Consider the following 115343-nt stretch of genomic DNA (forward strand, 5'->3'; position numbering starts at 1 on the left):
GGCTGATCAGGGTCGCCGGCAGGGTGAACGGCTCGCCGGACAGCCGGAACCCCAGGTAGTTGTAGACAGCCACGAAGCCGCCCATCATGAGGAACGCCTGGAGGTAGAGGGCCAACAGGCGGCCGTGGCGCACATGCCCGGCAAGCATCCTGAAGGCCCCGCGCAGGCCGGTGCCCCCGGATGCCACGAAGCCCCGCGCTTTAGGCACCAGCAGCAGGAAGGCGACAGCTGCCAGCGTGGCCAGGACCGACACCGCCAGGGCGGCGGCGCGCCAGCCCCACAATTCCCCGGCCGGTCCTGCCACCAGCCTCCCGGCCAGGCCGCCAAGGGTGGTGCCTGCCACGTAGCTTCCGGCAGCAACGGCGGCGTGCGCCTTGGTCACTTCCTCGTTCAGGTACGCGATGGCAATGGCCGGGATTCCGCCCAGCGCCATTCCTTCGAGCAGGCGCAGTACCAGCAGGAGCTGGAAACTGCCCGCCAGGGGGACCAGAAGGCCCAGGAGGGTGGCCACGCAGATTCCCCACGTCATGGCACGGACCCTGCCGATCCTGTCGGCGAGGAAAGACCAGGGGATGACCGTGACGGCAAGTCCCACGGTGGCCAGCGAGATGGTCAGCGCGGCCTCGGCTGCGCTGATCTGCAGATCGGAGGCAATCAGGGGCAGCACTGCCTGCGTGGAGTAAAGCTGGGCGAACGTGGCAACACCGGCGAAGGACAGGCCGGCGAGGATCCTCGCGTAAGCGGCGGACCCCTTCGCATGCCCGGTCCAGCGCGGCGGCGAGGCGTGCGTGCCCGCAAGGCTGGTATTTGGTGGCATGGGGTAAGCGTAGCCCCGGGCCAATAGATGCTTCCAATGCATTATTCATGCCAGACTCATAGCATTATCAGATGATTTTGGAGGGCGGGGCTGATGGAACCGGACCGAAAACAACTCGTGCAGCTGCTTCCGCTCCTCCCCGTGCTGGCCGAACTGGGCCGCACGGAGCACATCACCGGGACAGCGGAAGTCCTGGGAGTACCCCAGTCCACGGTAAGCCGGGCCATCGCCCGGGCCAGCGCCGTCGTCGGAACCGAACTCCTGGTCCGCGACGGACGGGGAGTCCGCCTTACCCCGGCCGCGCGGACGCTCCTGCCCTACATCGAGACCGCCCTGGAGGAGTTCCGGACGGGTTTGGACGTGGTGCGCAATGAGTCGGATGTGGCCCGGGGCAGGATCGCGGTGTCGTTCCAGCACACCTTCGGCGAGGGGACACTGCCCCTGCTCATCAGCGCCTTCCGCAGCAGGCACCCGGGAGCAGCCTTTACGCTGAGCCAGGGCGCCCGGAACGCCTGCCTCGACGAGCTGGCGTCCGGCGAGTCCGACCTCGCCCTCACCGCCCCGGCAGCATCTGCCGGCCGCCACCTGGAATCGGCGCCGCTCTACCGGGAGCCGCTGCGCCTCGTGGTGCACCATACCCACCGCCTCGCCGGCAGGCCGACGGCGGACCTTGCTGACATCAGGACGGAACCATTCGTGGCCCTCGGCTCCGGATACGGGTTGCGGTCCCTGACTGACGCGCTGTTCAAAGAAGCGGGCTACCGGCCCCGGATAGCCTTCGAAAGCCAGGACTCCCACACGGTCCGTGGCCTCGTCTCGGCCGGGCTCGGCGTCAGCATCCTGCCGCCGGGCGGTGACGCCCCCGGCCGTACCGTCAGTCCCGAGACCGGCAACCTCGGCTGGGTGGAGGTACCGCTGGGCTCGGCGCTCGCCGTCCGCGAAGTGGGCCTGTCCTGGCGCAGGGCGAAGGCCGACGCCGAACCTGCGTCCGTGCGCCTGTTCCGGGAGATGGTGGTGACCGAAGGCCCCCGGCTGCTGGCCGGCCTGGTCAGGCACCGCACGGAGCACTGACAGCAGCGGCACTGACATTCAGGCATGCCGCAGCAGCCTCGCCATCCACTCCGGACAGTAGTCTTGTGACGTGCAAAACAGTGAACAACCCCCACCCGCTCCCGTCCAGGACTCCGGTGCACCCGGAGCTGGCCCGCTGGCAGGCATCATCATCGGCCTCGATATCGGCGGCACCAAGACGCGCGGAATCCGGTTCGAAGACGGGATTCCGGCTGCAGACGAGTCCGTGGGAAGCTCCAACGTCCAGAACGTCAGCCGCGACGAGGCTGCACGCAACATTGCCGAGCTTTTCGCCCGGATCGGTGAGGGCCCGGTGTCCCGCGTCTACGCCGGCTCCGGCGGCATCGATACGGATCAGGATGCCGAAGCCCTGGCCGCCCTGATCCGGCCACACGTTCCCGGCGCCGTGGTCACGGTGGTGCACGATTCCCGCCTGCTGCTGGCAGCCGGACGCGCCCGCACCGGCGTGGCCGTCATCGCGGGAACAGGCTCGGCAGCGTGGGGTAAGAACGCCGATGGAGGCGAGGCCCGTGCCGGAGGGTGGGGTTACCTGCTCGGTGACGAAGGCAGCGGATACTGGCTGGGCCGCGAAGCGGTCCGCCACAGCCTCCGCCGGATGGACCAGGGGCTGGCTGTGGATCCGCTCACCGCAGCCCTGCTGGAGTCCTGCGGAGTGGACCACCCCAACCGGCTCATTGCCTTGTTCCACTCACCGGACACCGGCCGCAGGTTCTGGGCCCAGCAGGCCAGGCATGTGGTGGAGGCTGCAGCCCGGGGGCACCAGGAAAGCCGGGACATGATCGACCAGGCCGGCAAGGACCTTGCGGGCATGGCCCTCCAGGTCCTCCGCCAGCTCGGAATCAACGGTCCGGTCATCCTCGGCAGCGGCCTGGGCATGAACGTGGTTCCCCTGCAGGAGGCCTTCCGGCGCCACCTCGCTGATGGCGGCGCGGCTGACGTCAGGGTGCTGGACCAGGAACCTGTTTTCGGGGTACTCCAGCTGGTGGCCGAGCCCTCCTGACGGACCGGACCGCGAGACGGGCCCGGCGTCGTCAGTCCCGGACGGTCCGCTTGCGGGGCGTGAGCCGGACGCCGGGAAGCGGCGGCGCCGGTATCCGGCCGGCTTCGGCGCCGGCGTCCGGACCGTGGCCCGGAACCAGCCCGTAGCGTGCGGCCGCCGCGTGGGCACCGGCCAGGCCTGCCTGCGCTTCCCAGTCCCCGCGGGCCTGTTCCACCTCGTCATGGGTGCGGCCCACAAAGTTCCACCACATCAGCAGTTCCTCCCGGAATGGCTCCCCGCCGACCAGCAGGAACCGGGTGCCCGGGTCTGCCTGCAGCCGAAGCTCCTCCCGGCCTGTCCCCAGGTAGCCCAGCGGCCCAGGCGGAAGCTCCTGCCCGTCCAGGCGCAGCCCGCCGTCGAGCACCAGGATGCCGTGTTCGAACCCGGGATCCAGCGGCAGCACGGCATCGCCGTCGCACCGGACGTCCGCCCCAACAATGGGTGAGAACATCGTGGCAGGCGACGCCACGCCGTCGAACGTCCCCACCATGACGGTGGCGGTGAAACCGGCGCCGGTGGCCAGCGGCAACTCCCGGTGCTGTTCGAAGGCCGGCGCGCAGTGCCGGTCGGCGTCGGGAAGCGCCACCCACAACTGGAGGCCGCGCTGTACCGGCAGGACGCCGTCCTGCGGCAGGACCGCGAATTCCGAGTGGGCCACGCCGTGGCCCGCCGTCATGATGTTCAGTTCACCGGGCCGGACCACCACGTCGCTGCCCACGCTGTCGCGGTGCCGGATGTTTCCGGCGAGCGGCCAGGTCACCGTCTGCAGCCCGATGTGCGGGTGCGGCAGGACGGACATCGCCGTCCGGTCCGGGCCGAAACTGTCCAGGAAGCACCAGGCGCCAATCGTCGGCAGGCCGCGTTGGGGGAGGGTCCGCCGGACGTTCATGGCACGCACCCCGCCGAGCGGGACTTCCCGCTCAGGCCATAGCTGCAGGCACGGGCCGGAGGGACCCTCTGCGGCGGCCGGGGGACAGACTTCCTGCTGCGGCGATACTTCCAAGTTGGTCACCCTCCCACTTTAGGGCCGTGGCGTGTTGCCGTGCGGCGGAATGGGCCCATCCGGACCGCAAGCGGCTGCGAATGGTCACAGTAGGGATTCCATTGTCCGGATCCGTGCCGCAAACTGCTGTGCGCCGGGCCGGCTTGGGCTACCGTAACTATCAGCGTGCTGATGACCATGTCACGTCGCTTTCAGTGGCATCCGAGCAGAACAGGTAAGTCCGCACCATGGACACATCGATGATCGAATTCCAGAACGTGACCAAGGAGTACCAGGGCGGGCAGCCTGCAGTGGACGGCTTGACCATGTCCATCCGCAAAGGCTCCATCACGGTCTTCGTGGGGCCCTCCGGCTGCGGCAAGACCACGTCGCTGCGCATGATCAACCGGATGGTGGAGCCCACCTCCGGAGTGATCACCGTGGACGGAAAGGACGTCACGTCAGCGCCTGCCGCCGAACTGCGGCGTTCCATGGGCTACGTCATGCAGTCCGCGGGGTTGTTGCCGCACCGCTCGGTGCTGGACAACATTGCCACCGTTCCGAGGCTGAACGGCGTCCCGAAAGCCAACGCCCGCAAGCGCGCTGAAGAACTTCTCGACGTCGTGGGCCTTGCCCGGTCCCTTGGGAAGAGATATCCCGCCCAGCTGTCCGGCGGCCAGCAGCAGCGTGTCGGTGTGGCGCGCGCCCTGGCGGCCGACCCGCCGGTCCTGCTCATGGACGAGCCGTTCAGCGCCGTGGACCCCGTGGTCCGGGAAGAACTGCAGCAGGAACTCCTCCGTCTCCAGAAGGACCTGGCCAAGACCATCGTCTTCGTTACCCACGACATCGATGAGGCCACAGTGCTGGGCGACATGGTCGCCGTCTTCGCTGTCGGCGGGAAACTGGCGCAATACGCCACACCGGAGGAGATCCTGCGGGCACCGGCCAACGACTTCGTTGCCTCCTTCGTGGGAAGGGACCGCGGCTTCCGCCACCTCGGGTTCACCCCGTCCGACGGCGTCACCATCCATCCGGTGCCCACGATCATCCGGGGGGCGGCCGGCAACGAGTCCGATCCCGGGGCCGCCGGCGGCTGGCAGCTGGTGGTGGATGCCGATATGCACCCCCTCGGTTGGGCGGTGCCCGGCAACGATACCGGCCTGATTCCCGGCGGTTCGCTGTTCCGTCCGGGAGAAAGCCTGCGCCGTGCCCTGGATTCGGCACTGTCCTCGCCGTCGGGCCTGGGCGTGGCCGTGGACGCCGCCGGCAAGGTACTCGGTGCCGTCCGGGGCGGTGAAGTCCTGGCCCTGATCGAAGAGGCCCGCCAGGTCAGGCAGGCAGCGCTCTGATGGAATGGTTCCTGTCCAACAGCGGCATGGTCTTCGAAAGGGCCGGGCAACACCTGGTCCTCGCCCTTGTCCCCATGGTGCTGGGGCTGGTGCTGTCCATCCCGCTGGCGCAGCTCGCGCGCAGGAACGGCGCACTGCGGTCCGTGGTGCTGACCTCGAGCTCCCTGCTGTACACCATTCCGTCGCTGGCACTGTTCATCATCCTGCCCACCATCCTGGGCACCCGGGTCCTGGACCCCCTGAACGTGGTGGTGGCCCTGACCATCTATGCGGTGGCACTGCTCGTGCGGGCTGCGCTGGACGCCTTCGACTCCGTGGACCAGGAAGTGAGCCAGGCCGCCGTCGCCATGGGATACCGGCCGCTTGCGCGGTTCCTGCAGGTGGACCTGCCGCTGTCCCTGCCCGTCATGTTTGCCGGCCTGCGGGTGGTGTCCGTCAGCAACATCTCCCTGGTCAGCGTTGCGGCGCTCCTGGGTATCGGCAACCTCGGCATGCTTTTCACTTCCGGCCTGCAAAGGGACTTCGTCACCGAGATTGTGGTGGGCATCATTGCCATCCTGGTACTGGCGCTGCTGATGGACGCCGTCCTGGTACTGCTTGAAAGAATCCTCACGCCCTGGGAACGGGCCGGAAAGCACTCCCGGCGGAGCCTGGATGCGGATGCTGCCGATGAACCGGCAGATGCCGCGCGGCGGCTGTCGCAGCCGCAGGCCGGAGGGGGCAACGCATGAGCAACGTCTTCACCGATACCTTCGCCTGGCTCGCCGACCCCCTGCACTGGTCCGGAAGCATGGGGATCCCGGTCCGGCTGGTCGAGCACTTGCAGTACACGGGGCTGGTGATGCTGATCGCGACCGCGATTGCTGTCCCCATCGGCCTGTTCGTGGGCCACACCGGAAAAGGGCGGGTGGCGGTGGTGGCCCTGGCGGGTGCGCTGCGTGCCCTTCCCACCCTGGGCCTGCTGACGCTCTTCGTGCTGCTCGCCGGCATCGGCCTCATGCCGCCGGTGTGGGCGCTTGTGATCCTCACCGTTCCGCCACTCCTGGCGGGAACCTATGCCGGAATCTCCAGCGTGGACCGGAACGTCGTGGATGCCGCCCGCGCCATGGGCATGACGGAACTGCAGGTCCTGTTCCGGGCCGAGCTGCCCAACGCCCTGACCGTCATGTTCGGAGGGTTCCGCACGGGCGTGCTGCAGGTGGTGGCCACCGTCTCCGTGGTGGCCTACATCAACCTGGGCGGCCTGGGACGGTACCTCTTCGACGGACTGGTCCTCAGCGACTTTCCCCAGATGCTGGGAGGCTCGTTGCTCATCGCTGCGCTCGCCATCGCCGTCGACCTCGTCCTCGCCCTGTTCCAGAGGCTCTTCCTCACAACAGGAGCCTCGCACAAGCCACGCCGCAGCCAGCAGGCCGCGGCAGATCGTACAGACCCCGTCCCTGCGGAGACTGTCCTACAAGGAGGTAAGTCATGAAAGAAAACCGTCCACTCAACCTGGGCCGGAGGAGCTTCGGCGGCCTCGCGGCAGGGCTTGGCCTTGCCGTTGCGCTGTCTGCCTGCGGCGGCTCATCCGACCCGCTGAGCAACGCCCCGTCCAGCAACGCCGGATCCTCCGGCGGTGCCACGTCCCTGACAGTGGGCTCGGCAGACTTCCCCGAGAGCCAGATCATCGCGGAACTGTACGCCGGGGCGCTGAACGCGGCCGGCGTCACCGCCACCACCAGGCCCAACATTGGATCGCGCGAGGTCTACTTCAAGGCCGTCCAGGACGGTTCTGTTGACGTGGTTCCGGACTACACCGGCAACCTGCTGCTGTATGTGGACAAGGCAGCCACGCAGGTCTCCGCCGACGACATCTACAAGGCCCTACCGGACAAGCTGGCCGACGGCCTCGCCGTAGCCGAGGCCTCCAAAGCTGAGGACAAGGACGCCATGGTGGTCACCAAGGCCACGGCCGAGAAGTACCAGCTCAAATCCATCGAGGACCTCGCCAAGGTCTGCAGTGAGATTGTGGTCGGTGCGCCGGCAACGTTCGCGGAACGCGCCTACGGACTGCCCGGGCTTAAGAAGAATTACAACTGCGAGCCCAAGAAGCTGGAACCCTTTAGCGACGGCGGTGGCCCCGTGACCCTCAAGGCCCTCCTCGAGGACCAGGTCCAGGTGGCGGACATCTACACCACCACGCCGTCCATCGCGGACAACGACCTGGTGGTGCTGGAGGACCCGAAGAACAACTTCATCGCCCAGCAGGTGGTGCCGCTGTACAACGAAAAGAACATGACGGACAAGGCCAAGGAAGCGTTGAACTCGGTTTCCCGCATCCTGACCACCGATGACCTCATCAACCTCAACCGCGCAGTCAGCGGCAGCCAGAAGCAGAACGCCAAGGACGCTGCGGCCGCCTGGCTGAAGGACAAGGGCATCGTCAAGTAATTCCCCGCCCCACGGGGCGCGCTTCGCAATGACGACGGCGGCTGCCGGACTTCCACACGTCCGGCAGCCGCCGTCGTCCGTATGTGGGCGAGGTCTCAGCGGCTGTTCATCCTTCCTGTGGCATATTTGAGGAATGGCAGAATTCAGGCAGTCCACGAAGCTCAACAACGTCCTTTACGACATCCGTGGACCCATCCTGCAGGCCGCCCAGCAAATGGAGGCGGAGGGCCACCGCATCCTGAAACTGAACATCGGCAATCCCGCACCGTTCGGTTTCGAAGCCCCCGACGCCATCCTGGTGGACATGATCCGCCACCTGCCGCATGCCCAGGGCTACAGCGATTCCCGCGGCATCTTCTCAGCACGCACCGCCGTCTCGCAGTACTACCAGACCCGCGGAATCCAGAACATCCACGTGGACGATATCTATCTGGGAAACGGCGTCAGCGAACTGATCACCATGTCATTGATGGCCCTCCTGGACTCGGGCGACGAAGTCCTCATCCCTACACCGGACTACCCGCTCTGGACAGCATCCGTGGCCCTCGCCGGCGGCAAGCCAGTGCACTACCTGTGCGACGAGGAATCCGGCTGGCAGCCCGACCTTGAGGACATGGAAGCGAAGATCACGCCCCGCACCAAGGGCATCGTGGTGATCAACCCCAACAACCCCACCGGTGCCGTCTACCCGGAAAAGACGCTAAAGAAGATCGTTGCCCTGGCCGAAAAACATGGCCTGGTGCTCTTCGCCGATGAGATCTACGAAAAGATCCTCTACGAGGACGCCGTCCACGTGAACATGGCCGGGCTGACCGGCGACGACGTCCTCTGCCTGACCTTCAGCGGACTGTCCAAGGCCTACCGGGTGTGCGGGTACCGGGCCGGGTGGATGGCAATCTCCGGCCCCAAGAAAGACGCTGCGGACTACCTTGAGGGCATCAGCCTCCTGGCCAACATGCGCCTGTGCGCCAATGTTCCCGCCCAGCACGCCATCCAGACCGCCCTTGGCGGGTACCAGAGCATCAACGACCTCATCCTGCCCGGCGGCCGGCTGCTCGAACAGCGCAACAAGGCCTACGAGATGCTCAACGCCATTCCGGGTGTCAGCACCCAGCAGGCCAAGGGAGCCCTGTACCTTTTCCCGCGGCTTGACCCCGAGGTCTATCACATCCGCGACGACGAGAAGTTTGTCCTGGACCTCCTGCGTGAGCAGAAGATCCTGGTATCCCATGGCCGGGCCTTTAACTGGGTGCGCCCGGACCACTTCCGGATGGTCACCCTGCCCAACGTCAAGGACATCGAAGAAGCTGTGGGCCGGATGGGGGACTTCCTCAGCAGGTACCAGGGGAACTAGCCTGTGCTCACGGGCTCAGCGCCCGCGAGCACAGCCCGAAAGGAAACCCATGGCCGGCCCCGAGACATTCGATGAGCATCCGTCCGAGACGCTTCGTGCGGGGAAGGGCTTCGTCCTTGCAGACATCGACCCCGATTCCACCCCCGGCTACGCCGGATCCAAGGAAGACGGCAGGGCGCTGCTGGCCGGGATGGACAGCACGCTCACGGAACTCCAGGAAAAGCTGTTCGCCGCCTCCCGTTTCGGGAGCCGGAAACGGGTCCTGCTGATCCTCCAGGCCATGGATACTGCAGGCAAGGGCGGGATCGTCAACCACGTGATGGCGGCCATGGACCCGCAGGGTGTCCAGTTCAAGGCGTTCAAGGCACCTACTGATGAGGAGAAGTCCTACGATTTCCTCTGGCGCATCGAGAAGGAAGTGCCGGCAGTGGGCATGGTGGGGGTTTTTGACCGTTCGCACTACGAAGACGTGCTGATCCACCGGGTTCACCGCTGGGCCAGTCCGGATGAAATCAAACGCCGCTACGTTGCCATCAATGAATTTGAGGCACGGCTGGCGGACTCGGGAACCACCGTAGTGAAAGTGATGCTCCACATCAGCGCGGAAGAGCAGAAATCCCGGCTGCTGGCCAGGCTGGACGACCCCTCAAAGCACTGGAAGTACAGCAGGGGAGACCTCGCCGAACGCGCCTTCTGGGATGACTACATGGCGGCATACCAGGCTGCCATCGACGCGACGAGCACACCGGATGCGCCTTGGCATGTGGTGCCGGCGAACAAGAAGTGGTACGCCCGGATAGCTGTCCAGCAGCTGTTGCTGGGAGCGATGGCCGGACTGAACCTGGACTGGCCGAAGGCCGAGTTCGACGTCGCTATGGAACGCGAGCTGGTGGTCCGTTCCTAAGGCTCCTGTTTCCGGGAACCTTGGGAGCCTAGAGCGGCTGGTCCCGAGCTGCGGCCAGCCGTTTGCGGGCGCCTTCCAGCCATTCCTCGCAGCGCGCCGCCAGGGCCTCGCCGCGTTCCCAGAGGGCCAGGGATTCCTCGAGGCTGGCGCCGCCTGCCTCAAGGCGGCCTACGACGGCGATGAGCTGTTCGCGGGCTTCCTCGTAGCTCAGTGCGGCGGTGCCGTTGTCCGGCGTCTGCTCGGTCATGCTGTTTCTCCCGTTTCCGGATAGTGCTTTTCAGGTGTTTCTGGATTTTCGCCAGGGCTGCCGGTCCCCGTGGACGTGGCGCCAAAACGGCCTTCGGCGACGCGGATGGCCAGGGGCTGCCCCGCGGGGGCGTCGGCCGGGTGCCGCACCACAGCGTGGCCGGAGCCTGATGACGCTGCGTGCGGCCCTGCGAGCTCGACCACCGCGTAACCGCGGTCCAGCGTCTTCTGCGGAGACAGGGCGCGAACTTGGGTCCTGAGGTGCTCCAGCCGGTCACCGGCACGGACCACCGTGGAGTTCACGGCCGTTGATGACCGCCGGAGCAGCCGTTCGATCTCCTCGCCGCGGACAGTGACCAGTCCTTCCGGCGACGCAAGGACAGGGCGGGAATGGAGGGCGGCCAGCCTGTCGGATTCCCGGTCCACCAGCCGTTCGATGCAGCGGCGCAACTGTTCCCGGGCCTGCCGGACACCGGCCAGCTCTTCGGAGACCTCCGGAACGATCCGCTTCGCGGCGTCCGTGGGAGTGGACGCGCGAAGGTCGGCGACGTCGTCCAGCAGCGGCCGGTCGGCTTCATGCCCGATGGCGCTGACGACCGGCGTGGTTGCCGCCGCCACCGCCCGGACCAGCTCTTCGCTGTTGAACGGCAGCAGATCCTCCAGCGCCCCGCCGCCCCGGGCGATGACGATCACGTCGACTTCGGGGAGGCCATCCAGCTCCCGGAGGGCCCGCACCACCTGCGACACGGCGCTGTTGCCCTGGACCGCAACTTCGCGGATCTCGAACTCGACAGCGGGCCAGCGCAGTGCGGCGTTGCGCACGACGTCCTTCTTGGCGTCCGAGTCCCGGCCGGTAATGAGGCCGATGCGGTGCGGCAGCAGAGGGAGGGGCTTCTTCCTCGAATCAGCGAACAGGCCCTCCGCTGCGAGGGCCTGCCGGAGCCGTTCAATGCGGGCGAGGAGGTCCCCCAGGCCGACAGGACGGATATCCCGGACCTGCATGTTGAGCCGGCCGGTCTTCAACCAAAATTCGGGTTTGAGCAGGGCAACAACCCGTGATCCGCGCTCAAGTGGAAGATTCTTGCGTTCCAGGACCTTGGTCCACACAGACGCAGGCAGCGACACCTCAGCATCGACGTCCCGCAGGGTCAGGTAGGCGTTGCCGCCCCGGCGGTTCATCTCGATAACCTGGCCCTCCACCCAGGCAGACGGAGTGCGGTCGATGTGGACTTTCAGCTTCTGCGAAAGCAACTGCAGGGGCCACGGGTTGTCCGGCGTGGTTTCAGCGGCCGTGGCCGGCAGGGTGGTGGGTCCGGTGTCCGGCAGGGGTGACTGCTCAGACATGCGGGTGCCCCTGCGGGACTGGAACTGCGGGCATGGGGTCCTTTGGTGGCTGCGACAATCTGGCTGTCAGAAAATGCTGTGTCAGAAAAAATGCTGCGTCTGGAAAAGCTGTATCTGAAAAAGCTGTATCTGATAAAGCTGTGGTACCGGTCCTTCAACCTTATCCATAAGCAATAGCACGCGGGGCTGACAGAGCCCGGTCAGGTTACTTGCCTAGGATGGGGGTACCGCCATCAACCTGAAGGACCTGCTGTGCGCACTTTTGTTTCCGCCCTGGCTGCCGTGCTGGGCGTCCTGCTGGCCGCTGTGGCGGTTCCTGCCATTTGGCTGGACCGCAACATCGTCGGCGAAGACGGTTTCGTGAGCCTCGCGGCGCCCATGGGGCAGGACTCCGAATTCCGGCAGCAGCTGGCGACGGCCGCCGTCGGGACCATTGACACCAGCGCCGTTCCCGGGTTCCTGGAGGGCCTCGTGCAGCCGGTCCTGGAGAACGCAGCAACAACCCTGACAGGGCTTCCCGGTTATCCCGCGGCGTGGGACGAGACGCTGCGCAAGAGCCACCGCCTGAGCTTCGACGCCGCGGCCGGTGATGCCGGCGCCGCTGGGCAGGCTTCATCCCTGACGCTTGACGTCGCGCCGCTGGTGGCCCTTGGCGTGGAGGAGATTTCCAGGACCAGCGGGGTTCCCCTCGATGCGCCGCAGGAGACGCTGATCAACGTCGGCCAGCCGGAACACCGGGAGTGGGTGGAACGCCTCGCCACCTATGCGCCCATGGGGTACCTGCTGGCCATCGGATCAGGTGTCGCGTTCCTCCTCGCCCTGGTGGCGGCCCGCCGCCGCTGGACAGTGGTGGCTGCCGCCGGCATCGGCGCCCTCCTGATGGCCGGTGCCTGGAAGCTGGCCACGGACGCCGGAACGGCCGGAGCCCTCGCAACAGACACGGGCAACGACGTGGCAAATCTTTTCCGCGACGGGTTCGTTCCCGCTGCCGCAGCCAACTTCGGAGCCTGGACCCTGGGCACCGCCGCGGCCGGTGGGGTGCTGCTGGTGCTGGCCCTCGTTGGCGGAGCCGCGTCGCGGAGGCGGCCCCGGGCAACCCGGTAGCATGGAGGGATGACCTCCACAGCTGTTTCCCTCTCGATGCCAACCGTCCCGCGTAGGCGCCGCTCGCCCGAGGAAGTAGCAGCTGCAGCGCCGGTCACCGGGGCTAAGAAGGTACTGCTCGCCGCCCCGCGCGGCTACTGTGCGGGAGTTGACCGTGCCGTGATTGCCGTCGAAAAGGCACTGGAACACTACGGTCCTCCGGTCTATGTCCGCAAGCAGATCGTGCACAACGTCCATGTGGTCAGCTCCCTCGAAGAAAAGGGTGCTGTCTTCGTTGACGAGACTGACGAGGTTCCCGAAGGCGCGCTGGTCATCTTCTCCGCTCACGGAGTTTCACCCGCCGTCGTCGAGTCTGCGGGCCAGCGCGGACTGCGCACCATCGACGCCACCTGCCCCCTGGTGACGAAGGTGCACAAGGAAGCCGTACGGTTCGCGAAGGACGATTTCGACATCCTCCTGATCGGCCACGACGGCCACGAGGAAGTGGAAGGGACCGCGGGCGAAGCTCCCGAGCACATCCAGATCATCAACGGCCCCCACGAGGTGGACAAGGTCACCGTGCGTGACCCTGAAAAGGTCATCTGGCTCTCACAGACCACCCTCAGCGTTGACGAGACCATGGAAACGGTCCGCCTGCTGAAGGCGCGGTTCCCTACACTCCAGGACCCGCCCAGCGACGACATCTGCTACGCCACCACCAACCGGCAGGTGGCCATCAAGAAGATCTCGCCCCAGGCAGACCTGGTGATCGTGGTGGGATCCGCAAACTCTTCAAACTCCGTCCGGCTGGTGGAAGTGGCCCTGGAATACGGCGCCAAGGCGTCCTACCGCGTGGACTTCGCCAACCAGGTGGACGAAGCGTGGTTTGAAGGCGTGGCAACCGTCGGCGTGACCTCGGGCGCCTCTGTTCCCGAGGTGCTGGTCCAGGACGTTCTCCGGCTGCTCGCTGAGTACGGCTACGGAAGCGTGGAAGAAGTGGTCACCGCAGAGGAAGACCTCCTCTTTTCGCTGCCCAAGGAACTCCGTGCCACCCTGAAGCAGGCCGGCGACGTCAGCCGCGCCCTCGGCGGACGCCGGCCGCGCGACTGACGTCCGCGCCCTACGCGGCGGCCCCGTCCTGCTGAAGTTCGGGGGCTGCAAGGGCGCGGGGAGTGACCTCGACGGGCGCCGGCGAGGCCAGGCCCGCTTCGTCCAGGGTGTTCAGCTTGCGGGCCGTAGGAAGCACGCGGGCCTCCAGCGTCCCCACCAGGGAGTTGTAGCGGTCCACGGACGTCTTCAGCGATGACCCCAGCTTGGTGACGTTTTCTCCCAGGGTTCCCATCCGGTCATAGAGCTGCCGGGCGAGATCAAACAGCTCCCGGGCATTGTCCGTCAGCACGTCCTGCCGCCACGTGAACGCTACCGACTTCAGCACGGCCAGCAGGGTCCCCGGCGACGCCAGGACAACGTTCTTGGACAGTGCGTGGTCCAGAAGCCCCTCGTCGGCTTCCAGGGCAGCCGCAAGGATCGATTCTGCAGGGATGAAACAGACCACCAGCTCGGGGGAGTTCCCCGGAATGTCCCAGTACCTCTTGTTGCCCAGCGCATCCACGTGGGCCCGCAAGGCTTTTGCGTGGGCAGCCAGGAGCGCCTGCTGCGAACGGCGTTCGGAGCCGGACAAGGCCGCCGGCCGGGCGTCGGAGTGCTGCGCGGAGTGAACCGCGGACGATCCCATTGCTTGCGCCTCAAGGTAGGCGGACAGCGGCACCTTGGCGTCCACCACCAGGATCTTCTCGCCCGGGAGTTGAACCACGAGGTCGGGACGGACTGTGGTGTCGCTGCCTGCGCTGTGGACCTGCTCCACGAAATCAACATGGCGCAGCATGCCGGCAGCCTCGACCACCCGCCGCAGCTGGACTTCACCCCACTGGCCCCTGGCGCTGTTGGACCGCAGGGCTGATTCAAGGGCGTGCGTAGACCTCATCAGCTGCTCATCGGAGAGGCGTGCCTCCTGGAGCTGCTGGGCGAGCTGGCCGTACTGTTCCACACGGTCGCGTTCCAGCAGCGCCACCTGCTGCTGGACTGCCGTGAGCTTCTCCGCCACTGGGGCAAGGGCGCGCAGTACGCTGCCGTCCTGCGACCTGGCCTCACCCAGCTCCCGGTTTTGTGCCGCCAAAAGCCGGCGTTCGGCGTCGGCCGCGGCAAACTGCGCACTGACCTCCGACAGCCGGGCGGACACGGCGTCGAAGTCAGCCTCAACGCCGTGGGTGTTCTTCCGCAGCACAAAGTAGGTGGCGGCCGCACCGGCCAGGGCGCCTACCAGCAGCATCAAAAGGGCAAGAATCAAGGCAAATCCATCCATGACTTCACTGTCGCACGGGGCACTGACAATCCACGCGAGTGACATCCGCCGGTACGGGCGCACGGGCCGCTGCGGGTAGAATCAGTGCTCGTGGCTCTTACTATTGGCATCGTCGGACTGCCCAACGTCGGCAAATCAACCCTCTTCAACGCGCTGACCCGCAACCAGGTCCTGGCGGCGAACTACCCGTTCGCCACCATTGAACCGAACGTCGGCGTCGTGAACCTGCCGGACCCGCGGCTCGCGAAGCTGGCCGAGATCTTCGGTTCCCAGCGACTGCTGCCCGCTCCGGTGTCCTTCGTGGACATCGCCGGGATTGTGAAGGGCGCATCGGAGGGCGAAGGCCTCGGCAACAAGTTCCTTGCCAACATCCGCGAGGCCCAGGCCATCGCGCAGGTTATCCGCGTGTTCGATGATCCCGATGTCATCCACGTCGACGGCAAGGTCGACCCCCGCTCGGACATGGAGATCATCAACACCGAGCTGATCCTGGCGGACCTCCAGACCATTGAGAACGCCATTCCCCGAATTGAAAAAGAAGTCAAGATCAAGAAGCGCGAAGCCGCTGAGCTCGCTGCCATCAAGGCGGCGCAGGCGGTGCTGGAGCGCGGCGACACCATTACTTCCTCGATCAAGAGCGACAAGCTTGAGATGGAGCACCTCAAGGAGCTCGGCCTCCTGACCGCCAAACCGGTGATCTACGTCTTCAACGCGGATGAGGGAATCCTGGGCAGCCCGGAGAAGCAGGACGAACTGCGCGCCATGGTTGCCCCGGCGGACGCCGTCTTCCTCGATGCCAAGCTCGAAGCCGACCTCGTTGAACTTGACGAGGAGGAGGCCCGCGAAATGCTGGAGATGAACGGCCAGGAGGAATCCGGACTCGACCAGCTGGCCCGCGTCGGGTTCCACACGCTGGGGCTGCAGACCTACCTGACCGCCGGCCCCAAAGAGACCCGCGCCTGGACCATCCATCAGGGCGACACAGCACCCCAGGCCGCCGGCGTCATCCACTCGGACTTCCAGCGCGGCTTCATCAAGGCTGAGGTGGTCTCCTTCGACGACCTCATTGAGGCGGGTTCCATGGCAGAGGCGAAGGCCCGCGGCAAGGTCCGCATCGAAGGCAAGGAATACGTCATGGCCGACGGCGACGTGGTGGAGTTCCGCTTCAACGTCTAGGCCAGACGATTTCGGGACGGGCCCACCTGCTTCCGCAGATGGGCCCTTTCCTGGTTGTGCGCTTCATCCCGGATGCGCGGGTGAGGCCTGCTTCTTTGCCTGCGGGCTACCGCAGTTGTCCAGCCCCAGGGACCGACGCGCGCACTGCTACCTGCAGCCCGTGGCCTAGGATCTACCCATGACGACACTTCGGGGAGCGGTGGTTCTGGTAGTCGGCGCCAGCGGCGGACTCGGTTCGCGCATCGCTGCCCAGCTGGAGAGCAGCGGCGCCATCGTCGCCAGGTCATCAAAGTCAGATGGGCACGATCTGCGCATACCTTCCGTGACCCAATCGGTGCTGGAAGACACGAATGCGCAGTACGGGCGCCTCGACGGGGTAGTGGTCGCGTCAGGGGTCGTTGCCTTCGGCGCCGCATCCGACCTTGAACCCGCCACGGTGGACGAACTTTTCGCTGTGAACACCACCGGCCCGATCCACCTCATCACCCAGAGCCAGCGTTACCTCGCGGCGTCCGCACGCGAGGGCCGGGAACCCTTCGTTGTGACACTAAGTGGCGTTGTAGCCGAGGCGCCCGTCGCTGGCCTCGCTGCCTACTCGGCGTCGAAGGCTGGACTCGCGGCCTTCGTTGTCGCAGCGGCCCGCGAGTATCACCGGGCGGGCATCAGAATCCTGGACGCACGCCCGGGCCACACCGGCACCGCCCTGTCTGAGCATCCGATCGCCGGGTCAGCGCCGCGATTCGGCGCGGCACTGGATCCCGACCTGGTTGCTGCGCGGATCATCACCGCGATCGCCGATGGAGAGAAGGACCTGCCCAGCACCGCTTTCTAAGCCCGTCCGGCTCCGGCCGGTTCCCAGCCAAGGGCCGGGCCCAGCCGGGTGGCGATGTCGGTGAGGATCTGGATGTAGTCTTCGTGGTCGAAGCTGAAGGGGAGGGCGAAGGCCACTTCGTCGACCTCCTGGAAACCCGCGTGGGCGTACAACTGTTCCGCGATCTGCTCACTGGTGCCGATGAGGTCCTTGGCGAACATCATCTTCCTGGGTCCCTGCGGGGCGGCCGTGCGGGGCGTGCGTTCGTCGACGTACCGCTGGTACTTCTCCCTCTGCGCCGCAGAGGCCGAATCGGTGGGAATGACCACCAGCCCCTGGGATACCCGCGTCCGCTCCTGCGGCTGTCCTGACGCTGCCGCTGCGGCGCGGTAGGCGCGGATTTGGGACTGCTGGACCCGCGCGAAGTCGGGTTCCTCGCCGGCGTCAGGAAAGATCACGCTGCTGGAGAGCAGGTTGAAGCCGTTTTCGCCTGCCCAGACTGCGGATTTCCGGCTGGCAGCGCCGTACCAGAGGCGGTCGCGCAGGCCCGGCGAATGCGGTTCCACACGGTTGGAAAACTCCTCCACCACGCCCTGCTTGCCGGAGAAATCGCGGACAACGCTGCCCGCGACCAGCCGGGCGAACCGCTCCACGCGGGCGTAGCTGAAATCCTCCACCCCGGCCGAGTCGGGGTAAAGCTCATGCTTGAGCGTGTCCCACTGCATCGGCTCGCCTACGCTGACGCCCGGATTGATCCGGCCGCCGGCCAGCAGGTCCGTGGTGGCGAGGTCCTCGGCCAGCCGAAGGGGATTCTCCCAGCCAAGCGGCGTCACGGCCGTGCCAAGTTCGATCCTGGAGGTGCGTTGGCTGGCCGCTGCCATAACGGCCACGGGCGAGGAAATGCCAAACTGCAGGTGGCGGTGCCGCAGCCACGCGCTGTCGAAGCCCAGCCGCTCACCCAGTTCAATCACCTGCAACGTGGATTCGTGACCCGCGGCCGGGTTGACCGGATCAAAAAGTCCGATGGTGAGGAAGGCAAGCTTTCGCAGGGGACGGTTCTGATCTGGCATATGCTTCCTTTGCTTGGGCCTGGCGTTTCACCCCAGAATATTCTTGCCCGGCCCACCGCCCGTGGCCACCGCGGGTGCAGGTTACCTTTTGCGACACCGGAGCCGGGGTCCGCACGGCAACGCCCGGCGCACAATCCAACTATCGTTGGGGCATGCAAGCCGGCCAGCACCTGCGCCTCGTCCTGCCGCACCAGCTCTTCGGGCAGCACTTTGAACTGCCGGCTGACGGCACGGCCTTGGTGCTGATCGAGCACGACCTCATGTTCCGGCAGTACGCCTTCCACTCCCACAAGCTGGTCCTCCACCGGGCATCGATGGCTCGGTTTGCCGGCCGGCTCCGCAACCACGGGTATGAAGTGGAAGTCCTGGCCAGCGATCCTGACCGCACGTCCCGCAGCCAGCTGGGGCAACTCATTCGGAGGAGCCGCCCGCGGCAGGTGACCTGGTTCGACGTCGTGGATGACTGGCTTGAGCAGGACCTGATCGCCGGCCTCGCTGACGGCGGCTACCGGATGCCGGCCGGCGACGTCCTGGAGACTCCCAACTTCCTTACGGACCGCCGTCGGATCGACGAGTGGTTCGCCCACAACCCAGCCCGGATGTACGACTTTTACGTGTGGCAACGACGCCGGCTCGATGTCCTGGTGGACGGCGGCGGCCCCGTCGGCGGCAAGTGGTCCTTTGACGCCGAGAACAGGAAGAAGCTTCCGCGCGGGTACGTTCCGGCCGCCGTGAGCAGGTTTAGCCGGGGAAACGACGCCGGGCAAACGATGTTCGACCTTGACGCACTCATGGAAGACGGCGGCGGGACGGAGACCACCCCCGACGACGGGTCCAGCGACGTCGAGGCGGCCATTGCCTGGGTAGCCGCGGATTTTCCGGACGCCCCTGGAGACCCTGCTTCCTTTGCCTGGCCCACCGACGCTGCGGAGGCCCGCCGCCATCTGGAGGAGTTTGTCCGCGACCGGCTTGCCGGGTTTGGTGCCTACGAGGACGCCATTTCCGCTACGCACCCATTCATCAACCACGGGCTGCTCACGCCGGCACTCAACATCGGGCTGTTGGACCCCCGCGAGGTCCTTGAAGCAATTTTGGACGGCAACGGCCAGGAGACCCCGTTGGCTTCGCTCGAGGGTTTTGTGCGGCAGCTGATCGGATGGCGGGAGTACATGCGCGCCACCTACCGTCTCCGCGGCCGGCAGATGCGCAGTTCGAACCTGCTCAACCACGGGAACCGGCTGGGCACCGGGTGGTGGGACGCCGCCACCGGGCTGGCCCCCGTGGATATGGTGATCTCCCGCGTGCTCGCCACCGGATACAGCCACCACATCGAACGGCTGATGATCCTGGGGAACGCCATGTCCCTCCTGCGCATCCACCCGCACGACGTCTACGAATGGTTCATGGCCATGTACGTGGACGCCTACGACTGGGTCATGGTTCCCAACGTGTACGCGATGAGCCAGTTCGCGTCGGGCGCCGGAATCACCACCAAGCCATACGTCTCCGGCAGCAACTACCTGCGGAAAATGTCCGATCTGCCGCCGGGGGAGTGGGTCCCCGACTGGGATGCACTGTACTGGACCTTCATCGAGGACCACCGTCCCGTGATTGAGCGCAACTCCCGGTCCCGGATGGTGGTATCCCTGCTGGATTCGATGGATCCGGACACCCGGAACGGTCACCGGCGCCGCGCGGAGGCGCTGCTTAAACCGAACGACGGCGGCGCCCGCCTGCTGCGGCCCGCCACCGAAGCCGGGGCGTAGGGTTCCTCCTCCCCGCCCAGCCGGCGACACCAAAGTATCCTGACTGTGTAGGGCGCGTTCCTGGCGACTCCAGGCCCCCTTCCCCGGGATGGAATACATAAGGAGGCGGAGGCATGCCAGTCAGGCGCCTGATGCAGTACATCACCGCAGCGGCAGTTGTCGCAGTGGCCCTTTCTGGCTGCTCAGGCGGCGGCAGCGCGCCGGTAGTAGTGGGGGAGGCCAAGCGCGGAGGCAGCGCCACCGTGGCCGAGGTCAACGCTTTTTCCTCCTTCAACCCGTTCAGTACCGACGGCAACACGGACATCAACTCCAAGATCGGCGCAGCCACGCACTCCGGCTTCTACTCCCTGGACGATAAATCCGTGGTGGTCCGAAACGACAAGTTCGGACGCTACGAAAAAGTCTCCGATGACCCGCTCAAGGTGCGGTACACAGTCAACGAGGGCGTCAAATGGTCCGACGGCGCGCCGATCGACGCCGGCGACCTCCTCCTGAGCTGGGCCGCGGGCTCGGGTTACTTCGACGACGCGGATCCCGCGGCCGGGACGGGCACCAGGTATTTTTCGGCCGCGTCAGCCGTAGGCGGTCTAGCGGGCACAGCGTTCCCCGAACTCGGAGACGACGGCCGGACCATCACGCTGCAGTACGCCGCGCCGTATGCGGACTGGCAGACCGCGTTCGACGTCGGCCTGCCGGCCCACGTGGTGGCCGCCAAGGCAGGGCTGAGCGACGAGGAGGACCTCGTTGACCTGATTAAGGACTCGCCCAAGGGAAACCCCGGGAAACCGGCGGTAAATTCGGCGTTGAAGACGGTGGGGGATTTCTGGAACAACGGATTCGATACGAAATCCCTGCCCGACGACCCCGCGCTGTATCTTTCCAGCGGACCCTACATCGTGCGGGACATCGTTCCGGAAGTATCCATGAAGCTCGTGCGGAACCGCGATTACGTGTGGGGGACCGAACCGTGGCTTGACGAGATCAACGTCCGGTTCACCGGTGCCTTGCCCACTGCTGTGGACGCACTCCGCAACGGGCAGGCGGACATCATCTCGCCGCAGCCTTCCGCCGACACCTCGAAACTCTTCGCCGGGCTGGCGGACCAGGGCAACACGGTGGAGCAGTACAGCCAGTCCGGGTACGACCACCTCGACCTCAACTTCTCCGGGCCCTTCGCTGACGAAGACGTCCGGAAGGCCTTCCTGAAGGCAGTGCCCCGGCAGGCCATCGTGGACGCGGTGGTGGGGGACCTGATTGCGGACGCCAAACCGCTCGACTCCCAGGTCTTCCTTCCCGGGCAGCCCAAATATGCGGATACCGTGAAGAACAACGGCTCGGCCGACTACGCCAAGGTAGACATCGACGCAGCCAAGAAACTCCTCGACGGCGCCACGCCGACCGTCCGGATCCTGTACAACCGGGACAACCCCAACCGCGCCAAGGCGTTCACCCTGATCCGCGATTCGGCACAGCAGGCCGGTTTCCGGGTGGTCGACGCCGGCCAGGGGAACGCGGACTGGGCAAAGTCGCTGGGAGGCGCAGGGTACGACGCCGCGTTGCTGGGGTGGATCGGAACGGGCGCCGGAGTGGGCCGCATCCCCCAGATCTTCCGCACCGGCGCGGGCAGCAACTTCAACGGATTCTCCGACGGCGACGCGGACAAGGCGATGGAGCAGCTGGCAACCACCACTGACCTCGGCAAACAGGACGAACTGCTGGCGGGGATCGATAAGCGCGTCTGGGAGAAGGCGTACGGACTGCCGCTGTACCAGACGGTCGGGGCCATAGCCTTCAACGGCCGGGTGGCCGGTGTGAAACCGAGCCCGGGACCCCTCGGCGTGTGGTGGAACGTCTCGGACTGGCGCCTGGCCCAGCAGGGGACCACGAACTGATTCCCACCCGGCAGATGGGTGATGCAGGCCACGGTTCGATTTCGCCGTGGCGCTACCGCCGAGTAGCATGTGACTTGCACAACTTCCGTTAACCGGTTAACGCATCTCGAACGCCCCGGTCACGGTTTGGCAACGGAGTACCAGTATCTGGACTTCGTGCGGTTAGGCTACTCGTACATGTAGGCCCCGTCACAGTTCACAGCTGTGCCTCGGCCTGCGGGGAAACACCAGATTTCCCCTCGTTATCTCCCACAACTCATAGGAGGCGGAATGCGTTTCACGCGCACTTCCAAAGCACTGGGCATCGTGGCAATCGCTGCGCTTGCCCTGACCGGGTGCGGCGCTGGAGGCGGCACCACGGAGGGGTCCGGCGACGCCACCGGCGATCCCAACAAGGTCATCACGGCCTACAGCAACGAACCACAGAACCCGCTGCTGCCGGCCAACACCAATGAGGTCTACGGCGGCCGCGTCGTCGAACTCCTTTTCGAAGGCCTGCGGACCTACGACGCCGACGGCAAGCCGGTCAACGCGTTGGCAGAATCCATTGATTCCTCCGACGCCCAGAACTGGACCATCAAGGTCAAGCAGGGCCAGAAGTTCACCAACGGCGAGGCCATCACGGCCAAGACGTTCGTTGACTCCTGGAACTTCGCCGCCAACTCGAAGAACCTGCAGAACAACGGCTTCTTCTTTGAGTCCATCGCCGGCTACGAAGAAGTATCGGCGGTCAACAGCGAGAAGACGGCCGACGGCAAGACCACCACCACGCCTGCCCCAACGGCCGAGACCATGTCCGGCCTGACGGCAACCGATGACTCCACGATCACCGTGAAGCTCAACCAGCCTGAGGCAGACTGGTCGCTGCGCCTGGGCTACTCCGCCTTCTTCCCGCTTCCTTCCGCTGCCCTTGCAGACCCGAAGACCTTCGGTGAGAACCCGGTGGGTAACGGCCCGTACAAGTTCGAGAAGGAAGGCGCCTGGGTACACGACCAGTCGATTTCCCTCGTCAAGAACGCCGACTACAGCGGCCCGCGCGAGTCCAAGAACGGCGGCGTGACCTTCAAGTTCTACACCGATCCGGGCCCCGCATACACGGACCTCCAGTCGGACAACCTGGACATCACCGATGTCCTGCCGTCCAACGCACTGAAGACCTATGAGACGGACTTCCAGGACCGCAACGCCACCAAGGCAGTTGCCACCAACTCCACGCTGAACATCCCGCCGTACAACCCGAACTTCCAGGGTGAAGCCGGCAAGCTGCGCCGTGAAGCCCTCTCCTACGCCATCAACCGCGAGGAAATCGCCAAGGTTGTCTTCAACGGCACCCGCACCCCGGCCAAGGCTTTTGTCCCGCCGGTCATCGACGGATTCAAGGAAGGCCTGAAGGGCAGCGAAATCCTGAAGTTCGACGCCGCCAAGGCCAAGGACCTCTGGGAGCAGGCTAACAAGATCCAGCCGTACGACGACTCCAAGCCGCTCCAGATTGCTTCCAACACCGATGGCGGCAACAAGGAATGGATCGACGCCGTGGCCAACGGCTTCAAGAACAACCTCGGCATCCAGGCTGAAATCCAGCCCTTCGCCAAGTTCGCTGAAGTCCTGAACCTGCGCAAGTCCCAGCAGCTCCCCGGCCTGACCCGTGCAGGCTGGCAGGGTGACTACCCGTCGCTGTACAACTTCCTCGGCCCGGTCTGGGGCACCAACGCTTCCTCCAACTACGAGAAGTACACGAACCCCGAGTTCGACAAGCTCCTCAAGGAGGGCCTGGCTGCCACATCCACCGAGGATGCAAACGCCAAGTTCAACCAGGCACAGGAAGTGCTGTTCGAGGATCTGCCCGGCCTGCCCCTGTGGGACCAGGCACGTCCGATCGTGTGGAGCAACAACGTCGTGAAGGCCGAGACCGGCTGGAACGGCAGCATCCTCTACTACAACATCACGGCTAAGTAGTCCTTGATCTAACTTGCCGCCAAGGCTAATGGGGGTCCGGTTACGGCCGGGCCCCCATTGGCTTGCACGGCAGGAAGGTATGCATGAACCTGTTCACTTCCTCCCCGGAAGGCTGGTGATACCGTGGTCCGCTTTATCCTTCGCCGGCTCCTCCAGGTGATCCCTGTCTTCATCGGCACCACCCTCCTCGTGTACTACATGGTGTTCGCCCTTCCCGGCGATCCCATCGCGGCACTGTTCGGCGACCGCCAGCCACCCCAGGCAGTCATCGATACCCTTCGCAGCCAGTACCACCTTGATGAACCCTTCTTCGTCCAGTACGGCCTGTTCCTGAAGAACCTCTTCACGTTCAACCTCGGCAACGACTTCACCGGCCAGCCCATCGCGGCAAGCCTCGCCCGCGTCTTCCCGGTAACGGCGATGCTGGCCGTCGAAGCACTGGCCATCCAGGCCATCTTCGGCGTGGCTTTTGGCGTCTTCGCCGGCCTCCGCCGCGGCGGCTGGTTTGACTCCACCGTCCTGGTCGCTTCCCTGGTGGTCATCGCAGTTCCCACTTTCGTGCTGGGCTTCGTGTTCCAGCTGGTCTTTGGCGTTCAGCTCGGCTGGGCGAAACCCACCGTGGGCGCCAACGCCGACTGGGGCAGCCTGCTGCTGCCCGCCGTCGTGCTGGGCCTTGTCTCCTTCGCGTACGTCCTCAGGCTGACCCGTGCATCGGTCAGCGAGAACATGAACGCGGACTACGTCCGGACCGCCACCGCCAAGGGCCTCTCCCGGCCCCGGGTGGTCCTGGCGCACATCCTGCGCAACTCGCTGATCCCCGTGGTGACCTACCTCGGCGCCAACCTTGGCGGACTAATGGGCGGCGCCATCGTTACCGAAGGCATCTTCAACGTCCCGGGCGTCGGCAACAAGCTGTACCAGGCAGTCCTGCGCACTGAGGGCCCCACCATCGTGTCCATCGTCAGCGTGCTGGTGCTGGTGTTCGTGGTGTCCAACCTGCTCGTTGATCTCCTGTACGCCTGGCTTGACCCGAGGATTCGCTATGACCAGTAACAACAGCCACTTCGTGGCGCCCATCGATGAAACCCCGCTGCAGGCGACGGACGCGGTCAAGACCGACCAAGCCCCGCTCAGCCTGTGGGCAGACGCGTGGCGCAAGCTCCGCCGTCGTCCGCTGTTTATCATCTCGTCGCTGCTGATCCTCGCCCTGATCGTGATTGCGCTGTTCCCCGGCCTCTTCACGTCCACCCCGCCGAACGACGGCTGCGAACTCGGGAATTCGGAAGGCGGGCCCACTGCCGGCCACCCGTTCGGGTTCACGTTCCAGGGTTGCGATATCTACTCGCGCGTCATCCACGGCACACAGGCATCACTGTCCGTTGGCATCCTTTCGGTGCTCTGCGTTCTGGTGATCGGTGTAACGCTCGGCGCACTGGCTGGCTACTACGGCGGCTGGATCGACGCCGTCCTGGCCCGACTCGGCGACATCTTCTTCGCCCTGCCGCTGATCCTCGGCGCCCTGGTCATCACCCAGTTGCCACTGTTCCGTGAGAACAAGAGCGTGTGGACAGTAGTGTTCGTCATATCGCTCCTGGCCTGGCCGCAAATGGCCCGCATCACCCGCGGCGCCGTCATAGAAGTACGCAACGCAGACTTCGTCACCGCGGCGCAGGCACTCGGCGTGTCAAAGTTCAAGGCGCTGGTCCGGCACGTCCTGCCTAACGCCCTGGCACCGATCATCGTGCTGGCAACGCTGGAACTGGGCGTGTTCATCGTGGCCGAAGCTACCCTGTCCTTCCTGGGTATCGGGTTGCCGCAGAGCATCATGTCGTGGGGCAACGACATTGCAGGTGCCCAGGCCTCCATCCGGACCCGGCCCGAAATCCTGCTGTTCCCCGCTGCAGCCCTGTCCATCACCGTGCTGAGCTTCATCATGCTGGGCGATGCCGTCCGTGACGCCCTCGACCCGAAGAGCCGCCAGCGATGAGAGATAAAGAGATGACAACTCCAGACGTCAGCATCGGCGAGGCCCGCGCCAACGGCAGCAAGCCGCTCCTGGAAATCCGTGACCTTGCCATCACCTTCAAGACCGGCGGCGGTGAAGTCCAGGCCGTGCGCAACGCACACCTGACCATCATGCCCGGTGAGACGGTAGCCATTGTGGGGGAGTCCGGCTCGGGCAAATCCACCACGGCACTGGCGGCCATCGGACTCCTGCCGAACAACGGCAGCGTCTCCGGCGGCCAGATCCTGCTTGACGGCGAGGACATTTCCCACGCCAGCGAGCAGCGGATGATCGAGCTGCGCGGAAACACCATCGGCATGGTTCCCCAGGACCCGATGTCCAACCTCAACCCGGTATGGAAAATCGGTTACCAGGTGCGGGAGACCCTCCGTGCCAATGGCCGCCCGAGCGGCCCCGAGGACATCGCCAAGGTGCTGTCCGAAGCCGGCCTGCCCGATGCCAAACGCCGCGCGAACCAGTATCCGCATGAGTTCTCCGGCGGTATGCGCCAGCGGGCACTGATTGCCATTGGCCTTTCATGCCAGCCGCGCCTGCTGATCGCCGATGAGCCCACGTCCGCCCTGGACGTGACAGTCCAGCGGCAAATCCTGGACCACCTGGACACCATGACCACGGAACTTGGCACTTCGGTTCTGCTGATCACCCACGACCTGGGCCTGGCAGCAGAACGTGCCAACAAAGTGGTGGTGATGTACCAGGGGCGCGTCGTGGAGGCAGGACCGTCACTGGAACTGCTCCGCAACCCGCAGCACCCCTACACCAAGCGCCTGGTTGAGTCGGCGCCATCCCTTGCCAGCCGGCGGATCCAGGCAGCCAAGGAACAGGGTGTGGAGACGGCAGACATGCTGGCTCCTGCAGCGGAAGCGGCAGTCGCCGACAACGTCCTGCAGATCCAGGACCTGCGGAAGGTGTACAAGCTCCGCCAGGGACTGGGCAAGGCCACGGACTTCGCGGCAGTGGACGGCGTGAGCTTCGACGTCAAACGGGGCACGACGACGGCGATCGTGGGGGAGTCCGGTTCGGGCAAGTCCACGGTGGCCAAGATGGTGCTCCAGCTTGAGAAGCCCACCGACGGCAAGATCCTCTTCGACGGCGTGGACACCTCGCTGCTGAAAGCCGGGGACCTGTTCAAGTTCCGGCGCAGGGTGCAGCCGATCTTCCAGGACCCCTACGGATCCCTGGACCCGATGTACAACATCTACCGCACCATCGAGGAGCCGTTGCGGGTCCACAAGATCGGTGATGCGGCCAGCCGGGAGAAGAAGGTACGGGAACTGCTGGACCAGGTGGCGCTGCCCCAGTCCGCCATGCAGCGGTACCCGAACGAACTCTCCGGCGGCCAGCGCCAGCGCGTCGCCATTGCCCGTGCCCTCGCACTGGACCCCGAGGTCATCATCTGTGACGAGGCGGTGTCCGCACTGGACGTCCTGGTCCAGGCGCAGGTCCTGAACCTGCTTGCTGACCTGCAGTCGAACCTGGGCCTGACCTACCTCTTCATCACCCACGACCTGGCAGTTGTCCGGCAGATTGCCGACCACGTCTGCGTCATGGAGAAGGGCCGCCTGGTGGAAACCGGAACCACCGACGAGGTCTTCGAGGCGCCGAAGCAGGAATACACCAGGGCACTCTTGAACGCCATCCCGGGTGCGAAGCTGATGCTGCCGCCGGAAGTGGCATAAAGCCGCGATCCCGTCGCTGCACAGCTGAAGGGCTGGGGCGCCGCTCCGGAGGGAGCGGGGCCTCAGCCCTTTTTGCTGCCTGCTCCGGCCTGCGCGGTGGGCGCCGCAGTGGCCGTGATGTCCGGAATTCCCAGTTCCCGGAGGCGGCGCTCCAGCACCGTCCCAAGCGCCTTCCGGCCTTCGCTGTCCATGTGGACGGGATCCGCCAGGTGCTGTGTGAGGTTGTACTTGGTCAGCCAGTCTCCTGCGCTGACGAAGGTGATGCCCTGCTTTGCCGCGATGGTGGAGAGCAGGTTGTCCACCTGGCTCCGGCGACCGCCACCGTTGTTGGGCCCCTTCGCCAGGGTGCCCACCATTACCATCCTGGTGGTGGGGTAGCGGGCCTTCATGGCCTGCACAAGGCGGTTGGCGTTGGCGGTGATCTGGGCATCCGAGGCGCCGCGGGCAGCATCGTTGCCGCCGCCTTCAACCACCACCAGTCCGGGTGTTCCCACGGGCAACATCCAGTCGCCCCGCTCCAGGGCGTCAATGTAGTTTCCCACCTTGCCGTTGGCTGCCGTGAAGCCCGTACCGCCGTAACCGCAGAAGTGGACGTTGTAGCCGAGGGATGCCAGGGCGCGGCGTGGCCAGCTGTCGTCGGGAACCGATTGGGAGTCCCCGATGAGGACAGCGGTGTTCCGAACGTTCGGCACCACCACCTCGTTCCGGCCGAACACCGGATTCCGATAGACCTCCCCTGGGCGCATGGCGGGGCGGGAGAGAACCTCGGACAGGTCTACGCCCGGTGTGTATCGGGGTGCATCCGCCGGGTCCGTGGCAGCGGCCCTGAGCAATGAAGGCGGAACCTGGTCCGGGCTGGCCGAGGCCACTGGTGCGTCCGACTCCGGAAGTTGTGCCGGTTGGCCCGGAGCCGCCAGGACCATGCCGGCGGCGATAGCAAATACCGCGATCCGCGTTAAAGCGGATGCGGGACGCATGCTGGTTTCTCGTGGGATTCGCTGCTCATCAACAGCAATAATGGGGCATAAATCCGTATTTATCCAGTGAGTGTGACAGCTCTCAATTTCCGTCCCGCAGGTGGCTGGCAGAGGGACGGATTCCAGCGGGTTGCCGTGCAGTTTTAGGCCATCACTTGCCACTGCCGTTATGCTTAATGAAGGAGCCCTGTGTTAAGGGCCTGATCCGTCGTGCGTTTCGGTTGGAAATGTCGCGATGACTACATCTGACCCACGGAATCGAGTCTTTACGCATGTCTGAAACCACCACCAACACCGCGGTAGCCACTGCCTCGCGCAGTGACCTCCGCAACGTCGCGATTGTGGCCCACGTTGACCACGGCAAGACCACCCTGGTTGACGCCATGCTCAAGCAGACCAACTCCTTTGCCGAACACAACCACCTCGAAGACCGCGTGATGGACTCCGGTGACCTGGAACGCGAAAAGGGCATCACCATCCTGGCCAAGAACACCACTGTGGCCTACAACGGACCGTCCTCCGACGGTGAAACCATCACCATCAACGTCATCGACACCCCCGGCCACGCCGACTTCGGTGGCGAGGTGGAGCGCGGCCTGTCCATGGTTGACGGCGTCGTGCTGCTCGTCGACTCGTCTGAAGGTCCCCTGCCGCAGACGCGCTTCGTGCTCCGCAAGGCCCTGGCCGCACACCTTCCCGTCATCCTGCTGGTCAACAAGACTGACCGCCCTGACGCCCGCATCGACGAGGTTGTGCACGAGTCCATGGACCTGCTGCTGGGCCTCGCATCCGACCTTGCGGACGAGGTTCCGGACCTCGACCTGGACAAGGTCCTGGAAGTTCCCGTCGTTTACGCTGCAGCCAAGGTTGGCCGCGCCTCCCTCGAGCAGCCGGCCAACGGATCGGCTCCGGACAACGAAGACCTTGAGCCGCTGTTCAAGACCATCATCGAGCACATTCCCGCTCCCACGTACAACCCCGAGGGCGTCCTCCAGGCGCACGTCACCAACCTTGACGCGTCCCCGTTCCTTGGCCGCCTCGCCCTGCTCCGCATCTACAACGGCACCCTGCGCAAGGGCCAGACCGTTGCCTGGGCACGCGCCAACGGTGAACTCAAGAACGTCAAGATCACCGAACTGCTGGCCACCAAGGCCCTGGACCGCGTTCCGGCCGAGTCCGCTGGCCCCGGCGAGATCGTCGCCGTCGCCGGTATCGAAGAAATCACCATCGGTGAGACCCTGACCGACGCTGAGAACCCGCAGCCGCTGCCGCTGATCACCGTGGACGACCCCGCGATCTCCATGACCATCGGTATCAACACCTCGCCGCTGGCCGGCAAGGTCAAGGGCGCCAAGGTCACCGCGCGCCAGGTGAAGGACCGCCTGGACAAGGAACTGATCGGTAACGTCTCCATCAAGGTGCTTCCCACCGAGCGTCCCGACGCCTGGGAAGTCCAGGGCCGTGGCGAACTGGCCCTGGCCATCCTCGTGGAGCAGATGCGCCGCGAAGGCTTCGAACTGACCGTGGGCAAGCCGCAGGTTGTGACCAAGACGGTTGATGGCAAGGTCCACGAGCCGATGGAACACATGACCATCGACGTGCCGGAAGAGTACCTGGGCGCCGTCACGCAGCTGATGGCTGCCCGCAAGGGCCGCATGACCAACATGGCCAACCACGGCACCGGCTGGTGCCGGATGGAGTTCATCGTTCCGGCACGTGGCCTGATCGGCTTCCGCACCCGGTTCCTGACCGACACCCGCGGCGCCGGTATTGCGGCCTCCATCTCCGAAGGCTACGAGCCGTGGGCCGGCCCCATCGAGTACCGCACCAACGGTTCCATGGTTGCCGACCGCGCCGGTGTGGTCACCCCGTTCGCCATGATCAACCTGCAGGAACGCGGCTCCTTCTTCGTCAAGCCCACCTCCGAGGTGTACGAGGGCATGATTGTTGGCGAGAACTCCCGCGCTGACGACATGGACGTCAATATCACCAAGGAAAAGAAGCTCACCAACATGCGTGCTGCTTCCTCGGACTCGTTCGAGAACCTGACGCCGCCGCGCGAGCTCACCCTCGAGGAATCCCTCGAGTTCGCCCGCGAGGACGAATGCGTTGAGGTGACACCGGAAGCCATCCGCATCCGCAAGGTCATCCTGGACACCAACGAGCGTGCCAAGGCCGCCCGCGCCCGCGCCAAGTCGTAACACACCGCAACACCGCAGAATGCCGCCGGCTCCCATGCCGGCGGCATTCCGCGTTTAAAAGGTTTGCGGTTCAGGCCCGCGGGCGGCGCTTCTCCGGGGCGGGCGGAACTTCCTTGGCCGCCACCACAGCCGCCAGGGGGATTACGACGTCGGCCTGCCGCGTCCGGACGGTGCACGAACCGCCGTCGCACGAAACCAGGTGGCCCAGGGCGTCAGTAAGGCCTTCCTCGATCCGGTACCGCACCACGAGGCGGATTCCGGGGGTGGCAGAGGACAGGAAGCCGGCGGGAGCGGGGGTGGGCAGCGTCACCACTTCATACTAGGAGGCCCGGCTAGGTTCGCGGGAACGGGGTGGGAGATAATAGGCTCAGATGTCAATAGTCCGGCCGCGCCGGGCGAAAGAGCCGGCGGGACGCCGGAACCAACGTGGAGAGGCCAGGGACGTGACGTACGTAATCGCGCAGCCGTGTGTAGATGTCAAGGACAAGGCATGCATCGAGGAATGCCCGGTCGACTGCATCTATGAGGGCGAGCGTTCGCTGTACATCCATCCGGACGAATGCGTCGACTGCGGCGCGTGCGAACCGGTGTGCCCCGTGGAGGCCATTTACTACGAGGATGACACCCCGGATGAGTGGGCTGACTACTACAAGGCAAACGTCGAGTTCTTCGATGACCTCGGCTCGCCGGGCGGCGCGGCGAAGATCGGCAACACGGGCAAGGACCACCCGATGATTGCCGCGCTGCCCCCGCAGAACCAAGACCACTGATACGGACGTAACGGTGACCGCTGCAGTGCGCACATTCGGCCTGGACCTGCCCGACTACCCGTGGGAGGCCATGGCGCCGTACCTGGCCAAGGCTTCTGAACACCCGGGCGGGGCAGTCAACCTGTCCATCGGAACGCCAGTGGACCCCACCCCGGCCATCATCCAGGACGCGCTGAAGGCTGCAGCCAATGCCCCGGGCTATCCCACGGTGCACGGAACACCCGCGCTCCGCGAAGCCATCGCCGGCTGGTTCGAGCGCCGCCGCGGGGTTACGGGCCTGGACCCGCGCAACATCATGCCCACGGTGGGTTCGAAGGAACTTGTCGCGTGGCTCCCGCTGCTGCTGGGCCTGAAGCCGGGAGACGTCGTCGTACGTCCCAAGGTGGCATACCCCACGTACGATATCGGCGCCACGTTCGCCGGCGTCACCTCTGTGGCCACGGACAACCTGGACGAGCTTGACGACGCCGTCCGCTCGCGCGTGCGCCTTATCTGGGTCAACTCCCCGGGCAATCCCACCGGCAGCGTGCGGGACGTTGAGTCGCTGAGGGCACTGGTGGTCCAGGCCCGTGAGCTCGGCGCCGTGGTTGCCTCTGACGAATGCTACGCAGAACTCGGCTGGGGGGACTGGGATGTCCAGCGCGGCGGACAGCCGGTCCCCAGCATCCTGGATCCGCGGGTGGCCGGCGGGTCCCATGAAGGCCTGCTGGCTGTGTACTCGCTAAGCAAGCAGTCGAACGTGGCCGGCTACCGGGCGGCGTTCGTTGCCGGTGACCCGGCGCTGATGCCGAACCTGGTCAACAGCCGCAAGCACGCCGGAATGATTGTTCCGTTCCCTGTCCAGGAGGCCATGCGGGTGGCCCTCGGTGACGATGCCCACGTGGAGGCCCAGAAGGACCTTTACCGCGGGCGACGGGAGCAGCTGGTACCCGCCCTGCGCGGGTTCGGCCTGGAGATCAAGGATTCCGACGCCGGGCTGTACCTCTGGAGCTCGGCAGGGGAGGACACCTGGGATACCGTTGCACGCCTTGCCGATCGCGGCATCGTGGTGGGGCCAGGGGTGTTCTACGGCGAAGCCGGCAACGGGTTCGTCCGCGTTGCACTGACGGGCTCCGATGAACGTATCGGTGCGGCTGTGGAGCGGTTGTCCTGATCACGTACGTGAACCCGTAACAATCATGTGACTCGCAACACACTGCCCGCATTTTAGGGGCTTTGGCGCCGACCCGGATTAGTGACACGTGCCCAACTGGCGGTAGTTTTTAAGTGACTATCAATGGTGGCTTTCTACAAGAAGGCAGTCCGGGTGTTGGAACCTGTCTTCCCAGGGCCCAAGTGCGCGGCTCACCTGATGTTGGATCAAGCTTTCGACAGAGGCCGAGAAGCCTCATGAAGGGGACTCCATGACTGAGACCAACAACGCGGCCACCCTGCTGCACGCAGGTGGAGAGCTCAAGCTCCCGCGCATCCAGGTTATAGAAGGAAACGAAGGCTACGACGTTTCCAAGCTGCTGAAGCAGACGGGCGCAGTCACCTTTGACCCCGGCTTCATGAACACCGCGGCAACCACGTCCGCAATCACCTACATCGATGGCGATGCCGGGATCCTGCGCTACCGCGGATACCCCATCGAACAGCTGGCCCAGCACTCCAGCTTCCTCGAGGTGTCCTACCTGCTGATCTACGGCAACCTGCCGTCGCCCACCGAACTGGATGAATTCGACCAGAAGATCCGGCGCCACACCCTGCTGCACGAGGAGCTGAAGGGCTTCTTCGGTGGCTTCCCCCGCGACGCACACCCCATGCCGGTGCTGTCGTCCGCAGTGTCCGCGCTGTCCACGTTCTACCAGGACTCGCTGGACCCGTTCAACGCCGAGCAGGTGGAGGTTTCCACCATCCGCCTCATGGCCAAGCTGCCGGTCATCGCTGCCTACGCGCACAAGAAGTCCATCGGCCAGCCCATGCTGTACCCGGACAACTCCCACAACCTGGTGGAGAACTTCCTCCGCCTGAGCTTCGGGCTTCCGGCCGAGCAGTACGAGGTTGACCCCGTAGTCGCCAAGGCACTGGACCTGCTCCTCATCCTGCACGCGGACCACGAGCAGAACTGCTCCACATCAACGGTGCGCCTGGTGGGCTCCTCCAATGCCAACCTGTTCGCCTCCGTCTCTGCCGGCATCAACGCCCTGTTCGGCCCCGCCCACGGCGGCGCCAACGAGGCTGTGCTCAAGATGCTGCGCCAGATCCAGGCCGAGGGCCTCAAGCCCGAGGATTACATGGAGAAGGTCAAGAACAAGGAAGACGGCGTCCGGCTCATGGGCTTCGGACACCGCGTTTACAAGAACTACGATCCGCGCGCCAAGATCGTCAAGGCAACGGCCCACGAGATCCTCACCAAGCTCGGCGGCAACGACGAACTGCTGGACATCGCCCTCCGCCTCGAAGAGAAGGCGCTCAGCGATGACTACTTCATCCAGCGCAAGCTCTACCCGAACGTGGACTTCTACACCGGCCTGATCTACAAGGCCATGGGCTTCCCCGAAAAGATGTTCACGGTGCTGTTCGCCATCGGCCGGCTCCCCGGCTGGATCGCCCAGTGGCGTGAAATGATCAGCGATCCCAACACCAAGATCGGCCGCCCGCGCCAGCTGTACATCGGCGAGCCGGAGCGCGACTACCCGGTCCGGTAGTTTTTCGCCCGCACATAGTAATTACGACGGCGGCCGCCCACCTTCGATAGGTGGGCGGCCGTTTCGTGTTTGGTCCGGTGGCAGAGCTTGTCGAAACCCGGGGTTTCGACAAGCTCAACCACCGACTGGCGTCAGGAGGCGTAGCCCTGCGGGTTGTTCTTCTGCCAGCGCCAGTGGTCCTCGCACATCTGGTCCACTGTCTTGGTGGTGGACCAGCCCAGGTCCGCCAGTGCGGAGGCGGCGTCAGCCCAGAACGCCGGGAGGTCTCCCGCGCGGCGCTCGGTGATTTCGTAGGGGATGGGCTCACCCACGGCCTTTTCGAAGGAGCGAAGGACCTCAAGTACCGAGGAGCCCCTGCCGGAGCCGAGGTTCCAGCGGAACACGCCCGCGCGCCCGGCCACGTAGTTCAGTGCCGCGACGTGCCCTTCGGCGAGGTCTTCCACGTGGATGTAGTCGCGGAGGCATGTGCCGTCGGGGGTGTCGTAGTCGCCGCCGAAGACCATCAGCTTCTCGCGGCGGCCTACCGCCACCTGGGCGATGAACGGCACGAGGTTGTTCGGGATGCCCTGCGGGTCCTCGCCGATCCTGCCGGACGGGTGCGCGCCCACCGGATTGAAGTAGCGCAGCAGTGCGATGTGCCAGCGGGGATCGGCATCGCCCAGGTCAGAGAGGATGTCCTCGATCTGTTCCTTGGTGCGGCCGTAGGGGTTGTTCGCGCCGATCTCCATCTTTTCCACGTAGGGGATGGGGTTGTGCTCGCCGTAGACGGTGGCCGACGAGCTGAACACGAAGGACCGGACGTCATGGCGGTCCATGACGCGGATCAGGTTCAGCGTGCCCACCAGGTTGTTGTAGTAGTACTTCAGCGGTTCCCGGACGGACTCACCCACGGCCTTCAGGCCGGCAAAGTGGATGACGGCGTCGATGCCCGCGCCGGCAAATACCTGCTCCACCGCGGCTTCATCCACCAGGTCCACGTTGTGGAAGTCCGCTTCCTTTCCACTGAGCTCGGCAACGCGCCGCAGGGACTCTTCGCTGGAATTGACCAGGTTGTCGATGACGACCACGTCGTGGCCGGCTTCCTGCAGCGAAAGGACAGTGTGGGAACCGATGTAGCCGGTGCCCCCAGTAACCAGAATTTTCATGCCTCAACACTATCCAACGCAGCCCTTGCCTGCCGCCAGGTTCCGGATGCCGGGCAGGGATGGCCGGTCATGCCTGGGGCACAAGTGTGCTAAATAATAGGAGTGCCCAAAATTGTTGACCCGGACGCCCGCCGCCGGGACGTAGTAGACGCCGTCCTGCGCATTATCGCCGTGGACGGCCTGGAGCGCGCGTCACTGCGGGAGGTGGCAGACGAGGCCGGGCTCGCCGTCGGGTCCGTCCGCCACTACTTCGCAGGCAGCGACGAGCTTCTCGCCTTCTCTTTTGCCAGCGTTGTGGACCGGGTGGTGGGGCGGCTCCAGTCCATGCTCCCCGCCACGGATGCTGCACTACCCGGGAGCGCGGCCCACCGCCAGGCCGTATTAACACTGCTGGGCGGGATGCTGCCGCTCGACGAGGAGCGGGCCGTGGAGATCTGTGCCTTGACGGCTTTCAGGAGTGCCGCCCGGATCAAGCCGTTCCTGGCGCCTGAGGCGGACCGCAGCCACCGCCAGATCGCAGCCATCGCCGGGCGCGTTGTGGCTGGAATGATGCCCGCAGACGAGCCACAGGAGAATCTGGTGATCGAGGCCGAGCGGCTGCTGGCGACCCTTGATGGCCTGGGGATGCATGCGTTGCTGCAGCCGGCATGGATGACCGCGGAAATGTGCACGGGCGTGCTGGAACGCCATCTTGACGGACTAGGGCGCTGACGGACATTAACCTGGGGTGGAACCGGGAATAGACTGGGATCCGGGGCTGCCGGATGGTGCAGGCGGCCCGGGCAGGGAAGTACTCCAGGAAGGACTTCGGATGCAGCAGGCAAGCGGTTCCAGGTGGCAGATCACCACGGACACCTCGGGACCCATGATGATTGCGCTCTATCTCCGCGATACCGCAGGACTGAACGGAGCCGGACACCCTGCGCTCTCCCACGCCAAGCCCAAGGTCCGCCCTGCCGACCACAGCCACCTCACCGCTGATGTTGGCGGTCTGGGTGCCCTGAAAACGGAGTGGGAAGCCTGGTGGGAACAACTGCTCAAGGCCTACCCGCATACCTCTCCGGAACTCTCGCCGCCGGACTTCGAGGCGTTCGGCAACTCTCCGGCCCTCCAGCGCGTCCTGCAGGCACACTTCGGTTCCGCCCTGACCTGGGCGAGGGAACGGCGGAGCGAGTATGCAGAGCTGGAAGCGGAACGGGAGGCCAACGGCGCTGACCACCTGCTCACCGACATGGTGGATGACCGGCTGATGGAGGTGGGGCGTGATTCGCGTGACTTCAAGCTGTCCATTATCGAGTTGCCGCTCAATGAACACCGCGCGTGGTACCTGGAGCCGGACAAGATCATCATGAGCCAGCAGCTGATGGGCGAGCCGGAGCTGTTCCGCAGTTACGTGCAGCCGGTGGTGGAAATCCTCGTCTGATCAGCTGCCGGGGATCAGGCGCCGGAGGAGGCCTTGGATACGGTAATGCGCACCTGTCCTTCGGCTGCATCCGACGCCTGCCACCCGGAGCGGTCGTCGCGGTCCCAGCTCTGGCCGGCGACGTCCACCCGGACAACGTCGAATTCCTTGGCGTTGGCTACGGCCCATTGGGCCACCGACCACGCCGCGGTGCCGGATGCTTCCACCACCAGGGCCTGCCCTTCGTCCGTGGCTGGCGGGGCTCCGTAAGCGCGGCCGAGTTCGGCCAGGACCACGCCTGTATCACCCTCAGTGCCGGCAGAGCGGAGTGTGCACTGCACGGCCCCAGGAGTCTGCCCGGACAGTCCGGACGCAAAGGAACGGCCCATATCCTCGTGCTCGGCATAGGCGGTGGGGAAAGCGGAGCGCTGCACCCGCTGGGCCGCATCCGTAATCTCGAGCGTTTCGTAGCCCGGCACCTTCACCAGGGCGTCGTAGAACGCGTTGACGGCGTAGTAGGGGTCCATGACCTGGGCTTCGGTTCCCCACCCCTGTGATGGCCTCTGCTGGAACAGGCCGCGCGAGTCGGGTCCTGCCTGGTCGCCGTGGCCGATGTTGCGCAGCTTCGATTCCTGCATGGCAGTGGCCAACGCGATGCTTGCGGCCCGGGGAGGCAGCCCGCGCTGTACCGCGACAGCGGTGATCAAGGATGCGTAAACGGCCTGGTCCGGAGCGAGTTCAGCCTTTCTGTCGCCCACCACAGCCGTGCAGCGCTCGGAAACGAGGGTTTCGGAGCGCTGCACGAAAAACACTGCAGAGTAGATGCCGCCGGAGACCAGGACCAGGACCAGCAACAGGACAGCCAGTCGGCGGAGGCCTCGTCTGCGTGCCACCGTAAAATCAGTTGGCGTGGAGCGCGTCGTTCAGTTCCACGGTCTGGCCCTGGCGGGGGAGGACCTCCACGGCGCCGGTAGTGGAATTGCGGCGGAAGAGAAGGTTGGGCACACCGGAAAGCTCGGCAGCCTTAACGATCTTCGTGGTGTCTTCGCCCACCTCGTCCTTGGGGCCGGGGATGCGAACGCGGGTACCGGCCGTTACGTACAGTCCGGCTTCAACAACGGAGTCGTCGCCAATGCTGATGCCGACGCCGGAGTTGGCTCCGAGCAGCACGCGCTCTCCAATGGTGATCTTTTCCTTGCCGCCGCCCGAGAGGGTGCCCATGATCGAAGCACCGCCGCCGACGTCGCTGCCGTCTCCGGTGACCACGCCCGCGGAGATGCGGCCCTCAACCATGGACGTTCCCAGGGTTCCGGCGTTGAAGTTCACAAAGCCTTCGTGCATGACGGTGGTACCGGCGGCCAGGTGGGCACCAAGGCGCACGCGGTCGGCGTCGGCGATCCGGACACCGGCGGGCACCACGTAGTCCACCATGCGCGGGAACTTGTCCACGCCGTAGACGGTGACGGCGCCCCGGCGGCGGAGGCGGGCGCGGGTGAGTTCGAAGCCTTCGACGGCGGCAGGACCGAAGTTGGTCCACACCACGTTGGGGAGCTTGCCGAAGATTCCATCCAGGTTGATGGAGTTGGGGCGGACCAGGCGGTGGGAGAGCAGGTGCAGGCGGAGGTAGGCGTCTGCGGTGTCCGCCGGCGCCTCGTCGAGGTTGATCTGGACGAAGACCACCTTCTGCTCGGTGCCGCGGTCCTGGTCGGCACCGTTTTCCGCGATCTGGGTCAGCACCGGATCGGCGTGCTCCACGGAGCGGAGGTTATCAGCGGCAACTCCCAGCGACGGTGCCGGGAACCAAACGTCCAGGACAGTGGCTTCAGCTGAACCATCGCTGCTGGAGCGAGTGATGGTGGCAACGCCAAAGCCGTGGGCGGAGCGGCTGTCAGTGGTGTCGTTCAGGGTTTCGGGCACGGCGGAGGAAGCGGTCTCAGTCATGTGGTCCAGTCTATCGAGGGGTGGCCTCAGGGTTCGAACTAGACTGGCTTCGTGACTGCAGAACCCACCCCCCACACATCCGCACCCGCACTGGACCTCCGCCAGGACGTCGCGCTGCTGACCGCAGCCGTGATGGACATTAACAGCGTGTCGGGCAACGAAAAGGAACTCGCCGACGCCGTGGAAGCGGCCCTGGCGCACATTCCCCAGCTGGCGATTGTCCGGGACGGGGATTCCATCATCGCCCGCACCGAGCTTGGGAAAGCCGAACGCGTCATCCTCGCCGGGCACCTCGATACCGTGCCGTTGCCCCTGACGGAGGGGTCGAAGGGAACCGTGCCGTCCACCTGGGAATCCGGTGTGCCGGGGGAGGGTGTGCTGTACGGACGCGGTGCCACGGACATGAAGGGCGGGGTCGCGGTCCAGCTGGCCCTCGCTGCCACCATGTTCGACGACGGCGCCCAGCCCCAGCGCGATGTCACCTTCGTCTTTTACGACCACGAGGAAGTCGAGGCCGTCAAGAGCGGGCTGGGGCGCCTGGTCCGTAACCATGGCCACCTGCTGGACGGCGACTTCGCCATCCTGCTGGAACCGACCCACGGCACCGTGGAAGGCGGCTGCAACGGCACCAGCCGTTTCGAGGCCACCACTGTCGGGGAGGCTGCCCATTCGGCGCGGGCGTGGATGGGCAGCAATGCCATCCACGCGGCGGCCCCGATCCTGGCCCGGCTGGCCGCCTACGAACCGCAGACCGTCAACGTTGACGGACTCGATTACCGCGAGAGCCTGAACGCGGTGAAGATCAACGGCGGAACGGCCGGCAACGTCATTCCGGACCGTTGCGTGGTGGAGATTAACTACCGCTTTGCGCCGGACAAGTCGCCTGATGAGGCCGAGGCCGTTGTCCGGGACCTTCTCGAGGGCTTCGAGGTGGTCCGTACCGATGCCGCTGCCGGTGCCCGCCCGGGACTGAACCACCCCGCTGCAGCCTCCTTCGTGGCCGCCGTGGGAGCCGAACCCAAGCCCAAATATGGCTGGACCGACGTCGCGCGGTTCAGCGAACTGGGGATCCCCGCAGTGAACTTCGGCCCTGGTGATCCGCTGCTGGCCCACAAGGACAACGAACACGTGGATGCGGAAGCCATCCGTGAGTGCCTCCGGGCCCTGCGGGACTGGCTTCAGGGCTGATCCAAGGACTGCTTCCCCCGGCGGAGCCGGATATAAACACGTGTGGCCCGGATCATCAGATCCGGGCCACACGTGTTGGAATGGTTCTCGCGCGGGGCTAGGGAGCCCCTGCTTCCACCGCCGCCGGCTCAGCTTTAGCAGTGCCGCCGGCTGCCTTCTTGGAACCGCGCCGCTCGATCCACACAGCGAGCCGTGAGACGAGGATATTGATGGCGATGTAAATCGCTGCGGCGACGAAGAACACAGGGAACAGGAAGGCGTTGCCCAGGAAGTCCGCCATCACTTGCACAGCGCGCAGCAGCTCACCGTAGGCCACGATATAGCCCAGCGAGGTGTCCTTCAGGAGCACCACCATCTGTGCCACGAGTGAAGGCATCATGCGGCGGATAGCCTGCGGCAATTCGATCAGCATGCGTGAGCGGTAGCTGGTCAGGCCGATGGCCAGGCCGGCTTCCCGCTGGCCCTTGGGCAGGGATGAGATGCCGGCACGGATGATCTCCGCGAAGACGGCCGCGTTGTAGAGCACCAGGCCTGTGACAACGGCGATGAACGGAGAGGTGCCGAAGCCCAGGAGGACAAACAGCATCATCAGGACCACTGGCATGCCACGCAGGAACTCCAGGACTACCCGGACCGGAATGCGGATGATGGGCGAGTCCGCGATGCGGAAGAGGCAGAGCGCGAGTCCCAGCGGGAAGGCGATGACGGCGGCAAGGGCTGCCGCACTGAGGGTTGCGCCCAGGCCATTGCCCAGGAGCCGCCACACATCGGCGCGGGTGAAGATCTGCCAGCGGCGGCCCTCAAAGATTCCCTGCTGGGCAAGAATCATGACGATCCAGGCCACCAGGCCCAGGATCAGTACAGCGCCCGCAATGGAAGCGATCAGGGAAATGCGCCGGGCCTTGGGGCCGGGAACGTCATACAGAACGGAGCTCATCGGGCAATCGCCACCTTTCGTTCCACCGTGCTGGCAAGGATGCCCAGCGGAACGGTGAGGAGCAGATAGAAGAATGCGGTGCCGAGCAGGACCGTGATGACGGCATCGCCGTTGGCATTGGCCAGCTGCCGGCCGTAACCGAAGAGCTCAAGGACGAAGAACGCGCCGGCCACGGACGAGTTCTTCACCAGGGCAATCAGGATGTTGATCAACGGCGGGATCACTGTCCTCAGCGCCTGCGGCAGGATGATGAGGGAGAGCACCTGGCCGAACCCCATCCCGATGCTGCGGGCGGCCTCGGCCTGGCCCACCGGAACACTGTTGACACCGGAACGGACAGCTTCGGCGATGAACGCTGCGGTGTAGGTGCTAAGGGCGATGATCGCGGCAATCTCAAACTGCTCGAACTTGACCCCAAGGCGGGGGAGCACGATGGCAGCGAAGAAGAACGCAATGGTCAGCGGGGTGTTACGGAGAACTTCCACGTAGACCGTGCTGAAGCCCCGCAGTGCTGCGACCGGGGAAACGCGGGCCGCGGCCAGCAGGGTACCGAGCACCAGTGCAATGACCCCGGAAACGGCGGAGAGGAAGAGGGTGCGGAGAAAACCTTCCCAATACAAGGGGAGGTTTTCAATAATGACGTCCATAGGATCCTTCGGCTCTTTGCGTGGACGGAAGGGAAGGCGGACTGCCGCCGGGACCGGACGGACCGGTCCCGGCGGCAGGCGAACAGCCTAGTAGCGGTTGATCGTGGGCAGGCTCGGGGCAGTCTTGATGACTGAACCGGCAGTGGCCTCCCAGGCCTTCTTGTAGTCGCCGTCCTTTTCGAAGGACTCAAGCTGGTCGTTGATCCAGTTGCGGAACTCGGTGTCGTCCTTCTTCAGGCCGATGCCGTAGGGCTCCTTGGTGAAGGTTTCGTCCGAGGCGAGCTTGAAGGCGTCCGGTTCCTTGTCAACGAAGCCTGCGAGGATCACGTTGTCCGTGGTGACTGCTTCAACCTGCTTGTTGCGCAGGGGCTCGAGGCAGGCGGAGTAGGTAGCGGCCGGGACCAGCTCGGCGCCGTACTTGTCCACGATGGTGGCGGCCGGGGTGGAGCCGGTCACGGAGCAGACCTTCTTGCCCTTGACGTCTTCGGGCTTCTTGATGGAATCGTTGTCCTTGTTCACCATCAGGGCCTGGCCGGCTTCGTAGTACGGTCCGGCGAAGCTGACAACCTGCTTGCGCTTGTCGTTGATGGTGTAGGTGGCGATGACCAGGTCAACCTTGCCCTGCTCGATAAAGGGTTCGCGGTTGGCGGAAACGGTCTCGGACCATTCGATCTTGTCCGCGGCGATGCCCAGCTTGGCGGCGATCAGCTTGCCGATTTCAACGTCGAAACCGACGGGCTTGCCGTCCAGGCCCACCTGGCCGAAGAGCGGCTGGTCGAACTTGGTGCCGATCTTGATGGTGCCGGCCGAGGAGAGCTTTTCCATGGTGGTGCCGGCAGCAAACGTCGGCTTTTCCACGGGAGCAGGGTTGCTTCCGCCGCCGGCGTCGCCTCCGCCGCAGGCGCTCAGGGACAGGGCAAGTGCGGCGGTGGCCGCCACAACAAATGATTTCCGCCGGGTCAAAAATGCCTTCATGACATTCCTTTCATTGATGGCCGCGGATCACGGCCTGGGTGCGAACTTGGAGTGTTTGTTCGAAGGGGAATCAGTGGGTAAGGAGCTTGGAGAGGAAGTCCTTGGCGCGGTCGCTCTTGGGGTTCGTGAAGAACTCCTCGGGGGTGGCGTCCTCGACGATCTGGCCATCGGCCATGAAGACAACCCGGTCCGCGGCTTTGCGGGCGAAGCCCATCTCGTGGGTGACCACGATCATGGTCATGCCTTCCTTGGCCAGCTGCACCATGACATCCAGGACCTCGTTGATCATTTCGGGGTCAAGCGCGGAGGTGGGCTCGTCGAAGAGCATGACCTTCGGCTTCATGGCGAGGGCACGGGCGATGGCCACGCGCTGCTGCTGGCCGCCGGAGAGCTGGGCGGGAAGCTTCGGAGCCTGGTGTCCGACGCCCACCCGCTCAAGCAGGGCCATGGCATCCTTGTCAGCCTCGCCTTTCGAAACACCCTTGACCTTGATGGGTCCGAGCGTCACATTCTCGAGGATGGTCTTGTGCGCGAAGAGGTTGAAGGACTGGAACACCATGCCGACGTCGGCGCGCAGCTGGGCCAGCGCCTTGCCCTCTTCGGGAAGGACCTTTCCGTCAATGCTGATGGTGCCGTCCTCGATGGTCTCAAGGCGGTTGATGGCGCGGCAGAGGGTGGACTTACCGGAGCCCGACGGCCCGATGACCACGACAACCTCGCCCTTGCGGACCTGCAGGTTGATGTCCTTCAAAACGTGCAGCTGGCCGTAATGCTTATTTACGGCGTTCAGGGAGACGAGGGCATCGCCGGGCACATGAGTAGTCATAGGAAGAATCTAGCGAAGAACAGCGGGTTATGACGCGAATCACGGCATGTTCCTGCACATCGTGATTCAAGAGATACCTGCCGTGGCTGCGCCGGGAGTCGCGTTAGCCTTGGGGAATGAGCATCAGTGCAGATCCGGCCAAGAACATCCAACCGCGCCGCAAAGGCCCCCTTGAACTCCGCCGAAAGCAGGCGGCGGTGGAAATGTCGGACCAGCACCTGCTTGATACCAAGGGCCCCGGCCAGTTTGTCCATACCGATCCGTGGCGCGTGCTGCGGATCCAGAGCGAATTCGTTGAGGGTTTTGGCGCCCTCGCAGACATCGGCAAGGCGGTCAGCGTCTTCGGGTCGGCACGTACCAAGCCGGGCAGCGTCTACTACGAGATGGGCGTCGAGGTGGGGCGCAAGCTGGCCGAGGCCGGCGTTGCGGTGATCACCGGCGGCGGCCCCGGCTCCATGGAGGCGGCCAACCGGGGCACAGTGGAAGGCAACGGAGTTTCCGTTGGGCTCGGTATTGAACTGCCGTTCGAACAGGGCCTCAACCAGTGGGTGGACCTCGGCATCAATTTCCGCTACTTCTTCGCCCGCAAGACCATGTTCGTGAAATACGCCCAGGGATTCATCGTCCTCCCCGGCGGCCTGGGTACCCTCGACGAACTCTTCGAGGCCATGGTGCTGGTGCAGACGCGGAAGGTGACGTCATTCCCCATCGTCCTGCTCGGCGTCGACTTCTGGGGCCCCATGATCGACTGGATCAAGGGAACCCTGGTGGCCGAGGGCATGGTCTCGGAGAAGGACCTCGACCTGATCCAGGTAGTGGACAGCCCCGCCGAAGCTGTTGAGCGCGTGCTCCATGGTGGCCCTATCCCGCCCCTGAACGGCGAGCAGCGGCCGGAGTAGCACGCCTCCTGCCCGGCACGGTTCTGGCACGATGGGACGGTGAGCTTCTTTCTCGTTTTCCTTGCCATCGTGCTGGCTGGGGCAGTGCTGTGGACCGGCGTCGGGCTGCGCTCGCGGAAGACCGGCCGGCAGGCGTTGCCTGCGCTGCTGGACGGCGGTTTTGAGCAGCCGCCGGCCAACCTTCCGCCGGTACTGCTTCCGGTTGACGCCGCGCCCCGTGACGTGGACAGGGTGCGGTTTGCGCTCGGCCTTCGGGGCTACCGCATGGACCAGGTGGACCAGGTCCTCGATGAACTGCGGGACCAGCTGGCGGCGGCCCGGCAGGAGTCCGACGAGCTGCGGTCACGGCTGCAAACCTTGCAGGCCGGCGCTGGGCACGGGGACAGCCAAGGCGAGGTGTCCGGCGTCGAGCACGGAAAGACGTCCGACGGCGGGACGGCGCCGTCCGCTGCGGACGTCCAGTGAGCACCGTGGACAGCCGCCGCTCGACCCTTGGTTCTGCGCAGGCTGCGGTTGCCAGGGCGGGCGGCGTGGTCCGGCGCTGGCCGTGGTGGGCGCAGGTGTCCGCCATTTACGTGGCCGCCCGGCTGGTCAGCGCCTGCATCTTTATGGCTGCAGCCCTTCACCAGGGCACCAACCCATGGTTTCCGGCCATACCCGACTACTGGAATTTCATCAACATCTGGGATGCCCGGTGGTACGGCGAAGTCATCGCCAACGGCTATCCCACGCAGCTGCCCACTGATGCCCTGGGCAACGTGCAGGAAAACGCCTGGGCGTTCTATCCGCTCTTCCCGGCGCTGGCCCGCGGCCTCAGCGGCCTGACCGGGATGAACCCCGCAGCCTCGCTGACCATCATCGCCATGCTGTCCGGCTGGGCGGCCGCGCTGGTGGTGTATGTGCTCTTCCGGCACAAAGCGGCCCACGGAGCGGCATTGTGGGGAGTGGCGTTCTTCGCCACGTTCCCCGTGTCGGCCGTCCTGCAGGTGCCCTATGCCGAGCCACTCACCCTCCTGCTGTTGGCGGCGGCACTGTTGCTGGTGATCCGCCGGCAGTACCTCTGGGCGATGCCCGTGGTGGTGCTCATGTGCCTGTCCCGCCCCGTGGGGGTGCCCTTCGCAGCGATGCTGGGCATCCTCTTCGTCGCCCGGCTGGTTTCCCGGATGAGGCAGGGGCAGCCAAACCCCACGCACTCGGCCGTGGAACTTGTCCGGCTGGGGGCGCTGACCGGCGTCGCGGGCCTGTCCGCCCTTGCCTGGCCGGCCGCAGCGTGGGCTGCAACGGGTGACATTGAGGCGTATACCAAGACCGAGACGGTGTGGCGCGGGCACGATCTGGTGCCGTTCAGGCCCTGGTTCGATACCGGCGTCGACCTTTTCGGCCCGGTGCTGGGCGTGCTGGCCCCGTTTGTTTTCGTGGCTCTGTTCGCCACCATGCTGTTCCTTCCGCCGGTGGTGCGGCTCGGCGTCGAAATGCGCCTGTGGGGCGCCTGCTATATGGGTTACCTGGTGGTTTTCCTGCACCCGCAGACCAGCACCTTCCGGATGCTGTTGCCCCTTTTCCCGCTGGCACTGGGCGCCGTCCTGCTGTCCCGCTCGAGGGCGTACCGGGGGACGGTGGTGGCAATGTACCTGCTGCTTCAGATGGTCTGGATCGTATGGCTGTGGGCCTGGGCGCAGTTGCCCGGCGGCGGCGATTACCCGCCCTGATTAATTGGGCTTCCGTGCAGGTCAAAGCCGGAATTAAGGCGTGCCGAAAATGTCCATCGATTAGCTACGTGCGGGTAATTCCGGGATAATAGTCAGTAAGCAAGGACAAAAAGCATTCAGAATACGTGCAGCCTTGGCGGTGGAGAGCCCCTCCGTCACAGCGGCCTGATCGACATGCGGACACAGCCCGACCGGGCTGATCAGTCCTGGGACTAAATGGAGGGGAATTCCTCATGGCTGCTATGAAACCACGCACCGGCGACGGCCCAATGGAAGTCACCAAGGAGGGCCGCAGCCTGATCATGCGCGTCCCGCTCGAAGGCGGCGGGCGTCTTGTGGTTGAGCTGAACGCCGCGGAGGCGGCAAACCTCAAGGAATGCCTGGTTGGCGTTACCGAATAATCGTGCCGGACAGGGTCCGCGGCCTGTGGCTGCGGGCCCTGTTCCGTTCCCGGTGCTTTTTCTGCTGCCGCTTGGCCGCCGGCAGGGCGCCGGCGTGGCAACCAGGCAATGCTACTTCTTGACGGCCACCAGCAAGCCGTCCCCGGTGGGGAGCATGGCGGTGGCCAGCCTCTTGTCCTCGCGGATGGCCTTGCCTACCTGCCGCAGGATAACCGTGTTGGGTTCGCGTCCCGCCGGATTGGCAACCTTGTCCTTGTCCAGGGCGTCGTTGATGATCAGCAGTCCGGAACGCTTGAGGAGGCGGACGGCCTGTTCCACGTAGCCGGGCAGGCCGGGCTTGTCGGCGTCGATAAACACGATGTCGTAGGCGTTGTCCGTGAGGCGGGGCAGGACGTCGCCTGCGCGGCCCGAGATGGTGCGGGTCCGGTTGGCAGGGCTGCCGGCTTCGGCGTAGGCCTCGCGGGCGGCTTTCAGGTGCTCGACATCCACGTCGATGGTGGTCAGGACGGCTTGCGGTCCGAGGCCGCGGAGCAGGCACACACCGGACACGCCTGCACCGGTGCCAATTTCGACGGCGGTCTGGGCTTTGGACGCCGCTGCCAGGACAGTAAGGACTGCCCCTACCCCCGGGCCGATGGGGGTTACGCCGAGTTCAAACGAACGCTCCCGGGCCCGAAGCATGACGTCATCCTCAGCGGGCAGATCTTCTGCAAAGGACCAGCTGATGGACTTGTCGGCACTCATTAATGTTCGCTTTCTGGGCGTAGAGGGGGTTGTCTTCTACAGCCTAATGGGTCGGAACGGAACCGTATGGCAGGCGGGCGGTTGCGCCCACGGCATAACTTTCCCGCAGTCAGGAAATTCCCAGCCAAGTTTGAAATGATTATTATCCGCTCATCCAAAAGATGACCGGCGCCGAATCAGAGATGTCAACAGTATCCGGGCGTTAGCATTCCACGAGGGGAGTGGACGATGTCATCTTCAGTAGTGGCACCTGTCCCTGCAGTACAACATCCCGAAGCCGATTGGGTCCGTCCCACTTGGGAAGAAGTGGTCACCAACCACTCGGCCAAAGTCTACCGGCTGGCCTACCGGCTGACCGGCAACAGGTTCGACGCCGAGGACCTCACCCAGGAGGTGTTTGTCCGCGTCTTCCGCTCGCTGGAAAACTTCAAGCCCGGAACGCTGGATGGCTGGCTGCACCGCATTACCACAAACCTCTTCCTGGACCAGGCGCGCCGCAAGACCCGCATCCGTTTTGACGCACTGGCCGAGGACGCCGAGTCCCGCCTCCCCGGACGCGAGCCTGGGCCTGAGCAAAGCTTCGAACTGAACAACCTGGACCTGGACGTCCAGGCCGCCCTGGAGGAACTGCCGCCGGACTTCCGTGCCGCCGTGGTGCTCTGCGACCTTGAAGGCCTGTCCTATGACGAGGTGGCAGCGGCCCTGGGCGTGAAGCTCGGGACAGTCCGGTCCCGGATCCACCGGGGCAGGACCATGCTGCGGGAGAAGCTGGCGCACCGGGACCCGCGTCCGCAGCACGCCCGCCGCAAACTGTCCATGCCGCGCATCGCCGGCATCCTCTGATCGGCACATGAGGCCCCTTTACAACTCCGGCGGCAGGCACGCGCGAACCTCCAGCCACGTGGCGTCCTGCCCGGAATGCGCCCTTGCCATGCGTCGGGAACGCCAGTATCTGGAGCGGCTCCGTGAAGCTCCTATCCCGCCGGCAAGCAATGACCTGACCGCGCGGCTGCTGGAACGGACATCGTTGCTGGCAGCCCAGCCGGTTCCTGCCACGCCTTCCGTCAATGCCTCCCGCACGGCAGCACGGGTCCTGGCCATGGCCGCGGGTGGTACCGTGGCCGCCGCCGGTGTCCTGGGCGTCGGTGCCCTCGTTGCGGCAGGTGAGCCTGTCCCCGGAAATGGCGCTGGGACGGCGACACTTGCCCAGGTCTCGTCGCATACTCCCGCTGACGGAAGGGCCCTCACCGCGGACCAGCTCAGCAGCCTGCGCCAGGAGGGCTGGGCCTGCCCTGTGCTTGAGGCCATGGGGTTCCGCCTGGAGTCCGCCAAGGCCGTGGTCAGGGGCGGACAGCCGGCTGTGGAGCTGCGGCTTAGCGACGGATCGCACTACGCCACGGTGACGGAGCAGCACGCAGGCAATATGGCGGCGGCGGTGAGCCCTCAGGGGACTCCCGTCCAGGTCCTGGGAACCTCGCCGTGGTCGGCCACCTACACGTCCGGGGGGCGGACGTTCACCTTTGAGTCGAACCTGCCCGCCGATCAGGCCGATGATGCAGGGCCCATCCTGGAGCAGGTAGGCGGAGTTGCCGCGGAAGGACTCACGGCGGGGGCATCCAGCAATACCCGGGACGCCGCCGGGGAGCCTTTGGGAAACCGGTTACAGCGCGGAATCAACAGGATCGTGGCCGTCTTTACCCAGTAATGCAGGCTGTTTCCGCCCCCACCGGGCGCGAATCGTCACTGGCAGCCCGGAGAGGGTAATCTTCCTAAAGTGTTTGGTATCAACGGCCCGGAGTTCTTCCTCCTGCTGATCATCGGTGTCCTGGTGATCGGCCCCCAGAGGTTGCCCGAATATACCCAGAAGCTCGCCAACCTGGTGAAGGAAGTCCGGCGCATGGCGTCCGGTGCCCGCGAGCAGATCAAGGAAGAAGTGGGCATCGACATCGACGATGTCGACTGGAAGAAATACGATCCCCGGCAGTACGATCCCCGGCGCATCATCAAGGAAGCGCTGCTGGATGACGACACCAAGCCCGTCAGCTCCGGCGCTCCGGCCGCAGTGGCGGCCGTTGCAGGCGCAGCCGCAGTGGGGGCGGCAGATGAGTCCGCTCCATCCCGGCCGGAACGCGTGGTGCAGAGCCTGCCACCCGGCGAGGCCGCACCGTTCGATACCGAGGCCACCTGAGCCGTTCCGGCAATCCGCCAGCGGGCGCAGAAAAAGCCTCGCTAGCGGGGCTGCAGGCCCAGCTTCATTCCCGCCAGGCCGCGCGGCTTTGAAGCCAGCCCCGCGGCAATCCCCGTCAAAGCAGCAGCCGCCGCCGTGTCCGGCTGGCCAATCACGATCGGCGCCCCCGCGTCGCCGCCCTCCCGCAGTTTGATGTCCAGCGGGATCTGGCCGAGCAAGGGAACGTCGGCGCCCACGGCCGCTGTCAGCCGCTCGGTGAGCACCGCCCCGCCGCCGCTTCCGAACAGTTCCATCCTGCCGCCGTCGGGCATCTCAAGGTAGGACATGTTCTCGATGACGCCCGCAACTTTCTGCCCCGTCTGGGTAGCGATGGCGCCGGCGCGCTCGGCGACGTCCGCCGCGGCGGCCTGCGGAGTGGTGACCACAAGGATCTCGGCCTTGGGCAGCAGCTGGGCCACCGAAATGGCAATGTCTCCGGTACCCGGCGGAAGGTCGAGGAAGAGGGCGTCCAGGTCGCCGAAGTAGACGTCCGTGAGGAACTGCTCCAGTGCCCGGTGCAGCATTGGCCCGCGCCAGGCCACGGGCTGGTTGCCGGTAACGAACATGCCGATGGAAATGACTTTCACGCCGTAGGCCACAGGCGGGAGGATCATGTCGTCCACGCGGGTGGGGGCCTGGGTGATGCCCATGAGCGCCGGAACAGAGAAACCGTAGACATCCGCGTCTACGATCCCCACCCGCAGCCCCTGCGCTGCCAGCGCCGTGGCGAGGTTGACGGTGACAGAAGACTTGCCCACCCCGCCCTTGCCGCTGGCCACCGCATAGACCTTCGTCAGGGAACCGGGCTGGTTGAAGGGGATGCCGCGCTGCCCGCCGGGCCCGCGAAGCTTCTCCTTGAGGGCATCCCGCTGGGCCTGGTCCATGACCTTGAGCCCGACGTCGACGCCGGTCACCCCCGGGACTGCTGCCAGTGCCGACTCGGTGTCGGACGTGATGGTGTCCCTCAGCGGGCAGCCGGCGATGGTGAGCAGGACCGTGAGGCTGACCTTGCCGTCTCCGGACACGTGAACACTGTCCACCATGCCGAGTTCGGTGATGGGACGCCGCAACTCAGGATCAATGACAGAGGCGAGGGCGTCGTTGACGTCCTGAAGGAGCGGGGAATTGCCGGGTGTTGCTGTATCCATGAAGGGTGTTTACCGGTCCTGGCTGGAATGGCCGGGCTTAACCCGGGGGATCTGCTGCGTACGGGGATTGCGCTGGCGTTCGCGTTGTTCGCGGAGCTTTTCCTTGACCTTGTCCTTCGGCGACTCGTGGCTTCCCTGGCCGGTGGCGTCGTGCGTGCGCAGCTCTTCCTGGGCTTCCAGCATGTCCTCCAGCAGGGACCGCAGTTCGGCGCGGACGTAGTCCCGGGTGGCTACTTCGCGCAGGGCGATCCGCAGGGAGGCAAGTTCCCGTGTGAGGTACTCGGTGTCGGACAGGTTCCGCTCGGCGCGCTGGCGGTCCTGCTGCAGCGACACACGGTCGCGGTCGTCTTGCCGGTTCTGGGCCAGCAGCAGCAGCGGTGCCGCATACGAAGCCTGGAGGGACAGCATCAGCGTCAGCAACGTGAAGCCGAGGTCGCGGGAGTCGAACTGCCAGTCAACCGGGGCCCAGGTGTTCCAACCCAGCCAGAAAATACAGAAAATGGTCATGTAGACCAGGAACTGCGGAGTACCCATGAAGCGGGCGAAACCCTCTGTGGCATGGCCAAATGCGTCGGGGTCCGGGGAGAACTTGGGCAGGATCCGTTGCCGGCCGCTCAGCGGTGTGTCCAGGCTGCCTTTGTTGCTCTTGGACGCGGCGGTGCCGGCGTTCCGCTGGTTGGGGTTTTTCGGAGCGCTGTTGTCAGCCAATACGGCCACCGAGCCTTCTTATCGGGGCCTCGCCATCATGGGCGCGCCAATCATCCGGCAACAGATGATCCAAAACGTCATCAACAGTCACCGCCCCCACAAGCCGGCCGGCGTCGTTGACCACCGGAAGGGAGTTCAGGTTATAGGTTGCCAGGGTCCGCGCCACTTCGCTGATGTGGGCCTGGTCGGACAACGGCTCAAGGTTCTTGTCCACCAGGTTGCCCAGCGGCTCGAATGGCGGGAACCGGAGCAGCTGCTGAATGTGCACCACACCCAGGAAGCGGCCGGTGGGAGTCTCCATGGGTGGCCTGGCAATGAAGATGGACGAGGCCAGGGCGGGGGAGAGTTCCTCGCGCCGGACGTGTGCCAGCGCTTCAGCCACGGTGGCTTCGGGAGGCAGGATGACCGGGACCGGCGTCATGAGGCCGCCCGCAGTGTCCTCGTCGTATTCCAGGAGCCGGCGAACGTCCTCGGCGCCCTCGGGCTCCATCAGCTGGAGGAGTTCCTCCGCCTGCGCCGACGGAAGCTCACCAAGGAGGTCGGCGGCGTCATCCGGGTCCATTTCCTCGAGCACGTCGGCGGCCCGCTGGATGTCCAGGGCGGAAAGGATCTCCACCTGGTCGTCCTCCGGCAGTTCCTGGAGGACGTCTGCCAGGCGCTCATCCTGCAGTTCGGCGGCCACTTCGAAACGCCGCTTGTCGCTCATCTCCTGGAGCGCCTCGGCGAAGTCTGCCGGTTTGAGGTCCTCGTGGTTGGCCACGAACTGGGTTGCTGCCTGCGGCTCGGTGCGTGCGCCCTGCTGGGCGTCGGCCCAGTCGATGATGAGGGTTTCGTTGCGGCGCAGGCGGCTGAGCGGGGACAGGGAATGCCCCCGCCGGACGAAGAGCTTGCTGACGAACCAGTCGCGGGACCTGTGCTGGTCCATGGCGATGTCCTCGATGGTGGCGTCGCCGCTGCCGTCCCGCAGGGTCACACGGCGGTCGAACATCTCGGCCACCACCAGCGTTTCCGCGCCGCGCTGTTCGAACCTGCGCAGGTTGACCAGGCCCGTGCAGATGACCTGCGTCTGGTCGATGGACGTGATGCGCGTCATCGGCACGAAGACGCGTTTCTTCCCCGGCACTTCGACGACGATACCCACCACGTGTGGGGTCCCCTGGGAACCGCGGGAGAGCACCACAACATCGCGTAACCGGCCCAGCCGGTCACCCAGGGGGTCGAAGACGTCGAGTCCCAGAAGGCGCGCCACGAAGACACGGGTAGGTGTTGTGCTCACTTGTACAGGCTACCGAGTCTGCTCACTTTTAGCTGAATTTACAGGCAGCACACAACCTCATGGGCAAGAATGGGGGTATGGCAAACATTTTTGGTGCTCCCCGGACAGGTGGCCCCAACGGCCTTGACCAAGCCAGGGCCGTCCCCACCGGCGACACCGTGGGTTCCTACACCTCCTACCTGGATGCCCAGAAGGCGGTGGACTACCTCGCCGACCAGCAATTCCCGGTACAGATGGTGTCCATTGTGGGCAACGAACTGAAGATGGTGGAACGGGTCACCGGACGCCTCAGCTACCCCCGTGTTGCCCTCTCCGGAGCCCTCAGCGGTATGTGGTTTGGCCTGTTCGTGGGAGTGATGCTCTCCTTCTTCGCGCCGTCACCCGGGTACTTCTCCATCCTCACCTCAGTGTTGATGGGTGCCGCGTTCTTCATGCTGTTCGGCATCGTTACCTACGCGATGCAGCGCGGCAAGCGGGACTTCACGTCCACCAGCCAGGTGGTGGCCACCAGCTATGACGTCATCGTGGCGCAGGAGGCAGCGCAGGAGGCCCGCCGCCTGCTGCAGCAGCTTCCCATGACCCGATCGGACGCTGCCGGCGGCAACGGCCACCAGCCGCGGCACGGCTACCAGAACCAGCCGTATGACCAGCAGAACCAGCAGTACAACCAGCCGAACCAGCCTTACAACCAGCCGAACCAGCCGTACAACCAGCAGGGTCCGGCACGCCCCACGGGCTGGAACGATTCCTACGGCCAGCACGGACATACGCAGGACTCCGGCTACCCCGCGCAGGGCCAGCCCCAGTCGCCGCAGCAGGACGCGCAGCAGCACCAGGGGCAGCAGTACGACGGCGGCCAGCACCAGCAGCCGGTGGCCGCACCGTCCCGCGCGGTCAGGTACCCCGACCTCCCCGACGGGCGGCCGCAGTACGGCGTGAGGCTTCCGCAGGGCCAGGACGGCGGAACACCGCAGCCTGCCGCACCCGCGCAGCCGGAGGCCGGCCCGCAGCACCCCGGTGAGGCACCTGCCGGCGAAGGCCAGGACGCCGGCAATGCAGAGCGGCCCGCGGACCCGCGGCACTAGGGACAGCAGCAAGAAGCGGTGCCGCCGGAGGAATCCGGCGGCACCGCTTCTTTGTGTGCCTGTTCTGTGGCCAGCCTGGCGTTAGCCCTGGGGCGCCTGCCGTGACTCGTCCGCCTCACGGTAAATGCCGGCCATCCACGTCTCCACATCCTCCGGCGTGCGGGGCAACGCAGCGCTGAGGTTGACTGGCCCGTCGGCGGTCATGAGGATGTCGTCTTCGATGCGGACACCGATGCCTCGGTATTCCTCGGGGATGGCCAGGTCCTCGTCCTTGAAGTACAGGCCCGGTTCTATGGTGAAGACCATGCCTTCGGCCAGGACGCCGTCGAGGTACAGCTCCCGCTTGGCCTGGGCGCAGTCGTGGACGTCGAGGCCGAGGTGGTGGCTGGTGCCGTGCGGCATCCACCGGCGGTGCTGCTGGCCTTCGGGGCTGATGGCTTCTTCCACGCTGACGGGAAGGAGGCCCCATTCGGCGAGGCGTTCTGCCAGTACGGTGGTGGCGGCGGTGTGGATGTCGCGGAACTTCGTGCCCGGCTGCGCTGCCGCGAACCCGGCGTCGGCCGCGTCAAGGACCGCCTGGTACACCTTGCGCTGCACATCGCTGAACGTGCCACTCGCAGGCAGGGTGCGGGTGATGTCGGCGGTGTACAGGGAGTCGGCCTCGACCCCGGCGTCCAGGAGCAGGAGCTCACCGGCGTGGATCTTGCCGGTATTGCGCGTCCAGTGCAGCACTGTGGCGTTGTTGCCGGACGCGGCGATGGTGTCGTAGCCCAGCTCGTTGCCCACCTCGCGGGCGCGTGCGAAGAAGGCGCCTTCCACTACCCGCTCGCCGCGGGCATGGGTCAGGGCACGCGGCAGGACCTTGACCACTTCTTCGAAGCCTTCCACCGTGGCGGCCACGGCGAGCTCCATCTGCCCGATCTCCCACTCGTCCTTGATCAGGCGCAGCTCGGAGAGGGCTTCGCTGAGCTTCTCGTCCAGTGCGTCAAGGACGCCCATGTCCAGGTTCTCGGGATCCTTAGCGGTGTTGTATCGGGCAGTGTCCACCAGGGCATCGATGTTTTCGTCCACCTTGCGGACCAGGCGGATGGAGATGCCGCCGATCTCGGGCGCACCCACGTTCTTGGTGATGGCCGTTTCCAGCTGGTCGATGTGCCCGGTAGCCAGGCCAAGGCGCGCTTCGAACTCGGCCAGGGTGGGCCGGGCACCAATCCAGAATTCGCCGGAGCGGGAGTCGGCATAGAACTGCTCCGTATCCCTGCCCGCCAGCGGACGGAAGTAGAGCGTGGCGCGGTGGTTGCCGCCGTCGTCGCCCTTTCCTTCATCAACCGGTTCAAGCACCAGGACGGCGTCCGGCTCGTGGTCCAGGCCCAGTCCGGTCAGGTGGGCAAAGCCGGAATGCGGCCGGAACCGGTAATCGCAGTCGTTGGAGCGGACCTTGGGCGGACCGGCCGGAAGGACCAGGCGTTCACCTTTGAACTGGGCGGAGATGGCCTTGCGCCGGGTCGCGGCGTGGCCTGCAACATCGTCCCGGCCGGGAAGTTCGCGGCTGGACGGCGCCCAGTTACTGGCCATGAAGGCCTTGAAGGCGTCGGAACTGGGCCGCTGCGAGCGGTTGTTGACGCGCTCCTCCAGCGGCTGGTTAGCAGAGGTGGGGGTGTTTTCGGCATCGTTCACGGGACCATCGTCTCACCAGCGTCCCGCCTGCGCGAACAGCCTCCGGTGCCTGAGCCGCAGGGTCAACTAGTCTGTACAGGTGAGGATCGACCTGCATGCCCACTCCAACGTCTCCGACGGCACGGAGAAACCCGCCGACGTCATGGCGTCTGCCGCCCGCGCGGGCCTGGACGTGGTGGCGCTGACCGACCATGACTCCACGGACGGGTGGGCGGAAGCATCTGCCGCCGCGATCGAGGTGGGGGTGGCACTGGTCCCCGGCATGGAGGTGTCCTGCCGGACCGCGGAGGGCATCAGCGTCCACCTGCTCAGCTACCTGCATGACCCCTCGCATCCCGGGCTGCTCGAGGAAATCACGAAGGCCAAGGAAGCCCGCCATACCCGCGCGGAGCGGATGGTCACGCTCCTGGCCGAGGATTATCCCCTCACGTGGGACGACGTCATCCACCATGTGGCGCCGGGGGCCACGCTGGGCCGCCCGCACATCGCCGACGCCCTGGTGGCGGCAGGCGTCGTGGAGGACCGCTCGGAGGCCTTCGCCTCCATCCTGACCTCCCGCTCCCGCTACTTCATCCCGCACTACGCACCCAACCCGGCGGTCGCCGTCGAGCTGGTCCGCGCTGCCGGCGGTGTTCCCGTGTTCGCCCATCCGGTGGCGTCCTCCCGCGGCAGGATCGTGGGGGAGCGGGTCTACCGGGAAATGATCGATGCGGGGTTGGCGGGGCTTGAGGTCGATCACCGCGACAACCCCGAGGAAGGACGCGGCTTCCTGCGCCGCCTGGCCGCGGAGAACAACCTGCTGATCACCGGGTCCTCGGACTACCACGGCACCGGCAAGCCGAACCTGCTGGGCGAAAACCTGACCGCACCGCAGGTGCTGGCGCGGATCGAGGAACTGGGTTCGGGGACCGCCGTCGTCCGCTGAACCCTGGTGCGGCCTACTTGGGCTGGTGTTCAACGAGTGTTGCGTGCGCACCCAGCCGTTTGGCCATGATGTCCACGGCCGGCTGGTTCTGGTCCACGCACACGAACTTGCGGCCCAGCTTGGCCGCCACTGCACCGAGGGTTCCGGAGCCGGCGAAGAAGTCCAGGCACCAGTCGCCGGGCCGGCTGGACGCTGAGACGACACGGCGGACAAGACCCTCAGGCTTTTGCGTGGGGTACCCGGTCTTTTCTTTGCCGGTGGGGGAAACAATGGTGTGCCACCAGACGTCGGTGGGCAGTTTTCCCAGCTCGCGCTTGGCCGGAGTGACGAGGCCCGGTGCCATGTACGGCTCCCTGTCCACTTCGGCGTTGTCGAAGTGGTACTTGGACGGGTTCTTGACGTACACGAGGATGTTGTCGTGCTTGGTGGGCCAGCGGTTCCTGGCGCGGGCACCGTAGTCGTAGGCCCAAATGATCTCATTCAGGAAGCATTCACGGCCGAAGATGGCGTCCAGCATCACCTTTGCATAGTGCACCTCGCGGTAATCCAGGTGCAGGTAGAGCGTGCCGTCGTCGGCCAGCAGCCGCCAGGCTTCCACCAGGCGCGGCTCCAGGAAGGACCAGTAATCGCTGAAGGCGTCGTCGTAGCGGTGCAGGGCGCCCTTGATCGTGTCATAAGAACGGCCCTTGAAGCCCACACGGTCACCGCTGCCGCCGGCGTTGGCAACCATGCGGGTCTCCTGCCGGCTCTGGGCCCGGCCGGTGTTGAAGGGCGGGTCCACGTAGATCAGCGTGAAGGCGCCGTCCGGCAGCGTGGGGAGGTACTGCGCGTTGTCCGCGTGCACCACCAGGCTGCCGCCGTCCGGCGCCCAAACAGTGTTCGTCATTCGGTCAGGTCAGCCCTCGGTGCTGCCGGACTGGGCGCCCTTGTCTGCACCAGCCACTACCTCACCGTTGCGGCGGCGGGTGCGGGTGCGGGGACGGCGGGTCCGCGAAGACTTTTCGGCGTCGGACGCGGTTGCTGCTTCCGGGCCGGCCGCCGGGGCTGACGCGGCTTCGGCAGCATCAGTGGACGTACGACGACGGCGCTCAGCGGAGCGGCCCGCTTCGGAGCTGCGTCCGTCGCGTCCGCCGGAACGGCTCCGGCCGCGGCCTTCACGGTCCCGGCCGTCGTTTCCGCGGCTTTCCCGGCTGTTCTTCTTGCCGGTTTCGCCGAGGTCCTCGAGGACCTCGGCGTCGACGCCCGCGAGGGTGCGCTTGTTCCGGGGCAGGCGGCCCTTGGTTCCCTCGGGGATGTCCAGCTCTTCGTAGAGGTGCGGGGAAGAGGAATACGTCTCCACCGGCTCCGGGACGTTCAGGCCAAGGGCCTTGTTGATCAGGGCCCAGCGGGGAACGTCATCCCAGTCAACAAACGTGACGGCCGTGCCCTTGTTGCCCGCACGGCCGGTGCGGCCCACGCGGTGCAGGTAGATCTTCTCGTCCTCGACGCACTGGTAGTTAATGACGTGCGTGACGTCATCGACGTCGATACCGCGGGCAGCAACGTCGGTAGCCACCAGGACGTCCACCTTGTTGTTGCGGAAGGCGCGCAGGGCCTGCTCGCGGGCACCCTGGCCCAGGTCGCCGTGGATTGCTGCGGCGGCAAAGCCACGGTCCACCAGTTCCTCGGCCACCTTGGCTGCGGTGCGCTTGGTCTTGGTGAAGATGATGGTCCGGCCGCGGCCGCGGGCCTGCAGGATGCGGGCAACCACCTCGGTCTTGTCCATGCTGTGTGCACGGTAGATCAGCTGCCGGATGTCCCGCTTGGTCAGGCCCTCGTCATCGGGGTCCGCCGCGCGGATGTGGGTGGGCTGGGTCATGTACCGGCGTGCCATGGCGATGACCGGGCCGGGCATGGTGGCGGAGAAGAGGAGCGTCTGGCGGACGGCCGGGGTGCCGGCGATGATGGTTTCCACATCCGGCAGGAAGCCAAGGTCCAGCATCTCGTCGGCCTCGTCCAGTACCACGATGCGGACGTTCTTCAGGCTCAGGTGCTTCTGCCGGTACAGGTCGATGAGGCGGCCGGGGGTGCCCACCACAACCTCGACGCCGTTCTTCAGCGCTTCCACCTGGGGCTCGTAGGCGCGGCCGCCGTAGATGGTGGCGATGCGGGCGTTCCGCTTGGTTGAGGCCGTCTGGAGATCGCTGGCCACCTGCACGGCCAGTTCACGGGTGGGAACAATAACCAGTGCCTGCGGGGCGCCGGGGACTGCCAGCTTGTCGTAGCCGGCGTCATCCCGGCCGACAACCCGCTGCAGGGCGGGGATGCCGAAACCGAGGGTCTTGCCGGTTCCGGTCTTGGCCTGGCCAATGATGTCGTGGCCGGACAGGGCGACAGGCAGCGTCATGGCCTGGATGGGGAAGGGGTGGGTGATGCCGGCGTCGGCGAGGGAGTCCACGATGTCCTGGCGGACGTTGTAGTCGGCGAAGGACTTTTCCGCGATCTCGTGCGGTTTCTCATCGGAGATGATGGTCTCTTCGGGCTCGATGGTCTCGGTGCCGGTGGTGTCCGTCAACAGCTGGTGGGTATGCAATTCACTCACGGGGAGTTTCCTTATTCATTTGGGCAATCGCGCAGCATGCTCAACAGGCCGGCCGGTGAGGCTGGTCCGGAGCACGAACAAAGCGCGCAAGCAATTCCAGTGGAAGCCGATCGCGGGCTATCTAACGCTGGCACTGGCGACCAGCGGGCAAATCTCAAGATCGCGTAGGGGCGGGCTTGTTGGTTTCAGTTCAAGGAAATCAACGACCGGGCATCCATTTCTACACCTTCAGTCTAGCCGCATCGGGCCGGATTCCCTGTTTCCGCGCCGTGTGGAAGGCAGGACCGGACGGCCCGGGCTCACTGGACCAGTTCGAAGTGCACTTCACGGGTAGCTATATCGGACGACACCAGGCGGACCCGGACCTTGGTGCCGGACTCCAGCTCACCGGCGCAGCGGGCCGTCACGGCAGGGTCGGCGATCTGGATGATTCCGGAGGACCCGTTTCCGTTGCCGTTCTTTCCGTTGCCGTTGCCGTTCTCTTTCTGCGGCTTCGACCCCGAAATCACAATCGCGTCGAACTCCTGGCCGATGTGGTTGACCAGCAGCGCAGCCTCCACCGTATCCAGGGCCATGCGCTCCATCCGGGACGCCAGCTGGTCCGAGCCCGCCATGATCTCGGGGAGGGTGGGAAGCGCCTCCCGTACCCAGCCGGGGACGGTACCCCCGTTGCTGAGCGCCTCGCAGGTCACCAGCACAAAGCGGTCCACCAGGCGGCGCAGCGGCGCGGTGGTGTGGGCGTAGGCATCGCCGATTGCTGCCTGGATTGCCGCCTCCGGAACATCGCCGTCAAAGGCGGTGTACCCGGCTCCGCGGAAGAGCATGCCGGCCGAATGCATGATGGCCAGCTGCCTTGGGTCCGTTGGGTCAAGGGTCCGCAGGTATTCGCCGTAGCCCACCTCGCCGTCCCATGGCTTGCCCAGCGCCTCCGTCTGCAGCCGGAAATGGTGCAGGGAACGCTCGTCCGGTGGCGGCATGGTGCGCAGGATCCCCACCTTGGCGTCGAGCATGATCCTGGCGGCAGCCATCCCCGTCATCAGGGAAATCTGGGCGTTCCAGTCTTCGACGGGCAACTGGGGAGCAGCAGCTATGCGGAAGCCGCCATCGGGCAGCTGGACGATTTCCTGGTCCGGCATGTTCAGGCTGGCACCGTTCCGGGCGCGTTCCAGGCGGACACGCTTGAGTCCCACTTCCTTCAGCAGGCCCAGCAGGGGAGAGGCAGTTCCGGCGTCCAGATCAGCCTGTGCACCTTTGTAGCTGAGCTTCGCACGGCTTCGGACGCGGGCCCGGCGAACATTGACTGACGTTACCTCGGCGTCGCCGTCGAGCCGGAAATCCCACACGAAGGCCGAGCAGTCCTGATCCGGCAGGAGACTGCCGGCACCTTCACTGATGACTTCCGGATGCAGCGGAATGCGCCCGTCCGGTGCGTAGAACGTCTGGCCCCGGCGCCGGGTTTCGGCATCCAGGGGTCCGCCGGGCGCAACGAACGCCGGGACATCGGCGATGGCGTACAGGACGTGGTACCCGCCGTCGTCGTCCGTTTCGATGAAGAGGGCCTGGTCCAGGTCCGTGGACGACGCCGGATCGATGGTGACGAACTCCACGGCCGTCAGGTCGTAGGCCGGCAGGCGCAGCGCAGCCACCGCGGCCTCGGCGTCCTCGACCGCGTCACCGGGGTAGGGGCCCGGAAGTTCCAGCTCCGTCCGCAGCGCCGCCAGGGCCTCTTCCAAGGCATTGGTGCGCTCATGGACGTTGGGAGCCAGCCGATGATGTGACACGAAAATCAGCCTAACCCCAAGTCATCCGATTACGCAGGGAATCGGTGCGGGGCGCGGTCCTGACGTGTTGCCGGGGGTGCTGTGCGTTTCGGCAACCCGGATTGCGGGAAGCCGGCAGCTTCAGGAAGCTGCGCCGTCCAGGGCGGAACGAAGCGAGGCAGCGGCGGCAGCGGGATCGGCGGCGTCGGTGATGGCGCGGACCACCACGATCCTTGACGCCCCGGCCGCCGCCACCTGGTCAACGTTGGAGTGGTCGATCCCGCCGATCGCGAACCACGGCACATCACTGGGCGCATTCGCGGCAGCATACTTCACCAGGTCCAGGCCGACGGCGGCCCGGCCGGGCTTGGTGGGGGTGGCCCACAGCGGGCCCACGCAGAAGTAGTCGAGGCCCGCAGGTCCTGCGGCGTCGGCCAGGGCGGCGTCCACCTGTTCCGGCGTGTGGCTGGACAGGCCGATGGCGGCGTTGCCGTTGAGCAGTGTCCTTGCGGCCGGCACCGGCAGGTCTTTCTGGCCCACGTGGAATACCGGGGCACCGGAAAGGACCGCAGTGTCCGCCCGGTCGTTGACGGCCCAGAGCCTCCCGTGCCGCTGGGCTGCTTCCTTGAGGGCGGCCAGGAGATCCAGTTCCTCGGCCGCCTCGATGGCCTTGTCCCGAAGCTGGATGATGTCCACCCCGCCTTCGAACGCCGCGTCCACGAATTCGGCGAAGTCGCCCCGGCTGCGGCGCGCATCCGTGCAGAGGTACAGGCGTGCGGATTTCAGGGCGCCGTTACCCGCTGCGGTGGTGAAGGCATCGGTGCCGGGTGCTGCGGCGGGGGCAGGTGTGTGGGACACATTCATGGCTGCAAGCCTAGTTCCTCTACACTTGCCTCGTACTGCGGGAGCCCGCGGCAGCTGTCACAAAGCGCCGGGCTGAGAGGGCGTCAGAGCCGACCGCTTGACCTGATCCGGGTAATGCCGGCGTAGGGAAGGAGACACCATGGGCATCCCCGAAAGCCCTCCGGACACCGCAGCAGGGCCCGGCGTTGGCCACGCAATATCCGCCGACGTAGCTGTGATTGGCGGGGGCGTCATTGGCCACGGCATCGCCTGGGAAGCCAGGCGCTCAGGCCGGTCCGTGGTGCTGATCGACGATGCACCGGGATCGGGCGCCAGCTGGGCGGCGGCAGGCATGCTGGCCCCCGTCAGCGAGCTGCATTACCAGGAGGAAGAGCTCCTGGGCCTCATGCTGGATGCATCGGAGCGCTGGCCGCAGTTCGCGGCGGACCTCACCGGCGTCTCAGGCCGCGGTTGCGGGTATCTGGCGACGCCGACCCTCACCATTGGCGCCGACGCTGCAGACCGGCAGGCACTGATGGACCTGCGCACCGTGCAGCAGGCCAATGGTCTCGCCGTGGAACCCCTGACGGTCCGCGAGGCCCGGCGCCGGGAACCGCTGCTCAGCCCAGGCATTGCCTGCGCACTGGATACCCCGGCGGACCACCAGGTGGATCCCCGAAGACTCGTGGAGTGCTTCCGGGCAGCCCTGGCCAACCACCTGCCGGCAGGCGGTGCCGGTGGTGTGGGCACTGCCGTTGCCGGCGCGCTGGACGGATTCGCCGTGCAGGACAGGGCAGTGGGACTGGAGTGGACGGACGGTGCCGTGGCCGGTGTCCGGCTCGCGGGAGGCGGAGTGGTGCTCGCCGGAGAAACGGTGGTGGCCAACGGCATGGCGGCGAGCTCCCTCGACAACCTCCCGGCGGGACTTCGGTTACCTTTGCGCCCCGTGCACGGCGACATCCTGCGGCTGGCCGTCCCCCCACACCTGCGGCCCTTGCTGACGTCCACCGTCCGCGGTCTGGTGCGCGGTGTGCCCGTCTACCTGGTTCCACGCGAGGACGGAACCGTGGTCATCGGTGCCACCCAGCGGGAGGATGCCCTCGGGGGAACCAACGCAGCATCCGGAGCTGTGCCGGCGAATGCCGGCTCTAATGCGGCACCGGCAAGTGCAGTGTCCGCTGGTGGCGTGTACCAGTTGCTTCGCGACGCCCAGGTTCTGGTGCCTGCGGTGGCAGAGCTGGAATTGCTCGAATGCACCGCGCGGGCCCGCCCGGCCACGCCGGACAATGCCCCGCTGCTGGGCAGGGTGCCCATGGACGGGGGAGAGGGCAGTGCAGCCCATGTTCCCGGACTCATCGTGGCCACAGGATTCTTCAGGCACGGCGTCCTCCTCACCCCCGCCGCGGCCGCCATCTGCCGCGACCTGATGGACGGAAAAGCGGACCGCCGCTGGCAGCCGTTCCGTCCGGACCGCTTTTCCGGCCGGATCCCGGCCCCGAGCTTCAACATCAAGGAGACAGCATGAACATCACCCTGAACGGGGCATCCCGCACCGTGGCGGACGGTGCGTCCATCACGGCATTGGTCAGCGAAGTGACCGGACGCGCGCTTTCGGCCGACGGCCAGGCAACCGACGGACAAAGGCTGGGCGTGGCCGTAGCGCATAATTCCGAAGTGGTGCCCCGCAGCAAGTGGCACGGAACCGCGCTCGCGGACGGAGACGACGTCGAACTCGTCACCGCAGTACAGGGAGGCTGACACCATGATCGAAGCGAACACCGTTTCCGAATCGACAACTGCTACCTCTGCGGCGCCCGGCAGGCATGACTCCCTCGTCATTGACGGCATTGCCCTGGAGTCGAGGCTCATCATGGGAACGGGGGGCGCGCCCAGCCTGGACGGCCTGGGCGCGGCCCTGGTGGCCTCCGGAACATCCCTCACCACGGTGGCCATGCGGCGCTACTCACCTGCAGAATCGGGCTCCCTGTTCCAACTGCTGGTGGACCACGGGATCAGGGTCCTGCCCAACACGGCAGGCTGTTTCACTGCGCGGGACGCCGTCCTGACCGCCGAACTGGCCCGGGAAGCGCTGGAAACCGACTGGGTGAAGCTTGAGGTCATCGCAGACGAGCACACGCTCCTGCCGGACGCCGTCGAGCTGGTGGATGCCACCGAACAGCTGGTCAACCGCGGCTTCAAAGTCTTTGCCTACACCAATGACGACCCCGTCCTGGCCCTCCGGCTTGAAAACCTGGGCGCCACCGCGGTGATGCCGCTGGGATCTCCAATCGGTACAGGGCTGGGGATTCTCAACCCGCACAACATCGAACTCATTGTTTCCCGGGCCAACGTGCCAGTGGTCCTTGACGCAGGGATCGGAACAGCATCTGACGCAGCGCTGGCCATGGAACTTGGGTGCGATGCAGTCCTGCTGGCCACGGCGGTGACCCGTGCCCAGGACCCTGCCCTGATGGGTGAGGCGTTTAAGCACGCCGTCATCGCCGGACGGCTGGCAAAGGAAGCCGGTCGGATTCCCCGCCGCGAGCACGCCCTGGCATCGTCCGCCATGGAGGGCCGGGCTGAGTTCCTTTAGCCAGTGATGTTCCAAGGGCTGCGGCTCTTGGGGGACTGGCCGCTTAAACGGCTGTGGCCGCCACCGTTGAAGGTGGCGGCCACAGCCGTTTCCGGGGGCTAACGCCTCAGGATGGCGGTCAGCCGATGGGTATCGTTCCTCGCCCGGGTGCGGCCCAGGACAAGCACCGCCCCGACGGAGGCCGCCGCGCCCAACACTATGGGCAGCACCCAGGGAATCCACGTCAGTCCGGGAAGATAGCCGAACCCGGCCGCCATCAGGATGATCCACGTCAGTGCAGCCACCCCGACGGCTACGCCGGCCGGAAGGCCTGCGCCGTACTTGGCATGACGTTTGTCATTGGCCCAGACAATGAAGCCGGCCGCGACGGTGGCCAGCACAACAATAACCAGGGAAAGCATGGGTCTCCTCCGGGAAGCAGGGCTGTTCCGGCCGGTGCTAGAACTGGCCGAAACCTACGCGCCGGACTTCTTCGGCGCCGATTTCCACGTAGCCCAGGGCGTTGCCGGGAACAATGATCAGGCGCCCCTTGTCATCGGTGAGGCGCAGTTCGCTGCCGCCCTTGATGGCTTCTCCCACAACCTTGGCCACGGTCTCCGCATCCTGGTTTGATTCCAAGACGATCTCGCGGCCAACGTTCTGCACGCCGATCTTAATTTCCACAGGGGCCTCCCAGCCGGTCAGGTTCTTTGATGATGGTCTATTTGTAGTCTAGGACTCTTTGGGGAAGCGAGAGATTCCGCGCCAAGCTAAACGGTAGATCAGGTCGCTGGCCACATCGAGGTCCAGGTTGCCGTCCGTTTCCAGCCAGTACCGGGCACTGACCTGGGCCATCCCCGCAAGGCCGCGGCCCAGCAGTTCCGCTTCGAGGTGGGGCAGCTTGGTGTCCCCGGCAATCACCCGTGCAATGGCGTCGGCAAAGGTCCGGTTGAAAGTTTCCAGGCGCGTACTGACATCGGGATCGTTGACGAGGTCGGACTCGAAGACCAGGCGGTGGGCCTGGTCGTCGCTGGCGATGAACCGGAAGTAGGCCCGCATGACAGCCTGGACGCGTTCCTTGTTGTCCGTGGTGGAGTTCAGCGCCCCCAGCATCAGGTCTGTCAGGGACGCGAGGTGGCTGTCCAGGAGGGCCAGGTACAGCTCCCGTTTGGACGGGAAGTGCTGGTACAGGACCGGCTTGCTCACATGGGCGGTCTCGGCGATCTCATCCATGGCGGCCCCGTGGTATCCGTTAGCCACAAAGACTTCCTGCGCTGCGGAAAGAAGCTGGGCCCGCCGTTCGTCGCGGGGCAACCGGGCCGACCGTTGTCCTGCCGGTCGCGAGGAATTTTGCGGTTCGGCTGCCGGCGGGCGGTCAGCCCGTGCTTCATGGACCACAGTTGTCCTTCTTTCCATTGCAGTTACCCCCTACTTTACTGCGGGGTAATATGACCCGGCGGTACCCCGGGGCATACATTGAAGTATGGCTTCGACGTTCACTGCAAATGTTTCGGCAGTTTCCCTTGATCCTTTGGTGGAACCCGCCGCGGAACTCACCTCTGAAGAGGTGGAACGGTATTCCCGGCACCTCATTATTCCGGAGATAGGCTCGGCTGGGCAGCGGCGGCTCAAGAACGCCAAAGTACTGGTCATCGGCGCCGGCGGGCTGGGATCGCCCGCGTTGCTGTACCTCGCCGCCGCGGGCGTTGGAACCCTGGGAATCATCGACGACGACGCTGTGGACCTGAGCAACCTTCAGCGCCAGGTCATCCACGGTGTGGCAGATGTGGGACGGCCGAAGATCGAATCGGCGCGCGACGCAATCGCCGCCCTGAATCCACTCGTGGACGTCCGGTTGCACCAGGTCAGGCTGGACGCTTCCAATGCGCTGGAACTGTTTGCCGATTACGATCTCATCCTTGACGGCGCCGACAATTTCGCCACCCGCTACCTGGTCAATGATGCCGCCGCGATCCTGGGAAAGCCGTACGTCTGGGGTTCAATCTTCCGGTTCGACGGCCAGGTCAGCGTCTTCTGGGAAAAGCACGGACCCACCTACCGCGACCTCTACCCGGAAGCGCCCCCCGCCGGCTCTGTTCCCTCCTGCGGCGAGGGCGGCGTCTTCGGCATGCTCTGCGCTGCCGTGGGATCACTGATGGTGACCGAGGCAGTGAAGCTCATTACCGGCGTCGGCCGTTCCCTGCTGGGGCGGGTGGTGCTGTTCGACGCCCTGGGCGGAAGCTGGCGTGAGATCCGTGTGTCAAAGGACCCGGCCGCCGCACCTATCACCGAACTGACTGACTACGAAGCCTTCTGCGGCATCGAGCCGCAGGCGCCCGCGGACACCGAACACACCGTCACCGCCGCCCAGCTGGCCACCATGCTCGCTTCGCGGAAGGCCGGGCTGAAGGACTTCGACCTGGTGGACGTGCGGGAACCGGGTGAATTTGAGATCGTCAGGATCGACGGCGCCGTCCTGATTCCGCAGGGCCGGATTCTGGCCGGGGACGCCTGGGCGGAGATGCCCCAGGACCGGGACATTGTGTTCCTGTGCAAGGCGGGCACCCGCTCGGCGAACGTCCTGGCAGCTGCGCAGAAGGCCGGATACCGGCGCGTGAGCCACCTCGACGGCGGCATCCTTTCCTGGGTGCGCGAGGTGGAGCCGCAAAAGCCCGTCTACTGACCCGATGCCCTATCAGATATGGCTCCTAAACCAGTGGTTTAGGAGCCATATCTGATAGGGCAAGTGGGTGGGGTCAGGCGCTCTCGAGGCCCTTGTGGTCCACCGGGCATTCCGCCTGGCCGGCCGCGGGGGCCGCTGTTCCGGGCTGTTCCACGGTAATGCCGTAGAGCGCTTCCAGGGCCGCCACATAGTCATCCTGCTGGCCGTTCGCGGCGAGCTCGCGGGCGCGGACCGTGGGGACGTGCAGCAGCTGCTTGACCATCCTGCGCAGGGCAAACTCCACTTCCTCAGCCGCTGCAGTGCAGCCGTGCCGGGCGCGTACCTTTTCCATTTCGGCGTCCAGGACGTCCATGGTGTGCCGGCGGAGCGCAACGATGGCAGAGTCCACTGACCTGGCTTCGCGTTCCTGTTCGAAAGCCTTGGCGGCGCCCTTAACAATGCCGCTGGCCTGCGCCAGCGATTCGGCCTGCTCCTGCGGCGCAGCGAGGCGCACGGATTCGAGCGTCAGCAGTTCCACGCCATCGAGTTCGCCCACGGCGGGATCGAAGTCGTGGGTGAGGGCAAGGTCAATGGCGATCAGCGGCTGGGTGGAACCGGCACGGACCTGCGCCAGTTCGTCGGCTTCCACGCGGGTATCCGAACCGCTGCAGCCGATCATGACGTCCGCTGCGGCCACTGCCGGGCGGAGCGAGTCAGCGTCCAGGGCGGTGCCTCCGCGGGTCGCGACGAATCCTTCGGCGCGGCCGGACGAGGAGAAGACCGACACGTCGGTGCAGCCGCGCTCACGCAGCAGCGCCATGGTGGCACCGGCGTACGCGCCGGTCCCAAAAACAACAACCTTCTTGGCCGACCAGTCAGGGTTCTCGGAAAGGTCTGTTGCGAGGTCCAAGGCTACGGACACGATGGACAGGCCCCGCGAGCCGAGCGCGGTCTGGGCGCCGACGTCCTTGGCGGTCTTGGAGGCGGCCTGGAAGAGCCGGACCAGCCCGGAGCTGGCAGTGCCCTCATGCTGGGCGGTGATCAGGGCGCGCCGCACCTGGCCGGCAATTTCGCGTTCGCCCACGACGGCGGAATCGAGTCCCGCGCTCACGGCGAAGAGGTGCCGGGTCACTTCGGGGCCGGTCCGGGTACTGAAGGAGCGGGACACGAGCGGTTCGGCGAGCCCGCTATTGGCACTGATCTGGGCAACCAAGGCAGCGCGGGCGGCCTCGACGTCGTCCGTATTCGGAGCCTCGCCGTAGATTTCGTACCTGTTGCACGTAGCCAGGACCACGGCGCCGGACACTGCCGGCGAGCCGGTGAGCACGGAAGCGGCAATCCCGGAGGAACCGTTGCTCAACTGAGCAACAGTCTCAAGATCGATGTCGGCGTGTGTAGCCACCAATGAAAAAAGAACCACAGCAGACCCATCATAGCTTTTTCGCAGCTCCGTAGAACAACAGGTATCCCAAAGATGGCCTGTGACGGGCTGTGATTCCTGCCACCGGGCGGGCACCAGGGGCCGCCCGTGACAGCCTGTCGTTATCTTTTGCGGCTGATTTTGGGCACAATCGAAGGCATGACTCCTAGCCCTGCCGTCTCCGCTGCCGGCACACTCGCCGCAGACCATCCGCTCATGGATGGCCGCACCGCAGACTCCCCGCTGATCACGGCTTATCGGGGCGGCAAGCCGTCCCGCCGCCCCGTCTGGTTCATGCGGCAAGCAGGGCGTTCACTGCCGGAGTACCTGAAGGTCCGCGAAGGCATCGCCATGCTGGACTCCTGCCTCCGGCCTGAACTGGCCTCGGAGATCACCCTCCAGCCGGTCCGCCGGCACGACGTGGACGCGGGCATCTTCTTCTCGGACATCGTGATTCCACTCAAGCTGGCCGGGGTGGGCGTCGACATTGTCCCCGGCGTTGGCCCTGTGCTGGACAAGCCCGTCCGGACTGCAGCGGATGTAGCCGCCCTCCCGAAGCTGACCTGGGAAGCCCTCGAACCTATCCGGGAGGCCGTCCGCCTCACCGTTGCCGAACTGGGCAAGACGCCCCTGATCGGCTTTGCCGGCGCACCGTTTACCCTCGCCGCGTACATGGTGGAAGGCAAGCCCTCGCGCGACCACCTGGGCCCGCGCACCATGATGCACGCCGATCCGGAAACCTGGAACGCCCTGGCCAACTGGGCTGCCGACGCTTCCGGCCTCTTCCTGCGCGCCCAGCTCGAGGCGGGAGCATCCGCAGGCCAGCTCTTCGATTCGTGGGCAGGCTCGCTGGGCCTTGCTGACTATCAGCGGTTCGTGGCGGCGGCATCCTCCCGCGCCCTTGACCACGTCCGCCACCTTGGCGCGCCGCTGATCCACTTCGGGACCGGCACCTCAGAACTCCTCGTGGCCATGCGCGATGTCGGGGTGGACGTGGTAGGCGTGGACTACCGCCTGCCGCTCGACGAGGCCAACCGCCGGCTGGGCGGTTCCGTGCCCCTGCAGGGCAACATTGACCCCGCCCTCCTGTCCGCTCCGTGGGAAGTCCTCGAAGCGCACGTCCGCGAAGTCATTGCCGCCGGATCCGGTGCACCCGGCCACGTCCTCAACCTCGGCCACGGCGTCCCGCCGGAGACCGACCCGGACGTCCTGACCCGCGTGGTCAAGCTCATTCACTCCATCTCCCCGGAGTAGCCGCATGGACAGCTCGCCGGCAGAAGCCAGCAGCGCACTGGTGGTGGGCGGCGGCATATCCGGCCTGCTTTCCGCCAGGGAACTCGACGCAGCCGGCTACCGGGTGACGGTGCTCGAGGAAAGTGACGCCTGGGGCGGTTGCGTGGGCAGCCACACCGTGGCAGGGATCAACCTGGACAGCGGTGCGGAATCGTTCGCCACCAGGTCCGACGCCGTCGCCTCCCTCGCCGCTGAACTCGGCCTCGATGCCAACATCGTGCCGCCCCGGCCGGGCGGCGCATGGGTGCAGCTGCCCGAAGGCCCCCGCGAGCTGCCTAAGACAGGTGTCCTGGGGATTCCGGCCAATCCGTGGGACCCGGAAGTCAGGCGTTCGCTCGGCCTCTTCGGTGCCCTCCGGGCCTCAGCGGACCGCTTCCTCCCGGCGTCGGTGGGGGCCGGCACGGATGTGACGAGTGTGGCTGCGCTGGTCCGCGCGCGGATGGGCAAGCGTGTCCTGGAGCGGCTGGTGGCGCCGGTGGTGGGGGGCGTCCACTCGGCCGATCCGGGGATGCTCGACGTCGACATGGTGGCCCCCGGTCTCCGTGCCGGAATGCGCCGGGAGGGTTCGCTCGCTGCCGCGGTTTCGGCGCAGCGCCGTGGCAAGGCCGGCGCTCCGGCAAAAGCCGGCTCCGCTGTCGCCGGGCTCAAGGGCGGCATGCACACGCTGATCGACGCACTGGTAGCAGACCTTGCCGCGAGGGGAGTGAAGCTCCTGACGGGCACGCGCGCTGAATCCGCTGACCGCACTTCCGGGGGATGGCGGGTAACCGCAGGGCAAACAACCTACAGCGCAGCCGTCCTGGTGGTGGCCACCGACGGGCCGGCCGCCGTCGACCTCCTGGCGCCGACCGTGCCGGGAATCGCCGGAAAGAAGCCCGGCACGGGGCCAGACGTGAAGCTGGTGACCCTGGTCATCAGCAATGCGGCGCTCGACAGCCGCCCGCGCGGCACCGGCGTCCTGGTGGCGCCGCAAACGCCCGGCATCGGCGCGAAGGCCTTGACACACGCCACCGGTAAATGGGAATGGCTGCGGGAAGCCGCCGGGGACCGGCATGTGGTACGGCTGTCCTACGGGCGGGCCGACGGTGATGGCGCGCCAGAGAAGCGGCACAACGGTCCGGAGACCGATGCGGAACTGCTTGCAGCTGCCCTGCACGATGCCTCGGCCCTGCTGGAAGTTCCCATCCGGCGCAGCGACGTTGTGGACTGGGACGTGGTCCGCTGGCGCGGCGCGCTGCCGTTTGCGGCGGTGGGGCACCGGGCCCGGGTGGCCTCCATCCGTCAAGCCTGCTCCGCCACCGGCGCCCTGGCCGTCGTGGGCGGCTGGGTGGCCGGCAACGGCCTGGCAGCCGTGGTGTCCGACACCCGGACGCAGCTGCAAAACCTGCTGCCCTGACCATCGCCGCTGGTCAGGAGGAGCACCGCAGCTACTTGGCCCCGCCGCGCAGATAGCGGCGGCCGTTGCAATTTTCCTTTCCCCTACGGCTTTGGTTAGGGTCGATGACCATGGTTCAACACAGGTCCGAGCTTTCAATGTCCCGGACCGGTATCCATGGGGGAATCCGACGCAGCGCAGCAGCAGCAGCAGTCGGAGCGGTACTGGTTCTCACCACAGGCGCGCAGGCGTCCCAGGCAGACCAGGGGACGGCTGACCCCGGCGACAGTACGGCGTCGGTGACGTTGGATGCGGGTTCGTTGCCCGCGGATGTGTCCCTCACAATCGGCTACGGTGCGGCCAAGGACTCCGACGAATCCGGTCAAACAGCAGCCGCCAGGAATTCCCACCGGCGGACGGCGACCTCCGCCGTGATTTCGGTGCCGGCGTCGCTGGTCCCGGCGGTGCAGGCATCCCTGACGGCCTCGGCCACAGCCACTGTCGCACCCACAGCCACAGTTGCTCCCACGTCCACTGTCGCACCCACGGCCACAGTTGCTCCCACGTCCACTGCCCGGCTGACAGCTCCGGCCGTGACGCTCCCGCCGCTTCCCATTCCGGATCTGCCCCGGGTGGAGGCGCCGCAGGCCCCCGCAACCGCGGCTGCCACGGCTGCCGGCCCGCCCTCGGCCGCGGAAGGCGCCGCCCCGTCAGCCGAAACTGTTCCGGGCAGCAACGCTGCCGCCGGTGGCGCTTCGGATACTGCCGGACCGGCGGGCCTGGACCGTCTGGTGTCTGCTGCCAAGGGGCCCGAACGGGTCGCGGATACCCGCGTGCCGCGGGCCGCGACATTGCCGGGCAGCGCCGCTGCCAGCAGCACCGTGCGGAGCACGGGGACGCTGATGCCGGCGCAGTCGGAAATGCAGACCGCCGTAGTCTGGCTGGGCATCGGCCTGGTAGCCGTCGGCGGTGCAGCAGGACTCGTTTACCTGCGTCTTCGCAGGCCCTGACTGGCGGCCATCCAGCGCCGGACGATGTGGCTTCTGTGACATTAAGCACTTCTACGCTTTGTAGAAGTCTCCGGTTTCGACTTGGGGGTAGCGAAGGGGCAAACTTGTAACCATGAGCCACACTTCTGCCGAATCTGTCACTAAAACCGAAGAATCAGCCGAGCAGTTCTTCACCCTCTGGACGGTCTTCAAGCGGTCCGGGCAGGTTGCCCGCAGCGCCGACGCTGCAGCTGACTTCGAAACGCTGCTGGAACGGCTCGCGGGCGCCGGTGTCACGCACCGCGGCAGCTACGACGTCTCGGCCATGCGCGCCGACGCCGACGTGATGGTGTGGCTCCACGGCCCCAAGCCGGAGGCCCTGCAGCAGGCCATCCGCGACATCCGCCGCAGCGACCTGTTCGCAGGTACGGAGATTGTCTGGTCCGCCATGGGCGTCCACCGCGAGGCAGAGTTCGCCAAAAACCACACCCCGGCGTACTCACGCGGCGTCGCCCCGGCCGAATGGCTCTGCGTCTACCCGTTCGTCCGCTCCTACGAGTGGTACATCCTGCCCGACGCCGAGCGTGGAAAGATGCTCCGTGACCACGGACTGCTGGGCCGGGACTTCCCCCAGGTCATCTCCAACACCGTTTCCTCCTTCGCCCTGGGCGACTGGGAATGGATCCTTGGCCTTGAGGCCCCCGAGCTGGTTGACCTCGTCGACCTCATGCGCCACCTCCGCGCCACCGAAGCGCGGAACCATGTCCGTGAAGAGATCCCGTTCTACACCGGACGCCGGATCTCCGCCGAAGAAGTAGCCGAGGTACTCGCATGAGCCCGCTCGACCCCCAGACCACCGCCGCCAACCCCGTCACCGAGGCCGGCCGCATGGCTCCCAAGAATTACGACGCCGTCCTCCTTGCCTCCTTCGGTGGTCCCGAGGGCCAGGACGACGTCATCCCGTTCCTCCGGAACGTCACCCGCGGCCGCGGCATCCCCGACGAGCGGCTTGAGGAGGTTTCGCACCACTACCGCGCAAACGGCGGCATCAGCCCGATCAACCAGCAGAACCGCGAGCTCAAGGCCGCGCTCGAGGCTGAGCTCGCTGCCCGCGGAATTGAACTGCCCGTACTGTGGGGCAACCGCAACTGGGCGCCGTACATCCCGGAGACGCTGCAGGATGCGTACGACGCCGGGCACCGCCGCCTGCTGATGGTCACCACCAGTGCCTACTCCTGTTACTCCAGCTGCCGCCAGTACCGCGAGGACATCGGCATGGCACTGACCGAGACGGGCCTGGACGGCCGCCTCGAAGTGGACAAGGTCCGCCAGTACTTCGACCACCCCGGTTTCGTGGAGCCGTTCATTGAGGGCACCGCTGCAGGCCTCGCCGAGGTCCGCGCAAAGCTGGCCGAGGCCGGGACCCCCGACGCTCCGGTCCAGATCCTGTTTGCAACGCACTCCATCCCCACCCGGGACGCCGAGGCCGCCGGCCGGTCCGAGGGTGAACCGCGTGAATTCGAGGACGGCTCCGCCTACGTGGCGCAGCACCTTGCCACGGCCGCTGCTGTGATGGAACGCGTGAAGGAAGAATCCGGACTCACCGCGGACTGGTCCCTGGTGTACCAGTCGCGGTCCGGTGCCCCGCACGTGCCGTGGCTTGAACCGGACATTAATGACGCCATCGAGGAACTCGCAGGCAAGGGCACCAAGGGCATCGTGATCGTCCCGCTCGGCTTCGTCAGCGACCACATGGAGGTCGTCTGGGACCTGGACACCGAGGCCCTGGAAACCTGTGCCAACCTGGGCCTGGCGGCTACCCGTGTCCCCACACCGGGGACGCACCGCAAGTTCGTCAACGGGCTGGTGGACCTGATCTCCGAACGCACGCTGGCCAACAACATCAGCGACCGCCCGGCGCTGACCGGCCTTGGGCCCTGGTACGACGTATGCCGGCCCGGCTGCTGCGCAAACTTCCGCGGCGAGAAACCCACCATTGCAGGGACAGACACCACCGTCGGCACCGGCCACGACCCGTACCCGGCTGGCGAAGCAGGCACCGCGTCCGGCCAGTCCGGGGAAGCAGCGCAGCAATGACTGTCCGCATCGGTACCCGGGCCAGCAAGCTTGCCCTGACCCAGACGCAGCAGACCGCGGACCAGCTCGCCGCCGTCGGAGGTTTTCCCGTGGAGCTCGTCCACATCCGCACCGACGGCGATGTCCTCACCGGACCGCTCTCGCAGATGGGCGGCACGGGCGTGTTCGTGGCCGCACTGCGCGATGCGCTGCTGAGGGACGAATGCGACGTGGCGGTCCACTCGCTGAAGGACCTGCCCACGGGTGGAGCCGTGGGCCTGAGCCTCGCGGCGACTCCCAAACGCGTGGACGTCCGCGACGTGCTGTGCGCCAGGGACGGACTCAAGCTCGCGGACCTTCCCCCAGGTGCCAAGGTGGGGACCGGTTCGCCGCGACGCGCAGCCCAGTTGCGGGCCGCGCGCGCCGACTTGGAGATCGTGGATATCCGCGGCAATGTGGACACCCGCCTGGGCCGCGTACCCGGCCTGCCCGGCAACGCCACCTCCGACGTTGTTCCGGGGAAGTCCTGCGACCTCGATGCCGTGGTGCTGGCCGCAGCGGGCCTTGAGCGCATCGGCCGGCTGGACACCGTCAGCGAATACCTCGAACCAGACGTGATGCTCCCGGCCGCCGGCCAGGGGTCGCTCGCCATCGAGTGCCGCACCGCCGACGCGCCGCGCAAACCCGGATCAACAGAGGGATCCCAGGGAGTCCTGGCGCAGGCCCTGGCAGCCCTCGATGACCCGGACACCCGGCTGGCCGTCACCGCGGAACGCGCCCTGCTGGCCCGGCTTGAAGCCGGCTGCGCCGCCCCCGTCGGGGCCTACGCGTACCGCAAGGGCAGCATGCTCCACCTTGAAGCCGTGGTGTGTGCCGTGGACGGGACAGCGTCCGTCCGGGACAAACGCGCCACGGACGGGCTCACCGAAGTGGGCGCCACGCTGCTGGGCATCGAACTGGCCGAAGTCCTCCTCGCCGGCGGCGCCGCCGACATCGCCGACCTCCAGGCCTCCTGACCCGACGATGACGATGCCTTCCAGAGCACCCGGCCAGGACGGACCGCTCAGCGGAACCCGCGTCCTGGTGACCCGCAGCCCGGAACGGTCCGCGGCGCTTGTCCAGGCGCTGGCCGGGGCAGGAGCCACGCCGGTCCTGCTGCCGCTGATCGACTTCGAACGCGCACCGGACCAGCATGCCCTGGATGTCGCCTGCGACGCCCTGGCGGCGGGTGCCTTCGACTGGCTGGTGGTCAGCAGCGCCACCACTGTCCACGTCCTGATGGAAAAGGCAGCGGAACGCGGGCTGGAACTGGCCCGCCTGGTTCCACCGGCCACCAGGATCGGCGCGATCGGACCAGCCACCCGCAGAATCCTGGAATCACAGGGACTTGCGGTGGAACTGACGCCCGCCGGGGAACAGTCGGCCGCCGGCTTCCTTGACGCCTGGACCGGGGGAGGCAGGGTGCTGCTGCCCCAGGCCGACATTGCCGCCGCCACACTGGCGGACGGACTTCGAAAAAGCAGCGACGTCACCGCCGTAACGGCCTACCGCACGGTCGACTTCCCGGCGGCAGCGGACCGTAGGCTCGCCATGCAGCCTGAAGACGGCGGCGCAGGCCAGGCGACGGCGTCGTACACGCTGCTCACGCCCGAAGCCGCAGCGGCCGAAATCACCGCCGGGCAAATCTCCGCTGTTGTGGCCGCATCGCCAAGCGCAGTGCGCCGCATTGCCGCCCTGTCGCCGCTTGGCGGCTGCCGGCTGGTTGCCATCGGACGTTCGACGGCGGAACAGGCAGCCGCGCTGGACCTGCCTGTAGCCGCGGTAGCGGAGGAGCCCACCCCCGACGGGCTGGTGGCCGCCGTCGTGATTGCCCTTACCCCGCCCTGACCGGGCACACCCCCGGCCGCAGCAGCACCCACGCAACAACCTGAAGGACAGCATCCATGACTTTCCCCAGCCAACGCCCCCGCCGCCTGCGCACCACCCCCGCCATGCGCCGGCTCACCGCCGAAACCCGGCTGGCCCCGGCCGAACTCATCCTTCCGGCCTTCATCCGCGAAGGGATTGACGAGCCGAACCCCATTACGTCCATGCCAGGCGTGGTGCAGCACACCACCGACTCCCTGAAGCGGGCTGCTGCCGAGGCGGTAGAGCTTGGCCTGGGCGGCATCATGCTCTTCGGCATTCCGGAAAGCCGCGACGCCGAAGGGACGGCCTCCCTCGACCCGGAAGGTGTCCTTAACAAGGCCATCCGCGACGTCCGTGCCGAAGTGGGCGACGACCTGGTCATCATGAGCGATGTGTGCCTGGATGAGTTCACCGACCACGGCCACTGCGGAGTACTCGACGCAGAGGGTTACGTCGACAACGACCGCACCGTAGAGATCTACGCCAGGATGGCCGTTGCCCAGGCCGAGGCCGGCGCCCACATGCTGGGACCGTCGGGCATGATGGACGGCCAGATCGCCGTCATCCGGGCCGCCCTCGACGACGCCGGCCACGCCAACACCTCCGTGATCGCCTACTCGGCGAAATACGCTTCGGCGTTCTACGGCCCGTTCCGGGAAGCGGTGGATTCACAGCTCAAGGGCGACCGGCGAACCTACCAGATGGACGCCGGCAACCGCACCGAGGCCCTCCGCGAAGTGGAGCTTGACCTGGCCGAGGGTGCGGACATCGTCATGGTCAAGCCGGCCATGAGCTACCTGGACATCGTGGCGGACGTCGCCGCCATGAGCCCAGTGCCGGTGGCCGCCTACCAGATCTCGGGCGAGTACGCGATGATCGAGGCCGCTGCCGCCAACGGCTGGATCGACCGCAAGGCAGCCATTGCCGAGTCCGTCCTTGGCATCCGCCGGGCGGGCGCCCACATGGTGCTGACGTACTGGGCCGCCGAGCTCGCCGGCTGGCTGAAGGAAGGCCGGTGACCGGGATTACCGGCGAGGGGCCCGCCCCGGAATCGCCTGCCGCATCCCCAACGGCTCCGGTTGGCGGGGACCGCATCCTCCTGGGCCTGAACACGTTCGGCGATGTCGGCGTGAATCCGGACGGCAGCCTCCAGCCGCACGCCGAAGTCCTGCGCCAGCTGCTGGAACAGGCGGAACTGGCAGACGCCGTCGGACTCCACGCCTTTGGTGTGGGGGAGCACCACCGCAAGGACTACGCCGTGTCCGCGCCGGAGGTTTTCCTTGCCGCAGCCGCGGCACGCACGTCCCGGATCCGGCTCGGCTCCGCCGTGACCGTGCTGAGCTCGGACGATCCCATCCGGGTCTTCCAGCGCTTCTCCACGGTGGACGCCATCTCGAACGGCCGCGCCGAAGTCATGCTGGGGCGGGGATCCTTCGTGGAATCGTTTCCGCTGTTCGGCCTTGACCTGGCCGACTACGAGGTCCTCTTCGAGGAAAAGCTGGAGCTCTTTGACAAGGTGCGGATGCAGAAGCCCGTCCATTGGGAGGGGCGGACCCGTCCGTCCCTGCACGGATTGAGCGTCTACCCGCCGCTTGAACACCACCTGCTGCCCACCTGGATTGGCGTAGGCGGAACCCCCGAATCCGTACTGCGTTGCGCCCAGTACGGGTACCCGATCATCTTCGCCATTATTGGTGGCCAGCCGCGAGCCTTCGGCCCACTGGCTGACCTCTACCGCGAAGCCATGGGCAAGTACGGGCATCCCATGCAGCAGATGGCCACACACTCGCCGGGACACGTCGCCGCCACGGACGAGCAGGCCCGGGAGGAGTTCTTCCCGCATTGGCTGGCCCTTCGAAACCGGCTAGGTGCCGAACGCGGCTGGGGTCCGGCAGGTCGCGGCGAGTTTGACGCCCTCTGCGCCCCGGAAGGCGCGCTGTACGTCGGTTCCCCGGACACCGTGGCGCGGAAAATCGTCCAGCTGAAACGGAACCTGGGCGTTGACCGCTTCGACTTCAAGTACAGCAACGGACCGCTGCCGCATGCGGCGATGATGCGCTCCATCGAACTGCTTGGCACGGCGGTGGCGCCCCGGGTGGCAGACGCCCTCGCCGGCTGACCTTCCGGCACCCGCCGTTCCGGCAACTGACTGCACCGGCACCGGACAGCACCGGCAAACTGAGAGAATAGGAACCATGACTTCCAGCACCCCTCGCAACGAGGAACTTTTCGACCGCGCCCGCATGCTGATGCCGGGCGGGGTCAACTCGCCGGTCCGGGCCTTCGGCTCCGTCGGCGGAACGCCCCGCTTCATGGTCTCGGCCAAGGGCCCGCACCTGATGGACGCCGACGGTAACGAGTACGTGGACCTGGTGTGCTCCTGGGGTCCAGCCCTGCTGGGCCACGCCCATCCGGCTGTGCTCGACGCGGTCCACGCTGCGGTGGACCGCGGGCTGTCGTTCGGAGCCTCCACCCCGGACGAGGCCAACCTGGCTGAGATCGTTATGGAACGCGTCCCCGCCGTCGAACGGCTGCGCATGGTTTCCACCGGCACCGAGGCCACCATGACCGCGGTCCGCCTGGCCCGCGGGTTTACCGGCCGCAACCTCATCATCAAGTTTGCCGGCTGCTACCACGGGCACCTGGACGGGCTGCTGGCCGCCGCAGGATCCGGCGTAGCAACCCTTGCGCTGCCAGGTTCGGCCGGGGTTACGGAAGCAACCGCGGCCGAAACCCTGGTCCTGCCCTACAACGACCTTGCCGCCGTGAAGGAGGCTTTTGCCACCCACGGGCCCAACATCGCAGCCGTCATCACCGAAGCAGCCCCCGCCAACATGGGCGTGGTTACACCCGGCGAGGGCTTCAACCTGGGCCTCTCCCAGATCACCCGCGAGCACGGCGCACTGCTCATCGTGGATGAAGTCCTGACCGGGTTCCGCACCGGCTACTCCGGCTATTGGGGGCTCACCGGCGGCGCTCCGGACGCAACAGACCCGTGGACGCCGGACCTGCTCACGTTCGGGAAGGTCATCGGCGGCGGAATGCCGACGGCGGCACTGGGCGGACGCGCCGACGTCATGGATTACCTTGCGCCCACCGGCCCGGTCTACCAGGCCGGCACTCTCTCCGGTAACCCCGTGGCGATGGCTGCCGGCGTGGCTACCCTGACCCACGCGACCCGTGACGTGTATTCCTACATCGACGTGCGGTCACTGGAGTTGTCGTCCGCCCTGTCCTCGGCGCTGGACGCGGCCGGAGTGGACCACTCCATCCAGTTCGCCGGAAACCTCTTCTCGGTGGCGTTCGGAACCTCCGCCCACGGTGTACACAACTATGCGGACGCACAAGCCCAGGAGGCCTTCCGCTACGCCCCGTTCTTCCACTCGATGCTGGAGTCCGGTGTGTACCTGCCCCCGTCGGTCTTCGAGGCGTGGTTCCTTTCCGCAGCGCACGACGACGCGGCCATGAACCGGATCTTCGACGCCCTGCCCGCCGCGGCCAGGGCTGCCGCTGCCGCCCAGGCCTAGAGTCCGGCCGGGCCCGTCCCGCGCAGGCGTGTCCCACATGAGGCGCTGTACCCATCAGTCGCGAGGGCCGTCGTCGGGCGCTTCTCTGGGGTTTGTTCGCAGGACCCTCCCTTGAGGGTGGGGTCCTGCGGACAAGCTTCGGACGGGCGGCCCTGGACACGAAAAATCCCCGGTTGCGGCGCAACCGGGGATTTTCGTTGTGATCCTGTGGCTAGAGGACGTCCGAGAGGAAACCCTTCAGCCGGTCCGTGGCGGGAGCGGTGAAGATCTGCTCCGGCGGGCCGGACTCCACCACCACGCCGGCGTCCATGAAGGTCACGGTGTCCGACACGTTCCGGGAAAAGCCCATCTCGTGTGTCACCACCACCATGGTCATGCCGCCCTTGGCAAGGTCCGTCATCAGGGCCAGGACACCCTTGACCAACTCGGGGTCCAGCGCCGAGGTGGCCTCATCGAAGAACATGACCTCCGGCTTCATGGCCAGCGCACGGGCGATCGCGACGCGCTGCTGCTGCCCGCCGGACAGGTTGGCCGGGCGGACATCCGCCTTGTGCTTCAGGCCCACCAGGTCCAGCTGCTCCAGGGCCTCGGCACGCGCCTGGTCCTTGGGCAGCTTACGCAGCTTGCGCAGGGCCAGTGTCACGTTCTCCGCCACCGTCTTGTGCGGGAAGAGGTTGAACTGCTGGAACACCATGCCGATACGCTGGCGAAGCTCGTCCGGGTTGTCCTTCAGGACCGAGCGGCCATCCAGCAGGATGTCGCCCTGGTCCGGCTCGATCAACCGGTTCATGACCCGCAGCAGGGTGGACTTGCCCGAACCAGAGGGACCGATCACCGAAGCGGTGGTGCCCTTCTCCACGTGCAGGTCGATACCGCGCAGGACGTGGTTGTGGCCGAACGAAAGGTGCAGGTTCTTTCCGGTCAGGGATCCGGAAGCGAATTCCGTCATGCCTGTGCCCCCTTGCCGATAGGTGCTGCCGCGTCGTCAGGTTCCTTCTTCTCCGGCCGGCCCGTGCGGAGCCGGTTATCGATGAAGTTGACGAAGTGGGTGAGCGGGACGGTCAGGATCAGGTACAGGACACCCGCAGCCACCAGTGGCGAAAGGTTGCCCGTGTTGGCCATGGCATCGTTACCGATGCGGAAGATCTCCCGGTCCGAGGCGGCCAGGCCCAGCATGAACACCAGCGAGGAGTCCTTCAGCAGCGAGATGAACTGGTTCACCAGGGCGGGCAGGACGCGGCGGATACCTTGCGGCACCACCACCAGGCGCATGGAACTGCCGTAGCTGAACCCGAGTGCCCTCGACGCCTCAAGCTGGCCCTTTTCAACACTCTGGATGCCTGACCGGAAGATCTCGCCGATGTACGCGGCGGCGATCAGCGTCAGGGCCAGGATGCCCAACGGGTACGGGTTCCGGGAGCCCGTGATTTCCCGGGCAATCGGGCTCAGGCCGATGCCGATGACCAGGATCACGAGGATGGCCGGGAGGCCACGGAAAATATCGGTGTAGATGCGGGCAACCCAACGCGCACCGGCGTTCCGTGAGATTCCCATCATGGCCAGCAGCAATCCCAGGAGGGAACCGAGGATGCCGGAGGCCACGGCGAGGATCAGGGTGTTGGGCAGGCCCACCGACAGCAGGGAAGGTATGACCTTGGCCATTTCCTCCCAGTTGAAGAAGGTGTCAGCCAGTTGATCGAGGAGATCCATAAACGTCCCGGCTCAATCAGTTCTGGGGAACCGTGGCGGCCTTGCTGCCCGGCTTCCAGTCGGTCGGCGTTTCGCGGTCCGGGTACCACTCTTTGGTGAGCTTGGACCAGGTACCGTCGGCAATCACGGCGTCCAGGCCGGAGTTCAACGCGTCGATCAGGGGCTGGTTGTCCTTCGCGACGGCGTAGGCCGTGAAGTTCTGCGTGTTGACCACTGACTCGGCGATGACGGTGCCGTCACCTTCCTTGACCTGTCCGGTTGCCTGCTGCGACGGCGCCACCCAGGCGTCGACCTGGCCGTTGCGCACGTTGGCGTAGACCGTGGCGTAGTCGGGGAAACGGATGGGCTCGAGCTTAAGCGTGTTGGTGACGTAATCGTCCTGGACCGTGCCCTGGACCACGCCGATGCGGAGATCACCCTTGAGGTCGTCGAAGCCCTTAACGTCGCTGTCCTTCTTGGCGACAACAGCCATGAAGCCGAAGTCGTAGCCGTTGGTGAAGCCAACGTTCTGGCGGCGGGCGTCCGTGGTGGAAATCGAGGAGGATCCGACGTCGAACTGCTTGGTGGAGACCTGGGACAGCAGAGCGGAGAAGTCCGTAGCCACGAACTCGACCTCGAGGCCCAGCTTGCCGGCGATGGCGCGCAGGAGCTCGTTGTCGTAGCCGGTGAACTTGCCGGACGGGTCGATGAAGATGTTCGGCGGGGCATCGGAGAGCGTGCCGACTTCAAGCTTGCCTTCGGTGTTCAGGCCAAGCTTGGTCTTATCAATCTTGTCGACAGGGGTGACATCGGCGGTGGTGTACTTGTCCAGCGTCTGCTGGTCGCTGCCCTGCAGGGCGTCAGTGGGCGTTCCGCTCGGCTGGGAAGAACCGGAGCCGCATGCGGCCAGGGAGACCGCCAGTGCAATGGCAACGGGAGCGGTAGTCAGCCACTTCTTCGCTTTGATTTTCATCAGGTTGTCACTTTCATTGAGTCTTAAGTCAACCGGGCCGCAAGGCTGCGCTGGTGGCGCCTGGCACCTGCCCGGTGCTGGTCCAGCATGGCCAGGGCAGGGGTGACCGCAAAACTAAATTCTCTCACCTTGGGCAAATACTGCCGTGGGGCGAAGAATGAGGTGCCGAAGCGGGGCAGATCCGTATGAAGTTCGGTATTTCACGCAAGCGGAGCGCCGTGCGGACGGTCAAATCCAATACGGCCGAACAGACGGGCGCTCTGGCTGGCGCCGAATGTTACGCGGAACTACTGTGACGTGCCTCGCAGCAGGGTTATATGGGCTCAGAAGCCGCCGCCGGTAGCGTCCTGCGGAGGCAGTACGGGCCAATCACCTTCGATGACGGCAGTGGGCTTGGTCTTGCGGAGATACCCCTGGAAATCCGCGGCCTGCGTTACCGCCCAGTCCACCTGAAGCTGATGGAGCTGGCTTGCGGGCATCATCAGTTTAGGGAATTTACCCGCCATGGCGTCCAGGACCTTCAAGGTGGCCAGGGCGTCGGCGGCGGAGGTGTGGGCGTTGTCGAGGACCACCCCGTACTCCTCGCAGAGGGCCGTCAAAGTGCGTTTGCCTTTGCGGTAGCGGTCCACCTGCTTGTTCATGATGTAGGGATCCAGCACAGGGAACCGGGTGAGCTGGGGAACCCCGTACCGGGCCGACTCCGCTGCCAGGACCGTGAAGTCGTAGCTGGCGTTGAACGCGATAACGGGGACGCCAGTATCGAAAAGCTCCTGCAGGACTGCGGCAAGCTCCCTGGTAACCTCATGCGCGGGCCGGCCGTCCTTCCGTGCCTGCTCAGTGGTGACGCCGTGCACATCGCTTGCTTCGGTGGGTATTTCAACCCCGGGATCGGCCAGCCACTCGTGCTCCCGGATGACGTCGCCCCTGTGGTCCACGACTGTGACCGAGGCGGTCACTATCCGGGCGGCCCGCGAGTTGCGGCCCGTCGTTTCAAGGTCGAACGCGGCGCGGGGGAGGGTGTTCCAGGTGCTCATACCTCCACGCTAAAGGGACCCCCGGACAATTCCGTGGAACGCCACTGCGGCTACATTGGATCAATGCGGATTGAGTATGTGCAGGCGGTCCTCGCCATCGTGAGGATGGTGCCGGCGGGATCCGCGGTGTCGTACGGCGACGTTGCAGAACTGCTGGGTTCCGGGGGACCCCGCCAGGTCGGTTCGGTCATGAGCCACTACGGCAGCGGCGTCCCGTGGTGGCGGATCCTGAAAGCCAGTGGACACGCCCCCGAAGGACATGAGGCAGACGCGCTGCGCCGCTACCTTGATGAAGGGACGCCGTTGGTCGGCGCCTACCGGGAGTGGCAGCGCACCGGAGAAGGCCGGTGGCGGGTGGACCTCCAGGCGGCGCGCTGGGCTCCCGATGGAGAGGATTTCGACCGGATGGATGCGGTGGCAGAGCAACTGGAGCGCGAGCTCCACCGATTGTCAGAGGCTGATGATGGGATGTCGGTGTGACGGTAACACTCCCACTTGCAGGGCCCTTTGACGACGATTTCGAGGCCTACCAGGACCCGGCTGGCCCAGGTTTTGGCGACCCTGAGGTTGCGGGCGGGGAAGCTCCCGGCAGCCGCGCCGGGCAGGGCCTGCCCTCCGGCTCCGGCCCCCTCAGGCTGCTTCCTCCGAGCCAGTCCCATGCCGATCGGCCCGCACTGACGCCGGACCAGCAAGCCGCCGTCGACGTCGCTGCCGGTTCCGGACCGGTGCTTGTTCCGGGAGCCCCCGGAACCGGTAAGACCACAGTCCTTGTCGAGGCAGCTGTGGAGCGGGTCCACCGGGACGGCCTTGATCCCGCGGGAATCCTGATCCTCGGCCCAACACGGCTGGCCGCGGACTTCCTTCGCGACCGCTTCACCGCGCGACTGGACAGAAGCCTCAGCACCACTCCCGCGCGGACCTGGGCGTCATACGCATTCGACCTCATCAGGAGGGCCAAGGCTGAGGGCATCATCCCCCTCGCCCGGCCGCCGCGGCTCCTGTCCGGGCCGGAACAGGACCTGATTATCAAGGAGCTGCTGGAAGGTCACCGGCTACCGGGGCTGGAACTACCCTGGCCTGCCGACCTTGAAGGCGCCCTGGAGACCCGCGGGTTCCGTCAGGAAGTCCGCCAGCTTTTCGACCGCATCATCGAGTCCGGCCGGACACCCGCCGACCTGGCGGAGCTGGGCAAGGCGTGCGGCAGGCAGGACTGGATCGCGGCGGCGGCGCTCTACAGCGAATACCGGGATATCCTTGACCTGCGCATGCCGGAGGCTTTTGATCCGGCCGGCATCATCACAGCAGCCCGGCAAATCTTCCAGGACGCTCCGGAATTCCTCGCCGCGGAGCGGGAACGGCTGCAGCTGATCCTGGTGGATGACATCCAGGAAGCCAACCCTGCGGTCTTCGAACTGTTGGCAGACATTGCCGCCGGCAAGGACTGCCTGATTACCTCGTCCCCGGACACCGTGGTCCAGGGATTCCGCGGCGCCCGGCCCGATCTTGTGGCCGAGTTGCCCCGGCTGCTGTCGACGGACGCCCGGGTGCTTGAGAGGCCGCTGTGGCACGCCCACCGGCTGGCTCCTGCTATCGCGGAAGCGTGGCTTGGTGTGGCCGGCCGCATCTCCCAGCGGGCCGGGGGCCAGCTGTCGCGCCGCTTGGAGCTGTCCTCGGTCGGCAACGGTCCGGGCCGGGTTGAAGCCCATCTGGTGCCTTCGGCGGTCCACGAGCTGCGGTACGTGGCCCAGCGGATCCTCGACCAGCACATCGGCCAAGGCCGCCCCCTGACGGACATTTCCGTCATCGTGCGCAACGGCGGCCAGGTCAGCGAACTGCAGCGTTACCTGTCCGGGCAGGGCATCCCCGTGCGGGTGCCGGTAGCTGAGTCGGCGGTGCGCGATGAAGTGGCCGTCCGCCCCCTCCTTGACGCCTATGCCATTGCACTGGACCCCTCGCTCCTGACCCCCGAAGCAGCGGTGTCGCTCCTGACCTCCAGGATCGGTGGGGCCACCCCGCTTGAACTCCGGCGGCTTCGGCAATCGCTGCGCCGCGAGGAGCTGACGGGTGGCGGGGGGCGTGGCAGCGACTCCCTTTTGGTTGAGGCGCTACTGGAACCAGGGGCGCTGGGGAGCCTGGGGATTGAAGGCCGTGCCGCCCGCCGCACTGCCCGGATGATCCAGTCAGGCAAGGAAGCAGCGCACCAACCTGGTGCCAACGCCGAGTCTGTGCTGTGGGCCCTGTGGAGCGCCACCGGACTTTCCGCCGCCTGGACGGAAACCGCGCTGGCCGGCGGGCCGCACGGCGCCCGGGCGGACAGGGACCTGGACGCGATGATGGCCCTGTTCCACACGGCAGAGCGCTACGTGGACCAGATGCCGGGCGCCGGCCCCGAGCAGTTCCTGGAATACCTCCTGAACCAGGAGCTGCCCATGGACACACTCGCCGCCCGTGCGCAGGTTGACGATGCCGTTGAAATCATGACCCCGGCCAGCGCTGCCGGTCGGCAATGGCCCGTTGTGATCATCGCGGGCCTGCAGGAAGGGGTATGGCCCAACACCAGGCTTCGGGGAGAGCTTCTGGGCAGCACCCTTTACGCGGACGCCGTTGAGCACGGAACGTCCTACGCCCTGCAGCGTGACCCGCTCAGCCGGTTGCGCGACATCAGGTATGACGAACTCCGCAGCTTTTCCACCGCCGTCTCCCGTGCGGAGGAACTGCTCATCTGCACTGCGGTGGCCTCCGAAGACGACCAGCCGTCGTCGTTCCTGGACTACGCCGCGCCGCTGGCCCCGGGTGAGGACGCACGGGGCTTCACGGCAGTGGAACGGCCCATGACGCTGCGTGCCCTCGTCGCGGAGCTGCGCCAACATGCACAGTTGGACGGCGCCCAGGCGCAGGAGGCGGCGAGGGTCCTGGCAGGCCTCGCAGCCGCCGAGCCTCCTGCTCCAGGCGCCCATCCGGACAGCTGGTGGGGTATTCAGCCGCTCACATCCAACGACGCCGTGGTGCCGCCGGGCGGTACAGTGTATGTTTCCCCGTCAAAGGTCGAATCCGTGCAGAAATCGCCTTTGGACTGGTTCGTCCAGGCAGCCGGCGGTGAAGCCGCGACGGACTTTGCCCGCAGCCTTGGCACACTTGTCCACGCCATCGCCCAGGACATGCCTGACGCTTCAGGCCAGGAATACATTGCCGAGCTTGCCCGCCGCTGGCCGCAGCTGGGAATGAAAGACAACTGGGAAGGCAGGCTGGACCACCAGAGGGCAGAGGCCATGGTGCGGAAGCTCGCCCAATACGTTCTGGTGATGCGCGGCAGCGGCCGCAGCCTCCTTGGGGTCGAACAGGACTTTGACGTGGCCCTTGGGGAAGTGCTGCTCGATGACGCTTCCCAGCGGGAAGCGGTGCTTCGCGGCCAGGTGGACCGGCTGGAAATCGACGGCGCGGGAAGATTGGTTGTTGTGGATCTGAAAACGGGAAAACGGCAGCCAGGTAAGACTGAACTGGCCAGCCACCCGCAGTTGGGCGCCTACCAGGCCGCCGTTCTCGCCGGCGGCTTCGGCGATGGCAGCGACACCGGACAGGCGCTTCCCGGCGGGGCAGTCCTTGCTCAGCTGGGGACAACGGCGAAGTCGCCGGCTGTCCAAGAACAGGAGCCCCTGGACCCGCAGGACAACTGGGCGCTCAACATGGTCAAGGAGGCCGCCGCCGTCATGGGAGGCAACACGTTCGAGGCCCGGCATGACCCCGGCAAGGGAAGCTTCGGCGGGCACGGCTGCAGGCTCCCCGAGGTCTGCCCGCTCTGTGCCCGCGGGCGGCAGGTAACCGAATGAGCCAGGATGTACAGGTGCCCGTCGACAGCCAGCCAACCATAGGGCCTGCCGACGGTGAATTCCCGCCGCCCGTGCGGTTCAGCCCCGAGGAACTTTCAGTCCTGCTGGGTGAGAAGAACGTCCCCACGGCGGAGCAGTCAGCAATTATCTCCTCGCCATTGACGCCGCGGCTCGTTATTGCCGGGGCAGGTTCGGGCAAAACGGCTACCATGGCGGACCGTGTGGTGTGGCTCGTGGCCAACGGCTGGGTCCGGCCCGAAGAAGTCCTCGGTGTGACGTTTACCCGGAAAGCCGCCGGTGAACTCGCTTCGAGGATCAGGGCCAAACTTGTGGCTTTGCAGCGGGTGGCTTCCCGGGGCACCAGCGCACCACTGTTTCCGGCCGGCATGATCAGCAGTGACGCCCTTGAGCCCAAGGTATCCACCTACCACTCCTTCGCCAGCGGCATCGTGTCGGACTACGGGCTCCGGCTCGGTGTCGAGCGCGACGTGGTGCTCCTGGGCGGGGCGCAGGCGTGGCAGCTCGCCACAGAGGTCGTCGAGGCGTACGACGGCGAGTACGGCCACTTCCGGGCGGCCAAGTCCACCCTCGTGAAGGCCGTCATCCAGCTGGCCGGCGAATGTGCCGAACACCTGCAGGAGCCAGAGGAAGTGGAATCCTGGCTGATGGCGCGGCTCGCCGGTTATGAGTCGCTGCCGTACCTGGCCGGGAAACAGAAAAATCCGCCGCAGGCAGCCGCGGACATCGCACGGATGCTGAGGACGCGGGCCAGCGTGGCTGACATGGTGGGCCGCTACACGGACGCCAAGCGGGCAAGGGGAGCGCTCGACTTCGGGGACCTGGTTTCCCTGGCCGCCCGGGTGGCCAGCGATGTTCCACTCGCGGCACACATGGAGCGGCAGCGGTACAAGGTGGTGCTGCTTGATGAGTTCCAGGACACCTCCTATGCCCAGCTGGTCCTGTTCTCGCGCCTGTTCGGCGGCGGTCACGCCGTCACAGCGGTGGGGGATCCCAACCAATCCATCTACGGATTCCGCGGTGCCTCGGCAGGGCAGCTGTTCCACTTCGTCCGCGAGTTCCCGGCCCGCACCGGCCAGGCCGAAGGCCCTGCCCAGTGGAAGCCGGCCCCCACGTCGTACCTGACCACAGCCTGGCGGAACGGCAAGTCCATCCTGGCCGCCGCCAACGTCATGTCAGAATCCCTTGCGAAGGCCGAAGCGCAGCGCGGACCGGCCGGCGGGGGAGCCACAGCGGCCGCCAGCGTGCCGCCGCTGCAGCCCAGTCCGTTTGCAGCGGAGGGCAGGGTAGTTTTGGGGCGCTTCGCCAGCGACGCTGAAGAGGCCGCTGCGCTCGCGGACGATGTCCTGAAGTACCGGGTCACTGATTTTGAAACCAAGCCGGACGGATCTTCGGTGGCCCCGGCGCTCGCCGTCCTGTGCCGGCGCCGTGCCCAGATGGAACCGATCCGCCGGCAGTTTGAGGCACGAGGCATCGCCTACGAAATAGTCGGACTCGGCGGACTCCTGGATACCCCGGAAGTGGTGGACCTGGTGGCCACCCTCAGGGTCCTGGCCGACCCCGGCAGATCCGATGCTTTGATGCGCCTGCTGGCTGGTGCCCGCTGGCGGATTGGACCGGCAGATCTGATGGCACTGCGTGACTGGTCCAGCCACCTGGCCCGCCGGCGCGTGCAGCTTTCCGCGAATCCGGAGGCTGCTGAACCCGGGGACGACGACGGCACGGTCCCGGAGTCGGACCTGACCGACGGCGCCAGCCTGGTGGAAGCTCTTGACTGGCTTCCCCGCGAGGGCTGGACCTCCTCCGCCGGACGGTGCCTGACGGAGGTTGCCCGTGTGAGGCTCCACCGCCTGTCCGTGGAGCTGCGCCAGCTTCGTGGCTACCTGGGCGATGACCTCACCACCCTGCTGGGCGAAGTTGAACGTGCCATGCTCCTCGACATCGAGGTTGCGGCCCTGCCCGGCGTCAGCATCCACCAGGCCCGCCGGAACCTCGATGCCTTCCAGGATGCCGCTGCCGGGTTCCTGCGCACCTCCCACAGGGTGGACATCCTCGCCTTCCTTTCGTGGCTCGAGGCAGCGGCCGCTGAGGAGAACGGCCTCGAAGCCCCGCCAGGGGACGTGAACAGGGAAGCCGTCCAGCTTCTGACGGTTCACGCCTCCAAGGGCCTGGAATGGGACGCGGTCTTTGTTCCGGGGCTGAACGCCGGGGCTTTCCCCACCGATAAGGATTCGCGCTGGAGCAGCGGGACGGCTGCGCTTCCGTGGCCCCTTCGCGGGGACCGGTCCGACCTTCCGCAGTGGGACCTGGACCAGCCTGACCAGAAGGGCTGGATCGATGCCGAAAAGGATTTCAAGGCAGCCGTGCAGGTACACGGTGACTCCGAAGAACGCCGGCTTGCCTACGTGGCCTATACCCGGGCCAAACATGTTCTCTGGGTCTCCAGCGCTGCCTGGGTGGGATCGCGGTCCGGGCGGAGCACCATGTCCCCTTTCCTTGCCGAGCTGGAAACCCTGGCCGTGCCGGCGGGCGGAGCACCCGCCCGTGCCGGCGTGCACCCCCTGTCACTCGATGAAGCAGCCTTACCGGAAAACAGCCCGCTGACGCTGGAAACGGAAGTAGCGGGATGGCCCTACGACCCCTTGGAAGGACCCATCGATCCCCGTTCGGGAGAACGGCTCCGTCTCTTCGGCGGGCGCAGGGCACCCATGGAAGCCGCAGCAGCGAGGGTGTTGGCCGAACTGGCTAAGGGGCTCGCCAATCTCCGGCCTGAGCAGGAGCCAGCCACTAACCCCGGACTGGCCGGCCCGGCAGCCGGCTGGGCCAAGGAAGCTGCGCTGCTGCTGCAACGCCGTTCACGCCGGTCCCAAGGACAGGACGTCCACCTGCCAACCCACATCTCCGCTTCCACCCTGGTCGATCTGGAAGAGGATCCGGCGGCCGTGCTCGCCAGGCTTCGCCGGCCGGTGCCCCGCGAACCGGGTATGTCAGCCCGCAAGGGGACCGCCTTCCACGCATGGGTGGAGGAGTATTTCGGCTCCGCAGGAATGCTTGACCTCGGCGAGGCTCCCGGGTCTGATGACCACATCGATGCAGCCTACGACCTCGACTCCATGGTGGGGACTTTCAGGGCTTCGGAGTGGGCCGACAGGGCGCCCGCTTACGTGGAAGTGCCTGTCGAAACCCGGGTGGGTGACGTTGTGGTGCGTGGTCGGATCGACGCCGTATTCCGCGACGCCGATGGGCGATGGGATCTGGTGGACTGGAAGACCGGGCGGCGGCCGTCCGGCGCGCGGCTTAAAACGCGGGCGGTACAGCTCGCCGTCTACAGGCTCGCCTGGGCGCGGCTCAAGGACGTTCCGCTGGAATCTGTCCGGGCAGCGTTCTTCTACGTGGCAGACAACGAAGTAGTCCGGCCCCACGATCTTGGGACAGCAGCAGAACTTGAAGCGATCGTTGCCGGCGCTGTTGCCAACCAGTAGCGGTTCGCTGCCGCGCCCGGCAGCGAACTGCTAACGGCCGTTGTTGGCCTTGATGACGGAGAGGGCCGCAGTCGAGGTGTCGTCTCCTGCCCTGCCGGCGGCCTGGTCCGTGCCGGCCGTAGCTGACGTGTCGCTGCCCTGCTCCGCGACCGGAACATCGTGGTCCGTTGCCGCTGCGGCAGGCGTTGCAGGGATCTTCGTCACGTGCACTGCTGCCTGCGCAGGCAAGGGAACGGCGGATACCGAGGGCTGGACCGGCACCGGCACCACTGTCACGGCGGGCATCCCCGCCGCCGGGCCGCCGTCGAGCGAGTTCTGCGTGGAAGAACCCGTGCGGGACTGACCTTCCAGGGACGGTGTGGCCGCCGGGGTGCTGGCGCCCGAGCCTGCCGGCACCGTGCCGGCAGCGTGCCCGGGCTGGGTTGGCGGCTGGGGCTCGACGCTGATGGGTTGGCCGCCGTGCTCTGCGATATCGGCGGCAAGCGTCTCAAGCATGCCCTCTGCTTCGGCCACCATTTCGGCATCGCCCGCAGCAATGCCCTTGACCAGGTACTGGGCGAGGGCAAACTCCGCAGACAGGGCCGCCCGGCGCAGCAGGTGCGCGTCCGGGGTGTCGCGGCGGCTGGCGGTGTAGCCGGCCAGGACGGCGTCAACGAAGTCCTGTTCGTTGGAGGCCACCAGCCACGCAAAATCGTCGGCGGGGTCGCCGATCCGAAGATCGGTCCATCCCGTAACTGCCGTGACACGCTGGCCCTCCACGAGCAGGTTGTCCTCGTGCAGGTCGCCGTGGACCACGCAGGGGTTGAAGCGCCAGAGCGACACGTCTTCCATGGCGTGTTCCCAGCGCAGCAGAAGCGCCGAAGGAATCTTGCCGGTGGTGGCGGCCTGGTCCAGCTCGTTAAGCCGGCGCTGGCGGAACTCATTGGGGGTGTAACTGGGCAGGTCGGCGTTGCTGACCAGCGTCCGCGGAAGGTCGTGGATGGCTGCCAGGGCCACGCCGATTTCCCGGGCCAGCGGAGCCGGGCCGGCGGTGAGGTCTTCAACGCTGCGGGTGCTGCCGGCCAGGTGCGAGTAGACGAAGGTGCTCAGGGTCCCCAGCCGGACACTGCCGGCCACTGTGGGCATGAGGAACGGCAGCTCAGCCCGGATGGCTGGAGCGAAGGCACGAAGGACCAGGAATTCCGTTTCCAGCCGGGCACTGGCTTCCGCATGGCGGGGTGACCTGACGCGCCAGCGTTTTCCTTCCGAGTCAAGGAGCAGCGCCGAATCGAAGTCCGCAGGATCATCCGGCGCGGAGCTAACTGCCGTGGGGGTCAGTCCGGGGACTGCCGCTGTTGCAACGGCTGCCAGTTCAATCGGTTTTCTTCTCACCGTCCCACGGTAGATTGCCCGCCGTCCAAGACGCCGGTCCGGTAACGGCGAGTCTCCAGATACGTCCAAAACAGGGGGATACCCAACGGGGCCAGAATGTTCAAATGTCAGTCCCAGTCAGTACGGTGGAGTCATGAGCCACGCGGAGTCTGCCACGCCCGTCCACCAGGAAATGCCCGCCCAGGGTCAACCAGCGCATACCCCGGACGGGCCGGGACTTCTTGCTGCCAACCATCTTCGCGACACCCTGCTTCCGGTCCGGCCGGCCCTGGTGGACAGGGGCTCTACTGAGCGGATGAAGGAAGGCATGGTGGAAGAGCTCCTGGCCGCTCCGGACACCTTGGCCGTTGTCTTGGCGGGCAGGCAAGGGCTGGTGAGCGGGGGCAGCCTCTTCCTTGCCAACGCCCGTGTACTGCACACGGAGCTGGCCGCGGCGGGTGCCGTTCCGGAGTTGATGGTTTACCTGGGATCCGCACTGCCGGCGGCCGATCTTCCCACCGGGACGGAACTGCTGCTGTTCGTGCTTCCCGCCCCTGTCGAGACGGGAACGGCAGGCGTTCCCCAAGAGGCTTCATGGGCCGGGTTCCGTGACGTGGCGGCTGGCCTGGGTCCCACGGCGACAGCCCTCTTCGTGGAGGCAAGTGCCATTGCCAACTGGCATGCCGGCCATACACACTGTCCGCGGTGCGGCGCGCCCACCGAAGTGCAGGCCGGAGGCTGGGTGCGGCGCTGCCCCGCGGATTCCTCGGAGCACTATCCGCGGACAGACCCTGCCATCATCGTGACGGTGGTGGGCCCTGACGGCCGCCTGCTCCTGGGCGGCGGGGGCCCGGCTGACGCAAAGAACTTCTCCACCCTGGCCGGCTTCGTGGAACCGGGAGAGTCCCTGGAACAAGCCGTGGTCAGGGAGTTGTTCGAGGAGGTTGGCGTCCGCGTGAAAGCCTGCCAGTACCTGGGCTCGCAGTCGTGGCCCTTCCCCGCCTCGCTTATGCTTGGATTTACCGCCATCACCGATGACGCCGTGGCAACGCCCGACGGCGTGGAGGTCACCAGGGCGCGCTGGTTCAGCCGCGAGGAACTCCAAGACGCCGTCCTCAGCGGTGAAATCACTATTTCCAGCCGGCTTTCCATCGCCCGGGCACTTATCGAACACTGGTACGGCGGCCGGATCCGGGACCTCGCCGACGCCTGAGATCAATATTCATAAGGCTGGGCGCGGCAGTCGTACAAAGCAGCAACGGGACACAGAGCAATAGACGTGACTACAGACAATTTCACCGGAGCACATTCACAGGACGGTACTGCCTCATTGGAGGACCGCATCCTGGGCGGGCTTGACGCCGAACAGCGCGAGGTGGCCAGCACCCTGAACGGACCCCTCTGCGTCCTGGCAGGGGCCGGAACCGGAAAAACCCGGGCCATCACCCACCGCATCGCCTACGGGGTCCACTCCGGTGTCTACACACCGCAGCGGCTCCTGGCTGTGACCTTCACGGCGCGGGCTGCGGCGGAGATGCGAAGCCGGCTCCGGGACCTTGGAGCAGGCAACGTCCAGGCCCGGACGTTCCATGCTGCGGCGCTGCGCCAGTTGCAGTTCTTCTGGCCACAGGCCGTAGGCGGTACGCTGCCGAACCTCCTGGAGCACAAGGCGCAGACCCTGGCGGAAGCGGCCCGCCGGCTGCGGCTCAGCACGGACAGGGCTTCCATCCGGGACCTCGCCTCGGAAATTGAGTGGGCGAAAGTTTCCATGCTGACCCCGGCCAACTACCTGGAAAACGCGCAGGACAGGGGCGCCCCGGGCGGCTTCGACCTCACCGCCGTGGCCCGCGTCTTCCAGTCCTACGAGGACGTGAAGACAGACCGCAACGTCATCGACTTCGAGGACGTCCTCCTGATCACCGTGGGGATCCTGCAGGAGGACGAGAAAGTGGCAGCCACCGTCCGGGAGCAGTACCGGCACTTCGTGGTGGACGAGTACCAGGACGTTTCGCCCCTGCAGCAAAGGCTTCTGGAGCTCTGGCTCGGTGGCCGGGACGAACTCTGCGTCGTGGGCGACGCCAGCCAGACCATCTACTCCTTCACCGGTGCCTCGCCCCGGCACCTCCTGGATTTCAAGGCCCGGTACCCGCAGGCCAACGTGGTCAAGCTGATCCGCGATTATCGGTCCACACCCCAGGTGGTAAAGCTGGCAAACGACCTGCTGGCCGGACGCCGCAGCGGTGGTCCGGCAGCGGATGCCGCGTGGGCCTCGCCCCTGCAGCTGGTGGCGCAGCGGCCCGCCGGCCCGGTACCCACGTTCACCGAGTGCACCGACGACGAAGCCGAAGCCGCCACCGTCGCGCAAAAGATCAAGGCGCTGCTCGAGGCCGGCACCCCGGCCAGCGAAGTTGCCATCCTGTTCCGTACCAACGGGCAGTCCGAGGCCTACGAACAGGCTCTGGCCGCCGCCGGCATCGGCTACCAGCTCCGCGGCGGCGAGAGGTTCTTTGCCCGTAAGGAAGTCCGGGACGCCATCCTCCAGTTGCGTGCCGCCACCAGGGCGGTGAGCGAAGACGGGGCCAGTGAACCGCTCGGGCAGTTGGTGCGGGACATTGTCGCCTCCCTCGGGTATACGGAGTCCGCCCCGCACAGCGGAGGTGCACTGCGCGAACGGTGGGAGTCCCTGGCGGCGCTGGTGGCCCTCGCCGATGAGCTGGTCCAGGTCCGCGGCCCGGAGTTCGGGCTGGCGGACTTCGTCAACGAACTCCAGGAACGTTCGCTCGCCCAGCACGCCCCCACGGTGCAGGGCGTCACCCTGGCGTCCCTGCACGCCGCAAAAGGCCTGGAATGGGACGCGGTGTTCCTGGTGGGCCTCAGCGAAGGGTTGATGCCCATTTCCTTCGCCGATTCCCCGGAATCGGTGGATGAAGAGCGCCGACTCCTGTACGTCGGCATCACCCGGGCACGGGAGAACCTTTCCCTGTCCTGGAGCACGGCGCGTACGCCGGGCGGGCGGGCCAACCGGAAGCCGTCCAGGTTCCTTGACGGACTCCGTCCCAACTCCGTGGCAACGTCCAACACCCGGGGGAAGGGCCCGGCTCCTCGGCGGAAGGCTGCCGCCCCGGCAGTGTGCAGGGTCTGCGGCAGCATGCTCTCCTCTGGTGCGGAGCGCAAGGTGGGACGGTGCAATGCGTGCCCGCCCAGCTACGAGGAGCAGACGTTCGAAGCCCTGCGGACCTGGCGCCGTGAGGTGGCACTCTCTGCCGATGTGCCCGCTTTTGTGGTCTTCACCGATGCAACCCTGACCGCCATCGCCGAAGCGAGGCCGGCGTCAATCGAGGACCTCGCCGGCCTGGCGGGCGTAGGCCCATCGAAGCTTGAGAAGTATGGCGAAGACGTCCTGCGGGTACTGACCGAGAGCGCTGAGCTGTGACGTATGGCGGGTCGGCCGCACTGACCACAGCCGACGGCGCACCGGTGGAGGTCAGGCGGTCTTCCCGCCGGACCCGGACGGTGGCTGCCTTCTGGGAGGACGGGACTGCCGTCGTCGCCATTCCTGCGCGCTTTACGCCGGCGCAGGAAATTGAGTGGGTCCGGCGCATGCTGGCAAAGCTGCAACGGCAAGGGGAACGGCGCAGCGCGGCGGGCAGGAAACGGCCGGCCTCCGATGCCGCCCTTGCGGCCCACGCCGCCCACCTTTCTGCCCAATACCTGGGTGGACGGGCAACACCGGCGTCCGTCCGGTGGGTCAGCAACCAGAATTCACGCTGGGGCTCGGCCACGCCGGCGGAGGGCACCATCCGGCTTTCAGACAAGCTGAAGCCGATGCCCCAGTGGGTCATCGACTACGTCCTGCTCCACGAACTTGCGCACCTCCTCGTGGCCGGACACAACGCCGCCTTCTGGAAGCTGCTCGAGGCGTACCCGGAAACGCAGCGCGCGAAAGCCTTCCTGGAAGGGGTGTCCTTTGCCTCGGCGCGCGGCCTCGCCACCGGCCGCGGAGCCGGGAACGACAAAGCCGGCGCCCTGCCGGAGCCCGAAGGCTGGCCGGAGGACGCCGACTAGGGGGAGTGTGCTGCCACGGCAGCAGGAAGGTCAGGCCTTCGGCTGGGTGCCTTCGCCGCCGTCGCCGTTGCTGTCGTCGCCGGTGCTGTCGCCACCGGGTCCACCGGAGTCGTCCGAGCCGGAGCCTGCGCCGCCGTCTCCGCTCTCCGCGGCGCCAGCTGGTGCTTCGGTGGCGTCATCGGTGCCGGGGGCATCAAAACCACCGCTGAGCAGCTTCTGCAGGGCATCGTCCACTTCGCTGTCGCTGGCCTCGGCCAGCTTGCGGCGGGCGCTGAAGCCCTTGGGGTCGTCCAGGTCCTCGGCGGTGGGCAGGAGGTCCGGATGGTGCCAGATGGCGTCCCGGCCTTCGACACCGCGCTCCTCCTTCAGGGCGGCCCACAGCGTGGCCGCATCCCTGAGGCGGCGCGGCCGCAGCTCCAGCCCCACCAGGGAAGCGAAGGCGTGCTCTGCCGGGCCGCCGGTTGCGCGGCGCCGGCGGACGGTTTCACGCAGGGCGGCTGCGGACGGGAGCACATTCTCGGTGGCCGCGGCCGTCAGCTCGTCGACCCAGCCCTCAACGAGGGCCAAGGCGGTTTCGAGCTTTTCCAGTGCCTGTTCCTGCGCGGGGGTGCGCTTCGGCATGAAGACACCCTGGGAAAGGGCTTCCTGGATTCCCTCGGGGTTGCTCGGATCCAGGTCCCGGGCGAGTTCTTCGATGCGCGAGGTGTCGATGTGGATGCCGCGGGCATATGCCTCAATGGCTCCGAGGAGGTGCCCACGCAGCCAGGGGACCTGCACGAACAGGCGGGCATGGGCGGCCTCACGCACTGCCAGGAACAGCCGGATGTCGTTTTCCGGCAGGGACAGGCCCTCGCCGAATGCGGCAACATTGGCAGGCAACAGGGCCATTTCCAGGTCGGCAAGCGGCACGCCGATATCCGTGGAGCTGACAACGTCAGCGGAGAGTGCGCCGATGGCCTGGCCCAGCTGCATGCCGAAGATGGCGCCGCCCATGTTCTGCAGCATCGAGGAGGCGCCGCCCATCATGGACTTCATTTCCTCGGGCATCTGCTCCGTCATGGCGGAGGAGAGGGCATTGGCGATACTGTTCGCCACCGGCTCCGTCAGCCGCTTCCAGGTCCCCAGCGTTGCCTCGACCCACTCCGCACGGGACCAGGCCCGCCCGATCAATCCGGTGGACGGCAGGTCCGTGACCGGGTCAAGCCACAGCTCGGCCAGGCGGAGGGCCTCATCCACGTCCCGGGACTGCTGGGAGGTCACCGAAGGATCGGAGCTGCTCGCGGCCACGCGCCGTGCATTGTCGTGCGCCAGCGTCCAGTTGACGGGCCCTTCGGACGGGGCACTCATCATGGCCTGGACCTGGGAGAACATCTGGGCCAGCAGGTTGGGGTCGTTCGGCAGGCCGGCGGCCTTGGCGAGCTCGGCCGGATCGAAGTTTTCCATGCCCTTGCCGCCCATCAGGTTCTGCAGCATCTCGGCCAACGGGTCCTTGGGGGTATCGTCGCCGTTCGAAGAATTGTGTGGGTTGGAGGTCATGATCCCGCCGATCGTCGGTGTGACTGGTGCTCAACCTTCACGGTACCCCGGCCATCCACGGCTGTCTGCCGCACCGGCTTGACGTTCGCTGTGGGCAAAGAGCACCCGGGTCCTGCCACCGCGTACTGTTGTTGGGTGACTACAACCCGTGGCGGGTACCCCTCCGAGGACCACGCTTCAGAGCTTCTTTCCCAGCCCCGGCAAGGGGATCACGACGGCGGAGCGGCCGGCGGCAATGACGCGGACGGCGGCGCGCCTACAGGACCTGCGCCCCGGCGAAGCCCCAGGGTTTCGGCCATGATGCTGGCCGGCGTGACGGCACTGGGCCTGGGCATCGCCGTCGGGGTCCTCCCGGTGCCGTACGTCATCGAGTCCCCGGGACCCACGTACAACACCCTGGGCCAGGGCCAGGGAACGCCCGTCATCAAGGTCACCGGGCACGAGTCCTACCCCGCGGCAGGCAACCTGGACCTCACCACCGTCTATGTCGACGGCGGCCCTAACAGCCCGGTCAGCATCCTGACCGCTTTCTCTGCCTGGCTCGACCGGTCCAAGTCCGTCTACCCGGTGGAGCTGATCTATCCCACGGGGACCACGAAGGAAGAAGCGGCCGAGCAGAGTGCCGTCGCCATGACCACGTCCCAGGAAAATGCCGTCGCCTCGGCACTGAACGAACTGAAGATACCGTTTGGCCAGCAGCTGCAGGCCGCTGGATTGTCCGACGGGTCGGCGGCGGAAGGCAAGATCCGGGCCGGGGACGTCCTCAAAACCATCAACGGCAAGGCCATCACGTCGTTAAGCGTCATCCAGGACGAGCTCGCGGCGGGCAAGGGCGCCCCCGCAGCAGTGGTGCTGGAACGGGACGGCCAGCCGGTGACTGAGACCATTACCCCCAAGGACAACGGGGAAGGCCGGTTCATCCTCGGCGTGATGCTCAAGTACCTGTTTACGTTCCCCTTCGATGTGCATATTTCGCTGGACAAAGTGGGCGGCCCGTCGGCCGGGCTCATGTTTTCCCTGGGCATCATCGACACTGTCACCCCCGGTGACTTGACCGGCGGCAAGCACATCGCCGGCACGGGCACCATTTCGCCGGACGGCACCGTCGGGGCCATCGGCGGCATCGTGCAGAAAATGCAGGGCGCCCGCGCCGGGGGAGCCACCCTGTTCCTGGCACCCGCGGACAACTGCGGGGAAGTGGTGGGGCATATCCCGGACGGGCTCCAGGTGGTCAAGGTGGGCAAGCTCGCGGAGGCGAGGTCCGCCGTCGAACGCGCAGGCAGCGGCCAGGACACAACGGGCCTGCCCACCTGCGGAAACAACTAGACTGGGCGCATCTAGACTCGACAGGAACTAAGCCTTACCGCCACTCGTGGCAAAAGGTGACGGACAATTCCAGCTGCAGGCCGGGGGAGTACGTCACTCGCACGCACGCTTCGAAAAATCTGACGACCAGCTATGAGGTACCCAGTTTGTCCCGTCCCGCCAGCACCATGTCCACCGGCAGACCCCCTTCCCGACGCGGCGCGCTGACGCCCACCCTGATCGTTGTTGCCCTCGTCGTGGTGGGCTTCATCTTCTTCGCCAACGTCTGGACCGATGTCCTTTGGTACCGGCAGCTGGGGTTCATCGAAGTCTTCATCACCGAGAACCTTTCCAAGATCGCCATCTTCGCTGCCGGGTTCGCCGTGATGTTTGCGGGCGTTTTCTTCGCCATCCGCATTGCCTACCGCTCCCGGCCGGTCTACGCCCCGGATTCCGACATCCGGGACAACCTCAACCGCTACCAGGCTCAGCTGGAACCGGTACGGCGGGTGGTCATGATTGGCCTGCCCATCCTGTTCGGACTTTTCGCCGGAAGTGCAGCCGCGAGCCAGTGGCAGAAGGTATTGCTCTTCTTCAACCAGGTGGGCTTCAACAAGCAGGACCCCCAGTTCAACATGGACATCAGCTTCTATGTGATGGTCCTGCCCTTCCTCGGATTCGTCACGGGCTTCCTGATCAGCGTGGTTGTCATTGCCGGTATCGCCGGCATCCTGACCCACTACCTCTACGGCAGCATCCGGCTTATGGAGCGCGGCGTCTACACCGCCCGTGCCGCCCAGATCCATATTGCCGTCACCGGTGCCGCGTTCCTGATCCTGCTGGGCGTCAACTTCTGGCTTGACCGCTATTCCTCGGTCCAGAGCAACAGCGGCCGCTGGGCCGGTGCCCTCTACACGGACGTCAACGCCGTCATCCCCACGAAGGCCATCCTCGCCGTCGCTGCCGTGCTTGTCGCTGCGCTGTTCATCGTGGCAGCCGTCATTGGCCGCTGGCGCCTGCCAGTCATTGGAACGGCGATGCTGATCATCACGTCCATCCTGGCCGGTGGAGTTTACCCCTGGGTGATCCAGCAGTTCCAGGTCCGTCCCTCGGAAGAAACACTGGAAAAGGACTACATCCAGCGGAACATCGACAACACCCGCAGCGCTTACGGGCTCGATGGAATCCAGGAGACCCGCTACGACGCCACCAACACCGCGACTTCAGGTGCCCTGGCCCCGGACGCGCAGACCACCGCAAACATCCGCCTGCTGGACCCCAACCTGATCTCGGATGCCTTCGCGCAGCTGGAACAGTACCGTCCGTACTACCAGTTCCCCGAGGCCCTCAATGTTGACCGGTACGAGGTGGACGGCAAGATTCAGGACACCGTGATCGCTGTCCGGGAACTGAACCCCACCAACGTGGCAGCCAACCAGCAGGGCTGGTTGAACCAGCACGTGGTGTACACGCACGGCTACGGCGTGGTGGCAGCCAAGGGCAACAAGTTCACCGTTGACGGCAAGCCGGAGTTCCTGCAGTCAGGCATCCCGTCCAATGGCGTCCTGGGTAACGACACCTCTTACCAGCCACGCATCTACTTCGGTGAATCCTCGCCCGAGTACTCGATCGTCGGTGCTCCGGAAGGCACCGCGCCACGTGAGCAGGACCGTCCGTCCGGCCGTGAAGGGGAAGGCGAAACCCAGTACACGTTCACCGGCAACGGCGGCCCGAACGTGGGCTCGTTCTTCAACAAGGTCCTGTACGCCATCAAGTTCCAGTCCTCGGACCTGCTGCTTTCGGACGGCGTGAACTCCGAGTCACAGGTCCTGTACGACCGAAACCCCCGTGAACGCATCCAGAAAGTTGCGCCTTACCTCACCGTGGACGGCAATGCCTACCCGGCGGTGGTTGATGGGCGCGTGAAGTGGATCGTGGACGGTTACACCACCAGCCAGTACTACCCCTATTCGCAGCAGAAGCAACTGTCCGAGGCCACTGCAGACACGCAGACCACCTCCGGCCGCGCTGTGGCCCTGCCGAACAGTACCGTGAACTACATCCGGAACTCCGTTAAGGCAACCGTGGACGCCTATGACGGCTCCGTCACGCTCTATGCCTGGGATGACCAGGATCCCGTGCTGAAGGCCTGGAGCAAAGTGTTCCCAACGTCGCTGAAGCCGTATTCGGAGATGTCCGGAGCGGTGATGAGCCACGTCCGCTACCCCGAGGATCTGTTCAAGGTCCAACGTGAACTGCTGGGCCAGTACCACGTGACGGATCCGCGCAGCTTCTACAAGAACAACGATGCCTGGAGCGTCCCGGCCGATCCCACCGTGGACACTGACGTGAAGCAGCCGCCGTTCTACATGTCACTGCAGATGCCGGACCAGGACAAGCCGGCGTTCCAGCTCACGTCATCCTTCATTCCGCAGATCGTCAATAACAACGCCCGCAACGTCCTGTACGGCTTCCTGGCCGCGGACTCCGACGCCGGCAACCAGGCGGGGGTCAAGGGTGAGGGCTACGGTAAGCTGCGCCTGCTCAATATCCCGCCGGAAACCCAGGTCCCCGGCCCGGGCCAGGCGCAGAACAAGTTCAACTCCGATCCCACGGTGTCCCAGGCGCTGAACCTGTTGCGCCAGGGTGCCTCGGACGTGCTGAACGGCAACCTGCTGACGCTGCCCGTGGGCGGCGGCATCCTGTACGTGCAGCCGGTCTACCTGAAGTCGACCGGTGAGACGTCCTACCCCACCCTGCAGCGCGTGCTGGTGGCGTTTGGTGACAAGGTGGGCTTCGCCCCCACCTTGGATGAAGCACTCAAGCAGCTCTTCGGTGGTAATTCCGGCGCAGCAGCGGGCGACTCGGACAATAACGGGCAGACGCCCGCCGGGCCCGCTAACCCGTCGGAACCGGGAGCGGACGCCAAAGCCGAGCTGAAGGCGGCCCTGGACGAAGCAAATGCTGCCATCCAGGCCGGCCAGTCGGCTCTGTCAACCGGTGACTTCGCCGCTTATGGTGAGGCGCAGAAGCGGATCACCGCGGCGCTGAAGAAGGCCGTGGACGCCGAGGCCAAGATTCCCGGCACCACACCGGAAGCCAGCCCGTCACCCACGGCAACGCCGTCGCCGTCGCCCAGTAACTAAGCACAGGCGCGGCGTCCTGCGGCACCTCCGGGCGCACGGGACCTGTACGAAAGTACGACGACGTAACGCGGCACCCGCTTCCTCCGGGAAGCGGGTGCCGCTTGCGTAACGGACGTCACGCTCTCTGGATTTGGCCTGGGGTTCACCTCCCGGTAGAGTAGTTCTTGCGACGCGGGGTGGAGCAGTTCGGTAGCTCGCTGGGCTCATAACCCAGAGGTCACAGGTTCAAATCCTGTCCCCGCAACTATGGAAAGACCCCGTTCGGCACACCAGCCGGACGGGGTCTTCTTTTTTCCGTGGATGAGGGTAGTTCCTAGTATTCTCGTTCGCAGGGCTTGCGTGCCGCGAGCACCTGGCCAGTCATTCTCGAGAGGAATGTAGTTCGATGTCCACACCCACGAAGAAGCCCGGCACCGCCACGGGTAAGCGGTCCCGACTCTACTGGGGCGTCCCGGCCGTCCTCGTGGCGCTGGTTGTGGTGGTCCTGGCCGCCCGATGGCTTGTGGGCCTTCCCGCCGTGGCTTCCTTCGTGGCTGACTACCCGGGCCATTCGGAGCTGCCGGACTCGGCACCGGAGGGCTTCCCGGCGTGGCTGGCGTGGCAGCACTTCCTCAATGCCTTCTTCCTGCTGCTGATTATCCGTACGGGCTGGCAGGTGCGCACCACAACCCGTCCCAGCGCCCACTGGACCCGCAACAACAAGGGCCTGATCCGGACCCGGAATGCGCCAACGAAGATCAGCCTTGAGCTGTGGTTCCACCTCACCCTGGATGCCCTGTGGATCCTCAACGGCCTGGTGTTCGCTGTCCTCCTGTTTGCCACGGGCCAGTGGATGCGGATTGTCCCCACCAGCTGGGATGTCTTCCCGAATGCCCTTTCGGCCGCCCTCCAGTACGCTTCGCTGAACTGGCCCACCGAGAACGGCTGGGTCAACTACAACGCGCTCCAGCTGCTCACGTACTTCATAACCGTGTTCATTGCCGCACCCCTGGCCTTCATCACCGGGCTGCGCATGTCCGGTGCATGGCCCAAGAAGGCTGCCGGCCTGAACAAGGCGTACCCCATCGAGTGGGCCCGTGCAGTGCACTTCCCGGTAATGATCTACTTCGTGGCCTTCGTGGTGGTGCACGTGTTCCTGGTCTTCGCCACGGGGGCGCTCCGGAACCTCAACCACATGTACGGTGTGCGTGACGACGACGGCTGGTTCGGTTTCTGGGTCTTCGCCGCTTCCGTTGCCGTCATGGTTGGCGCCTGGTTCCTCGCCCGCCCGCTTTTCCTGCGCCCCATCGCGTCACTGATGGGCAAGGTCAGCCGCTGACCCTGCTGACTCCGCCGGCCCCTACGGGTAGTCAGGAGTCCTTGAGCTTCTGGTAGGCGTCCAGTGCCCGCTCCCGCGACTCGGGGAGCTCCACCAGGGGCTGAGGGTAGCCGTCCAACTCCGCCGTCCAGGGCTCGTGGATCGCCTTGCCCTCAAGGCCGGCGATCTCCGGGATGAACCGGCGCAGGTAATCGCCGGCGGCGTCGAACTTCTTGCTTTGGGTCACCGGATTAAAGATGCGGTAGTAGGGGGAGGCGTCCGCGCCGGAGCCGGCCACCCATTGCCAGTTGGCGGGATTGTTCGCGGCGTCGGCGTCCACCAGGGTGTCCCAGAACCATTGTTCGCCCACCCTCCAGTCGGTCAGCAGATTCTTGACCAGGAAGGATGCCGCTGCCATCCGGACGCGGTTGTGCATCCACCCGGTCTGCCAGAGCTGGCGCATGCCGGCATCAACCAGCGGGTAGCCAGTCCGGCCCTGCTGCCACGCGGCCAGTTCCTTCCGGCTCAGCGATTCCCACTCGAACTTCTCAAAGTCCGGCCGGAAGCTGCGGGTGGCCAGATCCGGATTGTGGTAAAGCAGGTGCCAGTTGAACTCCCGCCAGCCGAGTTCGGAGCGGAAGATGCCGACGTCGGCAGGAACCTTCCGCGGATGGCGGCGGCGGATCTCCCGCCACACGCGGAACGGACTGACTTCGCCGAACCGGAGGTAGGGAGACAGCCGGCTTGTCCCTTCGGTGCCCGGGATGTTCCTTCCGGTCCCGTAGTCCTCAATGGGGCCGTCCAGGAAGTCCGTGAGGCGATCCAACGCGCCCTTCTCGCCGGGCACCCATGTATCCGCCAGCCCTCCGCTCCAGTCGGGTGAGGTTGGCAGCAGCTTCCAACTGCCCAGGGAGTCGCTGGCCGGGAGGCCGCGGCCGGATGAAGCGGGTTCGGGAAGGTCTTTCGGAACGTCGAGAGGATCCCGGATGTCGCCGGCTGCCAGGCAGGCGCGCCAGAATGGTGAGTAGACCTTGTACGGGCCGCCGGCACCGGTTTTGATCGTCCAGGGCTCGAAGAGCAGGTTGGCCTGGAAACTGGAGGCTTCGATGCCGTTGTCCGCGGCCCATTCCTTCAGGCCGGCGTCGATGTCGCGTTCCGGCCCGCCATAGCGGCGGTTCCAGAAGAGGTGGCCCGCATGCGTCTGCTTGGCCAATGAACTGATGACATCGGCGGCCTTGCCGCGGCGCAGGACCAACCGGGAACCCTTGGCTTCCAGGTCGGCGCCGAGGGCCGCCAGGGAGTGGTGGAGCCACCAACGGGTGGCCCCTCCGAGCGCCCGCACGCCGGGCGACTCCTCGTCCAGGACATAGACCACGGTCATCGGTGCACCGAGGTGCGCAGCCTCGGACAGCGCAGGGTTATCGTCAAGGCGAAGGTCGTCACGCAGCCATACAAGTGACGTCAGATCTGTGGAAGCCATGCCACCACGCTACACACCGGGGAACGGCAAAGGGCCGGGACTTTCCGTCCCGGCCCTCAGCGATGTCGATTACCTGCCTTCGCAGGCTCAGAGCTTGTCGAAATCGGCCTCATCAACGGTGGACGCGGAAGCGGCCGAATTGCCCGAGCCGATGGCCTGGGTGCTGTTGCCGCCGGATTTCAGGGCGGCCAGGCGGGCCTCGATCTCCACCTGCTCACCAAGGTCTTCCAGCTGGTTGAACTGTGCATCGAGGCTTGAGGCAGCGAGTTCCTGCTGGCCACGGACCTTTGCCTCTTCGCGGCGGATCTTCTCTTCGAAGCGGCCCACCTCGCTGGTGGGATCCATGATGTCGATGCTCTTGATGGCATCGTGGACCTGGGACTGCGCGGCTGCGGTCTTGGACCGTGCCACCAGTTCGTTGCGCTTGCTGGTGAGCTGGTTGAGCTTGCCCTTCATCTGGTCGAGGCCGTTTTTGAGCTTGTCCACCACTTCGCGCTGCGAGGCGATGCTGGGCTCAGCGCCCTTGGCCTCGCTCTCGGCGGCCATCTGGCGCTGCAGTGCCACTTTGGCCAGGTTGTCGAACTTCTCGGCGTCCGTCACATCGCCGTTGCTACGGAACTCATCGGCCTTGCGGGAGGCAGCCAGGGCCTTGTTGCCCCAGTCGCGGGCATTGCGGACATCCTCGTTGTAGTCGTCTTCGAGCATGCGGAGGTTGCCGATGGTCTGTGCCACGGCTGACTCAGCCTCGGCGATGTTGTTGGTGTAGTCCCGGACCATCTGGTCCAGCATCTTCTGCGGATCCTCAGCATTGTCCAGCAAGGAGTTGATGTTTGCCTTCGCCAGCTGAGCGATGCGGCCGAAAATGGACTGCTTAACCATGGTGTTACCTTTCGTCCTGCTCTGTTGTGGCCACTGCTGCCAGTGAACAGTGGTGTACTGCGCCTATCCGCCTGCCGGCACTCCGGCGGGCGCCTAGTTTGTGGGATCAGAAGCTTCCCGAGTCCCCGCCGCCGAAGTCTCCTCCGCCAAAGTCGCCGCCACCGAATCCGCCGGAGTCTCCGCCGAAACCGCCACCGCCGTCGCCGTGGCCGCCGCCCCAACCGCCACCGCCGCCGCCGTTGAGGATGGAGTTGATCAGGATGCCGCCCAGGATGGCGCCACCCAGGCCGCCGCCTCCGCCGCCGCCGAACATGCCGCCCCGGCCGTAGCCCTGGTTGGCGTAGCCATCAAAGTGGTCCACATCCGCCTGCGCCAGCTGGGCTGCCTGCGCCGCGAGGGCGTGTGCCTGCTGCGCGTAAGTGAGGGCCGTCACCGGATCGGTCCGCGCAATGGAGAGCGCATAGTCCAGGTTCCGCTGGGATTCCGCCAAACGGGTGCGCGCCTCAGTGCCGACGCCGCCGCGGCGGGCCGTGATGTAGTCCGAGGTGGCACTGATCTGCGCCTGGGCGGACATGATCGTCTGCTGCAGCGAGGCCTGCGCCCGGCGCGCCTGTTCCTGCTGGTCGCGGATTCCGGTCAACGACTGGTCAAGGGTCTGATGGGCGGTCTCAACCCGCTGCAGCGTGGCGATGGGGTCGATCTTGCCGCCCTGGATTTCGGCTTTGACCTGGGCCAGTGCAGCCTCGACGCCTGCTACCGGGCCGGCAAGCTCGGGGTGGGCACCGGACTGGATCATCGCCCTGGCCTGGGCCAGGTCCTGGGAAGTGTCCACCACCGCGGCCTCAAGTCCATTCCGGGCCTCGTCCAGGCTGGACGACAGCTTGGAGATGGCATCCATCAGGACGTTCGTCTGGTGCAGGCTTTCCTCGGCCGCGCGCACGGCCACGGCGGCGAGGCTTGCTTCTCCTTCGTCCAGTTTCTGCTGCGCGGCGGTGCTGGCGTTCTTGACGAAGGCGAGGCGTTCCTTGGCCTGGAGAATGTTGTCGGACACCTGGGCCAGGGCACTGTCGGCGTACTTGGCACGCAGTGTGGTGAGCGATTCTTCGGCGTTGGCAATTTTTGCGTCGGCGTCGCGTGCTCCGGCGTTCACGGCTGCCAAGGCCTGGGGAGCATTCTTTTCGAGTTCGCGCAGGGAATCGAAGTCGGCTTTCTGCTCCTGCAGGGATGACAGCGCGGCCTCCGAGCGCCGGATGATCTCTCCGAGCCAGGTCCGCTGCTGCTCCTCGGTGTCCGGGATGTGGTCGTCGAGCTGCTGCTGGAGCTTGAAGGATTCGGTCATGTGGGCCTTGGACTCTTCAAGGGCCTTCGTGAAGTTGCCCACGGCGGAGTCGCCGTACTGTGCTTGGGCGAACATGAGTTCCTGCTCGCTCGACTTGATGGCGTCGTCTGCCTCGATCAGCAGCGAACCGCTCTTGCGGCGCAGTTCCTCGACGCTGAGGGAAGCCAGCGGATCCACCTGGCCACCCTGGGGGCCGTAGCTGGCGCTCGAGGCCTGGCCGGCGGCTTTCTTGCGCCGGTTGCGGGAGTACAGGTAGGCGCCGGCACCTCCGGCGGCTACCACGCCGGTTCCCACCAGCACGGCCGCACCAGCGCCGTTCCCGGAGGACACATTCCCGCTTCCTCCGCCGGCAGCATCTCCGATGGCCGCTGCCGTGTCGATGGCTGCCTGGGCGTAGTCCTTCTTACCGCCGGCCAGGTTCGCGGTGACCGCGTTTTGGCTGATGTTGGCTTGCTTAGACCGTATGGGACTCGAAGAGTTGGTGACGAAGTTGAACTTTCCGTCATCCACTGCCATCGCCAGAACTGCGTCGGCGCGGCCCATGCCTTTCAGCTCTGCCACCTTTTGCGTCCACTGAACGGGATCGGTCGGGCTGGTGAATGTGTCGACCGTGACAACGTAGAGGTTGTATTTGTGGTCCTTAAGCAAGTCCTGGATGGCCTTCTGGACTTCGCCCTCGCGGCTGCCAAGAACCTTCGCGTTGTCAACGATGTTCTTTCCCGAGGGGATGGAAACCGGATCTTCGGCCCAAGCCGCGCCGGCGGGAACCGCCAGCAGGCCGGTAAGGCCAACGACGGCGAGAATACGTTTGAACTTTGACCGCATGTGCAACCCTTCAGCACGCCTGACACCGATTCCGGACGAATCAGTCGTCACGAAATCCAGCAGCGCCCCCACGCTTGGTGTGAAGCCGCAGGTCGCTGTGGCATTTCATCTTGATTCTATGGTGCACCCCACAGGCCGTCCATCGAGGTGAATATGCCACCAGCGAAACGTCGGGGGCGGGGCCGCTCACAGGGGAAGCCACGGCCAATGACCAGGCGCCCAGCCGCGTTCAGCAAGCTCCCAGCAAACATCCGAACTTGTTCCAGCGACGGGGTACATAGTTAATGCAGACGAGGATGAAAGGAAGTCCCATGACTGAGAACCAAAGTTCCGGACACGGCCCCGAGGACGGCCGGTCCACCAGCCGTAATCCCTGGCAGCAGCCCACGATGCCCGGAGACGGCCCCACGGACGCTCGGCATGCGGACGGTGCTGCTACGCCCCCTGAGACAGCGGGGAGCCAAGGCCCGGATGGCAATGCGCCTACCCATGCGAACAGCGGGGGAGCGGACCGAGGGCGCCAGTACCCCACGGAACAGTTTGACCGCCAACCCACGGACAACCCCACGCGGGAAATTCCGCGAGGCCAGCAGCCCGAGTACCCGCAGCGCCAGCCTTTTTACGGCCAGTCGGCGTATTACGGGCAGAACCCGCAGCACCAGCACAACCAGCACAACGGGAACGCGCACCACTACGGCCAACCGGCTGCCGGAACTGCCCACGGGGCACCCGGAGGCGGCGTTGGACTTGCCCCCAACGCCAAGGATGCTCCACGGCGGAAGGCGACGTTCGGCGTCGGGACGCTGGTGGCCAGCATCCTCGCGGCCGGCCTCGTCGGCGGGGGCGTGGCCACGGTGGGCTCCGGCGAGCTGTTCGGCAGCACGGGAACCTCCACGACCGCCAGCAGCAACAGCCAGCCGGGCACCGTGATCGTCAACAACCAGGACAGCGTCAATGAGATCACCGCGGCAGCCGTGAAGGCGTCGCCGAGCGTGGTCACCATCAGCGCCACCAGCGGAAGCTCGGGCGGAACCGGCTCAGGCATCGTGCTTGACGACCAGGGGCACATCCTCACCAACACCCACGTGGTGACCCTGGACGGCCAATCCGCCAACGCGAGCCTGGAGATCCGCACCAGCGGCGGCAAAGTGGTTCCCGCCAAGCTGGTGGGCACCGATCCTTTGTCTGACCTTGCAGTGATCAAGGTCGATGACACATCCGGCCTCACGCCAGCCACGCTTGGCGATTCCTCCAAGCTCAATGTGGGCGACACCGCCATCGCCATCGGCTCCCCGCTGGGACTCACCGGCACCGTCACGGACGGCATCGTCTCAACCCTTAACCGCACCATCAGCGTGGCTTCGTCGGCGGCGCCTGAAGGCGGCGACAACAGCCAGGGCGGAGACGAGGGCTTCCAGTTCGCGCCTCCCGGCGGCGGCCAGAGCCAGCAGAATTCAAGCCAGGGATCCATCGCCATCAACGTGATCCAGACTGACGCGGCCATCAACCCGGGCAACTCCGGCGGTGCATTGGTCAACAGCAAGGGCGAGATCATCGGCGTGAACGTTGCCATCGCCTCCGCTGGCTCGGGCACCTCATCCTCCTCCAGCGGCAACATTGGTGTTGGCTTCAGCATCCCCATCAACAACGCCAAGCGCGTGGCCCAGGAGATCATCGATAACGGAAAGGCGTCACACGGGCAGCTTGGGGTCAGTGTCAAGGCAAAGACGACCTCCGGAGCATCCTCTGAGTTCTCCGTCGGCGCCGACGTTGCCACCGTAGAAGCCAATTCGCCCGCGGCCAACGCGGGGATCAAGGTGGGTGACGTTATTACCAAGTTCAACGACCTCGCCATCGGTGAGCCCAACCAGCTGACGGCAGCTGTCCGCGAACAGCCGGCAGGGTCGTCGGTGAAGATCACGGTCCTGCGCAGCGGCAAGGAACAGACGTTCGACGTCAAGCTGGGCACCGCGGCCAGCTAGGGCCACTACGCCAGTGAACCGGCAATAACGACGGCGGCGCCGCACCTTCGGGGGCGGCGCCGCCGTCGTTCCTGAGTCGCCGGGCCGCCGGGTTTCCGGATACGGGCGCCCGCGCAGGGAAACGCACGGACACAGGGGTTAACCGGGCGTCACATGGCGGTCGCAATATGGTTAGCTAGACCTACCCGCATGCCGGGCATTCCGCGGCCATGACCTCACCCGGCTGGCTGTCCACAAGCATGGAAGGCTGCTGTCACTACAGTGGAAGATACTTTGAAGATTGTCGTCCTGGTCAAGCATGTACCGGACGCCCAGTTCGACCGCCACCTCAACGGGGAGGGCAACACCACGGACCGCGATGAAAGCATCCTGTCCGAGCTGGATGAGTACGCGCTCGAAGCTGCGCTGCAGCTCGCCGAGGCTCGGGGCGGCAGCAAGGCCGGCAACCAGGTCATCGCTTTGAGCATGGGACCCTCCGGCGCAGTCAACGCCGTCAAGAAATCACTGCAGATGGGTGCCACTGAAGGCGTCCACCTCACCGACGACGCCCTGGCGGGCTCTGATGCGGCGGCAACCTCGCTCGCGCTCGCGGCAGCCATCCGGCACCTCGGCCAGGTGGACCTGGTCATCACCGGCATGGCATCCACTGACGGAGAGACGTCCCTTGTGCCGGCACAGCTGGCCGAGCGGCTTGGCCTGCCGCAGGTCACCTTCGCTTCTTCGCTGGAGGTCGCCGGTGGCAGCCTGACTGCCCGCCGCGACGCGGATACTTCCTCGGAAACCGTCGAAGCACCGCTGCCCGCAGTCGTGTCCGTGACGGACCAGATCAACGAGCCCAGGTACCCCAACTTCAAGGGAATCATCGCTGCAAAGCGCAAGAGCATTGCCACGCTGTCCCTCGCGGACATCGGAGTTTCCCCCGACCAGGTTGGCTTCGCTGGATCCTGGACCACGGTGACCAGCGCCGAAGAACGGCCGCCACGCACCGCCGGCACCATCATCACCGACGAAGGCGACGCCGGCATCAAGCTGGTGGACTTCCTGGCCGCCCAGAAGCTGCTCTAAGAGGATCACAGACATGGCAAAAGTACTCGTTTTCATTGACAACCCGGGCGCAGCCCTGAAGAAGAGCAGCCTTGAGCTGCTGACCCTGGCACGTTCGCTGGGGGAACCCGCCGTCGCCGTCAACGGTGAGCTCACCGACGCCGTTGCCGCGTCCCTTGCCGAATACGGCGCCGCAGCCGTGCTGCGGCCCTCTGCCCAGGACCTGAACGACTTCCTGGTTGCCCCCAAGGCGGCTTTCTTGGCTGCCGCCGCCGAAAACACCGGAGCCGGCGTCGTCCTGCTGGACAATTCGCCGGAAGGCAAAGAGATTGCCGCACGGCTGGCCATCCGGCTCAACGCCGGCGTCATCACCGACGTGGTGTCCGTGGATGCCGACGGAACAGCCCACAAGTCAGTCCTGGCGGGGTCCTACACCACCGCGTGCAAAGCCAAGACCCCAGTATCTGTCCTGACCATCAAGGCCAACAACGTGGTACCGGAGCCGGCGGCAGCGGCCTCGGCACCGGAAACCGTGACCGTGGAGGTTTCGGCCGGAACCGTTCCCGCTGCCCGCATCACTGCCCGCGAGCAGAAAGCGGCGAGCGGGCGCCCCGACCTGACGGACGCACGCGTGGTGGTGGCAGGCGGGCGCGGCATGGACGGTGACTTCGGCCCCGTCGAGGAATTGGCAGACGCACTGGGCGCTGCCGTAGGTGCATCGCGTGCGGCTACGGACGCCGGCTGGATCAGCCACGACGCCCAGGTGGGGCAGACCGGCAAGACCGTGTCGCCGCAGCTTTACATCTCCGCGGGCATCTCGGGCGCCATCCAGCAGAAAGCCGGGATGCAGACTTCCAAGGTCATCGTCGCAGTCAACAAGGACGCCGAGTCTCCGGTCTTCGAAATCGCAGACTTTGGAATCATCGGCGATGTGTTCGAGGTGCTGCCCCAGGCAGCGGCGGAGATCAGGAAGCGTAAAGGCTGAACCTTGGCTGCACTGATTCAGCAGGACCAGAGCCCGTTCAACCCGGAAATCCACCGGGTGGAGCGGGTGCTCTGTTTTGCGGCCCATCCGGATGACATCGACTTCGGGGCTGCCGGGACTATCGCTGCCTGGACGGCGGCAGGGGTGCAGGTGAGCTACTGCATCATGACTGACGGCGACGCCGGGGGATTCGACCCGGCACACCGGGCAGACATCATCGCCATGCGTGACGCCGAGCAGCGAAGGGCCGCCGAACTCGTGGGCGTCTCCGACATCCATTACCTCCACCAGCGCGACGGCTACCTTGAACCGACGCACGAGGTGATGCGGGGAGTGGTGCGGCTTATCCGCGAAATCCGTCCCGACGTCGTGCTTTCCATGCATCCCGAGCGTAACTGGGGGCGCATCCAGAAAAGCCATCCCGACCATTTGGCGGTGGGCGAGGCTGTGACACGCGCCGTCTATCCGGCGGTTGAGAACCCCTTCGCTTACCCGGAACTGGGTGAGGCGGGCCTCGAAGCCTATAAGCTGCCGTGGCTGTGGCTCTACGCGGGCCCGGAAGAGCGCGAAAACCACGTGGTGGACGTGACCGGCCATGTGGACGCGAAACTTCGAGCCATTCACGTGCACGTGAGCCAGCACCCCGATGTGGCCGCCATGGAGGCAGCCGTCCGGCAGGGCATGAGCGTCAACGCCCAGCGGGCCGGGCTGCCGGCCGGGAAGAGTGCAGAGGCGTTCCATGTAGTGGCCGTGAACGGCCCAGGGACTATCGCCGGCTTCTAGCCGCCAACGCAGAACACCCCGCCTCCTTCGGGAGACGGGGTGTTTCGTGCGTTCCAGGTCCGGCTACGCTCCGAGCGGAGCGGCTGCGACAGTGGGCAGGGTGGGGGTACGGGAACCGCCTGCAGGCTCCACGGTGATTCCGAGGGTTGAGGCTGACGAGATGCCTTCAACCACAGCCGGCTTGGAGAGTGCTTCCTTGTCCATCAAGCCCTGGGAGACGGGCGCCGATCCGTCCTTGGGAATGAGCCACATCTGGTAGACCTTGCCCGCCGGGGGCGCCGGAACGCCGTTCATCCTCACCACTGCGGCGTTTTCCGAGGGCGAGATGAACAGTGTCGCCGTACCGCCGCCGGTAACGTCCACAGAAGCCTCGCGAAGATCCGAGGCCCTGACTACCTGGTTGACGGGATCGTTCTGGTCCGCGAAGTAGGCTCCCAACCCAACTCCGCCCAGGGCTATTGCCGCTGCGGCAGCGACGCCAGCGAGCCATCGGCGCGTTCCCGAAGTCCGGCGACGCTCTTCCCGTCGCTGGCGCGCCTGGGCGAGTTCGTCGCCATCGGCCTCGACGGAAACTGCTGCCGGTGCGGCTACGGAGGCCAATGGGTGCGCCGGAAGCTGGGCGACGATCCGTTCAAAGAGGTCTGCCGGGGGCTCTTCCTCGAATCGGAAGGTGGCAGCCAGCGTTTCCCGTGCCTGGCGGACCCTGTCGAGGAAGGCCTGCCGCTCGGGCTCCGGTGCGGAGGAGACGTACTCATCAATGGCGCGCCGCTCCTGGTCCGTCACGGCGTCCAGGGCATAAAGCTCGGCCAGATCGACGGCCCTGCCCGATGCGAGATCCGCGGCGACCGTATCGCCGAACGATCCCGGGCGGCCGTAGTGTCCATGGTTCATATCTGTCATCTCAGCTCACCCCCAAACAGGTCTTCAATCGGATCAGCCCGTCGCGGATTCGGGATTTAATGGTTGGTACTGCAGCGTTCAGCCGTTCAGCGACTTCCCGGTAGGTAAGGCCGCCGTAGTAGGCCAGGCGCACTGACTCCTGCTGCGTTTCGGTCAGTGTCTCTAGGCAACGCACCACAGTTTCGGCTTCCAGCCTGCTGCTGACCTCATCGGAAACGCTGTCATGCTCTATCTCCTGCGAGCTTGCTCCGTACTTCGCTTCGCGGTCGCTGGAGGATTGTGCCGATCTCACCCGGTCCACGGCCCGCCGATGGGAAATCGTCATCAGCCAGGAGAGCGGGCTTCCCGCCGAGGAGTCGAACTTTGCAGCGTTCTGCCACACCTGCAGGAAGACTTCCTGGGTGGTGTCTTCGCTGAGTTCGGGGTCGATCAGCACCCGGCGCGCCATTCCGAACACCCTGCGTGACGTCAGCCGGTAGAACTCGGCGAACGCTGCCTGGTCGCCGCGCGCTATCCCCTCCAACAGGACTGCCAGTTGATGGCTGGAGTCAGCCGGGGGATCTGTTACTGCTGCCACAGCCTCGGTGTTTGGCGCCTTGGGAGTCTCCATTGCTTCTAAGCATAAGTCTCCTGGCGGAGAATCTTTAGCAATGCCAGTGGCATGCCGAGCGGGTCTGGACCCTGCCTCCAGAAGTGTCACCTGCTCCTCCTCCACCACGCGTGCCGACTATTCCCAGCTGTGATTCGGGGCTGCGGAGCCGGCGGATGGGCCGCCCGGCGGATTTCCTGCAGACGCCCGGCTTCGGGTCGTCGCGGAGGGGGCGATGCCTGGTTAGATTTTGGCGCCGGCAAAGCCGTGCTGCCGCCACGCCTCGTAGACAGCGATCGATGCAGCGTTGGCCAGGTTGAGGGAGCGCAGGGCGGGCAGCATGGGTAGCCGGACTGTGGCCGTGACGTGCGGGTCCGTCTTCACTCCGGCGGGAAGGCCGTCTGATTCGCGGCCAAACATCAGCACGTCGCCGGGTTGGTAGGCGATGTCCGTGTAGCTGGCGGTGCCATCGGAAGTGAAGGCGTAGACGCGTTCCGGCTGCAGGTGGCGCCACGCGTCCTCAAGGGTGGGATGCACGGTGACGACGGCGAGGTCATGGTAATCCAGGCCCGCCCGCCGGAGCTTCGCGTCGGAAAAGTCGAAGCCCAGGGGTTCCACGAGGTGCAGTTCCGCACCGGTGATGGCTGCGAGCCGGATGGCGTTGCCGGTATTGCCGGGAATCTCGGGTTCGTGAAAGAGGATGCGGAACACCACCCCATCCTAGCTACCTCAGTCAGTGCATCCCGCGCAGGAGGCGGGCAAGTACTGGAACATTCACGGTGTTGGGGGCCGGGCCGGAGGACAGGAACTCCTTGAGTCCGCGGGTCAGCCCCGCGGCGTTGACGATCCTGACAGGTTCGAGCTCTCCCGCTGAACGCCGGTGCTGGTCAATCACCGGTTCATGCAGATTTCCGCCAGGGCTGTGCACCACGGTCCATCCCGTCACATTCAGTTCGGGGAAGATATCCTGCATGGCGCGCACCACCTGCCCAAGTTGTGGCGGTGCGATGGCACGCCCTCCGTGGTTCAGCGTCCTGCCGTCCCACGCGTAGGCGCCCTTGGGAAGCAGCATGGACCCTACCAGCGCAAGCCGGTAGCCGGAGAGGACCGCGTGATCGATGTGGCTGTTGTCCGCGGGGGACAGGAGGCCGTTGATGAGCCTGGCGGCCGGGATGGCCGGTAGAACCTGGCGGGTGAGGAGCTGCACCGTTCGCATCTCGCGCTGGATCCTCGCCTCGGCGCCGAAGATGCCCCGTTTGCGCGGCATGCCGTGGACCTGCTGGCTGGCTTGGGCGAGTGGAACCAGCGGAACCATGCTGCCGTCGTCGTAGGGCGGCACATAAACGGGCGGGTCTCCGGCCGTGTTGCGCGTCCCGGGCTGGCGGTGGACAGTAGCGGAGGCCCGGCTGCCGGCAGGCGGAGCGTCGAAGTGCGGACCACTGTCAGCTGAACCGTCCTGGAAGGAGCCTGCCGCGTAGGACCGGTCGTACGCCTTGCGGCGCAGGGGATCGATAAGCGTTTCGTAAGCAGCCGTCACCTGCCGGAAGGTTGCGGCATCGCCGCCCTGGTCCGGATGGGCCGATCGGGCAGCGCGGCGGTAGGCCAGCTTGATTTCCTTGTCGGTGGCGGTGACGGCCACTTTGAGGACCTGGTAGTGGGAACTGTTGCCCTCAGTCAAACACTCATCCTTTTCTCCATGCGCCGGCCCGGGGAATCGGGCCTGCCCAGTCTAGCCAGCGACCTTCCCCAAGAGACGGCCACGGACCCTGTTCTCTCAACGTCTGTCCGGGCGGCTCCGGTTCCCGGCGGCCGGGAGTTTAGACTCGTTGGGGCACGGCCGAAGCGGCCGTCCGGGAACTGACTGGGGTGGAGATGGAGATGCCGACGGCGGACAAGGCTGTGCGCGTAGGGCACCGGCGGGTGACGTTGA

General features: G+C 66.0%; 103 protein-coding genes, 1 tRNA gene and 1 riboswitch (2 of these 105 only partly in view). Of the genes, 63 read left to right on the plus strand and 41 right to left on the minus strand.

Annotation, left to right across the window (positions count from 1 at the left end; translation table 11 throughout):
- Positions 1–817 carry the 5' portion of an MFS transporter gene (locus tag UC32_RS02645; RefSeq protein ID WP_045729658.1) on the minus strand. It extends 428 nt beyond the left edge of the window, so only the first 817 of its 1245 coding nucleotides appear in the window; its start codon is at positions 815–817; its stop codon lies beyond the left edge, outside the window.
- A gap of 93 nt (positions 818–910) precedes the next feature.
- Here UC32_RS02645 and UC32_RS02650 point away from each other — a divergent pair, with 93 nt between their 5' ends.
- Complete coding sequence (locus UC32_RS02650) at positions 911–1888, plus strand: LysR family transcriptional regulator (protein ID WP_045729659.1); 978 nt, start codon at positions 911–913, stop codon at positions 1886–1888.
- Between the two features lie 70 nt (positions 1889–1958).
- Positions 1959–2909, plus strand: a complete 951-nt coding sequence (locus UC32_RS02655; protein WP_045729660.1) for an N-acetylglucosamine kinase — start codon at positions 1959–1961, stop codon at positions 2907–2909.
- Positions 2910–2940: 31 nt separating this feature from the next.
- Here UC32_RS02655 and UC32_RS02660 read toward each other — a convergent pair whose 3' ends face one another.
- A complete protein-coding gene (locus UC32_RS02660; RefSeq protein ID WP_045729661.1) occupies positions 2941–3960 on the minus strand; it encodes a pirin family protein in 1020 nt (339 codons plus the stop codon).
- Between the two features lie 218 nt (positions 3961–4178).
- Between UC32_RS02660 and UC32_RS02665 the strand changes: the two genes are divergently transcribed.
- From UC32_RS02665 to UC32_RS02690, 6 genes are all read left to right on the plus strand, one after another.
- Positions 4179–5279: an ABC transporter ATP-binding protein gene (locus UC32_RS02665; RefSeq protein ID WP_045729662.1), complete on the plus strand. Its 1101-nt coding sequence runs from the start codon at positions 4179–4181 to the stop codon at positions 5277–5279.
- Positions 5279–6010, plus strand: a complete 732-nt coding sequence (locus UC32_RS02670; protein WP_045729663.1) for an ABC transporter permease — start codon at positions 5279–5281, stop codon at positions 6008–6010. Before UC32_RS02665 ends, UC32_RS02670 begins: the two co-directional genes overlap by 1 nt.
- Positions 6007–6753, plus strand: coding sequence for an ABC transporter permease (locus UC32_RS02675; protein ID WP_045729664.1), 747 nt, complete (start codon positions 6007–6009; stop codon positions 6751–6753). Before UC32_RS02670 ends, UC32_RS02675 begins: the two co-directional genes overlap by 4 nt.
- Positions 6750–7712: an ABC transporter substrate-binding protein gene (locus UC32_RS02680; protein ID WP_045729665.1), complete on the plus strand. Its 963-nt coding sequence runs from the start codon at positions 6750–6752 to the stop codon at positions 7710–7712. Before UC32_RS02675 ends, UC32_RS02680 begins: the two co-directional genes overlap by 4 nt.
- A 133-nt stretch (positions 7713–7845) precedes the next feature.
- Positions 7846–9066, plus strand: a complete 1221-nt coding sequence (locus UC32_RS02685) for a pyridoxal phosphate-dependent aminotransferase (RefSeq protein ID WP_045729666.1) — start codon at positions 7846–7848, stop codon at positions 9064–9066.
- Between the two features lie 49 nt (positions 9067–9115).
- On the plus strand, positions 9116–9970 hold the full coding sequence (locus UC32_RS02690) for a polyphosphate kinase 2 family protein (protein ID WP_045729667.1): 855 nt from the start codon (positions 9116–9118) through the stop codon (positions 9968–9970).
- A 28-nt stretch (positions 9971–9998) separates the two neighbouring features.
- Here UC32_RS02690 and UC32_RS02695 read toward each other — a convergent pair whose 3' ends face one another.
- Entirely contained in the window at positions 9999–10217 is a 219-nt protein-coding gene (locus UC32_RS02695; RefSeq protein WP_015937726.1) for an exodeoxyribonuclease VII small subunit, read from the minus strand.
- Positions 10214–11560: an exodeoxyribonuclease VII large subunit gene (gene xseA / locus UC32_RS02700; protein ID WP_045729668.1), complete on the minus strand. Its 1347-nt coding sequence runs from the start codon at positions 11558–11560 to the stop codon at positions 10214–10216. The genes UC32_RS02695 and xseA overlap by 4 nt, the downstream gene beginning before the upstream one ends.
- Positions 11561–11812: 252 nt before the next feature.
- On the opposite strand from xseA, the gene UC32_RS02705 reads away from it, so the two are divergent.
- Complete coding sequence (locus UC32_RS02705; protein ID WP_045729669.1) at positions 11813–12664, plus strand: hypothetical protein; 852 nt, start codon at positions 11813–11815, stop codon at positions 12662–12664.
- Positions 12665–12673: 9 nt separating this feature from the next.
- Positions 12674–13753 (plus strand): 4-hydroxy-3-methylbut-2-enyl diphosphate reductase, encoded by a 1080-nt coding sequence (locus UC32_RS02710; RefSeq protein WP_045729670.1) that lies wholly within the window; start codon positions 12674–12676, stop codon positions 13751–13753.
- A gap of 10 nt (positions 13754–13763) precedes the next feature.
- On the opposite strand, the gene UC32_RS02715 is transcribed toward UC32_RS02710, so the two are convergent.
- Positions 13764–15005, minus strand: a complete 1242-nt coding sequence (locus UC32_RS02715; protein ID WP_045729671.1) for a DNA recombination protein RmuC — start codon at positions 15003–15005, stop codon at positions 13764–13766.
- A gap of 90 nt (positions 15006–15095) precedes the next feature.
- Here UC32_RS02715 and ychF point away from each other — a divergent pair, with 90 nt between their 5' ends.
- Positions 15096–16181 carry a redox-regulated ATPase YchF gene (gene ychF, locus UC32_RS02720; protein WP_045729672.1) on the plus strand — a complete coding sequence of 362 codons (1086 nt, stop codon included), beginning with the start codon at positions 15096–15098 and terminating at the stop codon, positions 16179–16181.
- Between the two features lie 178 nt (positions 16182–16359).
- Entirely contained in the window at positions 16360–17013 is a 654-nt protein-coding gene (locus UC32_RS02725; RefSeq protein ID WP_045729673.1) for an SDR family NAD(P)-dependent oxidoreductase, read from the plus strand.
- On the opposite strand, the gene UC32_RS02730 is transcribed toward UC32_RS02725, so the two are convergent.
- Positions 17010–18062, minus strand: a complete 1053-nt coding sequence (locus UC32_RS02730) for an LLM class flavin-dependent oxidoreductase (RefSeq protein ID WP_045729674.1) — start codon at positions 18060–18062, stop codon at positions 17010–17012. The two genes, UC32_RS02725 and UC32_RS02730, sit on opposite strands and share 4 nt — an antisense overlap.
- 152 nt (positions 18063–18214) lie before the next feature.
- Here UC32_RS02730 and UC32_RS02735 point away from each other — a divergent pair, with 152 nt between their 5' ends.
- The 6 genes from UC32_RS02735 (at position 18215) to UC32_RS02760 (ending at position 27381) form a co-directional block, all read left to right on the plus strand.
- Positions 18215–19828: a cryptochrome/photolyase family protein gene (locus UC32_RS02735; RefSeq protein WP_045729675.1), complete on the plus strand. Its 1614-nt coding sequence runs from the start codon at positions 18215–18217 to the stop codon at positions 19826–19828.
- A gap of 113 nt (positions 19829–19941) precedes the next feature.
- Positions 19942–21720: an ABC transporter family substrate-binding protein gene (locus UC32_RS02740; protein WP_045729676.1), complete on the plus strand. Its 1779-nt coding sequence runs from the start codon at positions 19942–19944 to the stop codon at positions 21718–21720.
- Positions 21721–21990: 270 nt separating this feature from the next.
- Positions 21991–23676, plus strand: coding sequence for a peptide ABC transporter substrate-binding protein (locus UC32_RS02745; protein ID WP_045729677.1), 1686 nt, complete (start codon positions 21991–21993; stop codon positions 23674–23676).
- A 123-nt stretch (positions 23677–23799) separates the two neighbouring features.
- Positions 23800–24729, plus strand: coding sequence for an ABC transporter permease (locus UC32_RS02750; RefSeq protein WP_045729678.1), 930 nt, complete (start codon positions 23800–23802; stop codon positions 24727–24729).
- Complete coding sequence (locus UC32_RS02755; RefSeq protein WP_015937713.1) at positions 24719–25663, plus strand: ABC transporter permease; 945 nt, start codon at positions 24719–24721, stop codon at positions 25661–25663. The genes UC32_RS02750 and UC32_RS02755 overlap by 11 nt, the downstream gene beginning before the upstream one ends.
- Positions 25664–25674: 11 nt before the next feature.
- On the plus strand, positions 25675–27381 hold the full coding sequence (locus UC32_RS02760) for a dipeptide ABC transporter ATP-binding protein (protein WP_045729679.1): 1707 nt from the start codon (positions 25675–25677) through the stop codon (positions 27379–27381).
- A 62-nt stretch (positions 27382–27443) separates the two neighbouring features.
- Here UC32_RS02760 and UC32_RS02765 read toward each other — a convergent pair whose 3' ends face one another.
- Complete coding sequence (locus UC32_RS02765; RefSeq protein ID WP_045729680.1) at positions 27444–28358, minus strand: SGNH/GDSL hydrolase family protein; 915 nt, start codon at positions 28356–28358, stop codon at positions 27444–27446.
- 272 nt (positions 28359–28630) lie between these two features.
- On the opposite strand from UC32_RS02765, the gene typA reads away from it, so the two are divergent.
- Entirely contained in the window at positions 28631–30559 is a 1929-nt protein-coding gene (typA, locus tag UC32_RS02770) for a translational GTPase TypA (protein WP_045729681.1), read from the plus strand.
- 70 nt (positions 30560–30629) lie between these two features.
- Here the strand turns inward: typA and UC32_RS02775 are convergent, their stop codons facing one another.
- Positions 30630–30869 (minus strand): putative acetyltransferase, encoded by a 240-nt coding sequence (locus UC32_RS02775; RefSeq protein ID WP_082071879.1) that lies wholly within the window; start codon positions 30867–30869, stop codon positions 30630–30632.
- Between the two features lie 133 nt (positions 30870–31002).
- On the opposite strand from UC32_RS02775, the gene fdxA reads away from it, so the two are divergent.
- From fdxA to UC32_RS02790, 3 genes are all read left to right on the plus strand, one after another.
- Positions 31003–31329, plus strand: a complete 327-nt coding sequence (fdxA, locus tag UC32_RS02780; protein WP_009356972.1) for a ferredoxin — start codon at positions 31003–31005, stop codon at positions 31327–31329.
- Positions 31330–31342: 13 nt separating this feature from the next.
- Positions 31343–32482: a succinyldiaminopimelate transaminase gene (gene dapC, locus UC32_RS02785; RefSeq protein WP_045729682.1), complete on the plus strand. Its 1140-nt coding sequence runs from the start codon at positions 31343–31345 to the stop codon at positions 32480–32482.
- A 250-nt stretch (positions 32483–32732) separates the two neighbouring features.
- Entirely contained in the window at positions 32733–34019 is a 1287-nt protein-coding gene (locus UC32_RS02790; RefSeq protein WP_045729683.1) for a citrate synthase, read from the plus strand.
- A gap of 131 nt (positions 34020–34150) precedes the next feature.
- Here UC32_RS02790 and galE read toward each other — a convergent pair whose 3' ends face one another.
- Positions 34151–35164, minus strand: coding sequence for a UDP-glucose 4-epimerase GalE (gene galE, locus UC32_RS02795; protein WP_045729684.1), 1014 nt, complete (start codon positions 35162–35164; stop codon positions 34151–34153).
- 102 nt (positions 35165–35266) lie between these two features.
- On the opposite strand from galE, the gene UC32_RS02800 reads away from it, so the two are divergent.
- Both UC32_RS02800 and UC32_RS02805 read left to right on the plus strand, forming a co-directional pair.
- Positions 35267–35875 carry a TetR/AcrR family transcriptional regulator gene (locus tag UC32_RS02800; protein WP_045729685.1) on the plus strand — a complete coding sequence of 203 codons (609 nt, stop codon included), beginning with the start codon at positions 35267–35269 and terminating at the stop codon, positions 35873–35875.
- A gap of 100 nt (positions 35876–35975) precedes the next feature.
- Positions 35976–36587, plus strand: coding sequence for a hypothetical protein (locus UC32_RS02805; RefSeq protein ID WP_045729686.1), 612 nt, complete (start codon positions 35976–35978; stop codon positions 36585–36587).
- 14 nt (positions 36588–36601) lie between these two features.
- Here the strand turns inward: UC32_RS02805 and UC32_RS02810 are convergent, their stop codons facing one another.
- Positions 36602–37459: a hypothetical protein gene (locus UC32_RS02810; protein WP_045729687.1), complete on the minus strand. Its 858-nt coding sequence runs from the start codon at positions 37457–37459 to the stop codon at positions 36602–36604.
- Between the two features lie 7 nt (positions 37460–37466).
- The gene (gene dapD, locus UC32_RS02815) at positions 37467–38507 is read right to left on the minus strand and encodes a 2,3,4,5-tetrahydropyridine-2,6-dicarboxylate N-succinyltransferase (protein ID WP_045729688.1); all 1041 of its coding nucleotides are present in this window, start codon (positions 38505–38507) and stop codon (positions 37467–37469) included.
- 51 nt (positions 38508–38558) lie between these two features.
- On the opposite strand from dapD, the gene dapE reads away from it, so the two are divergent.
- A complete protein-coding gene (dapE, locus tag UC32_RS02820; protein ID WP_045729689.1) occupies positions 38559–39695 on the plus strand; it encodes a succinyl-diaminopimelate desuccinylase in 1137 nt (378 codons plus the stop codon).
- A gap of 97 nt (positions 39696–39792) precedes the next feature.
- Here dapE and UC32_RS02825 read toward each other — a convergent pair whose 3' ends face one another.
- The 4 genes from UC32_RS02825 to UC32_RS02840 form a co-directional block, all read right to left on the minus strand.
- Positions 39793–40632 carry an amino acid ABC transporter permease gene (locus UC32_RS02825; RefSeq protein ID WP_045729690.1) on the minus strand — a complete coding sequence of 280 codons (840 nt, stop codon included), beginning with the start codon at positions 40630–40632 and terminating at the stop codon, positions 39793–39795.
- Complete coding sequence (locus UC32_RS02830; RefSeq protein ID WP_045729691.1) at positions 40629–41279, minus strand: amino acid ABC transporter permease; 651 nt, start codon at positions 41277–41279, stop codon at positions 40629–40631. The genes UC32_RS02825 and UC32_RS02830 overlap by 4 nt, the downstream gene beginning before the upstream one ends.
- A gap of 87 nt (positions 41280–41366) precedes the next feature.
- A complete protein-coding gene (locus tag UC32_RS02835) occupies positions 41367–42254 on the minus strand; it encodes a glutamate ABC transporter substrate-binding protein (RefSeq protein ID WP_045729692.1) in 888 nt (295 codons plus the stop codon).
- 70 nt (positions 42255–42324) lie between these two features.
- On the minus strand, positions 42325–43080 hold the full coding sequence (locus tag UC32_RS02840; protein WP_015937697.1) for an amino acid ABC transporter ATP-binding protein: 756 nt from the start codon (positions 43078–43080) through the stop codon (positions 42325–42327).
- 116 nt (positions 43081–43196) lie between these two features.
- On the opposite strand from UC32_RS02840, the gene UC32_RS02845 reads away from it, so the two are divergent.
- From UC32_RS02845 to UC32_RS20210, 4 genes are all read left to right on the plus strand, one after another.
- A complete protein-coding gene (locus UC32_RS02845) occupies positions 43197–43979 on the plus strand; it encodes an LOG family protein (RefSeq protein ID WP_045729693.1) in 783 nt (260 codons plus the stop codon).
- A 39-nt stretch (positions 43980–44018) separates the two neighbouring features.
- On the plus strand, positions 44019–44444 hold the full coding sequence (locus UC32_RS02850; protein ID WP_045729694.1) for a DivIVA domain-containing protein: 426 nt from the start codon (positions 44019–44021) through the stop codon (positions 44442–44444).
- Positions 44441–45688 carry a hypothetical protein gene (locus UC32_RS02855; RefSeq protein WP_045729695.1) on the plus strand — a complete coding sequence of 416 codons (1248 nt, stop codon included), beginning with the start codon at positions 44441–44443 and terminating at the stop codon, positions 45686–45688. The genes UC32_RS02850 and UC32_RS02855 overlap by 4 nt, the downstream gene beginning before the upstream one ends.
- Before the next feature lie 233 nt (positions 45689–45921).
- Positions 45922–46089 carry a DUF3117 domain-containing protein gene (locus tag UC32_RS20210; protein WP_009357720.1) on the plus strand — a complete coding sequence of 56 codons (168 nt, stop codon included), beginning with the start codon at positions 45922–45924 and terminating at the stop codon, positions 46087–46089.
- A gap of 111 nt (positions 46090–46200) precedes the next feature.
- Here the strand turns inward: UC32_RS20210 and UC32_RS02860 are convergent, their stop codons facing one another.
- Positions 46201–46833, minus strand: coding sequence for an O-methyltransferase (locus UC32_RS02860; protein WP_015937693.1), 633 nt, complete (start codon positions 46831–46833; stop codon positions 46201–46203).
- 228 nt (positions 46834–47061) lie between these two features.
- On the opposite strand from UC32_RS02860, the gene sigE reads away from it, so the two are divergent.
- The 3 genes from sigE (at position 47062) to UC32_RS02875 (ending at position 49021) form a co-directional block, all read left to right on the plus strand.
- Positions 47062–47676 (plus strand): RNA polymerase sigma factor SigE, encoded by a 615-nt coding sequence (sigE, locus tag UC32_RS02865; RefSeq protein WP_045729696.1) that lies wholly within the window; start codon positions 47062–47064, stop codon positions 47674–47676.
- Between the two features lie 7 nt (positions 47677–47683).
- A complete protein-coding gene (locus tag UC32_RS02870) occupies positions 47684–48538 on the plus strand; it encodes an anti-sigma factor (protein WP_045729697.1) in 855 nt (284 codons plus the stop codon).
- A gap of 69 nt (positions 48539–48607) precedes the next feature.
- Positions 48608–49021 (plus strand): Sec-independent protein translocase family protein, encoded by a 414-nt coding sequence (locus UC32_RS02875; protein ID WP_045729698.1) that lies wholly within the window; start codon positions 48608–48610, stop codon positions 49019–49021.
- Positions 49022–49062: 41 nt separating this feature from the next.
- On the opposite strand, the gene UC32_RS02880 is transcribed toward UC32_RS02875, so the two are convergent.
- The 3 genes from UC32_RS02880 to UC32_RS02890 are packed head-to-tail and all read right to left on the minus strand — an operon-like array spanning position 49063 to position 52192.
- Complete coding sequence (locus UC32_RS02880) at positions 49063–50208, minus strand: Mrp/NBP35 family ATP-binding protein (protein WP_045729699.1); 1146 nt, start codon at positions 50206–50208, stop codon at positions 49063–49065.
- Positions 50209–50217: 9 nt separating this feature from the next.
- Positions 50218–50925, minus strand: coding sequence for a DUF1003 domain-containing protein (locus UC32_RS02885; protein WP_045729700.1), 708 nt, complete (start codon positions 50923–50925; stop codon positions 50218–50220).
- Positions 50909–52192, minus strand: coding sequence for a magnesium transporter MgtE N-terminal domain-containing protein (locus UC32_RS02890; RefSeq protein ID WP_045729701.1), 1284 nt, complete (start codon positions 52190–52192; stop codon positions 50909–50911). The genes UC32_RS02885 and UC32_RS02890 overlap by 17 nt, the downstream gene beginning before the upstream one ends.
- Before the next feature lie 77 nt (positions 52193–52269).
- On the opposite strand from UC32_RS02890, the gene UC32_RS02895 reads away from it, so the two are divergent.
- Complete coding sequence (locus UC32_RS02895; RefSeq protein ID WP_045729702.1) at positions 52270–53277, plus strand: YflT domain-containing protein; 1008 nt, start codon at positions 52270–52272, stop codon at positions 53275–53277.
- An 81-nt stretch (positions 53278–53358) separates the two neighbouring features.
- On the opposite strand, the gene UC32_RS02900 is transcribed toward UC32_RS02895, so the two are convergent.
- On the minus strand, positions 53359–54954 hold the full coding sequence (locus UC32_RS02900) for an aminopeptidase P family protein (RefSeq protein ID WP_045729703.1): 1596 nt from the start codon (positions 54952–54954) through the stop codon (positions 53359–53361).
- 79 nt (positions 54955–55033) lie between these two features.
- Between UC32_RS02900 and UC32_RS02905 the strand changes: the two genes are divergently transcribed.
- Positions 55034–55879 (plus strand): PHP domain-containing protein, encoded by an 846-nt coding sequence (locus tag UC32_RS02905; protein ID WP_045729704.1) that lies wholly within the window; start codon positions 55034–55036, stop codon positions 55877–55879.
- A gap of 13 nt (positions 55880–55892) precedes the next feature.
- On the opposite strand, the gene UC32_RS02910 is transcribed toward UC32_RS02905, so the two are convergent.
- The 4 genes from UC32_RS02910 to thiE form a co-directional block, all read right to left on the minus strand.
- The gene (locus UC32_RS02910; protein WP_045729705.1) at positions 55893–56765 is read right to left on the minus strand and encodes a DNA-methyltransferase; all 873 of its coding nucleotides are present in this window, start codon (positions 56763–56765) and stop codon (positions 55893–55895) included.
- Positions 56766–56774: 9 nt separating this feature from the next.
- Positions 56775–58460: a DEAD/DEAH box helicase gene (locus tag UC32_RS02915; RefSeq protein WP_045729706.1), complete on the minus strand. Its 1686-nt coding sequence runs from the start codon at positions 58458–58460 to the stop codon at positions 56775–56777.
- 299 nt (positions 58461–58759) lie between these two features.
- Entirely contained in the window at positions 58760–60241 is a 1482-nt protein-coding gene (locus tag UC32_RS02920) for an RNB domain-containing ribonuclease (RefSeq protein WP_045729707.1), read from the minus strand.
- Positions 60242–60361: 120 nt separating this feature from the next.
- Positions 60362–61084 carry a thiamine phosphate synthase gene (gene thiE / locus UC32_RS02925; RefSeq protein WP_200896296.1) on the minus strand — a complete coding sequence of 241 codons (723 nt, stop codon included), beginning with the start codon at positions 61082–61084 and terminating at the stop codon, positions 60362–60364.
- A gap of 27 nt (positions 61085–61111) precedes the next feature.
- Positions 61112–61230, plus strand: a riboswitch (TPP riboswitch).
- On the opposite strand from thiE, the gene thiO reads away from it, so the two are divergent.
- From thiO to UC32_RS02940, 3 genes are all read left to right on the plus strand, one after another.
- Positions 61224–62588, plus strand: coding sequence for a glycine oxidase ThiO (gene thiO, locus UC32_RS02930; RefSeq protein ID WP_045729708.1), 1365 nt, complete (start codon positions 61224–61226; stop codon positions 62586–62588). Its footprint overlaps the riboswitch before it by 7 nt.
- Positions 62585–62821, plus strand: coding sequence for a sulfur carrier protein ThiS (gene thiS / locus UC32_RS02935; protein WP_045729709.1), 237 nt, complete (start codon positions 62585–62587; stop codon positions 62819–62821). Before thiO ends, thiS begins: the two co-directional genes overlap by 4 nt.
- 4 nt (positions 62822–62825) lie before the next feature.
- On the plus strand, positions 62826–63656 hold the full coding sequence (locus UC32_RS02940; protein ID WP_268747941.1) for a thiazole synthase: 831 nt from the start codon (positions 62826–62828) through the stop codon (positions 63654–63656).
- Between the two features lie 98 nt (positions 63657–63754).
- Here UC32_RS02940 and UC32_RS02945 read toward each other — a convergent pair whose 3' ends face one another.
- From UC32_RS02945 to UC32_RS02955, 3 genes are read right to left on the minus strand one after another with little or no spacing between them, the layout of a single operon-like run.
- On the minus strand, positions 63755–64057 hold the full coding sequence (locus tag UC32_RS02945) for a hypothetical protein (RefSeq protein WP_045729710.1): 303 nt from the start codon (positions 64055–64057) through the stop codon (positions 63755–63757).
- A gap of 37 nt (positions 64058–64094) precedes the next feature.
- Entirely contained in the window at positions 64095–64319 is a 225-nt protein-coding gene (locus UC32_RS02950; RefSeq protein WP_015937675.1) for a DUF3107 domain-containing protein, read from the minus strand.
- 48 nt (positions 64320–64367) lie between these two features.
- Positions 64368–65033, minus strand: a complete 666-nt coding sequence (locus tag UC32_RS02955) for a TetR/AcrR family transcriptional regulator (protein WP_045729711.1) — start codon at positions 65031–65033, stop codon at positions 64368–64370.
- Positions 65034–65118: 85 nt separating this feature from the next.
- On the opposite strand from UC32_RS02955, the gene moeB reads away from it, so the two are divergent.
- Positions 65119–66318, plus strand: a complete 1200-nt coding sequence (moeB, locus tag UC32_RS02960; protein WP_045729712.1) for a molybdopterin-synthase adenylyltransferase MoeB — start codon at positions 65119–65121, stop codon at positions 66316–66318.
- 73 nt (positions 66319–66391) lie between these two features.
- Here moeB and UC32_RS02965 read toward each other — a convergent pair whose 3' ends face one another.
- On the minus strand, positions 66392–67717 hold the full coding sequence (locus tag UC32_RS02965) for a glutamyl-tRNA reductase (protein WP_045729713.1): 1326 nt from the start codon (positions 67715–67717) through the stop codon (positions 66392–66394).
- Between the two features lie 159 nt (positions 67718–67876).
- Between UC32_RS02965 and hemE the strand changes: the two genes are divergently transcribed.
- The 10 genes from hemE to hemL all read left to right on the plus strand — a co-directional run bounded on the left by hemE (position 67877) and on the right by hemL (position 78885).
- Positions 67877–68971 carry a uroporphyrinogen decarboxylase gene (gene hemE, locus UC32_RS02970; protein ID WP_045729714.1) on the plus strand — a complete coding sequence of 365 codons (1095 nt, stop codon included), beginning with the start codon at positions 67877–67879 and terminating at the stop codon, positions 68969–68971.
- Positions 68972–68975: 4 nt separating this feature from the next.
- Positions 68976–70406 carry a protoporphyrinogen oxidase gene (gene hemG, locus UC32_RS02975; RefSeq protein ID WP_045729715.1) on the plus strand — a complete coding sequence of 477 codons (1431 nt, stop codon included), beginning with the start codon at positions 68976–68978 and terminating at the stop codon, positions 70404–70406.
- A gap of 110 nt (positions 70407–70516) precedes the next feature.
- Positions 70517–71395: a hypothetical protein gene (locus UC32_RS02980; RefSeq protein ID WP_152642532.1), complete on the plus strand. Its 879-nt coding sequence runs from the start codon at positions 70517–70519 to the stop codon at positions 71393–71395.
- A gap of 112 nt (positions 71396–71507) precedes the next feature.
- Positions 71508–72209, plus strand: a complete 702-nt coding sequence (gene hemQ / locus UC32_RS02985) for a hydrogen peroxide-dependent heme synthase (protein ID WP_045729717.1) — start codon at positions 71508–71510, stop codon at positions 72207–72209.
- Positions 72206–73471: a ferrochelatase gene (locus UC32_RS02990; protein WP_045729718.1), complete on the plus strand. Its 1266-nt coding sequence runs from the start codon at positions 72206–72208 to the stop codon at positions 73469–73471. Before hemQ ends, UC32_RS02990 begins: the two co-directional genes overlap by 4 nt.
- Positions 73468–74466 (plus strand): hydroxymethylbilane synthase, encoded by a 999-nt coding sequence (hemC, locus tag UC32_RS02995; RefSeq protein ID WP_045729719.1) that lies wholly within the window; start codon positions 73468–73470, stop codon positions 74464–74466. The genes UC32_RS02990 and hemC overlap by 4 nt, the downstream gene beginning before the upstream one ends.
- 13 nt (positions 74467–74479) lie before the next feature.
- Complete coding sequence (locus UC32_RS03000; RefSeq protein WP_045729720.1) at positions 74480–75337, plus strand: uroporphyrinogen-III synthase; 858 nt, start codon at positions 74480–74482, stop codon at positions 75335–75337.
- A gap of 56 nt (positions 75338–75393) precedes the next feature.
- Positions 75394–76377 (plus strand): porphobilinogen synthase, encoded by a 984-nt coding sequence (gene hemB, locus UC32_RS03005; protein WP_045729721.1) that lies wholly within the window; start codon positions 75394–75396, stop codon positions 76375–76377.
- Positions 76374–77477 (plus strand): LLM class flavin-dependent oxidoreductase, encoded by a 1104-nt coding sequence (locus UC32_RS03010; protein WP_200896297.1) that lies wholly within the window; start codon positions 76374–76376, stop codon positions 77475–77477. The genes hemB and UC32_RS03010 overlap by 4 nt, the downstream gene beginning before the upstream one ends.
- Positions 77478–77553: 76 nt before the next feature.
- Positions 77554–78885 carry a glutamate-1-semialdehyde 2,1-aminomutase gene (gene hemL, locus UC32_RS03015; RefSeq protein ID WP_045729722.1) on the plus strand — a complete coding sequence of 444 codons (1332 nt, stop codon included), beginning with the start codon at positions 77554–77556 and terminating at the stop codon, positions 78883–78885.
- 211 nt (positions 78886–79096) lie between these two features.
- Here the strand turns inward: hemL and UC32_RS03020 are convergent, their stop codons facing one another.
- The 4 genes from UC32_RS03020 to UC32_RS03035 all read right to left on the minus strand — a co-directional run bounded on the left by UC32_RS03020 (position 79097) and on the right by UC32_RS03035 (position 82581).
- Positions 79097–79834: an amino acid ABC transporter ATP-binding protein gene (locus tag UC32_RS03020; protein WP_045729723.1), complete on the minus strand. Its 738-nt coding sequence runs from the start codon at positions 79832–79834 to the stop codon at positions 79097–79099.
- The gene (locus tag UC32_RS03025) at positions 79831–80595 is read right to left on the minus strand and encodes an amino acid ABC transporter permease (RefSeq protein ID WP_015937660.1); all 765 of its coding nucleotides are present in this window, start codon (positions 80593–80595) and stop codon (positions 79831–79833) included. Before UC32_RS03025 ends, UC32_RS03020 begins: the two co-directional genes overlap by 4 nt.
- 16 nt (positions 80596–80611) lie before the next feature.
- Positions 80612–81547, minus strand: a complete 936-nt coding sequence (locus UC32_RS03030; protein ID WP_045729724.1) for a substrate-binding periplasmic protein — start codon at positions 81545–81547, stop codon at positions 80612–80614.
- Positions 81548–81870: 323 nt separating this feature from the next.
- Positions 81871–82581, minus strand: a complete 711-nt coding sequence (locus tag UC32_RS03035) for a 3'-5' exonuclease (protein ID WP_045729725.1) — start codon at positions 82579–82581, stop codon at positions 81871–81873.
- 63 nt (positions 82582–82644) lie between these two features.
- Between UC32_RS03035 and UC32_RS03040 the strand changes: the two genes are divergently transcribed.
- From UC32_RS03040 to UC32_RS03050, 3 genes are read left to right on the plus strand one after another with little or no spacing between them, the layout of a single operon-like run.
- On the plus strand, positions 82645–83061 hold the full coding sequence (locus UC32_RS03040; protein ID WP_045729726.1) for an MGMT family protein: 417 nt from the start codon (positions 82645–82647) through the stop codon (positions 83059–83061).
- Positions 83058–86408, plus strand: coding sequence for an ATP-dependent helicase (locus UC32_RS03045; RefSeq protein ID WP_412178013.1), 3351 nt, complete (start codon positions 83058–83060; stop codon positions 86406–86408). Before UC32_RS03040 ends, UC32_RS03045 begins: the two co-directional genes overlap by 4 nt.
- Positions 86405–89908, plus strand: coding sequence for an ATP-dependent helicase (locus tag UC32_RS03050; RefSeq protein ID WP_152642533.1), 3504 nt, complete (start codon positions 86405–86407; stop codon positions 89906–89908). Before UC32_RS03045 ends, UC32_RS03050 begins: the two co-directional genes overlap by 4 nt.
- A 30-nt stretch (positions 89909–89938) precedes the next feature.
- On the opposite strand, the gene UC32_RS03055 is transcribed toward UC32_RS03050, so the two are convergent.
- Entirely contained in the window at positions 89939–91279 is a 1341-nt protein-coding gene (locus UC32_RS03055; RefSeq protein ID WP_045729728.1) for a macrolide 2'-phosphotransferase, read from the minus strand.
- A gap of 133 nt (positions 91280–91412) precedes the next feature.
- On the opposite strand from UC32_RS03055, the gene nudC reads away from it, so the two are divergent.
- The 3 genes from nudC to UC32_RS03070 all read left to right on the plus strand — a co-directional run bounded on the left by nudC (position 91413) and on the right by UC32_RS03070 (position 95323).
- Positions 91413–92471, plus strand: a complete 1059-nt coding sequence (nudC, locus tag UC32_RS03060; protein WP_045729729.1) for an NAD(+) diphosphatase — start codon at positions 91413–91415, stop codon at positions 92469–92471.
- Between the two features lie 66 nt (positions 92472–92537).
- A complete protein-coding gene (locus UC32_RS03065; RefSeq protein ID WP_045729730.1) occupies positions 92538–94691 on the plus strand; it encodes an ATP-dependent DNA helicase UvrD2 in 2154 nt (717 codons plus the stop codon).
- Positions 94688–95323 carry a M48 metallopeptidase family protein gene (locus UC32_RS03070; protein WP_045729731.1) on the plus strand — a complete coding sequence of 212 codons (636 nt, stop codon included), beginning with the start codon at positions 94688–94690 and terminating at the stop codon, positions 95321–95323. The genes UC32_RS03065 and UC32_RS03070 overlap by 4 nt, the downstream gene beginning before the upstream one ends.
- A gap of 30 nt (positions 95324–95353) precedes the next feature.
- Here the strand turns inward: UC32_RS03070 and UC32_RS03075 are convergent, their stop codons facing one another.
- Entirely contained in the window at positions 95354–96859 is a 1506-nt protein-coding gene (locus UC32_RS03075; RefSeq protein ID WP_045729732.1) for a zinc-dependent metalloprotease, read from the minus strand.
- A 135-nt stretch (positions 96860–96994) separates the two neighbouring features.
- Here UC32_RS03075 and UC32_RS03080 point away from each other — a divergent pair, with 135 nt between their 5' ends.
- From UC32_RS03080 to UC32_RS03095, 4 genes are all read left to right on the plus strand, one after another.
- Entirely contained in the window at positions 96995–98185 is a 1191-nt protein-coding gene (locus UC32_RS03080) for a YlbL family protein (protein ID WP_235423567.1), read from the plus strand.
- Between the two features lie 167 nt (positions 98186–98352).
- Complete coding sequence (locus UC32_RS03085) at positions 98353–101310, plus strand: UPF0182 family membrane protein (RefSeq protein WP_200896298.1); 2958 nt, start codon at positions 98353–98355, stop codon at positions 101308–101310.
- A 170-nt stretch (positions 101311–101480) separates the two neighbouring features.
- Positions 101481–101554 (plus strand) — tRNA-Met (locus UC32_RS03090).
- Positions 101555–101695: 141 nt separating this feature from the next.
- Entirely contained in the window at positions 101696–102628 is a 933-nt protein-coding gene (locus UC32_RS03095) for a cytochrome b/b6 domain-containing protein (RefSeq protein ID WP_045729735.1), read from the plus strand.
- 31 nt (positions 102629–102659) lie between these two features.
- Here UC32_RS03095 and UC32_RS03100 read toward each other — a convergent pair whose 3' ends face one another.
- The 3 genes from UC32_RS03100 to UC32_RS03110 form a co-directional block, all read right to left on the minus strand.
- Positions 102660–104087, minus strand: coding sequence for a cryptochrome/photolyase family protein (locus tag UC32_RS03100; RefSeq protein WP_045729736.1), 1428 nt, complete (start codon positions 104085–104087; stop codon positions 102660–102662).
- 87 nt (positions 104088–104174) lie between these two features.
- Positions 104175–104966: a PspA/IM30 family protein gene (locus UC32_RS03105; RefSeq protein ID WP_045729737.1), complete on the minus strand. Its 792-nt coding sequence runs from the start codon at positions 104964–104966 to the stop codon at positions 104175–104177.
- Between the two features lie 106 nt (positions 104967–105072).
- Positions 105073–107130, minus strand: a complete 2058-nt coding sequence (locus UC32_RS03110; RefSeq protein ID WP_045729738.1) for a TPM domain-containing protein — start codon at positions 107128–107130, stop codon at positions 105073–105075.
- Between the two features lie 311 nt (positions 107131–107441).
- Here UC32_RS03110 and UC32_RS03115 point away from each other — a divergent pair, with 311 nt between their 5' ends.
- The 4 genes from UC32_RS03115 to UC32_RS03130 all read left to right on the plus strand — a co-directional run bounded on the left by UC32_RS03115 (position 107442) and on the right by UC32_RS03130 (position 111924).
- Positions 107442–109112, plus strand: a complete 1671-nt coding sequence (locus UC32_RS03115; protein ID WP_045729739.1) for a S1C family serine protease — start codon at positions 107442–107444, stop codon at positions 109110–109112.
- Positions 109113–109385: 273 nt separating this feature from the next.
- Positions 109386–110177: an electron transfer flavoprotein subunit beta/FixA family protein gene (locus UC32_RS03120; RefSeq protein ID WP_045729740.1), complete on the plus strand. Its 792-nt coding sequence runs from the start codon at positions 109386–109388 to the stop codon at positions 110175–110177.
- Positions 110178–110190: 13 nt separating this feature from the next.
- On the plus strand, positions 110191–111141 hold the full coding sequence (locus tag UC32_RS03125; protein WP_045729741.1) for an electron transfer flavoprotein subunit alpha/FixB family protein: 951 nt from the start codon (positions 110191–110193) through the stop codon (positions 111139–111141).
- 3 nt (positions 111142–111144) lie between these two features.
- Complete coding sequence (locus UC32_RS03130; protein WP_045729742.1) at positions 111145–111924, plus strand: PIG-L deacetylase family protein; 780 nt, start codon at positions 111145–111147, stop codon at positions 111922–111924.
- Between the two features lie 63 nt (positions 111925–111987).
- Here UC32_RS03130 and UC32_RS03135 read toward each other — a convergent pair whose 3' ends face one another.
- From UC32_RS03135 to UC32_RS03150, 4 genes are all read right to left on the minus strand, one after another.
- Positions 111988–112824: an anti-sigma factor gene (locus tag UC32_RS03135; RefSeq protein WP_045729743.1), complete on the minus strand. Its 837-nt coding sequence runs from the start codon at positions 112822–112824 to the stop codon at positions 111988–111990.
- A 1-nt stretch (position 112825) separates the two neighbouring features.
- On the minus strand, positions 112826–113434 hold the full coding sequence (locus UC32_RS03140) for a sigma-70 family RNA polymerase sigma factor (protein WP_045729744.1): 609 nt from the start codon (positions 113432–113434) through the stop codon (positions 112826–112828).
- A 222-nt stretch (positions 113435–113656) separates the two neighbouring features.
- A complete protein-coding gene (locus UC32_RS03145; RefSeq protein WP_045729745.1) occupies positions 113657–114124 on the minus strand; it encodes a tRNA (cytidine(34)-2'-O)-methyltransferase in 468 nt (155 codons plus the stop codon).
- Between the two features lie 22 nt (positions 114125–114146).
- Positions 114147–115091 carry a J domain-containing protein gene (locus UC32_RS03150; protein WP_045729746.1) on the minus strand — a complete coding sequence of 315 codons (945 nt, stop codon included), beginning with the start codon at positions 115089–115091 and terminating at the stop codon, positions 114147–114149.
- Positions 115092–115291: 200 nt separating this feature from the next.
- On the opposite strand from UC32_RS03150, the gene UC32_RS03155 reads away from it, so the two are divergent.
- On the plus strand, positions 115292–115343 hold the 5' end (the start) of the coding sequence (locus UC32_RS03155) for a hypothetical protein (RefSeq protein ID WP_045729747.1). 650 nt of this gene lie beyond the right edge of the window; the window shows 52 of its 702 coding nt (coding positions 1–52); it begins with the start codon at positions 115292–115294; its stop codon lies beyond the right edge, outside the window.

The sequence above is a fragment of the Pseudarthrobacter chlorophenolicus genome (assembly GCF_000962805.1).
Classification (GTDB): Bacteria; Actinomycetota; Actinomycetes; order Actinomycetales; family Micrococcaceae; genus Arthrobacter; species Arthrobacter chlorophenolicus_A.

Excerpts from the sequence above, each read along its gene's own strand:
- UC32_RS03135 (WP_045729743.1), bottom strand. The coding sequence starts at position 112,824 with ATGACAGATATGAACCATGGACACTACGGCCGCCCGGGATCGTTCGGC.
- UC32_RS03030 (WP_045729724.1), bottom strand. The coding sequence starts at position 81,547 with ATGAAAATCAAAGCGAAGAAGTGGCTGACTACCGCTCCCGTTGCCATT.
- UC32_RS02665 (WP_045729662.1), top strand. The coding sequence starts at position 4,179 with ATGGACACATCGATGATCGAATTCCAGAACGTGACCAAGGAGTACCAG.
- UC32_RS02880 (WP_045729699.1), bottom strand. The coding sequence starts at position 50,208 with ATGGATACAGCAACACCCGGCAATTCCCCGCTCCTTCAGGACGTCAAC.
- thiO (WP_045729708.1), top strand. The coding sequence starts at position 61,224 with ATGGGCATCCCCGAAAGCCCTCCGGACACCGCAGCAGGGCCCGGCGTT.
- UC32_RS02730 (WP_045729674.1), bottom strand. The coding sequence starts at position 18,062 with ATGCCAGATCAGAACCGTCCCCTGCGAAAGCTTGCCTTCCTCACCATC.
- UC32_RS02910 (WP_045729705.1), bottom strand. The coding sequence starts at position 56,765 with ATGACGAACACTGTTTGGGCGCCGGACGGCGGCAGCCTGGTGGTGCAC.
- UC32_RS03105 (WP_045729737.1), bottom strand. The coding sequence starts at position 104,966 with ATGGTTAAGCAGTCCATTTTCGGCCGCATCGCTCAGCTGGCGAAGGCA.
- UC32_RS02895 (WP_045729702.1), top strand. The coding sequence starts at position 52,270 with ATGGCAAACATTTTTGGTGCTCCCCGGACAGGTGGCCCCAACGGCCTT.
- UC32_RS02735 (WP_045729675.1), top strand. The coding sequence starts at position 18,215 with ATGCAAGCCGGCCAGCACCTGCGCCTCGTCCTGCCGCACCAGCTCTTC.
- UC32_RS02805 (WP_045729686.1), top strand. The coding sequence starts at position 35,976 with ATGCAGCAGGCAAGCGGTTCCAGGTGGCAGATCACCACGGACACCTCG.
- UC32_RS03035 (WP_045729725.1), bottom strand. The coding sequence starts at position 82,581 with ATGAGCACCTGGAACACCCTCCCCCGCGCCGCGTTCGACCTTGAAACG.
- hemG (WP_045729715.1), top strand. The coding sequence starts at position 68,976 with ATGGACAGCTCGCCGGCAGAAGCCAGCAGCGCACTGGTGGTGGGCGGC.
- hemQ (WP_045729717.1), top strand. The coding sequence starts at position 71,508 with ATGAGCCACACTTCTGCCGAATCTGTCACTAAAACCGAAGAATCAGCC.
- UC32_RS03020 (WP_045729723.1), bottom strand. The coding sequence starts at position 79,834 with ATGACGGAATTCGCTTCCGGATCCCTGACCGGAAAGAACCTGCACCTT.
- galE (WP_045729684.1), bottom strand. The coding sequence starts at position 35,164 with ATGAAAATTCTGGTTACTGGGGGCACCGGCTACATCGGTTCCCACACT.
- UC32_RS02745 (WP_045729677.1), top strand. The coding sequence starts at position 21,991 with ATGCGTTTCACGCGCACTTCCAAAGCACTGGGCATCGTGGCAATCGCT.
- hemL (WP_045729722.1), top strand. The coding sequence starts at position 77,554 with ATGACTTCCAGCACCCCTCGCAACGAGGAACTTTTCGACCGCGCCCGC.
- sigE (WP_045729696.1), top strand. The coding sequence starts at position 47,062 with ATGTCATCTTCAGTAGTGGCACCTGTCCCTGCAGTACAACATCCCGAA.
- UC32_RS02940 (WP_268747941.1), top strand. The coding sequence starts at position 62,826 with ATGATCGAAGCGAACACCGTTTCCGAATCGACAACTGCTACCTCTGCG.
- UC32_RS02845 (WP_045729693.1), top strand. The coding sequence starts at position 43,197 with ATGAGCATCAGTGCAGATCCGGCCAAGAACATCCAACCGCGCCGCAAA.
- UC32_RS03100 (WP_045729736.1), bottom strand. The coding sequence starts at position 104,087 with ATGGCTTCCACAGATCTGACGTCACTTGTATGGCTGCGTGACGACCTT.
- UC32_RS03085 (WP_200896298.1), top strand. The coding sequence starts at position 98,353 with ATGTCCACCGGCAGACCCCCTTCCCGACGCGGCGCGCTGACGCCCACC.
- UC32_RS02685 (WP_045729666.1), top strand. The coding sequence starts at position 7,846 with ATGGCAGAATTCAGGCAGTCCACGAAGCTCAACAACGTCCTTTACGAC.
- UC32_RS03110 (WP_045729738.1), bottom strand. The coding sequence starts at position 107,130 with ATGCGGTCAAAGTTCAAACGTATTCTCGCCGTCGTTGGCCTTACCGGC.
- UC32_RS03040 (WP_045729726.1), top strand. The coding sequence starts at position 82,645 with ATGCGGATTGAGTATGTGCAGGCGGTCCTCGCCATCGTGAGGATGGTG.
- UC32_RS02725 (WP_045729673.1), top strand. The coding sequence starts at position 16,360 with ATGACGACACTTCGGGGAGCGGTGGTTCTGGTAGTCGGCGCCAGCGGC.
- UC32_RS02740 (WP_045729676.1), top strand. The coding sequence starts at position 19,942 with ATGCCAGTCAGGCGCCTGATGCAGTACATCACCGCAGCGGCAGTTGTC.
- UC32_RS02860 (WP_015937693.1), bottom strand. The coding sequence starts at position 46,833 with ATGAGTGCCGACAAGTCCATCAGCTGGTCCTTTGCAGAAGATCTGCCC.
- hemB (WP_045729721.1), top strand. The coding sequence starts at position 75,394 with ATGACTTTCCCCAGCCAACGCCCCCGCCGCCTGCGCACCACCCCCGCC.
- UC32_RS03075 (WP_045729732.1), bottom strand. The coding sequence starts at position 96,859 with ATGACCTCCAACCCACACAATTCTTCGAACGGCGACGATACCCCCAAG.
- UC32_RS02675 (WP_045729664.1), top strand. The coding sequence starts at position 6,007 with ATGAGCAACGTCTTCACCGATACCTTCGCCTGGCTCGCCGACCCCCTG.
- hemC (WP_045729719.1), top strand. The coding sequence starts at position 73,468 with ATGACTGTCCGCATCGGTACCCGGGCCAGCAAGCTTGCCCTGACCCAG.
- UC32_RS02670 (WP_045729663.1), top strand. The coding sequence starts at position 5,279 with ATGGAATGGTTCCTGTCCAACAGCGGCATGGTCTTCGAAAGGGCCGGG.
- UC32_RS02825 (WP_045729690.1), bottom strand. The coding sequence starts at position 40,632 with ATGAGCTCCGTTCTGTATGACGTTCCCGGCCCCAAGGCCCGGCGCATT.
- UC32_RS02790 (WP_045729683.1), top strand. The coding sequence starts at position 32,733 with ATGACTGAGACCAACAACGCGGCCACCCTGCTGCACGCAGGTGGAGAG.
- UC32_RS03125 (WP_045729741.1), top strand. The coding sequence starts at position 110,191 with ATGGCAAAAGTACTCGTTTTCATTGACAACCCGGGCGCAGCCCTGAAG.
- UC32_RS02870 (WP_045729697.1), top strand. The coding sequence starts at position 47,684 with ATGAGGCCCCTTTACAACTCCGGCGGCAGGCACGCGCGAACCTCCAGC.
- UC32_RS02835 (WP_045729692.1), bottom strand. The coding sequence starts at position 42,254 with ATGAAGGCATTTTTGACCCGGCGGAAATCATTTGTTGTGGCGGCCACC.
- UC32_RS02695 (WP_015937726.1), bottom strand. The coding sequence starts at position 10,217 with ATGACCGAGCAGACGCCGGACAACGGCACCGCCGCACTGAGCTACGAG.
- UC32_RS02830 (WP_045729691.1), bottom strand. The coding sequence starts at position 41,279 with ATGGACGTCATTATTGAAAACCTCCCCTTGTATTGGGAAGGTTTTCTC.
- UC32_RS02980 (WP_152642532.1), top strand. The coding sequence starts at position 70,517 with ATGGTTCAACACAGGTCCGAGCTTTCAATGTCCCGGACCGGTATCCAT.
- thiE (WP_200896296.1), bottom strand. The coding sequence starts at position 61,084 with ATGAATGTGTCCCACACACCTGCCCCCGCCGCAGCACCCGGCACCGAT.
- moeB (WP_045729712.1), top strand. The coding sequence starts at position 65,119 with ATGGCTTCGACGTTCACTGCAAATGTTTCGGCAGTTTCCCTTGATCCT.
- UC32_RS02945 (WP_045729710.1), bottom strand. The coding sequence starts at position 64,057 with ATGCTTTCCCTGGTTATTGTTGTGCTGGCCACCGTCGCGGCCGGCTTC.
- UC32_RS02840 (WP_015937697.1), bottom strand. The coding sequence starts at position 43,080 with ATGACTACTCATGTGCCCGGCGATGCCCTCGTCTCCCTGAACGCCGTA.
- UC32_RS02755 (WP_015937713.1), top strand. The coding sequence starts at position 24,719 with ATGACCAGTAACAACAGCCACTTCGTGGCGCCCATCGATGAAACCCCG.
- UC32_RS02650 (WP_045729659.1), top strand. The coding sequence starts at position 911 with ATGGAACCGGACCGAAAACAACTCGTGCAGCTGCTTCCGCTCCTCCCC.
- UC32_RS02760 (WP_045729679.1), top strand. The coding sequence starts at position 25,675 with ATGACAACTCCAGACGTCAGCATCGGCGAGGCCCGCGCCAACGGCAGC.
- UC32_RS02690 (WP_045729667.1), top strand. The coding sequence starts at position 9,116 with ATGGCCGGCCCCGAGACATTCGATGAGCATCCGTCCGAGACGCTTCGT.
- nudC (WP_045729729.1), top strand. The coding sequence starts at position 91,413 with ATGAGCCACGCGGAGTCTGCCACGCCCGTCCACCAGGAAATGCCCGCC.
- typA (WP_045729681.1), top strand. The coding sequence starts at position 28,631 with ATGTCTGAAACCACCACCAACACCGCGGTAGCCACTGCCTCGCGCAGT.
- UC32_RS03000 (WP_045729720.1), top strand. The coding sequence starts at position 74,480 with ATGCCTTCCAGAGCACCCGGCCAGGACGGACCGCTCAGCGGAACCCGC.
- UC32_RS03095 (WP_045729735.1), top strand. The coding sequence starts at position 101,696 with ATGTCCACACCCACGAAGAAGCCCGGCACCGCCACGGGTAAGCGGTCC.
- xseA (WP_045729668.1), bottom strand. The coding sequence starts at position 11,560 with ATGTCTGAGCAGTCACCCCTGCCGGACACCGGACCCACCACCCTGCCG.
- dapD (WP_045729688.1), bottom strand. The coding sequence starts at position 38,507 with ATGACTGAGACCGCTTCCTCCGCCGTGCCCGAAACCCTGAACGACACC.
- UC32_RS02710 (WP_045729670.1), top strand. The coding sequence starts at position 12,674 with ATGACCTCCACAGCTGTTTCCCTCTCGATGCCAACCGTCCCGCGTAGG.
- UC32_RS03025 (WP_015937660.1), bottom strand. The coding sequence starts at position 80,595 with ATGGATCTCCTCGATCAACTGGCTGACACCTTCTTCAACTGGGAGGAA.
- hemE (WP_045729714.1), top strand. The coding sequence starts at position 67,877 with ATGACTCCTAGCCCTGCCGTCTCCGCTGCCGGCACACTCGCCGCAGAC.
- UC32_RS20210 (WP_009357720.1), top strand. The coding sequence starts at position 45,922 with ATGGCTGCTATGAAACCACGCACCGGCGACGGCCCAATGGAAGTCACC.
- UC32_RS02715 (WP_045729671.1), bottom strand. The coding sequence starts at position 15,005 with ATGGATGGATTTGCCTTGATTCTTGCCCTTTTGATGCTGCTGGTAGGC.
- UC32_RS03140 (WP_045729744.1), bottom strand. The coding sequence starts at position 113,434 with ATGGAGACTCCCAAGGCGCCAAACACCGAGGCTGTGGCAGCAGTAACA.
- UC32_RS03115 (WP_045729739.1), top strand. The coding sequence starts at position 107,442 with ATGACTGAGAACCAAAGTTCCGGACACGGCCCCGAGGACGGCCGGTCC.
- UC32_RS02680 (WP_045729665.1), top strand. The coding sequence starts at position 6,750 with ATGAAAGAAAACCGTCCACTCAACCTGGGCCGGAGGAGCTTCGGCGGC.
- UC32_RS02765 (WP_045729680.1), bottom strand. The coding sequence starts at position 28,358 with ATGCGTCCCGCATCCGCTTTAACGCGGATCGCGGTATTTGCTATCGCC.
- UC32_RS02990 (WP_045729718.1), top strand. The coding sequence starts at position 72,206 with ATGAGCCCGCTCGACCCCCAGACCACCGCCGCCAACCCCGTCACCGAG.
- thiS (WP_045729709.1), top strand. The coding sequence starts at position 62,585 with ATGAACATCACCCTGAACGGGGCATCCCGCACCGTGGCGGACGGTGCG.
- UC32_RS03050 (WP_152642533.1), top strand. The coding sequence starts at position 86,405 with ATGAGCCAGGATGTACAGGTGCCCGTCGACAGCCAGCCAACCATAGGG.